The 109,830-nt window shown below is 71.9% G+C and carries 115 protein-coding genes, 2 tRNA genes, 4 pseudogenes, 1 CRISPR repeat array and 1 riboswitch (1 of these 123 cut by a window edge); of the genes and pseudogenes, 32 read left to right on the forward strand and 89 right to left on the reverse strand.

Translation table 11 applies throughout. From position 1 onward, the window contains the following. Positions 1-172: 172 nt before the first annotated feature. The 25 genes from ACH4RG_RS23300 to ACH4RG_RS23420 all read right to left on the reverse strand — a co-directional run bounded on the left by ACH4RG_RS23300 (position 173) and on the right by ACH4RG_RS23420 (position 10,874). A complete protein-coding gene (locus ACH4RG_RS23300; RefSeq protein WP_398540150.1) occupies positions 173-619 on the reverse strand; it encodes a hypothetical protein in 447 nt (148 codons plus the stop codon). 63 nt (positions 620-682) lie between these two features. Continuing rightward, positions 683-892, reverse strand: a complete 210-nt coding sequence (locus tag ACH4RG_RS23305; RefSeq protein WP_398540151.1) for a hypothetical protein — start codon at positions 890-892, stop codon at positions 683-685. A gap of 1 nt (position 893) precedes the next feature. Then, positions 894-1,370, reverse strand: a complete 477-nt coding sequence (locus ACH4RG_RS23310; RefSeq protein ID WP_398540152.1) for a hypothetical protein — start codon at positions 1,368-1,370, stop codon at positions 894-896. A 173-nt stretch (positions 1,371-1,543) separates the two neighbouring features. Continuing rightward, positions 1,544-2,134: a hypothetical protein gene (locus ACH4RG_RS23315; protein WP_398540153.1), complete on the reverse strand. Its 591-nt coding sequence runs from the start codon at positions 2,132-2,134 to the stop codon at positions 1,544-1,546. Between the two features lie 13 nt (positions 2,135-2,147). Beyond that, positions 2,148-2,504 (reverse strand): hypothetical protein, encoded by a 357-nt coding sequence (locus ACH4RG_RS23320; RefSeq protein ID WP_398540154.1) that lies wholly within the window; start codon positions 2,502-2,504, stop codon positions 2,148-2,150. Then, positions 2,494-2,790, reverse strand: a complete 297-nt coding sequence (locus ACH4RG_RS23325; protein WP_398540155.1) for a hypothetical protein — start codon at positions 2,788-2,790, stop codon at positions 2,494-2,496. Before ACH4RG_RS23325 ends, ACH4RG_RS23320 begins: the two co-directional genes overlap by 11 nt. Further along, positions 2,787-3,347 carry a hypothetical protein gene (locus tag ACH4RG_RS23330; RefSeq protein ID WP_398540156.1) on the reverse strand — a complete coding sequence of 187 codons (561 nt, stop codon included), beginning with the start codon at positions 3,345-3,347 and terminating at the stop codon, positions 2,787-2,789. Before ACH4RG_RS23330 ends, ACH4RG_RS23325 begins: the two co-directional genes overlap by 4 nt. Then, positions 3,344-4,009, reverse strand: coding sequence for a hypothetical protein (locus tag ACH4RG_RS23335; protein ID WP_398540157.1), 666 nt, complete (start codon positions 4,007-4,009; stop codon positions 3,344-3,346). The genes ACH4RG_RS23330 and ACH4RG_RS23335 overlap by 4 nt, the downstream gene beginning before the upstream one ends. A gap of 81 nt (positions 4,010-4,090) precedes the next feature. Beyond that, positions 4,091-4,759 carry a hypothetical protein gene (locus tag ACH4RG_RS23340; RefSeq protein WP_398540158.1) on the reverse strand — a complete coding sequence of 223 codons (669 nt, stop codon included), beginning with the start codon at positions 4,757-4,759 and terminating at the stop codon, positions 4,091-4,093. A gap of 11 nt (positions 4,760-4,770) precedes the next feature. After that, positions 4,771-4,956 (reverse strand): hypothetical protein, encoded by a 186-nt coding sequence (locus ACH4RG_RS23345; protein WP_398540159.1) that lies wholly within the window; start codon positions 4,954-4,956, stop codon positions 4,771-4,773. Continuing rightward, complete coding sequence (locus ACH4RG_RS23350) at positions 4,953-5,312, reverse strand: hypothetical protein (RefSeq protein ID WP_398540160.1); 360 nt, start codon at positions 5,310-5,312, stop codon at positions 4,953-4,955. Before ACH4RG_RS23350 ends, ACH4RG_RS23345 begins: the two co-directional genes overlap by 4 nt. Beyond that, complete coding sequence (locus ACH4RG_RS23355; RefSeq protein WP_398540161.1) at positions 5,309-5,761, reverse strand: hypothetical protein; 453 nt, start codon at positions 5,759-5,761, stop codon at positions 5,309-5,311. The genes ACH4RG_RS23350 and ACH4RG_RS23355 overlap by 4 nt, the downstream gene beginning before the upstream one ends. Before the next feature lie 88 nt (positions 5,762-5,849). Then, the gene (locus tag ACH4RG_RS23360) at positions 5,850-6,056 is read right to left on the reverse strand and encodes a hypothetical protein (RefSeq protein WP_398540162.1); all 207 of its coding nucleotides are present in this window, start codon (positions 6,054-6,056) and stop codon (positions 5,850-5,852) included. Further along, positions 6,053-6,292: a hypothetical protein gene (locus tag ACH4RG_RS23365; RefSeq protein WP_398540163.1), complete on the reverse strand. Its 240-nt coding sequence runs from the start codon at positions 6,290-6,292 to the stop codon at positions 6,053-6,055. The genes ACH4RG_RS23360 and ACH4RG_RS23365 overlap by 4 nt, the downstream gene beginning before the upstream one ends. After that, the gene (locus tag ACH4RG_RS23370; RefSeq protein WP_398540164.1) at positions 6,289-6,663 is read right to left on the reverse strand and encodes a hypothetical protein; all 375 of its coding nucleotides are present in this window, start codon (positions 6,661-6,663) and stop codon (positions 6,289-6,291) included. The genes ACH4RG_RS23365 and ACH4RG_RS23370 overlap by 4 nt, the downstream gene beginning before the upstream one ends. A gap of 35 nt (positions 6,664-6,698) precedes the next feature. After that, positions 6,699-6,995, reverse strand: coding sequence for a hypothetical protein (locus tag ACH4RG_RS23375; RefSeq protein WP_398540165.1), 297 nt, complete (start codon positions 6,993-6,995; stop codon positions 6,699-6,701). After that, positions 6,992-7,222, reverse strand: coding sequence for a hypothetical protein (locus tag ACH4RG_RS23380; RefSeq protein WP_398540166.1), 231 nt, complete (start codon positions 7,220-7,222; stop codon positions 6,992-6,994). The genes ACH4RG_RS23375 and ACH4RG_RS23380 overlap by 4 nt, the downstream gene beginning before the upstream one ends. Next, on the reverse strand, positions 7,219-7,710 hold the full coding sequence (locus ACH4RG_RS23385; RefSeq protein ID WP_398540167.1) for a DUF6011 domain-containing protein: 492 nt from the start codon (positions 7,708-7,710) through the stop codon (positions 7,219-7,221). Before ACH4RG_RS23385 ends, ACH4RG_RS23380 begins: the two co-directional genes overlap by 4 nt. Beyond that, entirely contained in the window at positions 7,707-8,201 is a 495-nt protein-coding gene (locus tag ACH4RG_RS23390; RefSeq protein ID WP_398540168.1) for a hypothetical protein, read from the reverse strand. The genes ACH4RG_RS23385 and ACH4RG_RS23390 overlap by 4 nt, the downstream gene beginning before the upstream one ends. Beyond that, positions 8,198-8,467 carry a hypothetical protein gene (locus tag ACH4RG_RS23395; protein WP_398540169.1) on the reverse strand — a complete coding sequence of 90 codons (270 nt, stop codon included), beginning with the start codon at positions 8,465-8,467 and terminating at the stop codon, positions 8,198-8,200. Before ACH4RG_RS23395 ends, ACH4RG_RS23390 begins: the two co-directional genes overlap by 4 nt. Positions 8,468-8,522: 55 nt before the next feature. After that, positions 8,523-8,879, reverse strand: a complete 357-nt coding sequence (locus ACH4RG_RS23400) for a hypothetical protein (RefSeq protein WP_398540170.1) — start codon at positions 8,877-8,879, stop codon at positions 8,523-8,525. Beyond that, entirely contained in the window at positions 8,876-9,094 is a 219-nt protein-coding gene (locus tag ACH4RG_RS23405; protein ID WP_398540171.1) for a hypothetical protein, read from the reverse strand. The genes ACH4RG_RS23400 and ACH4RG_RS23405 overlap by 4 nt, the downstream gene beginning before the upstream one ends. Beyond that, positions 9,095-9,619: a hypothetical protein gene (locus ACH4RG_RS23410; protein WP_398540172.1), complete on the reverse strand. Its 525-nt coding sequence runs from the start codon at positions 9,617-9,619 to the stop codon at positions 9,095-9,097. It abuts the gene before it with no gap. Beyond that, positions 9,616-10,056 carry a hypothetical protein gene (locus tag ACH4RG_RS23415; RefSeq protein ID WP_398540173.1) on the reverse strand — a complete coding sequence of 147 codons (441 nt, stop codon included), beginning with the start codon at positions 10,054-10,056 and terminating at the stop codon, positions 9,616-9,618. The genes ACH4RG_RS23410 and ACH4RG_RS23415 overlap by 4 nt, the downstream gene beginning before the upstream one ends. Continuing rightward, positions 10,053-10,874, reverse strand: a complete 822-nt coding sequence (locus tag ACH4RG_RS23420) for a hypothetical protein (protein ID WP_398540174.1) — start codon at positions 10,872-10,874, stop codon at positions 10,053-10,055. Before ACH4RG_RS23420 ends, ACH4RG_RS23415 begins: the two co-directional genes overlap by 4 nt. 942 nt (positions 10,875-11,816) lie before the next feature. On the opposite strand from ACH4RG_RS23420, the gene ACH4RG_RS23425 reads away from it, so the two are divergent. Then, a complete protein-coding gene (locus ACH4RG_RS23425; RefSeq protein WP_398540175.1) occupies positions 11,817-12,035 on the forward strand; it encodes a type II toxin-antitoxin system prevent-host-death family antitoxin in 219 nt (72 codons plus the stop codon). Positions 12,036-12,043: 8 nt separating this feature from the next. Here the strand turns inward: ACH4RG_RS23425 and ACH4RG_RS23430 are convergent, their stop codons facing one another. The 18 genes from ACH4RG_RS23430 to ACH4RG_RS23515 form a co-directional block, all read right to left on the reverse strand. Next, the gene (locus ACH4RG_RS23430) at positions 12,044-12,544 is read right to left on the reverse strand and encodes a hypothetical protein (RefSeq protein ID WP_398540176.1); all 501 of its coding nucleotides are present in this window, start codon (positions 12,542-12,544) and stop codon (positions 12,044-12,046) included. A 55-nt stretch (positions 12,545-12,599) separates the two neighbouring features. Then, positions 12,600-12,848: a helix-turn-helix domain-containing protein gene (locus ACH4RG_RS23435; RefSeq protein ID WP_398540177.1), complete on the reverse strand. Its 249-nt coding sequence runs from the start codon at positions 12,846-12,848 to the stop codon at positions 12,600-12,602. Beyond that, positions 12,845-13,009, reverse strand: coding sequence for a hypothetical protein (locus ACH4RG_RS23440; protein WP_398540178.1), 165 nt, complete (start codon positions 13,007-13,009; stop codon positions 12,845-12,847). The genes ACH4RG_RS23435 and ACH4RG_RS23440 overlap by 4 nt, the downstream gene beginning before the upstream one ends. Next, positions 13,000-13,335 carry a hypothetical protein gene (locus tag ACH4RG_RS23445; protein WP_398540179.1) on the reverse strand — a complete coding sequence of 112 codons (336 nt, stop codon included), beginning with the start codon at positions 13,333-13,335 and terminating at the stop codon, positions 13,000-13,002. Before ACH4RG_RS23445 ends, ACH4RG_RS23440 begins: the two co-directional genes overlap by 10 nt. Continuing rightward, positions 13,332-13,571: a helix-turn-helix domain-containing protein gene (locus tag ACH4RG_RS23450; protein ID WP_398540180.1), complete on the reverse strand. Its 240-nt coding sequence runs from the start codon at positions 13,569-13,571 to the stop codon at positions 13,332-13,334. The genes ACH4RG_RS23445 and ACH4RG_RS23450 overlap by 4 nt, the downstream gene beginning before the upstream one ends. A gap of 47 nt (positions 13,572-13,618) precedes the next feature. Then, on the reverse strand, positions 13,619-13,849 hold the full coding sequence (locus ACH4RG_RS23455; RefSeq protein WP_398540181.1) for a hypothetical protein: 231 nt from the start codon (positions 13,847-13,849) through the stop codon (positions 13,619-13,621). Further along, positions 13,836-14,201: a WhiB family transcriptional regulator gene (locus ACH4RG_RS23460; protein ID WP_398540182.1), complete on the reverse strand. Its 366-nt coding sequence runs from the start codon at positions 14,199-14,201 to the stop codon at positions 13,836-13,838. Before ACH4RG_RS23460 ends, ACH4RG_RS23455 begins: the two co-directional genes overlap by 14 nt. Before the next feature lie 89 nt (positions 14,202-14,290). Beyond that, a complete protein-coding gene (locus tag ACH4RG_RS23465) occupies positions 14,291-14,500 on the reverse strand; it encodes a hypothetical protein (RefSeq protein WP_398540183.1) in 210 nt (69 codons plus the stop codon). Continuing rightward, positions 14,497-14,850 carry a hypothetical protein gene (locus ACH4RG_RS23470; RefSeq protein ID WP_398540184.1) on the reverse strand — a complete coding sequence of 118 codons (354 nt, stop codon included), beginning with the start codon at positions 14,848-14,850 and terminating at the stop codon, positions 14,497-14,499. The genes ACH4RG_RS23465 and ACH4RG_RS23470 overlap by 4 nt, the downstream gene beginning before the upstream one ends. After that, complete coding sequence (locus tag ACH4RG_RS23475) at positions 14,847-15,359, reverse strand: RusA family crossover junction endodeoxyribonuclease (protein ID WP_398540185.1); 513 nt, start codon at positions 15,357-15,359, stop codon at positions 14,847-14,849. The genes ACH4RG_RS23470 and ACH4RG_RS23475 overlap by 4 nt, the downstream gene beginning before the upstream one ends. Further along, positions 15,356-16,084 (reverse strand): hypothetical protein, encoded by a 729-nt coding sequence (locus tag ACH4RG_RS23480; protein WP_398540186.1) that lies wholly within the window; start codon positions 16,082-16,084, stop codon positions 15,356-15,358. Before ACH4RG_RS23480 ends, ACH4RG_RS23475 begins: the two co-directional genes overlap by 4 nt. After that, positions 16,081-16,320 (reverse strand): hypothetical protein, encoded by a 240-nt coding sequence (locus ACH4RG_RS23485; protein ID WP_398540187.1) that lies wholly within the window; start codon positions 16,318-16,320, stop codon positions 16,081-16,083. Before ACH4RG_RS23485 ends, ACH4RG_RS23480 begins: the two co-directional genes overlap by 4 nt. A 100-nt stretch (positions 16,321-16,420) precedes the next feature. Further along, entirely contained in the window at positions 16,421-17,422 is a 1,002-nt protein-coding gene (locus ACH4RG_RS23490) for a recombinase RecT (protein ID WP_398540188.1), read from the reverse strand. 2 nt (positions 17,423-17,424) lie between these two features. Next, positions 17,425-18,507 carry a YqaJ viral recombinase family protein gene (locus ACH4RG_RS23495; RefSeq protein ID WP_398540189.1) on the reverse strand — a complete coding sequence of 361 codons (1,083 nt, stop codon included), beginning with the start codon at positions 18,505-18,507 and terminating at the stop codon, positions 17,425-17,427. After that, positions 18,500-18,760 carry a hypothetical protein gene (locus tag ACH4RG_RS23500; protein ID WP_398540190.1) on the reverse strand — a complete coding sequence of 87 codons (261 nt, stop codon included), beginning with the start codon at positions 18,758-18,760 and terminating at the stop codon, positions 18,500-18,502. The genes ACH4RG_RS23495 and ACH4RG_RS23500 overlap by 8 nt, the downstream gene beginning before the upstream one ends. Further along, positions 18,757-18,903, reverse strand: a complete 147-nt coding sequence (locus ACH4RG_RS23505) for a hypothetical protein (RefSeq protein WP_398540191.1) — start codon at positions 18,901-18,903, stop codon at positions 18,757-18,759. Before ACH4RG_RS23505 ends, ACH4RG_RS23500 begins: the two co-directional genes overlap by 4 nt. 95 nt (positions 18,904-18,998) lie before the next feature. Beyond that, a complete protein-coding gene (locus tag ACH4RG_RS23510) occupies positions 18,999-19,337 on the reverse strand; it encodes a hypothetical protein (RefSeq protein ID WP_398540192.1) in 339 nt (112 codons plus the stop codon). After that, on the reverse strand, positions 19,334-19,594 hold the full coding sequence (locus ACH4RG_RS23515) for a helix-turn-helix domain-containing protein (RefSeq protein WP_398540193.1): 261 nt from the start codon (positions 19,592-19,594) through the stop codon (positions 19,334-19,336). Before ACH4RG_RS23515 ends, ACH4RG_RS23510 begins: the two co-directional genes overlap by 4 nt. Before the next feature lie 238 nt (positions 19,595-19,832). Here ACH4RG_RS23515 and ACH4RG_RS23520 point away from each other — a divergent pair, with 238 nt between their 5' ends. Together ACH4RG_RS23520 and ACH4RG_RS23525 are read left to right on the forward strand one after the other, a co-directional pair. After that, the gene (locus tag ACH4RG_RS23520) at positions 19,833-20,327 is read left to right on the forward strand and encodes an XRE family transcriptional regulator (protein ID WP_398540194.1); all 495 of its coding nucleotides are present in this window, start codon (positions 19,833-19,835) and stop codon (positions 20,325-20,327) included. Positions 20,328-20,333: 6 nt separating this feature from the next. Then, entirely contained in the window at positions 20,334-20,939 is a 606-nt protein-coding gene (locus tag ACH4RG_RS23525) for a hypothetical protein (RefSeq protein WP_398540195.1), read from the forward strand. A 5-nt stretch (positions 20,940-20,944) separates the two neighbouring features. On the opposite strand, the gene ACH4RG_RS23530 is transcribed toward ACH4RG_RS23525, so the two are convergent. Together ACH4RG_RS23530 and ACH4RG_RS23535 are read right to left on the reverse strand one after the other, a co-directional pair. Further along, positions 20,945-22,732 carry a tyrosine-type recombinase/integrase gene (locus tag ACH4RG_RS23530; protein WP_398540196.1) on the reverse strand — a complete coding sequence of 596 codons (1,788 nt, stop codon included), beginning with the start codon at positions 22,730-22,732 and terminating at the stop codon, positions 20,945-20,947. 99 nt (positions 22,733-22,831) lie between these two features. Further along, positions 22,832-22,917, reverse strand: a tRNA-Leu gene (locus tag ACH4RG_RS23535). A gap of 577 nt (positions 22,918-23,494) precedes the next feature. On the opposite strand from ACH4RG_RS23535, the gene ACH4RG_RS23540 reads away from it, so the two are divergent. Together ACH4RG_RS23540 and ACH4RG_RS23545 are read left to right on the forward strand one after the other, a co-directional pair. Then, positions 23,495-24,265, forward strand: a complete 771-nt coding sequence (locus tag ACH4RG_RS23540) for an ABC transporter ATP-binding protein (protein ID WP_097867229.1) — start codon at positions 23,495-23,497, stop codon at positions 24,263-24,265. Positions 24,266-24,386: 121 nt separating this feature from the next. After that, positions 24,387-26,921, forward strand: coding sequence for an ABC transporter permease (locus ACH4RG_RS23545; protein WP_397921185.1), 2,535 nt, complete (start codon positions 24,387-24,389; stop codon positions 26,919-26,921). 84 nt (positions 26,922-27,005) lie between these two features. On the opposite strand, the gene ACH4RG_RS23550 is transcribed toward ACH4RG_RS23545, so the two are convergent. From ACH4RG_RS23550 to ACH4RG_RS23615, 14 genes are all read right to left on the reverse strand, one after another. Further along, complete coding sequence (locus ACH4RG_RS23550) at positions 27,006-28,361, reverse strand: class I SAM-dependent methyltransferase (RefSeq protein ID WP_397928251.1); 1,356 nt, start codon at positions 28,359-28,361, stop codon at positions 27,006-27,008. A 330-nt stretch (positions 28,362-28,691) separates the two neighbouring features. Continuing rightward, on the reverse strand, positions 28,692-30,077 hold the full coding sequence (locus ACH4RG_RS23555) for an NAD(P)/FAD-dependent oxidoreductase (RefSeq protein WP_397921181.1): 1,386 nt from the start codon (positions 30,075-30,077) through the stop codon (positions 28,692-28,694). A 487-nt stretch (positions 30,078-30,564) separates the two neighbouring features. Then, positions 30,565-31,506 carry an exopolyphosphatase gene (locus ACH4RG_RS23560; RefSeq protein ID WP_397921179.1) on the reverse strand — a complete coding sequence of 314 codons (942 nt, stop codon included), beginning with the start codon at positions 31,504-31,506 and terminating at the stop codon, positions 30,565-30,567. Continuing rightward, positions 31,503-32,045 (reverse strand): DUF501 domain-containing protein, encoded by a 543-nt coding sequence (locus ACH4RG_RS23565; protein WP_397921177.1) that lies wholly within the window; start codon positions 32,043-32,045, stop codon positions 31,503-31,505. The genes ACH4RG_RS23560 and ACH4RG_RS23565 overlap by 4 nt, the downstream gene beginning before the upstream one ends. A 65-nt stretch (positions 32,046-32,110) precedes the next feature. Then, positions 32,111-32,593, reverse strand: a complete 483-nt coding sequence (locus tag ACH4RG_RS23570) for a septum formation initiator family protein (RefSeq protein ID WP_397921175.1) — start codon at positions 32,591-32,593, stop codon at positions 32,111-32,113. A gap of 93 nt (positions 32,594-32,686) precedes the next feature. Beyond that, complete coding sequence (eno, locus tag ACH4RG_RS23575) at positions 32,687-33,967, reverse strand: phosphopyruvate hydratase (protein ID WP_007456034.1); 1,281 nt, start codon at positions 33,965-33,967, stop codon at positions 32,687-32,689. Between the two features lie 322 nt (positions 33,968-34,289). Beyond that, complete coding sequence (locus ACH4RG_RS23580) at positions 34,290-34,994, reverse strand: transglycosylase family protein (protein WP_397921173.1); 705 nt, start codon at positions 34,992-34,994, stop codon at positions 34,290-34,292. A 5-nt stretch (positions 34,995-34,999) separates the two neighbouring features. Continuing rightward, positions 35,000-35,182, reverse strand: a riboswitch (cyclic di-AMP (ydaO/yuaA leader). Between the two features lie 287 nt (positions 35,183-35,469). Next, positions 35,470-36,528, reverse strand: a complete 1,059-nt coding sequence (locus ACH4RG_RS23585) for a transglycosylase family protein (protein ID WP_398540197.1) — start codon at positions 36,526-36,528, stop codon at positions 35,470-35,472. Positions 36,529-36,715: 187 nt separating this feature from the next. Then, positions 36,716-38,059, reverse strand: coding sequence for a cytochrome P450 (locus tag ACH4RG_RS23590; protein WP_397921169.1), 1,344 nt, complete (start codon positions 38,057-38,059; stop codon positions 36,716-36,718). A 138-nt stretch (positions 38,060-38,197) separates the two neighbouring features. Then, positions 38,198-39,184 carry a nucleoside triphosphate pyrophosphohydrolase gene (locus ACH4RG_RS23595; protein ID WP_398540198.1) on the reverse strand — a complete coding sequence of 329 codons (987 nt, stop codon included), beginning with the start codon at positions 39,182-39,184 and terminating at the stop codon, positions 38,198-38,200. A gap of 91 nt (positions 39,185-39,275) precedes the next feature. After that, complete coding sequence (locus tag ACH4RG_RS23600) at positions 39,276-39,932, reverse strand: SurA N-terminal domain-containing protein (RefSeq protein WP_397921165.1); 657 nt, start codon at positions 39,930-39,932, stop codon at positions 39,276-39,278. Positions 39,933-40,129: 197 nt separating this feature from the next. Continuing rightward, positions 40,130-41,770 (reverse strand): protein kinase, encoded by a 1,641-nt coding sequence (locus ACH4RG_RS23605; RefSeq protein ID WP_398540199.1) that lies wholly within the window; start codon positions 41,768-41,770, stop codon positions 40,130-40,132. After that, positions 41,767-42,387 carry a hypothetical protein gene (locus tag ACH4RG_RS23610; RefSeq protein WP_398540200.1) on the reverse strand — a complete coding sequence of 207 codons (621 nt, stop codon included), beginning with the start codon at positions 42,385-42,387 and terminating at the stop codon, positions 41,767-41,769. The genes ACH4RG_RS23605 and ACH4RG_RS23610 overlap by 4 nt, the downstream gene beginning before the upstream one ends. A gap of 337 nt (positions 42,388-42,724) precedes the next feature. After that, a complete protein-coding gene (locus ACH4RG_RS23615; protein ID WP_397921159.1) occupies positions 42,725-43,471 on the reverse strand; it encodes an N-acetyltransferase in 747 nt (248 codons plus the stop codon). Between the two features lie 193 nt (positions 43,472-43,664). On the opposite strand from ACH4RG_RS23615, the gene ACH4RG_RS23620 reads away from it, so the two are divergent. Next, positions 43,665-44,324 carry a hypothetical protein gene (locus tag ACH4RG_RS23620; protein WP_397928261.1) on the forward strand — a complete coding sequence of 220 codons (660 nt, stop codon included), beginning with the start codon at positions 43,665-43,667 and terminating at the stop codon, positions 44,322-44,324. Between the two features lie 44 nt (positions 44,325-44,368). Here the strand turns inward: ACH4RG_RS23620 and ACH4RG_RS23625 are convergent, their stop codons facing one another. Then, complete coding sequence (locus ACH4RG_RS23625; RefSeq protein WP_397921155.1) at positions 44,369-45,178, reverse strand: HNH endonuclease family protein; 810 nt, start codon at positions 45,176-45,178, stop codon at positions 44,369-44,371. Continuing rightward, positions 45,175-45,597 (reverse strand): hypothetical protein, encoded by a 423-nt coding sequence (locus tag ACH4RG_RS23630; RefSeq protein WP_397921153.1) that lies wholly within the window; start codon positions 45,595-45,597, stop codon positions 45,175-45,177. Before ACH4RG_RS23630 ends, ACH4RG_RS23625 begins: the two co-directional genes overlap by 4 nt. Positions 45,598-45,667: 70 nt before the next feature. On the opposite strand from ACH4RG_RS23630, the gene ACH4RG_RS23635 reads away from it, so the two are divergent. From ACH4RG_RS23635 to ACH4RG_RS23645, 3 genes and pseudogenes are all read left to right on the forward strand, one after another. Then, complete coding sequence (locus ACH4RG_RS23635; RefSeq protein WP_398540201.1) at positions 45,668-46,747, forward strand: hypothetical protein; 1,080 nt, start codon at positions 45,668-45,670, stop codon at positions 46,745-46,747. Positions 46,748-46,766: 19 nt separating this feature from the next. Further along, positions 46,767-46,924, forward strand: a pseudogene (locus ACH4RG_RS23640) (ATP-binding protein); the annotation flags it as partial. Positions 46,925-47,022: 98 nt separating this feature from the next. Beyond that, positions 47,023-47,409 carry a VOC family protein gene (locus tag ACH4RG_RS23645; RefSeq protein ID WP_398540202.1) on the forward strand — a complete coding sequence of 129 codons (387 nt, stop codon included), beginning with the start codon at positions 47,023-47,025 and terminating at the stop codon, positions 47,407-47,409. A 155-nt stretch (positions 47,410-47,564) separates the two neighbouring features. Here the strand turns inward: ACH4RG_RS23645 and ACH4RG_RS23650 are convergent, their stop codons facing one another. Both ACH4RG_RS23650 and ACH4RG_RS23655 read right to left on the reverse strand, forming a co-directional pair. Then, positions 47,565-48,350 (reverse strand): GntR family transcriptional regulator, encoded by a 786-nt coding sequence (locus ACH4RG_RS23650; protein WP_397928267.1) that lies wholly within the window; start codon positions 48,348-48,350, stop codon positions 47,565-47,567. After that, complete coding sequence (locus tag ACH4RG_RS23655; protein ID WP_397921149.1) at positions 48,347-48,886, reverse strand: GntR family transcriptional regulator; 540 nt, start codon at positions 48,884-48,886, stop codon at positions 48,347-48,349. Before ACH4RG_RS23655 ends, ACH4RG_RS23650 begins: the two co-directional genes overlap by 4 nt. 143 nt (positions 48,887-49,029) lie before the next feature. Between ACH4RG_RS23655 and ACH4RG_RS23660 the strand changes: the two genes are divergently transcribed. Further along, positions 49,030-49,422 carry an ATP-binding protein gene (locus ACH4RG_RS23660; RefSeq protein WP_398540203.1) on the forward strand — a complete coding sequence of 131 codons (393 nt, stop codon included), beginning with the start codon at positions 49,030-49,032 and terminating at the stop codon, positions 49,420-49,422. Positions 49,423-49,495: 73 nt separating this feature from the next. Here ACH4RG_RS23660 and mfd read toward each other — a convergent pair whose 3' ends face one another. Continuing rightward, positions 49,496-53,029 (reverse strand): transcription-repair coupling factor, encoded by a 3,534-nt coding sequence (gene mfd / locus ACH4RG_RS23665; RefSeq protein WP_397921145.1) that lies wholly within the window; start codon positions 53,027-53,029, stop codon positions 49,496-49,498. A 620-nt stretch (positions 53,030-53,649) separates the two neighbouring features. Between mfd and ACH4RG_RS23670 the strand changes: the two genes are divergently transcribed. Beyond that, positions 53,650-54,657, forward strand: a complete 1,008-nt coding sequence (locus tag ACH4RG_RS23670; RefSeq protein WP_397921143.1) for a helix-turn-helix transcriptional regulator — start codon at positions 53,650-53,652, stop codon at positions 54,655-54,657. A gap of 159 nt (positions 54,658-54,816) precedes the next feature. Here the strand turns inward: ACH4RG_RS23670 and ACH4RG_RS23675 are convergent, their stop codons facing one another. Continuing rightward, positions 54,817-55,083: a hypothetical protein gene (locus ACH4RG_RS23675; protein WP_397921141.1), complete on the reverse strand. Its 267-nt coding sequence runs from the start codon at positions 55,081-55,083 to the stop codon at positions 54,817-54,819. Beyond that, positions 55,080-56,420 (reverse strand): amidohydrolase, encoded by a 1,341-nt coding sequence (locus ACH4RG_RS23680; protein WP_397928275.1) that lies wholly within the window; start codon positions 56,418-56,420, stop codon positions 55,080-55,082. The genes ACH4RG_RS23675 and ACH4RG_RS23680 overlap by 4 nt, the downstream gene beginning before the upstream one ends. A gap of 183 nt (positions 56,421-56,603) precedes the next feature. On the opposite strand from ACH4RG_RS23680, the gene ACH4RG_RS23685 reads away from it, so the two are divergent. Next, positions 56,604-56,780 carry a thiazolylpeptide-type bacteriocin gene (locus ACH4RG_RS23685; RefSeq protein WP_003968635.1) on the forward strand — a complete coding sequence of 59 codons (177 nt, stop codon included), beginning with the start codon at positions 56,604-56,606 and terminating at the stop codon, positions 56,778-56,780. A gap of 80 nt (positions 56,781-56,860) precedes the next feature. On the opposite strand, the gene ACH4RG_RS23690 is transcribed toward ACH4RG_RS23685, so the two are convergent. The 13 genes from ACH4RG_RS23690 to ACH4RG_RS23750 form a co-directional block, all read right to left on the reverse strand. Then, a complete protein-coding gene (locus tag ACH4RG_RS23690) occupies positions 56,861-59,086 on the reverse strand; it encodes a TOMM precursor leader peptide-binding protein (RefSeq protein WP_398540204.1) in 2,226 nt (741 codons plus the stop codon). Next, entirely contained in the window at positions 59,083-59,838 is a 756-nt protein-coding gene (locus ACH4RG_RS23695; RefSeq protein WP_397921134.1) for an ABC transporter permease, read from the reverse strand. The genes ACH4RG_RS23690 and ACH4RG_RS23695 overlap by 4 nt, the downstream gene beginning before the upstream one ends. Before the next feature lie 63 nt (positions 59,839-59,901). Beyond that, positions 59,902-60,864: an ABC transporter ATP-binding protein gene (locus ACH4RG_RS23700; RefSeq protein WP_397928280.1), complete on the reverse strand. Its 963-nt coding sequence runs from the start codon at positions 60,862-60,864 to the stop codon at positions 59,902-59,904. Between the two features lie 23 nt (positions 60,865-60,887). After that, positions 60,888-62,015 carry a peptidase M50 gene (locus tag ACH4RG_RS23705; protein ID WP_397928283.1) on the reverse strand — a complete coding sequence of 376 codons (1,128 nt, stop codon included), beginning with the start codon at positions 62,013-62,015 and terminating at the stop codon, positions 60,888-60,890. Continuing rightward, on the reverse strand, positions 62,012-63,058 hold the full coding sequence (locus tag ACH4RG_RS23710) for a lantibiotic dehydratase C-terminal domain-containing protein (RefSeq protein WP_398540205.1): 1,047 nt from the start codon (positions 63,056-63,058) through the stop codon (positions 62,012-62,014). Before ACH4RG_RS23710 ends, ACH4RG_RS23705 begins: the two co-directional genes overlap by 4 nt. Further along, a complete protein-coding gene (locus ACH4RG_RS23715; RefSeq protein ID WP_398540279.1) occupies positions 63,055-65,739 on the reverse strand; it encodes a lantibiotic dehydratase in 2,685 nt (894 codons plus the stop codon). Before ACH4RG_RS23715 ends, ACH4RG_RS23710 begins: the two co-directional genes overlap by 4 nt. Before the next feature lie 199 nt (positions 65,740-65,938). Further along, positions 65,939-67,525 (reverse strand): nitroreductase family protein, encoded by a 1,587-nt coding sequence (locus ACH4RG_RS23720; protein WP_397928632.1) that lies wholly within the window; start codon positions 67,523-67,525, stop codon positions 65,939-65,941. Positions 67,526-67,569: 44 nt separating this feature from the next. After that, on the reverse strand, positions 67,570-69,609 hold the full coding sequence (locus tag ACH4RG_RS23725; RefSeq protein WP_398540206.1) for a TOMM precursor leader peptide-binding protein: 2,040 nt from the start codon (positions 69,607-69,609) through the stop codon (positions 67,570-67,572). Continuing rightward, complete coding sequence (locus ACH4RG_RS23730; protein WP_398540207.1) at positions 69,599-71,896, reverse strand: TOMM precursor leader peptide-binding protein; 2,298 nt, start codon at positions 71,894-71,896, stop codon at positions 69,599-69,601. The genes ACH4RG_RS23725 and ACH4RG_RS23730 overlap by 11 nt, the downstream gene beginning before the upstream one ends. A 5-nt stretch (positions 71,897-71,901) precedes the next feature. Next, positions 71,902-73,809, reverse strand: coding sequence for a BTAD domain-containing putative transcriptional regulator (locus ACH4RG_RS23735; protein ID WP_398540208.1), 1,908 nt, complete (start codon positions 73,807-73,809; stop codon positions 71,902-71,904). 215 nt (positions 73,810-74,024) lie between these two features. Beyond that, the gene (locus ACH4RG_RS23740; RefSeq protein ID WP_397921124.1) at positions 74,025-74,273 is read right to left on the reverse strand and encodes a hypothetical protein; all 249 of its coding nucleotides are present in this window, start codon (positions 74,271-74,273) and stop codon (positions 74,025-74,027) included. A 325-nt stretch (positions 74,274-74,598) separates the two neighbouring features. Beyond that, a complete protein-coding gene (locus ACH4RG_RS23745; RefSeq protein ID WP_398540209.1) occupies positions 74,599-77,184 on the reverse strand; it encodes an ABC transporter permease in 2,586 nt (861 codons plus the stop codon). Then, the gene (locus tag ACH4RG_RS23750) at positions 77,181-77,969 is read right to left on the reverse strand and encodes an ABC transporter ATP-binding protein (protein ID WP_398540210.1); all 789 of its coding nucleotides are present in this window, start codon (positions 77,967-77,969) and stop codon (positions 77,181-77,183) included. Before ACH4RG_RS23750 ends, ACH4RG_RS23745 begins: the two co-directional genes overlap by 4 nt. A 627-nt stretch (positions 77,970-78,596) precedes the next feature. Here ACH4RG_RS23750 and ACH4RG_RS23755 point away from each other — a divergent pair. After that, positions 78,597-80,249 (forward strand): MFS transporter, encoded by a 1,653-nt coding sequence (locus ACH4RG_RS23755; protein WP_398540211.1) that lies wholly within the window; start codon positions 78,597-78,599, stop codon positions 80,247-80,249. A 113-nt stretch (positions 80,250-80,362) separates the two neighbouring features. Here the strand turns inward: ACH4RG_RS23755 and ACH4RG_RS23760 are convergent, their stop codons facing one another. Beyond that, positions 80,363-81,025, reverse strand: a complete 663-nt coding sequence (locus ACH4RG_RS23760; RefSeq protein WP_398540212.1) for an HAD family hydrolase — start codon at positions 81,023-81,025, stop codon at positions 80,363-80,365. 648 nt (positions 81,026-81,673) lie between these two features. Between ACH4RG_RS23760 and ACH4RG_RS23765 the strand changes: the two genes are divergently transcribed. The 3 genes from ACH4RG_RS23765 to ACH4RG_RS23775 all read left to right on the forward strand — a co-directional run bounded on the left by ACH4RG_RS23765 (position 81,674) and on the right by ACH4RG_RS23775 (position 85,081). After that, positions 81,674-82,774: a MarR family transcriptional regulator gene (locus ACH4RG_RS23765; protein ID WP_398540213.1), complete on the forward strand. Its 1,101-nt coding sequence runs from the start codon at positions 81,674-81,676 to the stop codon at positions 82,772-82,774. Between the two features lie 296 nt (positions 82,775-83,070). Then, a CRISPR array of direct repeats spans positions 83,071-84,198; the repeat unit is 29 nt; unit sequence GTGGTCCCCGCGCACGCGGGGGTGGTCCC. A gap of 203 nt (positions 84,199-84,401) precedes the next feature. After that, positions 84,402-84,695 (forward strand): helix-turn-helix transcriptional regulator, encoded by a 294-nt coding sequence (locus tag ACH4RG_RS23770; RefSeq protein WP_007447021.1) that lies wholly within the window; start codon positions 84,402-84,404, stop codon positions 84,693-84,695. Next, positions 84,692-85,081 carry a VOC family protein gene (locus ACH4RG_RS23775; RefSeq protein ID WP_397921113.1) on the forward strand — a complete coding sequence of 130 codons (390 nt, stop codon included), beginning with the start codon at positions 84,692-84,694 and terminating at the stop codon, positions 85,079-85,081. The genes ACH4RG_RS23770 and ACH4RG_RS23775 overlap by 4 nt, the downstream gene beginning before the upstream one ends. A gap of 30 nt (positions 85,082-85,111) precedes the next feature. On the opposite strand, the gene ACH4RG_RS23780 is transcribed toward ACH4RG_RS23775, so the two are convergent. Beyond that, positions 85,112-85,750: a hypothetical protein gene (locus ACH4RG_RS23780; protein WP_397928299.1), complete on the reverse strand. Its 639-nt coding sequence runs from the start codon at positions 85,748-85,750 to the stop codon at positions 85,112-85,114. Between the two features lie 308 nt (positions 85,751-86,058). Continuing rightward, positions 86,059-86,610 carry an ATP-binding protein gene (locus tag ACH4RG_RS23785; protein WP_398540214.1) on the reverse strand — a complete coding sequence of 184 codons (552 nt, stop codon included), beginning with the start codon at positions 86,608-86,610 and terminating at the stop codon, positions 86,059-86,061. A 153-nt stretch (positions 86,611-86,763) separates the two neighbouring features. Between ACH4RG_RS23785 and ACH4RG_RS23790 the strand changes: the two are divergent. Then, positions 86,764-86,889 (forward strand): annotated as a pseudogene (locus ACH4RG_RS23790) (DUF397 domain-containing protein); the annotation flags it as partial. A 149-nt stretch (positions 86,890-87,038) separates the two neighbouring features. Here ACH4RG_RS23790 and ACH4RG_RS23795 read toward each other — a convergent pair. Beyond that, positions 87,039-88,289 (reverse strand): MFS transporter, encoded by a 1,251-nt coding sequence (locus tag ACH4RG_RS23795; RefSeq protein ID WP_398162915.1) that lies wholly within the window; start codon positions 88,287-88,289, stop codon positions 87,039-87,041. Positions 88,290-88,343: 54 nt separating this feature from the next. Between ACH4RG_RS23795 and ACH4RG_RS23800 the strand changes: the two genes are divergently transcribed. The 5 genes and pseudogenes from ACH4RG_RS23800 to ACH4RG_RS23820 form a co-directional block, all read left to right on the forward strand. Beyond that, positions 88,344-88,715, forward strand: coding sequence for a MerR family transcriptional regulator (locus tag ACH4RG_RS23800; protein ID WP_397928306.1), 372 nt, complete (start codon positions 88,344-88,346; stop codon positions 88,713-88,715). Between the two features lie 613 nt (positions 88,716-89,328). Next, positions 89,329-90,156 carry an NAD(P)-dependent oxidoreductase gene (locus ACH4RG_RS23805; RefSeq protein ID WP_398540280.1) on the forward strand — a complete coding sequence of 276 codons (828 nt, stop codon included), beginning with the start codon at positions 89,329-89,331 and terminating at the stop codon, positions 90,154-90,156. Between the two features lie 93 nt (positions 90,157-90,249). Then, positions 90,250-90,566: pseudogene (locus ACH4RG_RS23810) on the forward strand (winged helix-turn-helix transcriptional regulator). A gap of 230 nt (positions 90,567-90,796) precedes the next feature. Beyond that, the gene (locus ACH4RG_RS23815) at positions 90,797-91,633 is read left to right on the forward strand and encodes an alpha/beta fold hydrolase (protein ID WP_398162917.1); all 837 of its coding nucleotides are present in this window, start codon (positions 90,797-90,799) and stop codon (positions 91,631-91,633) included. 46 nt (positions 91,634-91,679) lie between these two features. Continuing rightward, a pseudogene (locus ACH4RG_RS23820) lies at positions 91,680-91,877 on the forward strand (transposase); the annotation flags it as partial. A gap of 31 nt (positions 91,878-91,908) precedes the next feature. Here the strand turns inward: ACH4RG_RS23820 and ACH4RG_RS23825 are convergent. Continuing rightward, entirely contained in the window at positions 91,909-92,538 is a 630-nt protein-coding gene (locus ACH4RG_RS23825) for a hypothetical protein (protein WP_398540215.1), read from the reverse strand. A 908-nt stretch (positions 92,539-93,446) separates the two neighbouring features. Between ACH4RG_RS23825 and ACH4RG_RS23830 the strand changes: the two genes are divergently transcribed. The 5 genes from ACH4RG_RS23830 to ACH4RG_RS23850 all read left to right on the forward strand — a co-directional run bounded on the left by ACH4RG_RS23830 (position 93,447) and on the right by ACH4RG_RS23850 (position 98,303). After that, positions 93,447-95,543, forward strand: coding sequence for a sensor histidine kinase (locus ACH4RG_RS23830; protein WP_398540216.1), 2,097 nt, complete (start codon positions 93,447-93,449; stop codon positions 95,541-95,543). Between the two features lie 115 nt (positions 95,544-95,658). Further along, a complete protein-coding gene (locus ACH4RG_RS23835; protein WP_007447032.1) occupies positions 95,659-96,075 on the forward strand; it encodes a roadblock/LC7 domain-containing protein in 417 nt (138 codons plus the stop codon). Further along, a complete protein-coding gene (locus tag ACH4RG_RS23840; protein ID WP_265601174.1) occupies positions 96,072-96,428 on the forward strand; it encodes a DUF742 domain-containing protein in 357 nt (118 codons plus the stop codon). Before ACH4RG_RS23835 ends, ACH4RG_RS23840 begins: the two co-directional genes overlap by 4 nt. Further along, positions 96,409-97,023, forward strand: a complete 615-nt coding sequence (locus ACH4RG_RS23845; protein ID WP_397921093.1) for a GTP-binding protein — start codon at positions 96,409-96,411, stop codon at positions 97,021-97,023. The genes ACH4RG_RS23840 and ACH4RG_RS23845 overlap by 20 nt, the downstream gene beginning before the upstream one ends. After that, positions 97,020-98,303, forward strand: coding sequence for a cytochrome P450 (locus ACH4RG_RS23850; protein WP_397921091.1), 1,284 nt, complete (start codon positions 97,020-97,022; stop codon positions 98,301-98,303). The genes ACH4RG_RS23845 and ACH4RG_RS23850 overlap by 4 nt, the downstream gene beginning before the upstream one ends. A gap of 147 nt (positions 98,304-98,450) precedes the next feature. Here ACH4RG_RS23850 and ACH4RG_RS23855 read toward each other — a convergent pair whose 3' ends face one another. From ACH4RG_RS23855 to ACH4RG_RS23870, 4 genes are all read right to left on the reverse strand, one after another. Then, positions 98,451-99,602 (reverse strand): cytochrome P450, encoded by a 1,152-nt coding sequence (locus ACH4RG_RS23855; protein WP_397921089.1) that lies wholly within the window; start codon positions 99,600-99,602, stop codon positions 98,451-98,453. A gap of 245 nt (positions 99,603-99,847) precedes the next feature. Continuing rightward, a complete protein-coding gene (locus tag ACH4RG_RS23860) occupies positions 99,848-100,750 on the reverse strand; it encodes a cellulose-binding protein (RefSeq protein WP_398540217.1) in 903 nt (300 codons plus the stop codon). 258 nt (positions 100,751-101,008) lie between these two features. Continuing rightward, complete coding sequence (locus tag ACH4RG_RS23865; protein WP_398540218.1) at positions 101,009-103,612, reverse strand: SUKH-4 family immunity protein; 2,604 nt, start codon at positions 103,610-103,612, stop codon at positions 101,009-101,011. 5 nt (positions 103,613-103,617) lie between these two features. Beyond that, on the reverse strand, positions 103,618-104,595 hold the full coding sequence (locus tag ACH4RG_RS23870) for an SMI1/KNR4 family protein (RefSeq protein WP_397921083.1): 978 nt from the start codon (positions 104,593-104,595) through the stop codon (positions 103,618-103,620). A 235-nt stretch (positions 104,596-104,830) separates the two neighbouring features. Between ACH4RG_RS23870 and ACH4RG_RS23875 the strand changes: the two genes are divergently transcribed. Both ACH4RG_RS23875 and ACH4RG_RS23880 read left to right on the forward strand, forming a co-directional pair. Continuing rightward, positions 104,831-105,355 carry a YwqJ-related putative deaminase gene (locus ACH4RG_RS23875; protein WP_073805023.1) on the forward strand — a complete coding sequence of 175 codons (525 nt, stop codon included), beginning with the start codon at positions 104,831-104,833 and terminating at the stop codon, positions 105,353-105,355. Between the two features lie 10 nt (positions 105,356-105,365). Continuing rightward, the gene (locus tag ACH4RG_RS23880) at positions 105,366-105,863 is read left to right on the forward strand and encodes an SUKH-3 domain-containing protein (RefSeq protein ID WP_397921079.1); all 498 of its coding nucleotides are present in this window, start codon (positions 105,366-105,368) and stop codon (positions 105,861-105,863) included. Between the two features lie 271 nt (positions 105,864-106,134). Here the strand turns inward: ACH4RG_RS23880 and ACH4RG_RS23885 are convergent, their stop codons facing one another. Further along, entirely contained in the window at positions 106,135-107,460 is a 1,326-nt protein-coding gene (locus ACH4RG_RS23885) for a sensor histidine kinase (protein WP_397921077.1), read from the reverse strand. A 156-nt stretch (positions 107,461-107,616) separates the two neighbouring features. Here ACH4RG_RS23885 and ACH4RG_RS23890 point away from each other — a divergent pair, with 156 nt between their 5' ends. The 3 genes from ACH4RG_RS23890 to glmU form a co-directional block, all read left to right on the forward strand. Next, entirely contained in the window at positions 107,617-108,489 is an 873-nt protein-coding gene (locus ACH4RG_RS23890; RefSeq protein ID WP_398540219.1) for a hypothetical protein, read from the forward strand. Between the two features lie 12 nt (positions 108,490-108,501). Further along, a tRNA-Gln gene (locus ACH4RG_RS23895) sits at positions 108,502-108,572 on the forward strand. A gap of 107 nt (positions 108,573-108,679) precedes the next feature. After that, on the forward strand, positions 108,680-109,830 hold the 5' portion of the coding sequence (gene glmU, locus ACH4RG_RS23900) for a bifunctional UDP-N-acetylglucosamine diphosphorylase/glucosamine-1-phosphate N-acetyltransferase GlmU (RefSeq protein ID WP_397921073.1). Its footprint extends 298 nt past the window's final position; only the first 1,151 of its 1,449 coding nucleotides appear in the window; it begins with the start codon at positions 108,680-108,682; its stop codon lies beyond the right edge, outside the window.

Raw genomic sequence — 109,830 nt, forward strand, 5'->3', positions numbered from 1 at the left:
GGGGGTGTCCCGCAGTATCCGCAGGCGGAACCGACGTCCACGACGTGCTCCCCGCGCAGGCGGGGATGGGCCGAGAGTCTGTGCCCCTGATGCTGTTCTCCGCGTAAGCGGAGGTGAAGGCCCTCGCGGTTCGCCGCGGGGGCCTTCGTGTGTCCGGATGGCGTCCGGGTGGTCAGCGGTGTGCGCTGCTCGGGAGGACGGGGCGGTGGGCGTCGCGGTGGACGAGTTCCGTGCGGTATCCGCCTCCGGCGGACATGTCGGTGAGGAAGTCGAGGACGGCGCGGGCCATTGAGACGGCGCGGTGCCGGCCGCCTGCGCATCCTGCGGCCACGGTGACCACGGGCGGGTGCGCCTGGTGCATGAGGGTGTGGGCCGCCATGGCCGTGTTGAGGGCGAGGATTCGGGCGCCAGGAGTGGCCAGGACGTGGGCGTGGACCGTGTCGTCGAGGCCGGTGAGGTGTCGCATGGCCGGGTCCTGGTGCGGGTTGTACAGGACGCGGCGGAGGTCGAGGGTCACGTCGGCGGTCGGCGGTTCGAGGACGTTGTGGCCGTCGTCGTCGAGGAGGCCGGTGTGTCCGTAGCCGAAGCTGATCACGCGGATGAGCGGTGCGGCGGTCATGGTTCCCAGTCTGGTGGGCTGAGGGCGTTCCGCGGGGTGTCGCCCGTTGCGTCTCGGGATGGGCTACGGGGTGATGCCGTGGTGGGCGAAGGCGCGGACCGTCGGGGGGTCGGTGAGGAAGCGGTCGAGCGAGTCGAGTTCGGTGTCCCAGTCCTCCGCCTGGAGGGCGCTGATGATGCCGATGAGAACGGTCTCGCGGTCGGGGGCGTCGGCCTTGATGAGCGCGGTGGCGACGGGGTCGAAGATCTTGATGCCTGCTGAGCCCCAGCCCATGTCAGTGGTCCTTCGGTCGGTGGTGTCCGGCGGCGACGGCTGCGGCGAGAACGATCCATCCCTTGTGCCACGCCTGGTCAATGAGGGCTCCGGCTGCCGGGTCGCGGGTGAGCCACGTGCCCTTGCCCGCCGTGTGGGCGGCGCGGACGAGGAGGGGGGCGTCGTCGGTGGTGTCGGTCCAGTGCCCGGCGCAGCGGTCGGCAGCGTAGTGGGTGACGGCGGAGACGGCGAGGCCGGCAGCGGCGCGGCGCCAGGTCAGCCCGAGACCCAGCCATCGGTTCGTGGCCCAGAGGGCGGCGGCCTGGGTGGCCGTATAGGTGGTGACGTGGCGGAGGCAGGCGGCTGCTCCTGCGCGGCCGGGGTCACCCTTCTGTGCGGCGTCGGTGTCCTGCTGGATGATGTAGTCGCCGACCTCGTGGGCGGCGGTGAGAGCTGCGTAGGCGGCGGCGAACCGGGTCGCCGGGGTTGTGGTGTTCACGTGCTGCTCCTTCGTGGTGGGGTTTCAGCTTTGCCGGGCGGGACGGCTTCTTCCGTTCCGTCGGCACAGTGGAGTTGTGACCGTCGTCACAGTTGACAGCAGCAGAGCGGCGGCCCCTCTCTCCGTGAGCGGAGAGAGGGGCCGTGGCTGTGTCCGGATGCTGTCCGTGCTGGTCAGGGGTGTGCGGTGGCTCGTCCGTGGACGTGTCCGGGCGGCGTCCGGACGGTGTCCGGGGGCGGCGGGGTGTCGGAGGTGAGGAGCATCGACACCCCGGCCTGGACGGCGTACGCGGCCTGTGTCGGGTCGAGGCGCGGCCAGTCCAGCGGCTGCTCGGCGCGGAGCGCTTCGCCGACGGTGTGGGTGCGGTGGTGGGGGAGCTCGACGCGCGGGTCGTCGCTGGAGTCGATCCGCCGCCAGCGCGGGATCAGCAGGTAGTCCGTGCCGGCCGGTTCCGACCACAGCTCCACCGTGATGGTGATGGCGCCGTGCCACCAGATCTCGCGGTCGACGGCGCGAAGGGTGTCGGTCTCCGGGTGGTCGTCGAGAGCCAGGAGGGCGAGGAGCGGCGGGAGGGTGCGGTCGTACTGGAGGGGTTCGGTGATCGGCGGCGGGTCGGTGCGGTGGACGTACGCGAGGGCGGCGGGGGTCTCGAAGCGGCGCGTAGTGGCGCGGCGGTGGTCGGGGGTGCCGTCCGGGTAGGTGGGGGTGATGCGGACGGCGGTGACCGGGGTGATGGCCGGGGCGCTGTGCTCGATCGTGGTCATGGGGTCCTTGGGGTCAGCGTGTGCGGCGGGGTGGTGGGCCGTACGGGGTGGCCCACGCCGGGCGGTCGCTCCGGTTCTTGGCCGGCTGGTGTGCTGGCTGGCTTTGCATGGAGCGGAGCAGTTCGCGGACGGCGGTACAGGCTGCTTCGACTGCGGGGACCATGGCGGCGGCGAAGGCCCTGATCGGGGCCGCGACTTCTTCGACGATGGCGGCTGCCTCCTCGGTGACGAGGTGGGTGTGGGGGCCGGTCTCGCCGCGGCGGCGCTGGAGTACGGCGAGCATGGCCTCGTCGGGGGTGAGGTCGCGGGTGCGGACGAGACGCTGCGCGAGCAACAGGGCGGCGCGGTCGGATGCCTGCTCAGGTGTCATCGGTCTGCTCCTCCAGGGGGATGCGGGTCTCGCGGGCGATGAGGTCGAGGGCTTCGGCGAACGCTGCACCCATGAGGTGGCTGGGGACGGTCGCCCGGTGCTCGACGCGGACGCCTCCGGACGTATCCGGGACGTCGGTGTCCGGACGCGTCCGGGCGGTGTCCGTGCTGGTCGACAGGGGGCCGCAGTCGACGGTCTCGCCGACGATGAACGGCGTCCGGACGTGTCCGCCGTCGGCGTCCGGGCGCTGTCCGGACGCGTCCGGGGTGCGTCCGGGGATGGTCATGCGTCAGCTCCAGCAGGGGCCGGCACGGGCGGGGGTGCGAGGTCGTCGGCACCGAACTGCATCCGGTAGAAGAGGCGGGAGTCGGCTTCTTCGCCTGGGCGGACGATCGCGCGGAGGAACGTCACCCGGGCGTACGGCTCCGTGGCGTCGGTCATGTCGGAGTCGTCCGGCTGGACCAGGGCGACGTCGAGGGTCTCGGTGTCGACCTGGTCGACGTACCGAAGGGTCGTCTTCAACCAGCTGGGCACGGCCGTCGCTTCCTGGACGGGTTCCGGGACGGCTGTCCACGTTTCGATCTGGAACGGGCCGCCCTCGGCGATCTCGCGCAGCGGGCGCACCAGGGGTACGAGGGCCTCGCTCAGCGTGTCGTGGCCGACGTGCTCGGGTGCGACGCTGACGGACAGCGTCAGGTCGTACCGCTCCACCGTGAACCCGTCTTCGGAGAGGCGCCCTTGCAGCCCGAGACTGACGGGGAACGGGGTGAGGAGCAGCGGTTCACCGCCTCCGGTGGGGGTGATGCGGAGGGCGTCCAGCGTGACGGCGGTCGGCTGGATCATGCGTCGTCTCCGGTGTTGGGTGCGGCGAAGCCGGTGGGTCCGGCCGGGGCGGCTGCGAGGGTCTGTGGCTTGTCGTGGAGCGGGGCCGGGGTGACGGGGCCGATCGGGGCGGGGCGGGCCTCTGGGGCGGGATGGGGGCGGCGCTCGGGTGCGTCGACGAAGATCGGGACGGTAGCGGTGTGCGCCGGGTCGGTGAGGAGGTCGACGTCGGCCGGGATGGCGAGGAGCGGTCGGGCGGGGACGGTGGCCGTCCATGCGGGGTGGTCGGTGCGGACGTCGACGATCAGCAGCTCCAGGAGGATGCCGGCCATGTGCTCGGCGAGCTGGGGGTGCAGGTCGACGGCGTATCCCTGGCACGCGATGCCGAAGGCTTGGACGAGGTCGGCGACGTCGGCGGCCCGGACGGGTTCGGTCTCGGTGGGCGGGTTGAGTGCCTCGTCCCACTGGTAGTCGCAGCGTTCACACTGGCGCTCCAGGCGGGAGGTGAGCGTGGCGTGCCGGCCGATGATGCCGTTGAACTCCCTCATCACGCGGTGGCGTTCGGCGCGGAAGTAGGTGGAGGCGCTGGTGTGGGAGCACATGGCGCACAGGGCGTCGGTGCCGGAGTACGGGGGGAGCAGCTCGGCCGGGGCGGGGAGGTCGCTGGTGTCGGGGAGGGACATGCAGTGTTCCTTCGGGTCGGTGCGCTGGTCCTCCCGGGCCGGGGCGCTGCGGTGCCGCCCCGGGCCGGGAGGGAGGGGATGTTAGACGGTCCGGGCGAGGTCGGCGCGGGCCTTGCGCACGCGTTCGATAGCGGCAGTGAGCCGCTCCTCGGTGACGCCGCGCTCTCCTCCCGGCATGAAGAAGCGGGAGAGGAACGCCCCCGGGCTGAGCTGCTCGGTGGTGGCGACGAGGTCGCCCGGCTGCTCCTCGGTGGCGCGGCCTTCGCGGACCCGCCACTGGGCGACGGTCGCGCCTTCGCCTTCGTCGGCGAGGAGCTGCGCGGTGAGGTCGAGGAAGGGGAAGGCTTCGGCGATCGTCGACCAGTCGGCGAGCACGGATTCGTGCTCGGGCCATTTCCCGATGTTGTACGTCGAGGCGCCGATACAGCCGTCCCAGTCGCACCAGCCGTGGGGGCCGCCGATCCAGCTTGACGCGATGCGGGACGTGTAGAGCCAGGTGAGCGGGAGGACGTCGAGCTCCTCGGTGACGGCCTGGATGCTCTCGGTCGTGGCGTTGGCGTACCTGCCCGGGGCGAGGCCCAGGGCGCGGTAGACGAGGTGCGTCCATTCCTTGTCGTTGCCGTCGAGGAGGTACAGGTTCGCCGTGCGGACGAGGATCTCGTCGGCCTGTTCCGGGGTGACCGGGCTGCCTGCGACCAGCAGCCGCGGCCACTTGGTGAGTTCCGGCTGAGTTACGTCGTCTGTAGTCATGAGGGTGCCTTTCAGTGGGGTGTTCGGTCGGTGGGTGCGGGGCGGCGGATCGAGGTGACGGTCGCGGGCGGGGGCGGGCGGAAGATCCGGCCGTGATGCCGGCAGGCCGGGTTGGGGATGGGAATGAGGGGGCTGCCGTCGTTGTGGCGCACGGCGTAGCAGCGGCAGTCGTCGGGGAGCTGCCGGAGTGCGTTCACGTGGCGTCCCTCCGGGCAGTCGGGCAGGCGGGGCAGCGGGTGGCATGCCTGGCGCCCAGGGAGGTCCACCAGGTCTCGCAGGTGCAGTCGGGCGGTACGGCGGTCTGGTACTCGACGAGCGCGGCCTGGCCGGAGGTGGGCGGGAGCTGGTGGTGGCGGTAGGCGGCGGCGGTACGGATGAGGTCGGCGGCGTTCCGGTGTTCGCGGCGTATGGCGAGGAGCAGCCCGGCCGCGGTGGCAACGAGGGCGACCGCGTACAGGGGGTGGCCGTTCGTGTGGGCCTCGGTGGCTACGGCGACCGCCGCGGTGTACGCGAGGGCGTACGCCACGACGACGAGGATGCGGGCGCGGGTCATGCCGGCCCGTCCCCTGATGCGGCGGGGATGGTGGGCTGGGCGGCGGCGGTGATCGCCATGTCGAAGACTTTCCCGATGGCTTCGGCGAGGTCCCCGGTGCGGTTGCTGTTGGCGTAGTCGGCGACCGCCCAGAACAGGGCGACCGCGGTGGCGGTGTCGCCGTTCGCGTGGGCGGCGACGAACTGTGCGGCGAAGCGTCGGGCCGGGGGGAGGTCGTCGACGGAGAGCCCCTCACCGGGGTCCCCGACTTCGGGTCCCAGCGGGGCGGTGGGGCCGTGCTCTCGGCGTGCCGGCCGTGCGGCGATGTCGGCCAGGAGGCAGAGCATCGCGTACGTCGAGGCGGGGCCTGCGTCGACAACGGGCTGGAGCAGGCGGAGGCCCTCGGTGCGGTCGCCGCGGAGTGCTTGGGCGACGGCCTGGAGGACGGCGCCGATCGGGCTGGTGGTCACGGTGTGCCCTTCGGGTGGGTGAGTGGGATGGTGGCCGGGGCCGACCGCCCCCCCGGGTCCAGCGGGGGGGTGGTCGGCCGTCGGCGTGCTACCAGCAGAGGCCACAGGTGCAGTGCACGCGGAACAGGCGCTCGACGCCGTCGCCGTCGCGACGGAACGACGAGGTGCATCCGGACTGGGCGGGCCAGTGGGGCACCGGGTAGGGGCAGGTCGGGCAGTCGGCCGGGCTCGGCTCGGCGTCCCGGGCGGCGGCGACCTCCGCGCGGGTCAGGGCGGGGACTTCGTAGCTGCTCATGGGGTGGAGCTCCTTCGGGGCGAGATGAGGTGGGCGGGGCGGTGGGCGCCGCAGGTGCAGGTGTCGGCGGTGAGGTACAGGTCGGTGCGGCAGGGGTGGCAGCGCCACATCAGGCCGGCACGGAGCGCCAGGCGCTTGAGCGCGTTCCGCTCCTGGGAGGTGGTGACCTCGGCGAGGAGCAGCACGATGACCGCGGTGTGCGCCTCAACTTCGAGGTCCTGCGGGTGGGCGCTCACCCGGCGGCCTGGGCTGCGTTGCGGAGGTCGCGGGCGACGTCGGTACCGGGCCAGTTGTCCAGACCGGCGGCTTCCAGCCAGCTGAGCCAGTCGGCGCGCTCCTCCAGCTCCGCGACGTGGGCCGGGTTGGACTGGCCGGAAGCGGCGAGGGCGGTAGCGATGATCACGGCGTCCTCGGTGCCAGAGGGGAGGTCGATGACGGCCCCGTTGGGGCAGTCGACTCCGCAGTCACCGGAGTTGTTGAGGACGGCCCACACCGCGCCGGAGGGGTGGCGGAGGACACCGAGTTCGTTGCCCGGGTCGCCCTTCCATCCGGCGGCTTCGAGGGCTTCGGCGATCTCCTGCCGGCTGGTCCAGGTCTCTTCGGTCATGAGGGTCTCCAGGTCGGTCAACGGGTGGGCGAGGATCAGGAGTTGGCGGGATCGTCGGCCGGGTCGGCCGGGGGGTGGTGCGGGGTGTCGATGCCCTCCCCCAGGGCGGGCGCCTGGTACTGGGCTTCGAGGGCGGCGCGGCGCTTCCGCTCGTGCACGACGAAGGCCACGCAGCTGGCGAGCGTGACGGCCTGGGCGCCGATGTACGCGGCGCTCGGGGACGGGAGGCTGCCGGTGACGAGGAGGCTGGCACTGTTCACGAAGAATCCGGCCACAATTCCGAAACCGAAGAAATGCACGGCCGAGATGTGCAGGGGGAGCTTGGGCGTCACGGCGTGATCTCCAGGTCTTCGAGCGGCTGCTCGCTGTCGATGTGGGCGTGGAGCTCGCGGAGGCGGGCGAGGGCCTTCCCGTCGCGCTTGTCGAGTGCGCGGCGGGCTGCCTGCGGCAGGGCTCTCCAGCAGGGAGGGCACAGGTACAGGTAGGAGGGCTTGGGGTTCCGGCAGGAACGGCACGGGGTGGCGGTGTACTTGCCGGGCGGGAGGGTGCGGGGGCTCATCGGGGGCCGTCCTCGGCCGGGGTGACAGCGAGGCGGGCGACGTGGGCGCGTCCGACTGCCGGCGTGCAGAAGCGGCCCAGGGCTGCGGGGTCCATGCCGGCACGGCACTCCGGCCCGATGCCGTACGCCTTCGACGTCTCGTCGCGGAGCGTCCGGCCGCAGGACCAGCAGCGGATGGTGAAGGTCGAGAAGCGGCGGCGTGCGTCGTCGAGCTCGGCCAGGAGACCGTCGATGACCTTGGTCATGTAGACGCGGCGGCTCTCCGTCCAGGCCGCGGCGAACCGGTCGCGCTCCTGCCGGTCCGTGGGGACGTCGGCGCGGCGCGGGACGGGCGGCCCGTTCCACGCCTTCGCGGGCCACGGCTTGAGGTCGCTGACCTTGGGGGTGATCGCGCGCCGCCAGTACGTCATCGTCGTCGCGTCGTCCGGGTCCGGGATGGCGTAGTAGCCCTCCGGGATGGGGCTCATGTCGGGCCAGGTGTCGGTCATCCGGTGGCCTCCGTACCGGTGGTGAGGGCGTCGCGGCAGCCGCCGCAGAGCGGGAGGCGCGAAGCCCAGTCGTCGGTCATGGGCGGGTTGGTGCGGAAGCGGAGGCGGCACAGGGTGCGGCCCTGGTCATGGGCGTGCTTCGTCGTGTGGTTCACGGAGTCGGCGTTGAACGCGTACGTCCGGCCGGTGCAGAACACGCACTGGTCGCTGCCGGCCGGGTAGTGGTGCGGCAGGGGGACGGCCTTGTCGCCGTAGAGGTTCTGCGGGCACAGGGCCGCCGGGGCCGGGTTGGCCTGGTCGTCGTCGGCCGGGGCGGGCCAGGTTCCGGCAAGGAGCTGGTCGGTGCGGTGGTCCTGGAGGCGCTCCAGCCACGCCAGGCGGGCGTCGACCCTGAGGCGCTCCCTCCGCTCGGCGCGGACCATGATCCGGATGCTGGCGAGCGAGGCGTGCTCGCGGACGGTCGCCCGCTGGTCGTCGTCGAGGCGCTTCACCGGGTGGCCTCGCCGTCGGTCGCGGTCTCGGCGGTGATCCAGTCCTGGAGTGCGGTGACGTACGCCTCCTGGGCGTCCTGGGCGGTCTTGCGGAGGGCGGCGATGTGCGGGGCGTGGACATCGATGCTGTCGGCGAGGAAGGACGGCATCCGCTGGGCGAGGCCGTCGACGCTGCGCCCTTCGCGGCCGGGGCCGGGGTTGAGGCACAGGCGGAGGAAGGCGCGGAGCCCCTCGGTGTCGTCGAGCTCGGTGTTCAGGTCGGTCATCGTGTTCCGTTCGGGTTGGGGGCGGCCCGGCTGGTGCCGGGCCGCCTGGGGGTCGTCAGTCCTCGACGGGCCACGTCATGTCGCCCGAGTCGTGGTCCTCGTCGGCGGCGTGGCCTGCGTCGAGTTCGCAGAACCGTTCGTTGCCGACCGCGTTGTGGGTCATCGCCTCGCAGGCCGGGGCCTTCGGGAGGCCGCCGACGATGCGCGCGGTGCGGCTGGTGCTGAGGGCACCCATCCGGGCAGCGACCTGGGCGCGCGTCGGGAGCTCGTAGCGGTGTCCACTGGCGCCGTGCAGTGGCGAGTCGTTGCCGCAGCGGCGGCAGCCGAACGGCGGCGGCGGGGACCCGTCGGGCCACCGGATCGGGCCGTGGCGCAGTCCGGTACGCGGGTCGCGGGATACAAGCGTCGTCACCGCAGGGCCCCCGTCCACGTGGCCAGTTCCTCGGCGGCCTCCGTCATGTCGACCACGAGGCCGTCGCGGTCGCGGAGGACGTCGATCAGGGCGAGCTCGCAGCGGCGGACGAGGTCGGGTGCGGGGTCGGCTGCCGGCAGGGACCTGCGGGTGGCCAGCTCGGTGACGAGGGCGCGGATCTCGTTGAGCCGTTCCGGCTCCAGGGCGGCGGACACTCAGGCCCCGCTCGTGCCGGTGACCGGCTGGTCGGTGCCGGCAGGGCGGGCGGTGCAGGTCGCACGGTGTCCGTCGAGACCCTGCTGTGCAGCGGCCTCGGTGCGGGTGTGGAACGGCGACTCGTACCCGCAGCCGCCGGTCTCCGTCGAGCATCGGTATCCGAAATGGACGTGGTTGCCGGGCGCCTGGAACACCTCACCGGGCAGGGTCGGGCGGGCCCCGGCGGCGAGGAGCCGCGCGAGGAGCTCCGTGGTGATCGGCTCGCCACCGGCCCACCCCTCGAACGACAGCCAGCAGTCGGTGTCGCCGGTCATCGTGAACTGGCCGCCCTTGTAGCCCTCGAAGGTCTCGTCCATGGCGGCCCATCCGGCAGCGGCCATGTCGGCGACGGAGATGTTCTCCGCGGGCTCGAACGCCAACTCGTCGTAGTAGCCGCGGTAGCTGTGCGGGTTGTTGAAGCCGTTCGGCAGGACGTGCGTCTGGTCGGCGTGGCCGAGTGCGGTGAGGAGTTCGTCGAGGGTCATCGGTGCGTGTCGCTCTCTTCGGTGGGCGGCGGGGCCGGGGGGCCGGGCCGGGGGTTGGGTCGGCGGTTGCGGAGCGCCAGGGCCTTGGTGACGGCCTGGGGGCCGTACCTGCCGGCAGCGGCGTCGTGGCCGTGCTCGTCGTAGAAGGCGAGGACGTCGGCCGGGGTGGAGTCCCCCGGGATGGGGGTCGCCGACTGGGGGTGGGCCGGGCCGCAGAGGAGGCAGCCGTTCAGCGCCTGGGGGTCGACCGGTCCGCCGGGGTGCCGGAGGCAGCGGTTCGCGGTGCGTCGGCCTCGCGCTCCGGCGACGGCGGCGCGGGCGCGGTCCAGCTCGGCGGCGATGTCGTCGAGGGTCTGGTCGGTGACCTCTCGCCATGTCGCGTAGTCGGCGAGGATGCGCAGCGAGGCACCGATCGCGGGCAGGTAGTCGGGATTCATGCGGTCGCTCCCTGTCGGCAGGTGGAGCAAGCGGTGTCGGGGAGGTCGGTCCGGTGGCCCTGACCGCAGTCGCAGACGACGAGGCGTTTCCGGGCCCCGGGGAGCTGGGCGTCCTTCTCAGGGGCTTCCGGCTGTCCGGCGGGGAGGTCGGGCCAGGCGAGGAGGAACGCCCCTTGCACCGGCGGCTGAGCTCCCTGGGCGGGGATCGTGGGGCGGGGGTTCTTCTCGCGCCATCCGGCCATGTGCTGCTCGACGCGGTGGTCCAGCAGCACGCCGTACATGCCGGCAGCGGCGAGGGCGGAGCGGTAGCGGTGGTCTTCGGCCTTCTCGCGGGCGGTCCAGGCGTCGAGGACGGACCGGGCGGCGGCGGTGTCCTCGACCGCGGCGATGTCGGTCTTCCAGCGGGCGGCGGCCTTCTCGGCGGCGGCGGTGATCTCCGTGCGCTCGGCGGCCCTCTTCGCGCAGAGCGGGCAAGGTCCGCCATCGATGAGCTGACCGTCTTCACACGCCAGGTCCGCGCAGTCCTGGGCCAAAAGCGCAGCAGCGAGCCAGGAGTTGCGGTTGCGGATGCGGTCGCAGCCCTCCGGGTTCTCGGGGCCGCGGCGAGGAGCCTGGCAGCCGGAGGACGTGCACCGGTCGCATCCCCGGTAGCCGGAAGCCGACCGGGTGTCGGCCTGCTCCCCGAACCAGCGGCGGTTGAGGCGGGCGAGGACCTGCTCCGGGGTACGGCACGGGATGCCCGCTCCGGGGTTGCCGGTCAGCAGGTCCTCGATGGCGCGGTGAAGGCCGGGATACAGGCGGGTCCCGGGCCGGGCCACCTCAGCAGGGATAGCGGCCCGGACCAGGTCGAACCCCGGGGACGTCCCACGGGGCCGGGTCTTGACGGTTCGGGGACGGGGCGAGGAAGTGAACGGGGGCGGGGTGCTGTTGCCCGACGCGGCGGAGCCGCCCTCATCCTGCTGGCTCTGCTCCGCCGCACCGGCACCATCGCCCGCACTCGCGAAGCCACTTGCAGGATTGCCTACGGCGTCAGCCCCAACATCCCCCGTTTTCTTCTCTTCCCCGTCTTCTTCAACTACACGTCTTCTATAAGGCGTACCGGCGTGTGGTACGTCGGCCTCACCTGCGGAGATACCTGTCTTCCCAGGTCGGCCCGGCGTACCGGACCCTGGTACGTCGGCCTCACCTGCGGTGATACCTGTCTTCCCAGGTCGGCCCGACGTACCGGCGTGCGGTACACCGGTGAAGGCCGGAATGTCCCGAATCGTCAGGGCGGTACCGTGCTGCCCGCCGTCGAGCTGAACCGACTCGGAACCCATGTACCCGTACGCCTTCAACTCGGCGAACGCGGCCCGGAACTGCCGGCGCCCCGGCGACTTGCTCCCATGCCGCTTCACAGACTCGCGCCACAGGTCATCGGCCGTAGTCGTCCAGCCGTCCGGGCGGCTCAGCAGCTCGACGAGAATGCCGCGCGCCATGTAGCTCACCCGGCCGTCCCTCGCGGTCGCATTCGGCAACTGGAGGTAGTCGCGGGTGAGGCGTGAGCGGGTGATCCTCACTGCGCCTCAGCTCTCTACTGGAGATGGGTGGGGGGGGTAGGCGGGCGGCTCAGGCGGGAGCCGTTAGGCGAGCTCGCAGAACCGCACGCCCGCATCCCTCTCGGTTCCTTGATCGCCTCGAACTGTACAACACGACGCATTATGATTTGCGCGTTTCCGTCGGACGCACATATTCAGCGGGTCGTCAGGTACGCTCGCCGTATGAGTCAGTCCCAGGAAGTCCAGTTGGGCGTCTCCGATGCCCGCGCCAACCTCACCGAGGTCATCGCCCGCGTCCGCCTCCGCGCGGAGCACATCGTTCTCACCCGCCGCGAGAAGCCTCAGGCGGTGCTCGTCTCGCACGGCTTCTACACGCGCGCCCTGGCCGCCCTCGGCGAGACCCCGGAGCGGGTGCCGTACGAGGAGCAGCAGGCCGGCTGACCCTTCGCTCACCGCGGGCTGTCCTCGTCGAGGGCGGCCCGTTCGGCGTGCCCGGCCCGGATGCCCAACGTCGCGCGGCGGCGAGAATCCTCGAGTGCGCCCCAGCGTCGGACCAGGGTGCCGCGCTGCGCGGTGGTGAGCCGTACCGCCCGGCTGATCACCCCGGTCACGACCGCGTACGGGGCGCACCACGTCGGGAAGAAGTCTTCCGCGGACTCCTCGACGTCCGCGGTGAGCTGGACCGTGTACGCGTCGCCGAGGACGTACCGCGATGCGTAGAAGAGGGCGTACGGGCGGTCGCTGGTGACGTACACGCGGTCGGGCCGCCCGGTCGGAGGATCGATCACCCCGACCCCGGGCACCACGTAGTCGCGGCCGGCAGCGCGGGCGGCGCAGATGTCGCAGCCGTCGACGACGTGCGGCGGTCCGGGCACGATCAGGTCGCCGGGTTTGAGGCCGGGGGCGCCACCGTGGAACAGGCGCGGCAGGGTCGCGGGGTCGATGTGCACTACGGGCTCCAGAAGCGAGCGGGGGCCGGGCCGGGTCAGGCCCGGCCCCCGGGGATCAGAGTTGGTAGGGGCGCCGGGTGTCGCCCCGGGGGCGCATGACCGCGCCTCCCTCACGGAGAAGCCGCTGGACGGTGCCGAAGCAAATCCCGTGCAGCGCGACGAGGTCGCGGATGGACGCGCCGTCGTCGTACTCCGCGACCAGGGCGGCAGCGAGCTCCTCGCGGCTCCTGTAGGGCCAGTAGCTGGTGCCAGGCTCCTCCGGGGCGTACGGGAGCGTCGTCGCCAGCTGGTCCAGGGCGTTCACGGGATCACCAGGTCGAGGATCAGTTCGCCGAACCAGATGAAGACGGCGACGGTCAGGCCAACGGCCCACCACCACGGCGGTGTCGTGGTGATCAGGTAGGTGATGCCGGCAGCGGCAGCGCCGCCGCCCAGCCCGAGGAGGAACCGGCGGGTCACTGGCACGGGTCGGCCTCCACGTCCAGGTCGATGTCCACGTGGTGGCGTGGCGCCTTCGTCTTCTTCGCGGTCGCCACCGGGGCCGGAGCCGCGGCGGGGGCCTGGGCCTTCGGCTTGTCGAGCGACGGGGCCTTGCGCGTCGGGGCGTCGCCGTCGTCGCGCTTGGCGGGTGCGGGCCGGGGCCGCGGCTTCTCCGCAGCGGCGAGCGCGAACCACCCGCACTCGCCGTCGCCGTCGTCGTCCCGCACAGCGGAGCATCCGCCCGCGAGGGCCAGGAGCAGCAGCACGACCAGGGCGACGATCCCGACGGTCACGCCGGGCCGGGGCTTCACTTCTCCCCCGTCTCGGTCTTGCGTGCCCGGGTCCGGAGCTCCACCCCGGCCTCAAGGAGCAGCGTCCGCGTCAGCCCGTACGACAGCCGGTGCGCAGCGGCGAGACGCCGGATCGACGACCCGGCCCCCTCTCCTCCGCCGTACCCCTTCGCGAGGTCCGTACGGAGCTGCTCGCGCTCCTGGCCGCGGCGGCGCGGACGGCGCTCCTTCTTCTTCTCCTGCTTGGTGTCAGCCATCGGCCAACTCCCATCTGTAGATCGATAGTTGTGCGGGACAGGGGTGGTCACAGCCGCCCCTGTCCGCCGTACGTCGAGACGACGGCCAGGACCTCCGCGAGGGCGCTCTCCGCGCAGACCTTGTCGGCGGGCCGCCGGTTCTCGTCCCGGAGATGTGTCGGGGCACCGCAGTGCCGGCACGGCCGGGCCTCCAGCGCGAAGTGCCGGGACGCCGTCCAGTCGAGGAGCGCCCCACCCGTCACCGGAGGCGGGGGCGCCACGCCCCTACGCCTCGGCATGAGCGGCCTCCTGCTCCCTGGCCGCCCTGTCCCGCGCCGCCTTCTCCGCGCGGCGCTGACGCTCCGCCGCACGCCGCGCGTCGCGCAGCAGATCGGCGCGCTCCTCCTCGTCCAGCCCGCCCCACACCCCGTAGTCCTCCCGGTACGTCAGGGCGTGGGTCAGGCACTGCTCGCGGACCGGGCACCGCCGGCAGAGCTCCTTCATGTGCATCGCCTGGAACTTGGCGGGGGCCCCCTTGGCGCTGACGGGGAAGAAGAGTTCGGTCTCGGTCCCGATGCACTTCGCGTCGTCCCGCCAGTTCCGGGACCGGGTGGGCAGATTGTCCGGGGCGTACCGGCTCGGGCGCGGCATGGGCAACTCCTCGTTCTCGGCGTGTCCAGACGCGTCCGGACTCGTCCGGCGGACGCGTCTGGACACGTATCCGTGCAGGTAGCCCCCCCTCATGCGGACTCCTCCACGTCGACGTCCGCCCCGGTGTCCGCACCACGTCCGGACGCGTCCGGACGCCGTCCGATGTGCAGCACACCGGGCGGCGACACCCCCCACACCAGGCAGACCGAGCCACCGAGCAGCGGCACCCACACCCCTGCGGTAGAGGCGACCGCGTCGACCGCGCTCAGGTAGCCGAAGAGGGCGTCCAGCCACATCACGACCGCCCCTCACGGACGACCCGGTCGGCGAGGTGACCGCCGACCATGCACCCCCCGTAGCCGCACGTCGGCCGGACCCGCCCGACCGGCTCACGCCCGTGGTGCCACCGGAAAACCAGCCGGTAGCCGGTCTCGACCTGCCCCCCGAACGCGACGACCGGCGTCCCGTCCTGGGTGGTCGCACCGGTCCAGTGGAGGTGTCCGCCGTCGACGGCGATCGTGTGCCGGTCGAAGGCGTCCCGCCACGACGAGCCGACCGCCGGACGGCGACCGCCCCGACGGACGACCGGGCCCACCGTCTCCGTGTCCTCGCTCGCCGCGTCCAGCGCGGCCAGGTCCTCGTCCGTCACCGGGCCACCCCAGCAAGCTGCTTCGGCGAGCGGTCCAGGGAAGAGGCGTGCCGGCAGACGACGAGGACAGTGCGCGGGTGCTCGGCGTCCAGCTCCGCGAACCCCAGCAGGGCCGTGATCTGCGCGTCGTCCACCCACGCGATGCCGTTACCGGCGTCACAGATGTGCTTGAGCATGTTGTCGACGTCGACGCGCCGCCGGTCCGACCGGAAGAACACCGCCCCCAACGCGACGTTGCCGACCCACGGCTCACGGAACGCCCGCCGCAGCTGCCACCCGGTAGCCACCTCGGCCGCCGTGTCCTCGTCGGTCTTGTACGTCTTCCCACCGGCACCGAACCGCGGCCGCGCCTTCGTCGCGGGCTCCCCCGGCCACCAGATCAGCTTGCCGCTGGTGGCATCCGGGGCGAGGACGGACGCGAGGAGCCGCGCCCGCTCCCGGTCGAGGTCCCGCCCACCGGCAGGGAGCAGGCTGCTCCCCTTCTCCTCCGGCACCAGGTCGGTGCTCACAGGCCACCGTCCGGCCCGGCGTCGGCCCCGGCCCCGGCGGTCGGCTCAGGGTCGGTTTCGACGGCAGCAGCCGCCACGGAGACGCCCGCCCGGAAGTACGTCAGCACCAGCCGGTCAGCCGCCGCCACATCAACGTTCGCTTCCACCTCGAACCAGCGACCGGCCACCAGGTCCGGCGGGAACCCCGTGTCGCTGAGGACCTGGTCCAGGAGCACCGTCACGGTCTCCCCGACCCGCCACGCAGGGACCTCGACCCGGGCCGTCCTCGCCGTCATGTCGACGTCGACGACCAGGGCCCCGGTGAACGCCCTCTTCTCGTCCCGGGCCGCGAGGTACGTGTGGCCCAGCGGCGTGATCGCCGGTTTCCCGTGAACCAACTGCCCCAGCCCGCGCACCTTGAGCTGAGGGAACAGTCCGGCCGGGTCCTCGACCACGGCACCCGCCGCCATCGCGCGGAGCATCGCCTCGACGTCGTCGGTCAGCGGCAGCTCACGGGCGAGCCGCGTCGCCCGCACCTGCGCGATACGCCACGCAGCCGTGTTCCGCGTCGACTCCGCCGAGCACGGGCACCCGTCCACCGTGTGGCGGTGCTCCTCCGGCGTCAGCCCGGAACACTGCCGAATGCTGCTCCGGCCCCGGTCGCACAGCGCCGCCGTACAGCACACGCAGCGCGGACAGTCCTTCTGCACCGGCCGGACGTACTCCGGCCCGAACGTCTCTGTCATGACAGGTCTCCGTCATCGGTGGTGGGGGTGAGGGTTTTGCACGAGATGCAGCGGCGGCCCCCGGCGTCGACCCGGTGCGGCATCAGCGCGGCCTCAGCGGGGCACCAGGCCCACAGCGGACCCGCCCGGAACTCCGGGGCCGGACCGGGCCGTGACAGCACGTCCAGGACCCCGGCAACGCCGACCAGGACCAGAGCGGCCACAGCGGTGAGGACAAGCACGGTCGTCGTCGTCATCCGGCACGCTCCCCGGGCCCGGCCGCGATGGGCCGGACGGCGGACCGGCCGCTGTCGCACGAGACGACAGCGGCCGGCACGAGCGGCCACAGGGGCCAGGTCACCGACGCAGCCCCTTGCGCTCAGCGCGGGACATCCGCTTCGGCTGAACGCGCTTCCGGACGACCGGCCGGGGCCGGGCCTCCTCCGGGGCCTGGGAGTCCTCAGCCCGCGCGTGCTGCTCCTCCGCCTCGACCAGGAGCGCCCGCTCCTCCCCGGTCGGGGCGTGGATCACCTGGACCTGCCCGGCGTCCCCGGCGTCGTCGACCCGGGCCAGCGCCACCAGCTCCGCCGACATCGGGACCAACTTGTGGAGCCGACGCAGGGCGCTCTTGGACCACGCGGCGTTGAAGTCCCGGTGCCAGAACGAATCCTTCGCCCCCGAGTCCTCCGCCCGCTGGTACGCCTTGCTGTACTCGTCCCGGATCGCCTCAGCGTCCTCGCGGGACAGCATCACGACCGCGGACCGGGCGCCCGACGTCATCCACGTGAAGGCGTACGCCAGGATCGGCGCACCCCGGTCCGCCTTCGGCAGGTCCACGCGCGGCTTGTGGACGAAGTCCAGCGGCGCGGGCGCGGTCGGCTCGTAGCTCCACTCGTCGCCCTCGTGGATCAGGCCGACGTGCACCGACCCGACCCGGCCCGACCGGTACATCAGATCGACGTAGCCCTGGTACATCGGGATGAACACGGCGAACGGACCCTCGGCCACGATCACCGCGTGGCGACCGTCCGGGACCAGCCCGAAACGCGCGCAGGTCAACAACGACTGGAGCAGGGACGCCGGGGTGCAGCGCGACAGCGACGGCAGCAGCGCCCGCACCGCGGCCATGAACGACCCGGTGTCGACGTGCGACGGGAGCGCCTGGGTGAAGTCATCGGCGTACCGCTCCAGCCACGACATCACCGTGTCCGTCGCCGCACCGCTCTCCACCTGCTCGGCGGCGCGCAGCTCCTCCGGCGTGGACCCCTCGACGACAACGGCCGGCACGGCCGCCGCCTTCTCGGTGGGCTTGTCCGACGTCGCCATACGGACGCGGTCCCTCAGAGTGCTCAGAGCCATGATCAGATCCCCTTCGCGGGCACACGCAGGACGCGGGCGCGGTAGCGGTTGTAGGTGTCGGGCTTCTCTGCCTTGAGCCGGTCGAGGTCGATCGCCTCGACCATGTGCGTGTACTTCGCGGCCACTTCGGGCTCCGCCTCCGCGAACCGCTTCCCGCCGAAAGTCCCGTTGGCCTTCCACGACCACGCGGCCTTACCGCCCGCCATCGCGATCTCGTTCTCGCCCGTCGCGATCCGCATCTCGTTCTCGACGGTGCGGATCTCCGCAGCGAGCGCCTTCTCGCGCTCCTTGAGCTCCGCCCGGACGGCGCGCAGGTCCTTGGCCTTGGCGACGTCGACCTCGGCGATCGTCTCGGCCTTGACGGACCAGAGCTTCGCGAGGAGATCGGTCGTCGCCTCGTAGCCGTCAGGGTCCGGAGGGAAGCCCTCGACGACGTGCCGCTGAAACCACCGGCCGCAGTAGTCGACGAGCCACTCGATCATTTCCTCGTCGCGCTCCAGGCGGACCCACCGGAACTTGTTGCCGCCGACGAGGGCGGCCACGAAGCCGTGATCCCAGCCCCCGACCGCCATACCCCAGTGACACTGAACGGCGGGGGCGTCGGGAACGGCGCCGTCCTCCCAGTCAGCGGCCTGGTACTCGCTGCGGCTCTTGAGCTCCAGCACCCCGGACGCCGGGCCCGGACGCTCGAACGTCAGCCGGTCGACGTTCACCCGCATCCAGTCACGGTCAACGTGCACCAGGGTCCCCGGGGCCTCCGCCGTCGCGATGCCGGACCGCTTGGTGAACATGTGGGCGAGGAACGGCTCGATCTCCGTACCGATCTCCGCCGACTCGTTGCCCTCGAACGTCGACCGCCCGTGCTTCTCCTCGTAGACGTGCAGCGGGGACGTGTACTTGGTGTTCCCGAGCCCGAGGATTCCGGCGACGTTCGAGCCGCCGATACCGCCCCGGCGGGCCTCGTGCCACTGCTCCTCGGTGGCGTCGGCCGGCAGGAGCAGCCGGGCAGTCGGGGCGTCCGCCAGGCCCCGGGGGGCGGGCGTCTCACCCAGGTCGAACAGTGCGGGGGTCAGGAGGTCAGACACGGCGGGTCTCCCGGGCGATAGCGAGGCGGCGGAGACCCGCGAGGGCCTCGATCTCGGCGGCGGTCCTGACGGCGTCCACGGAGGTCCACACGGCCGTGGCCGGGTCCTCACCGCGGTCGACGTCGACGAGGGTCCGGTTCACGCAGGTCCGGAACCAGTCCGGGCTGCTGGACGCGAGGGCCCGGCGGAGGGGGACGACCCCGATCGGCATACAGGCGAAGCGCAGCACCGGCACGGTGACGGGGGCGTTCACTTGCCCGCCCCGTCCATCGGCGTGCGCTGCGACGGCAGAGCGCCAACGAGCTGCTCGCGCGCCTTTCCGGCGAGGGGGTGCTTGAAGATGCCGCACGGGCGGCACTTGTCCGGGTCGTGGGGAGCAGTAGGGTTCGGGTTCACGGTTCCTCGCTTGTTGAGTGGGTGAGGTTCCTGACGGCTCCGGGAGCGGCACGAAGGCCAGGCACGGCCTGCTGCTCCCGGCGTCGCCGTCGAGGTCAAGAGGCCCTGCGGGCACGCCCGGAGGCCGGCACGATCGAGGCCAGCGCAGGGCGCTCGCTCTCTCCGGTCGGGACCTGACGGCTGTCGTCCTGCGGGTCAGCGGTGCCGACCTCGGCCAGGAGCTCCTTCACGCAGTCCGGGACCACCGTGTGCATCTGCTGGATGAGCGTGATCTCGCACAGGCAGAAGACCGCCGGGGCCTGTCCGAACTTCTGGCGGGGCAGGCGGCTGACGTTGTCCTCCAGCCACGACGGCTTGCAGCCCAGCAGGGCGGCGGCCTCGTCGTAGGAGTAGTTCCGTACGACCTCGCACCGGCAGTAGGCCCGGGGGCTCATGCCGCAGCACCACGCTGGGCCGGCACGACGGCGGACGGCAGTGCCATCCCGTCGACCAGGTCATCGAGCGTCGTGCCGTACGCCATGGCGTACGCCGCGAGCGTCGCCAGGGTCGGGGTCGAGCGGCCGGAGAGAGACCTGGAGACCGTGCACTCCCGGACCCCGGTGCGCACCGCGATGTCGTACATCGTGAGGTCGCCGGCAGCTTCCGCTTTCTGTGTGAGGACGTCGGCCCTGAAGCGCAGAGGCTTCTTCATCGGCCCTCCTTCTGATCTGCCTTGCTCGCGCGCAAGTCTTGCGCGCAAGCAAGAAACTAGATCAGCTCTAGCTTGCGTGCAAGCCAGACACGGTCAACCGTCCGTAATACTTTTCTCGAAGGGGTCGCAGGTCACAGCGCTACGACCAGTTCAGATCACCAAATATGCGCCCCCACCTGCACCAATGCACGCGCGCAAGCCGATGCAGCCTTGCGTGCGCGCGCGCTAGCCTCCACGCATGAGCACCGTGGAACACACCCCGACTGGCCCAGGCAACGCCGCGGCGCAACGCTTTGGCGCCCTCATCACCCGCCTCGCCCACGAGGCCGGATACGACGTCTCCCCTGGATCCGGCGGTCGTTCCGCGCTCGCCCGCGACGCCTGCATGAGCGCCTCGTCCGTCGGGAGGATGCTCGACGGCAAGACCCTCCCCATGCCAGGCCAGCTAGAAGGGCTGGCGCGCACCGTCCACGCAGACGTTCGAACGCTCCTGGTCGCCGCAGGGGTGATCTCAGACGCTGCGTGGCCGAAAGGCGCAAATCCGGATGTACTCTCAGGCTCCGCACCGTCATCACCTCCCTCCCCAGAGGTAGTAGCCGACATGTGGGGCCTCACCGATTCGATTCGGGAGATGTTCGTCGGCAGCGCCCAGCACGCGATCCGCCTACAGAACCAGGCGAATGCCCGGCGCACAGAGCAGCAGGGCCGGGGGGAGGCTCTAGGAAGGGGGTAACCGGCAATGCCTCGCACGACCGCTTTCGCGTCGATCACCGGCTTCGCCGCGGGGGTCGCTCTCACCATCCCTCTCGCCGCACTCACGGAGGGCCCGATGGCCGACCAGATAGTCCCCACGATCGTCCGCACCACCGGAGCGCTCTGCATCCTCCTCGTCGCCGGCAGAGTCTTCCGGGTCTGGCTGAACGAGGCCCACGCCCGCACCTGCCAGGAGCTCCGGGCCGCCGCAGAGCAACGCGAGGAATTCCAGAAGCAGTTGGACGCCCGCACGGCCGACCTCGCACGCCGCGAGGCACGGCTCGCCTGGGTCCTCGCAGCCGCCGACGCCCAGCACAGCGAAGCGCAAACCGCGCTGCTGCAGGAGACCGCCGCGCGCATGAAGCTGGAAGCCGAATACGACGAGCTCGCGGAGGACTACAACACTGTCGTCGCGAGCAGCCTCCAGCAGTCCGCAGCCCTGTTCCGGCCGCGCGAGACCCGCCCGCCCCCGCCCGGCCGCGCGCCCCTGCTCCCCATGCCGCTCCCCGTGCGCCTCAAGGACGTCCCACGGCCGAAGATCGAGGACGCCAGGCGGCACGACCGGCACGACCGCGCGACGTCCCCGACCTAGCGCCCTTACTCGTTCGCAGCGGCCTCGACCCGGCCCCCAACAGGGTTGAGGCCACAGACCCGCAGCGCATCCGTCCGGGCCCGCTCATACGCAGCCCGCACCGCCTCGCGGTCCAGGCCCCACGCCTCAGCCTCCGTCACCGGCTCACCAGGCACCCACTCCGTACGGGTCACCGCCGTCTCGTCGGTCCACCCGGGCTCGAAGTCCCACACCCACCGGCCCACCGGCTCAGGCGCCCCGCTCCCGGCCGCGCACTCCGTGCCGTCCCCCGCATACCGGACCGGCCCCGCACGCCACACCCAGGCCCGCCCAGGGACCTCCGTGCGCAGCCTCTTCGCCCCGCCCGGGACGCTCCGCTGCCACCACTCCAGCGACCACGTCTCGACACGCACCGGACTGCCGGCGCTCTGCGCCCACCCGGCCGCCGCCTCCTCCGCGACCTCCCGCGATACGAAGCCCAGCAGCGCCGACCCCAGATGCGCCGCGTACACCGTCGCCGTCGGCTCCACGGTCGCCGCCTCGTCGTCGTCCAGGAGCTCCGCCCCGGTGTCCCCGCCCAGCGACCGCTCGATCGTCCTCATCGCGTCGTCGTCCGCCACCGGCAGCAGATGGCCGTACCGGTCCGACGTCGTCTTGATGGACTCGTGCCCCAGGCGCCGTTGCACGTAGGTCGGGCTGTGCCCGGCCGACAGCAGCGCCGCCGCGTGAGAGTGCCGGAGGTCGTGGGGGGTCGGGAACTTCCACTCCGGGAGCAGGCCGGCAGCCTTCGCCCCCTTCACCCCGTGCTGCCACTGGTCATAGAACGTCGAGTAGATCCACCGCCCGCCGTTGGGCCCCTGATACACCAACTCGCCCGGCCCCAGACCGAGAACGCCCCGGGCGACCATCCGCCCCCACGTCACCCCGTCGACCCGCAGCGACCTCCGGGACCGCTTGGACTTCGGCTTCCCCAGGTAGAACCCCTTCTCCGTCGACCGCTTCCACGCACGCGCGATCCGCATATGAGGCTTCCCGTCCGGCCGCTGCTCCGGGGGCGTGAGGTGCCTCCGGGCGACCGCGGTGATCTCCCCCCACCTCGTGCCCATCGCGTACTTGTCCCGCACCAGTTGCGCGGCGCCCTCCGACGGCATGTGCGACGCGATGCCCTCGACCTCCGCAGGGGTCATGAACTCCATCTCCTCCCCGCCGCCACCGTCGTCGTCCTCGTCGAGGCCGTCGTCGTCGGACCGGGGCAGGCGCGTCAGGTCGCAGGGGTTCCGCGCCCTCAGCGGAGGCTCCTCCTGTACCGCCTCCTTGAGGATGCTGCTCAACAGCCCGTGGAGGTTCTTCACCGTCTTCGGCGCCATCAGCTTGTACTTCGACCCGCGCCAGACGTGCGTGGCCGCCAGCGCGTTCACCCAGGCCCCCACCGTGGCTTTGCTGAAGTGGTCGGTCGACCGGACGTCGCAGTTCCCGAAGGTGGGCAGGAGGTAGGTCTCCAGCTCCTTCACGATCGATCCCCGGTAGCGGTCCTCGACCCCGGTCCGGTTGGCGATGGACGCGCGGGCGTACGCCTCGAAGACGAACCGCTTCTCGTCCTGCGACCCCGGGGCGATGTACCCCTTGCCCTTCACCCACCCCGTGGGCCACTGCTGGCCGGCAGCGTTCACCGCGTCCCGGAAGACCTCCGCGTCGGGCTTTTCGAGGAACCGCTCACCCTCCCAGCCGCCGTCACGGGCCCCGCCCGCGCGCCATTTCACCCGGTAGCTGGTCGGCTCACCGGCCTCGTTCTTCACCGCTTGCACGTATGCCATGCACGCACGGTAGTCAGTGTGCGCCAGGCGTGCGCCAGGAACCACCAAGCTACCGGGAAGTAGCTGAGCGTTCTTGCAGGTCACTCGCTGTATTGGAGTTGGTGCCCGGAGCCGGACTCGAACCGGCACGCCCCCGAGGGGCAGCGAGGTTTAAGCTCGCCGTGTCTACGTTCCACCATCCGGGCGTGCCGCGCGGCTCCGCGTTTGGCTACCGACCCTAGTCGGGGACATCCCTCGATCAGCGGAACAGTGGCGCGATGTTGTCTTATTTTATTGACCGCTTGAGGGTCCGTCAGGACATCAGGCCAAGCTGACCGCACGCCCGCGTACGATCTTGGGCGGTCCGCGCACCGCATGGGAATGACGGAAAGTCGCCGCACTCGTACGGCCCAACGCGCCAGGTCCGCGCCATGCCTCGCCAGGGCATCCGCCACCCTCCGGTCCGGCTCCGCCCCGGCTCCGGGCCCGGCATCGCTCCGGAGGGGCCGAACCGCCGCCGGGGCCGCTCCCCGCCCACGTCCCCGCATACTCACGATGGGTGACCACGAAGCGGTGGCCACGACTCCGGTCAGGGTCGATGTCATACCCGAGGAGGACGGATCCACGCCCCGATGCGACTCAAGACGGCCACGGGAACGGGCATCGGGAGTGACGACCCGGGCCGATCGGGACGTAACGATGGAGTAAGTCCCCGAGGCATGGCGTCCGTGCCTGCCTCAGCACGGCCCATGCATCCGCATCACCCGAACCAGGAGTGTCCCTGTGACCACCACCCCCACCGTTCACCGCGCCACCGCGGTGGCTGCCCGCGCCACGGAGCTGTCGAAGGTCTACGGCGAGGGTGAGACGCAGGTCGTCGCCCTGGACCGGGTGACCGTGGACTTCCCGCAGGGTGAGTTCACCGCGATCATGGGCCCCTCGGGCTCCGGCAAGTCGACGCTGATGCACTGCGTCGCCGGACTCGACAGCTTCAGCAGCGGTTCGGTGCGCATCGGCGAGACCGAGCTCTCCACGCTGAAGGACAAGCAGCTCACGCAGTTGCGCCGGGACAAGATCGGCTTCATCTTCCAGGCGTTCAACCTGCTGCCGACGCTCACCGCGCTGGAGAACATCACCCTGCCGATGGACATCGCCGGCCGTAAGCCGGACGCCGCATGGCTCCAGAAGGTGATCGACATGGTCGGCCTCTCGGACCGGCTGAAGCACCGCCCGACCGAGCTCTCCGGCGGTCAGCAGCAGCGTGTCGCCGTGGCCCGCGCCCTGGCCTCGCAGCCCGAGATCATCTTCGGTGACGAGCCGACCGGCAACCTGGACTCCCGCTCCGGCGCCGAGGTCCTCGGCTTCCTGCGCAACTCGGTGCGCGAGCTGGGCCAGACCGTGGTGATGGTGACGCACGACCCGGTCGCCGCCTCCTACGCGGACCGGGTCATCTTCCTCGCGGACGGCGCGGTCGTCGACCAGATGATGCACCCGACCGCCGACGGGGTCCTCGACCGGATGAAGGCGTTCGACGCGAAGGGCCGCACGAGCTGACGCCGTCGGCGGCCGGCCCACACGGCCGCCGCACCGGCCGACGCGGGCGCCCGCCGGACCCCGGCCGCCGCCCCCGCGCGTCCCCGTCCACCTTCCGGAACCCATCCCAGGACACACAGACATGTTCCGTACCGCCCTGCGCAATGTGCTCGCGCACAAGGCCAGGCTGCTGATGACCGTGCTCGCCGTCATGCTCGGCGTAGCGTTCGTCTCCGGCACCCTGGTCTTCACCGACACCCTCGGCAACGCCTTCAGCAAGCAGTCCGCCAAGAGCTACGACAACGTCGCCGTCGCCGTGGAGACGTACGCCGGCGGGCACGACGAGAAGACCCCCGGCATCGACGAGGCCACCCTGGAGAAGATCCGGGGCCTGGACGGCGTGGCCTCCGCCACCGGCCGGGTGAACGGCTTCGCCGGGGTCGCCGACCCCGACGGCAAGCTGATCGGCAACGGCTGGTCCAACACCGGCGCGAACTTCGCCCCCGGCGAGGACGGCAAGGACCCGAGCTACGACTTCACCGACGGCTCGGGCCCGGCGAAGAACGGCACGGTCGCGCTCGACAAGGACACCGCGAGCAAGGGTGAGTACCGTGTCGGCGACCCGGTGCGGGTCGCGACCAACGGCCCGGTGAAGGAGTACACCCTCTCGGGGATCTTCACCACCGAGGACGGCGCGGTCAACGCGGGCGGCAGCCTGGTGCTGTTCGACACCCCGACCGCCCAGAAGCTCTACCTGAAGCCCGGCGTCTTCCAGAACGCCACCGTCTCCGCCGCGGGCGGCGTCTCCGACCAGAAGCTGCTGGACGCGATCGAGCCCCTGCTGCCGAAGGACGCCACCGCCCAGACCGGCGAGGCGCTGGCGGACCAGCAGGCGAAGGACATCGAGAACGGGATGGCCGGCCTCAACGGCATGCTGCTCGCGTTCGCCGGCATCGCGCTGTTCGTCGGCGTCTTCCTCATCGCCAACACCTTCACCATGCTGATCGCCCAGCGGACCCGTGAACTGGCCCTGATGCGGGCCATCGGAGCCACCCGCCGCCAGATCAAGCGCTCGGTGCTGCTGGAAGCGGCCGTCGTCGGCACGCTCGCCTCCGTCATCGGCTTCACCCTCGGTCTCGGCCTCGCCACCGGTCTCCGCTCCGCGATGGGCCTCCTGGGCGGCAAGATCCCCGCCGGGCCGCTGGTCGTCTCGCCGACCGCCGTCCTCTCCGCCTTCGCGGTCGGCATCCTGATCACCGTGCTGGCCGCCTGGCTGCCCGCCCGCCGGGCCGCGAAGATCGCCCCGGTGGCCGCGATGAGCAGCGTGCACGCCACCGCCTCCACCAAGTCCCTGGTCGTACGGAACTCCATCGGCGGCGTGATCGCCCTCCTCGGCGCCGCGGGGATCGTCGGCGGCGCCGCGGCCGGCGGCACGTCCGGCAGGCAGCTCGTCGCGGGCGGCGCGTTCTTCGCCCTGATCGGCGTCATCATCCTGATCCCGCTGCTCTCCCGCCCGGTCATCGCGCTGGTCCGCCCGCTGCTGAAGAAGCTGTTCGGCGTCTCCGGGAAGCTGGCCTCGCAGAACGCGGTCCGTAACCCGCGGCGTACCGGAGCCACCGCCTCCGCGCTGGCCATCGGGCTGACCCTGGTCACCGGCATCTCGGTGCTCGGCGTCACGCTCGGCCAGGCCATCGACAAGATGACCACGGACAACATCAAGGCCGACTACATGGTCTCGATGGCCAGCGGCGACGCGCTCGACGAGTCCGCGCTCAAGGCCCTGGCGAAGGCCGACGGCGTCTCCGCGCTCTCGCCGCAGCAGGCGACCTGGTTCGAGGTCGACGGTGGGGGCTACTCGGCCTCCGGCGTCACCCCGGGCGACGTGGAGAAGGTCTTCTCGCTGACGACCGTCTCCGGTTCGCTCGGCTCGCTCGAGGACGGACAGGTCGCGGTCGGCTCCAAGACCGCCAAGACCCACGGCTGGAAGACCGGCGACACGCTCCCGGTGACGTTCGACGACGAGAAGAAGGGGAAGGTGACGGTCGGGGCGCTCTACGAGGAGAACGAGTTCCTCTCGCCGTTCCTCATCCCGAAGGAACTCGCGGACAAGCACAGCGCGTCTTCCCGCCCCGACATCCGCGAGATCTGGATCAAGGCGGACGGCGGCGCGAGCAAGGCCAACGAGCAGTCGATCGTGGACGCGCTCGGCGACAACCCGGCGATGAGCGTCATGGACCGTCAGGACATCCGTGACATGTTCGGCGGCTTCATCAACACCGCCCTGAACATCATGTACGGGCTGCTCGCCATGGCCCTGCTGATCGCGGTCCTCGGGGTCGTCAACACCCTCGCGATGTCGGTGTTCGAGCGACAGCAGGAGATCGGCATGCTCCGGGCGATCGGCCTCGACCGGGGCCGCGTCAAGCGGATGATCCGTCTGGAGGCCGTCGTCATCTCGCTCTTCGGCGCGGTGATCGGGGTCGGCCTCGGGGTCTTCCTCGGCTGGGCGATCGGCCAGACGCTGTCCGCCGACGTCCCCGGCTACGCCCTGGTCATCCCGTGGGACCGGCTCGGCCTCTTCCTGCTCCTCGCCGCCCTGGTGGGCGTCCTCGCCTCGCTGTGGCCCGCCCGTAGCGCCGCGAAGCTCAACATGCTGACGGCGATCAAGACCGAGTAGCCCGGGACGTGGGGACGACGAGGGGCCGGTGCACCGCTGCGGAGCGGTGCACCGGCCCCTCGCCCGTTGCGGTGAGCGTACGGGTCAGGCCTCCCCGCCCTCGGCGGACTCCGTCCAGGTGCGGGAGCGCAGCGGCATCCGCGAGCCGCCGTCGGCCGGCGGGCGCACCGCGAGGATCTGGTTGACGCCGATCTTGTTGTGCTCGAAGGAGAGGGCCGAGGCGGCCATGTACAGCCGCCAGACCCTGGCCCGGCCCGGGGAGGTGGCGCGTACCGCCCGCTCCCAGTTCCGCTCCAGGTTGGCCACCCATCGGCGCAGGGTCAGCGCGTAGTGCTCGCGCAGCGTCTCGACGTCCCGGGCCTCGAAGCCGGCCTCCTCCAGGATGGCCAGGGTGCGGCCGAGCGGGGCCAGTTCACCGTCGGGGAAGACGTAGGCGTCGATGAAAGCGTCGATGCGGTAGGCGTCCTCGTCCTTCTCGGGGCGGCGGGCGATCTGGTGGTTAAGGAGGCGTCCGCCGGGCTTCAGGAGGGCGTAGAGGTCGTCCGCGTACTCCCGGTAGCGGACCGATCCGACGTGCTCGGCCATGCCGATCGAGGAGATCGCGTCGTACGGGCCTGGTGGGGCAGCATCTCCTGTCCGAGCGGAGCCGAGGGCTTGGGGAAGGACGTCCCGGTAGTCCTGGACCCGGATCTCGATCCGGTCGGTCAGGCCCTCCTCGGCGATGCGCTTGCGGGCGTGGGCGGCCTGCTCGCGGGAGAGGGTGACGCCGGTGACCCGGGCCCCGTACGCACGGGCGGCGTGGATCGCCATGGAGCCCCAGCCGCAGCCGACGTCCAGGAGTCGGTCGCCCTCCCGCAGGCCGAGCTTGCGGCAGACCAGGTCGAGTTTGTCGCGCTGGGCCTCCTCCAGGGTCCCCCCGTCCTGCCAGTAGGCGCAGGAGTAGACCATGGAGGGGCCGAGCACCATGGCGTAGAAGTCGTTGCCGACGTCGTAGTGGTGGCTGATGGCCTCCTTGTCGCGGCGTCTGGTGTGCAGCGGGCCGGTGCGGCGGCGCACCTCCTCCGCGGGCGGGGCCGGGGGCGGCCAGGGGCCGGCGAGGTCGAGGAGGCCGCGGGCGAAGGCGCGGACCTTGGGGTCGCGGACCGGGTGGACGGAGTCCTTGGCGTCGGCGCCCCGGTCCCAGAGCAACCCGGCCAGATGGCCGAGCGCTTCGTACAGGTCACCCTCGATGTCGATCTCCCCCGCCACCCAGGCGCGGGCCAGGCCCAGTTCGCCCGGCTTCCACAGGAGTCGGCGCAGGGCGCGGCGGTGGCGGATCACGAGGACCGGGGCGCCGGGCGGCCCCGATTCGCTGCCGTCCCAGGCCCGGATACGGACCGGCAGGGGTTCCGAGAGCAACTCCTCGGCAAGAGCGGTCAGCCGCGACGCGGCGTCTGCCATGGCGCACACCTCCGTGGTGTTTCCCCGACAAGCACAACAAGCAAGGCCGGAACAGACATGCTCGTGGCCCCGCCGCGACACCCCGGTGGCGTGGCGAGGTACACCTGCGTCAACTGTCCTCGCACTCTCCGTCATCCCGCTACCGGGCAACGAAACGGCAAAATACATGTACACGCCATTCATATGGGCGGGAACAGGCCACGGCCCGCCTTCCGGCCCGGGGCGGGATCCCCGCCCGGATACGCCGAAGGGGCCGTCCGCACCACGGATGGCGGACGGCCCCTTCGGGCGTCGTACGGCGCGCTCCCCGCGGAGCGCTTCACCGGGGGGTCAGGAGGCCTTGGCCTTCTCGCCCTCGGACGTGGCGGCGGCCGGAGCCGGGGCCGGCTTGGCGGCCTCGTAGAACTCCTCGCGGGGCGTCTCCATGGCGCCGAGCGAGACGACCTCGCGCTTGAGGAACATCGCCAGCGTCCAGTCGGCGAAGACCCGGATCTTGCGGTTCCAGGTCGGCATGGCCATGCCGTGGTAGCCGCGGTGCATGTACCAGGCGAGACGGCCCTTGAGCTTGATCTTCACCTTGCCCATGACGATCATCGCGACGCCCTTGTGCAGGCCGAGACCGGCGACCGCACCCTTGTTGGCGTGGCTGTACTCCTTCTGCGGGAAGCCCCGCATACCGGAGATCACGTTGTCGCCGAGGACCTTCGCCTGGCGCAGCGCGTGCTGAGCGTTGGGCGGGCACCAGGCGTTCGGGTTGCCGGCGCGGCGGCCGACCATGTCCGGCACCTGGGCGTTGTCGCCCGCGGCCCAGATGTAGTCGGTGCCCTGCACCTGGAGCTTCTCCGAGGTGTCCACGTGGCCGCGGGGGCCGAGCGGCAGGCCGAAGCGCGCCAGCGCCGGGTTCGGCTTCACACCGGCGGTCCACACGATGGTGCTGGAGTCGACCTCCAGGCCGTTCTTCAGCACCACGCGGCCGTCGACACAGGAGTCCATCGAGGTGGAGAGGTAGATCTCCACACCGCGGCTCTCCAGGTGCTCCTTGCCGTAGGCGCCCAGCTTCGGGCCGACCTCGGGAAGGATCTTGTCGGCGGCGTCGACGAGGATGAAGCGCATGTCCTCGCGCTGCACGTTGGTGTAGTACTTCGCCGCGTCGCGGGCCATGTCCTCGACCTCGCCGATGGTCTCCGCGCCGGCGAAGCCGCCGCCCACGAAGACGAACGTCAGCGCCTTGCGGCGGACGTCCTCGTCGGTGGTGGAGTCAGCCTTGTCCAGCTGCTCCAGGACGTGGTTGCGCAGCCCGATGGCCTCCTCGACGCCCTTCATGCCGATGCCCTGCTCGGCGAGGCCGGGGATCGGGAAGGTACGGGAGACCGCGCCCATCGCGATGACCAGGTAGTCGAAGGGCAGCTCGTAGGCCTCGCCGACGAGCGGCGCGACCGTGGCGACCTTGCGGTCCTGATCGATGGTCGTGACACGACCGGTGAGAACCTCAGCCTTGGGCAGCACGCGTCGCAGCGGGACGACGACATGCCGAGGCGAGATGCTGCCTGCGGCAGCTTCGGGGAGGAAGGGCTGGTAGGTCATGTACGACCGCGGGTCGACGACCGTGACGGTCGCCTCTCCGTATCGCATCTTCTTCAGAATGCGACGAGCTGCGTACAGGCCTACGTACCCACCGCCTACAACGAGGATCCTGGGACGCTCCGTGGTGCTCATGCCATCGAGTATCCACCCCTCCCCAGGGGGGTGCTCGTGAGCCCCTTCACAAGAATTGACCAGCCCTCTGCTACACTTCGCCGCCCACGTGACCCAGGTCATGGGCACGAAAGGGAACCACAGCACCGCGGAAAACGTTGTTCACCGCTTGTGAGCTGGCCCTTGACCCTCTGGGACGGGTGGACCACCCCTCCCCTCCATACGGTCGCAACACTCTCGGAACGCGTGCGTGCCACCTCCGCACGCCCTCCCGGGCGACCAGTTCCGGCCTGATGGGCCCCCACCGCGAGCAAGAGGGCCCTATTCCTTGTGAAGAAGTTCACGAAGTTTCCCGCGGTGGGCCCTCGGAAGGGCCCCCGGCCCGGCCCCGAGGGGCCGGGCCGGGGCTCATCGGTGCAGGTGACCACGCGATGGAGCGGGCAGCCGGAGGGCTGCCCGCCCGGCCGGGGCCGCCCTCCGAACGACGACGGAAGTTCGACGACAGGGCTTAGGCGGCGCTCCAGGCGATGCCGTCGAGGATGTCGTGCTCGCTGACGACGACCTCGTGGGCTCCCGTCCGCTCCATCACGGCGAGCAGGACGAGCGCTCCCGCGCCGATCACGTCGACCCGGCCCGGGTGCATCACGGGGATCGCGGCGCGCTCGTCATGGGTGGAGCGGAGCAGGTGCTCGGTGATCGCGCGGACCTGGCCGCGGGTGACCCGTGAGTGGTGGATGGCCCCGGAGTCGTACTCCGGCAGTTCCAGCGCGATTCCGGCGATCGTCGTGACGGTGCCCGCCAGACCGACGAGAGTGCCGGCCCCCGTGAGCTCCACGGTCTGCTCGGCGAGGTCGAGTGCGGCGTCGACGTCCGCGCGGATCGCCGCGGCCCGCTCGTGGCTGGGCGGGTCCATGACGGCCCCGTCCACGACCAGATGACGCTCCGTCATCCGTACGCAGCCGATGTCCACGGACCGGGCCGCCGTCACCCGGTCCGAACCGAGGACGAACTCCGTGGAGCCGCCGCCGATGTCGACGACCAGATACGGCTTCTCCAGGTGGTCGCTGCCCACCAGTTCCTTGGTGGCCCCGTCGAAGGAGAGCTGCGCCTCCTGGTCGCCGGTGATCACCTCGGGCTCGACGCCGAGAATGTCCCGCACCCCGGCCACGAAGTCGGCGCTGTTCTCGGCGTCCCGGGAGGCGGAGGTGGCGACGAAGCGGATCCGTGTCGCGCCCAGTTCCTCGATGGCCGCCGCGTACTCACGGCAGGCGGCGAACGTCCGCTCCAGCGCCTCGGGGGCGAGCCTGCCGGTCCTGTCCACGCCCTGGCCGAGGCGGACGATGGTCATGCGCCGGTCCAGCTCGGTGAAGGAGCCGGTGGCGGGGTCCACGTCGGCGACGAGGAGCCGGATGGAGTTCGTACCGCAGTCGACGGCGGCGACCCGGGTCATGCGCCCTGCCCCTCGGCGGGTCCGTCGCAGGGCGTGACGCAGGGGCCCTTGGCCCACCACTCGGGCAGCATCGCGATGGCCTCGTCGCCCAGCGGGTTCACTCCGGGGCCGGCGGCCAGCGAGTGGCCGACCAGGACGTGCAGGCACTTCACCCGGTCCGGCATGCCGCCCGCGCTCGGGAAGCCCTCCAGGACCTCGATGGCGTCGCGGCGGGTGATGTAGTCCTCGTGCGCGGCCCGGTAGGCGTCGGCCAGCTCCGGATCGGTCCCCAGACGGGCCGTCATCTCCCTCATGACCCCGTTGGCCTCCAGCGTGCCGATCGCCGAGGCCGCCCGGGGGCAGGTCAGGTAGTACGTCGTCGGGAACGGCGTGCCGTCCTCCAGACGGGGCTGGGTCTCCACCACGTCCGGGTTGCCGCAGGGGCAGCGGTGCGCGATGGCGCGCAGACCGCGCGGCGGGCGGCCGAGCTGCTGCTCGAACGCGGCGATGTCCGCGTCGGTGGGCTGGGTGGACTCGGTCTGCGGAGGGGGCGTTTCCATGCCTGCCTTGGTTCTGCTCGGAAGCTCGTGGAGGTTTACGTACGGAAGAACGTACGGGGTCGGTTTCAATCGCGGTCGTCGGCCCGGTCGGCGCTGTCCACGCCGTCCCAGAGGTTCGAGTGCCACGGCCGGTCGCTCGCGCCCGACTCGCCGCGGCGGTCCCGGGCCGCGTCGGGGTCGGCCACGGTGTAGCCGGTCTCCCCGGGGAGGACGTAGTGGAGGTGCTGGCGGGCCAGCCGCATGATGTACGCGTCGTCCTGGAGCCGTGCCTTCTCGTCCCGCAGCTCCTCGGTGCGCCGCTCCGCCTGCTGCGAGAGCCGCTCCTGCTCGGCGATCTCGTCGCGCTGGGAGACGTACTGCCGCATCGGGTAGGCGAGCGCCACCACCAGGGAGCAGACCACCAGCGCCAGGAACGCGGCCCGGCCGGTGAGCCGGGAGCGGCGGGCCTGCCGGCGGTTCTGGGATCGGTACACGCGGGCCGCGGTCTGCTCGCCGAGCAGTCGCAGCCTGGTCGCGGTGGAGAACCGGTCGCGGTCCTTCCCGGCCATGTCTCCCGCCTCCCCGTTACGCACGTCCGTCCCCGCACACGGTACGGGACCGGGTGCGGGGACGGGCGGAGGCTACCGTCCTACGACTACGGGTCAGCCCTTGAAGCGCGGGAAGGCGGAACGGCCCGCGTACACCGCGGCGTCGTCGAGGATCTCCTCGATGCGCAGCAGCTGGTTGTACTTGGCGACGCGGTCCGAACGGGCCGGTGCGCCGGTCTTGATCTGGCCACAGTTCACGGCGACGGCGAGGTCGGCGATGGTGACGTCCTCGGTCTCGCCGGAACGGTGCGACATCATGCACTTGAAGCCGTTGCGCTGGGCCAGCTCGACGGCGTCCAGGGTCTCGGTCAGCGAACCGATCTGGTTGACCTTCACGAGCAGGGCGTTGGCGGAGCCCTCCTCGATGCCGCGGGCCAGTCGCTCGGGGTTGGTGACGAAGAGGTCGTCGCCGACGATCTGGACCTTGGCGCCGATGCGGTCGGTGATGACCTTCCAGCCGGCCCAGTCGTCCTCGTACAGCGGGTCCTCGATGGAGACCAGCGGGTACGCGGAGACGAGCTCCTCGTAGTACTCGGTCATCTCGGCGGCCGAGCGGGACTTGCCCTCGAACTCGTAGACGCCGTCCTTGTAGAACTCGGACGCGGCGACGTCGAGCGCGAGCGCGATGTCGCGGCCCGGAACGTAACCGGCCTCCTTGATGGCCTCGACGATGAGGTCCAGGGCGGCGCGGTTGGACTCCAGGTTCGGGGCGAAGCCGCCCTCGTCGCCGAGTCCGGTGGACAGGCCCTTGGTCTTGAGGACCTTCTTCAGCGTGTGGTAGACCTCCGCGCCCCAGCGCAGGGCCTCGGAGAAGGACTCCGCGCCGATCGGGGCGATCATGAACTCCTGGACGTCCACGTTGGAGTCGGCGTGCGAGCCGCCGTTCAGGATGTTCATCATCGGAACGGGCAGCAGGTGCGCGTTCGGGCCGCCGAGGTAGCGGAAGAGCGGCAGGTCGGACGCCTCGGAAGCGGCGTGCGCGACGGCCAGCGAGACGCCGAGGATGGCGTTCGCGCCGAGCGAGGCCTTGTTCTCGGTGGCGTCCAGGTCGAACATCGCCTGGTCGATGAGGCGCTGCTCGGTGGCGTCGTACCCGACGAGCTCCGGGCCGATCTGCTCGATGACGGCGAGGACGGCCTTCTCGACACCCTTGCCCATGTAGCGGTTGGGGTCACCGTCGCGAAGCTCGATGGCCTCGAACGCACCGGTGGAGGCTCCGGACGGAACAGCAGCACGGCCCGTGCTGCCGTCGTCGAGGCCAACCTCGACCTCGACCGTGGGGTTGCCCCGGGAGTCGAGGATTTCCCTGGCTACGACGACGTCGATGGACGGCACGAGGCATCTCCTTCTGGGATCTGACACTGGTTGTGCAGGGTCACTGTGGCCTTGCGGCACGAGCCTATCGGGCCCGGCCACGTCGGCCAGCCGACCGCCCGCCTCCTGGGACGAAAAAGGGCCCAAGAACCTGCATCACGGGACAAAACTCTAGAAACCTACTGAGCGGTAATGACAAGAGGTGAACACATGCGGGCCATCGGCGCCCCGCCGCCACGAAGAACCCGGCCCGGCGCGCTGGTGGGACGAGCGCGCCGGGCCGGGGAGCCGTGCGAGGAGAAGTGCCGCCGGACGCTTCTCCTCCGGGGAGGAGAGACGGCTGTTACTTCAGGTGGAGCTGCTGACCCGGGAAGATCAGGTCGGCGTCCTTGACGATGTCGTCGTTGAGCTTGAAGAGCTTGCTCCAGCCGCCCTTGACGCCCTCCGCCTCGGCGATGGTGCTCAGGGTGTCGCCGGCCTCGACCTTGTACTCGCCGTCGCCCTTCTGGACCTTCTCGCCGGTCGGGGTGGTGACGGTCTTCTTGCTCTCGGCCTTGGGGGCCTCGCGCTGCTCGGAGCGCGTGGTGGGCTGCTCGGCCTGGCGCTCGGGCTGCGCCTGCTCGGGCTTGCTCTCGCCGGAGCCGGAGCCGGTGTTCACGCCCGGGTCCACACCGTCGTTGGTGAGGCCGCCGGCGCCGGCGCAGGCCCAGGCGCCCGGGCCCTGCATGTCGAGGAGCTTCTCGGCGGTGGCGATCTGCTGGTCCTTGGAGGCCAGGTCGGCACGGGAGGCGTACTGCGTACCGCCGGCGGCGGCCCAGCTGGACTGCGAGAACTGCAGTCCGCCGTAGTAGCCGTTGCCGGTGTTGATGGACCAGTTGCCGCCGGACTCGCACTGGGCGACGGCGTCCCAGGTCTCGACGGAGGCGGCGGAAGCGTTGGTCGCGCCCATCAGCGGGACCGCGATGGCGGCACCGGTGACACCCGCGAGGGTGGCGATACGGGTGGCCTTGGACGGGCGGCGGTGCTTGCCCTTGCTGTTCAGCAGCATGGAACGAATCTCCTCACCGACGCCTACGAGGTGAGCTGTCGGGTTCGGGCTGATGAGTTGCCCGGTCGCGCGGTGCTGCTCGCGACTTCACCCCTAGCCGGTCCCGTACGTCCTCGTCGGTTCGACGAGGCGTCCGGACCCGGCGGCTTACCTGGGTCCCCCGCTCCTGCCTACGGCGCTTACGCGTCTGTTCCCTTCGACCGACGGCAGGATTCGGCGTGACGGTCGACGGGGCCCGCGGTGCGAGCGGTTCCGACCGTAAACACAGGCAACCCCGACATTCAAAGATGGACATAGGGGGCAATCAGCCCGAACTCGCCATGGCCTTGGGGGTGTTTCCGCAGGTGGGGGGCGATGCATCCGGACCAGCCGGACGGAGCGCGCCAGTTGAAGCAAAGAGACCCATGTCTCACTTACACAAAGTGGACATAGGCCTCTTAACTGCCTCGATTTTCGGGGGGTTTTCCCGATTCGCTCAGTTGGCGGCGGGCGTCTCGGCGCCCTCCGGCGCGGCCGGGTCCGCGCTCTTGCCCGCACCCCGGTCACCGTCCTCGACCGCACCCCGGTCCAGGCCCAGGTCCAGGTTCTGGCCGGGCAGGATCAGGTCCGGGTCGGAGCCCAGGAGGCCCCTGTTCGTCTCGTACAGGCCGGTCCAGCCGCCGGGGACCTCCTGGGCGTCGGCGATCGTCCAGAGGTTGTCCCCGGGCCGCACCGTGTACCCGTCGGCCGTCGCCGCGCCGCCGTCCCGCGCGTCGCCTTCGCCGCGCGAGGCGTGCCGGCCGGAGTCGCGGGGACCGTCCTGCCGGCCCGCGTCGGCCTCCTCGGGCGCGGGGGCGCCCCGGTGCTTGCCCCCCTTGCCGCCCTCGTCCGCCGAGGCGTCGGGGGCGGTGGAGGGGTCCGAGGCGTCGGGGGCGTCGGAGGCGGGCGGGGCGGAGGGCGTCACCGAGGAGTCGGGAGCCTCGCCCCCCTTCTCCGCGCCACCACTGCCGCTCCCGTCCGCCTCACCGCTCTTCCCGCCCTTGCCGGAGCCACCGGAGCCACCGGTTGAGTCCGCTTCGTCGGTCGGGGGAGAGGCCGGGTCGGCCGAGGGGTCCGTCGAGGGGTCCACCGACGGATCCGCGGACGGGGAGGTGCCCGGGTCGACGCCGGGCAGGCCGCCGTCCACCGCGAGGCCGGAGATCACCGCGCAGCTGGGCCACGCCTTCGGGCCCTGGTCGTCCAGGACCTTCTCGGCGACGGAGATCTGCTGCGATCGGCTCGCGAGGTCGGCGCGGGGCGCGAACGCGGTGCCGCCGTACGCCGACCAGGTCTCCTGCGAGAACTGGAGCCCGCCGTAGTAGCCGTTGCCGAGATCGGCGCTCCACATGCCGCCGCTCTCGCACTCGGCGACCCGGTCCCAGGTGGTGGCCTCGGCCGCGTGCGCGCCGCCGGCGCCGAGCAGCGGGATGGCGATGGCCGAACCCGTCACGCCCGCGGCGACGATGATGGCGGGTGCCTGACGAGGGCGGCGGTGTCTGCCGTTCGCGGAGCCCATGGGTATGCCTTCCGTGCGACTGACAAGCGAGTGGCCCGAGCGCCGCGCAGCGGACTCCGTGCCGGACTCCGTGTCTGCTTCGGCGCACAGGTGACGCGTGAGCAAGGTGTGACCGACGCGTCGAACCGTGAACCTAGCGGGACTCGAACGTGTGTCACAAGTCGATGCAGCGCAGATCACGTGAAAGTCACAGAGTTGACACTGTGTCAGTTTTTTCGGTTCGACGGCCCGGTTCGAACTCGACCGGAAGGGTGCGCAGTCCACGCATGATGAGCCCGCCGCGCCAGCGCAAATCGCCAGGTTCTCCCGCGAGTCGCAGGTCAGGAAGGCGTCTCAGCAGTGTGGTCAGCGCGGTCTGTCCCTCCAGCCGGGCCAGCGGCGCCCCCAGGCAGTAGTGGATGCCGTGCCCGTATCCGAGGTGCTGATTGTCACGCCGTGCAAGGTCCAGGGTGTCCGGATCCGTGAACCGCTCCGGATCGCGGTCGGCCGCCGCCAGCACCACGAGTACGGGGTCCCCGGCGGCGATCTCCTCGCCGCCCAGGGTCAGCGCCTCGGTGGCGTACCGCCAGGTCGCCATCTCGACCGGCCCGTCGAACCGGAGCAGCTCCTCGATGCCGGTGGCCAGCAGCGCGTCCTCCCCCGCCGCCAGGGAGGCCTCCAGCCGGGCGCGCTGCTCGGGGTGGCGCAGGAGCGCGTAGGTCCCGTTGCCGATGAGGTTGACCGTCGTCTCGAACCCGGCGAACAACAGGATGAACGCCATGGCGGCCGCCTCGTTCTCCGTGAGGTGCTCGCCGTGGTCGCTGGCCCGGATCAGCCCGGAGATCAGGTCGTCGCCCGGGTTCTCCCTCTTACGGTGGATGAGTTCGGCGAGGTAGCCGCGCATCTTCTTCACCGACCGGGCGACCCCGCCGCGCGGCCCGCCGCCGTGCCGGATCATCATGCCCGCCCAGTCGCGGAAGTCGTCCTGGTCCTCCTCGGGGACGCCGAGCAGGTCGCAGATGGCGTAGATGGGGAGCGGGAAGGCGAAGTCGTGGATGAGGTCGGCGTTCCCCTTCTCCACGAAGTCGTCGATGAGCCGGTCCGTCAGCTCCTGCACGCGGGGCGCGAACTCCGCGACCCGGCGCGGGGTGAACGCCTTGGACACGAGCCGGCGCAGCCGGGTGTGGTCCGGCGGGTCGATATTGAGCAGATGCGTCATCAGCTCCGCCTTGCGCTCCCCCGGGATCCCCGTCTTCCCCTTGGCGTGCGGCGACTCGGCGTGGTTGGCCGGGTTCTTGGAGAGCCGCGCGTCGGCGAGCGCCGCCTTGGCGTCCCCGTACCGGGTCACGAGCCAGGCCTCGACCCCGCTGGGCAGCGCGGTGCGGTGCACGGGACGGTGCTCGCGGAGCCAGGCGTAAGCGGGGTAGGGGTCGGTGGCGAACTCCCAGGTGAAGAGTTCGGGGGCGCCCGGGGCGTCCGCCGGGGTCGCGCCGGGGGCGTTGTGGGGGCAGGCCGAGGGCTCAGGGGCGCGGGGGGCGGGGCTGTCGTTCACTCCTCGACGTTATCGGGCGGCGTCCCGGTGATCGCCCGGGGCGTCTCCGCGGCCTTCTGAGCCCGCTCGTCGTCCACGCCCGTCCCCGACCGTCCCCGCCCCCTCGTGCGGACCCCCGCGGTCACCGTGCTCACCCGCCTAGCCCTCCGCCGCCACGATCGCGTCGCGGTAGGCGCGGGCCGCCGCGCGCAGGGCGGCCTCCGGGTCGGTGCCGCTCGCCTCGGCACGTACGGCGAGGGCCAGGAGTTCGTAGCCGACGGTGTCGCCCGTGGGGAGGGGGACGTCGAGGCCCGCCGTACGGGCGCGGCTCGCCAGCTTCGCGGCGAGGGCCAGGCCGGGCTGGCCGAGGGGGACGCCTTCGGTGACCGAGGTCCGCTGCTTCTCGATCGCCTTGGTGCGCAGCCAGTGCGCGCGGACGTCCTCGGGGGTCTCGGCGCTCTCGTCGCCGAAGACGTGCGGGTGGCGGTGGATCAGCTTCTCGACGAGGCCGCCCGCGACGTCGTCGATGGCGAAGGGCTCCTCGACATCCTCCTCGGCGATCCTGGCGTGGAAGACGACCTGGAGCAGGACGTCGCCGAGCTCCTCGCGGAGTTCGGCCCGGTCACCGTCCTCGATCGCCTCGACCAGTTCGTACGCCTCCTCGATGGCGTACTTGGCGAGGCCCCGGTGTGTCTTCCGCGAGGTCCAGACGCACTCGCGGCGGATGCGGTCCATGACCTGGACCAGGTCCAGCAGACGAGCGCCGGGCAGGTCGTAGGAGCCGGGGAGCAGTTCCAGGTCCGGCATGGCCACCCGGCCCGAGCCGCCGAGCCGGGCCAGGCCGTCCGTCAGACGGCTGTCGCCCTCGCCGCCGACCAGGACGACGACGGTCCGGCCGCCCGCGCAGTCGGCGACCAGTTCGTCGGCGGAGGGTGTGGCGTGCTCGACGGCTACGCCCGCCTCGCGGAGGTAGGGGAGCTGCGGGTGGTCCGGACCGGCGACGAGGACCCGGTCGGCCGCGTGCAGCGTCTGCCAGGCCGGCCAGGACAGCAGGCCGGGCGCGACCCGGTGGCTGGCGGTGAGCAGGACGATGCGGCCCGGGTCGGCGGGGGTCTCGACGGGGGCGTCGGAGGCTTCGGCGTTCACCCTGCGAACCTACCTCCGGCCCCGGGGCCCCCGGCCCGCAGGCTCGGGCGCCCGCATGTTCGGGCGCCCGCATGTTCGGGCGCCCGCTGCTTCAGGCGCCCGCCGGGGAGTCCTTCGGCGTGAACTCGGTGACCTGGGTGATCCACGGCGCGCTGTAGTCGCCGAGCTGCATCTTCTGGTCGTCCCAGGTGCCGAAACGCGGGTTGACGTCGATGTCGAGGGCCTTCGACGCCTTGGTGAGGGCCTCGCCGACGACCTGCTGGCCGGCCGGTGTGCCGAGGTCCACGCCGAGCGCCTCCGCCAGCTTCGGGAGCTGGACCTCCTGGCGCATGTCGGCGTCGATCTGGTCCGGGGCGACCCAGCGCTGCTGGAGCATCATCGCCTCGAACCGCTCCTCGCCGCCCTGCTGGGCGCCGCTGGCCTTCCGCATCTCCTGGATCTCCTTGCGGGAGACCGTGACCCCCGCGTCCGCGGCGGCGCGGTCGAGGATGCGGCCGAAGATCAGCCCGTGCAGTTTCGCGCGGTTGAGCTGGCCCGACTTGTTCACCAGCTGGGCGGCCTCCGGGGAGCCCTCCTGGGCGCTGCGGACGTCCGCGGCCCGGCCCTGGACCGTCGACACCTCGATCCGCTCGCCGCCCACGACGGCCGCGGCGCCGGGGTGGGACTGGTTGCCGCAGGCCGAAAGGAGTGGCGCGGCGACGAGTGTCGCGGCGAGGACGGCGAACGCGGTGCGACGACGGCGGTGCAAAGGAGCCTCCCGGGGAGAGTTTGTGCATCAGTGCACAAAGCCTTGCGGTGATCGATGTTAGGCAGTGGAGGTGGCCGGTGCCACTGATTCGACCAACGATTCGGGAGGAGTTGGGGATGTGGTCGGGAAGACGGCCTGGAAAGTGGTCGGCAGAGGGGTCGGGAAGGTACCGCGGTGGGGTGGTGCGGGGGGTGTTGTCAGCCTCCGCGGACGTCCCGTTGATGGCTGAGCAGACGGCGCAGGTCCATCGGCAGCGGGTGGTGCGGCCCGTAGGTGCGCTCGGCGTCGTACAGCAGGGCCTGGAGCTGTGCCCGGCCCGCGGTGTGGTCGCCGACCGCCAGGAGCAGTTGCCCGATGCGGTGCCGGATGTCGAGTGCGCGGCCGGGGTCGGAGGCGATCGGCCCGTAGGCGTTCTCGTAGTACGGGAGGATCGCGCGGTACTCGACCAGCGCGGCCCCGGCCTCGCCGAGCTGTTCGAGGCACTGGGCGGCGTCGTAGCGGAACTGGAGGGCGTGGGCGTCGGCCTGGCCCGCTTCGGCGGCACGGTCATCGGCGAGGCGGCGCAGCTCGGGCAGGGCGCGGCGGTACTGACCGTCGTCCATCAGGGTCGCGGCGTACTGCTTGCGCAGGATACGGACGACCGGTGAGTGCTCGCCGTGCTCGGCGGCGGCGGCCGGAAGGGTGGCACCGAGGACGTCCACGGCCTGGGTGATCCGGCCCTCGCCGAGCAGCTTCTTGACCTCGTCCACGGCCCGCGCGACGTCCGGCCGGGCGGGCGGCGGCGGGGTGCCCGGCGGCAGGGGGGCGGGGCGTGCGGGGGTCGGTGGGGCGGCCGGGGGCGGGGTGAAGGGCGGCGGGGCGCCGAGGGAGGGGGGCGTCGCGGCGAAGGTGGCGGGTGCGGGCACGGAGGCCGGGGTGGCCGCCCGGTCCGGCCAGGGGGCGTGCGGGCGCAGGAACGGGCGCGTCGGGTCGAGCGGCTCGGCGGGGGTTCCGTGCTTGGGCAGCAGCGGGGCGAGGTCCTCGTACACCTCCTGGGCGGAGGCGGGCCGGTCCTGGGGGTCCTTGGCGAGGAGCCGCAGCACGAGGGCCTCCAGCGCGACGGGGACCTCGGGGCGGGTCTTCCGGACCGGGAGCGGGGGCTCGTAGAGGTGGCGGTGCAGCACGCCGAGCGCGGTGGACCCGGCGAACGGCACGTCACCGCTGAGGAGTTCGTGCAGGAGCACCCCGAGGGCGTACAGGTCGGTGTACGGGCCGACCGCGCCGCCCATCGCCTGCTCGGGGGCCATGTAGGCCGGGGAGCCGATGGGTGAACCTGTGTGGGTGAGGCGGGTGGTGTCCGTGTCGAGGACGGAGGCGACGCCGAGGTCGAGAACGGTGACGGTGCCGTCGGGCCGGACCATCACGTTCCGGGGCTTGAGGTCGCGGTGGACGATCGGCACCGCGTGCACCGCGCAGAGGACGGCACAGAGCTGGGCGGCGACCGCGACGGCCCACGGCCAGGGATACGGGTCCCGCTCGGCCAGATGGTCGGCGAGGTCGGCGCCCTCGACGTACTGCATGACGAGGTAGAGGTCGTCGTCCTCGCTGCCCGCGTCGTGGACGGTGACCAGGCCGGGGTGGTCGACCTGCGCGGTGACCCGGCACTCGCGGACGAACCGGCGGCGCAGTTCGTCGGCGGCGTCGCCGCCGGTGGGTCCGGCGACCCGGTCGGGGCGGAGCAGCTTCACGGCGACGCGGCGGTCCAGTCGCCGGTCGTAGGCCGTCCACACCTGGCCCATGCCGCCCTGGCCGAGGATGGTCGCCAGTTCGTACCGGTCGGCGATGATCCGCCCGCTCACCGGCCCTCGCCCTCCCTGTTCTCCTTGCGGAGGTAGTCGCTCAGCTCGTCCAGCTCGGCGCGGACCTGGTCGAGGCGCCGGGGCGCGGGGGTGGGCGTGGGCGGCGGGGTCGGCTCGGTGTACGGGTTGGGCTGCGGACGCTGGGGCTGGTGCTGGGGCGGGCGCTGGGGCTGGTGGTGACTGCGGTGCTGCTGCTGTGCGGGGTGCTGCTGGTACGGCACCGGTGCGGGGTGCCCGGGAGCGGTGTACGGGGCCGGGGAACGGAGGGAGCTGTAGTGGCGGATGTCCACGTACAGGTAATAGGTGATCACCCCGGCCAGCAGGGCGACGATCCAGAGCAACATCAACAGCGCCGCCGCGTCCGACATCTCGTCGGGGTCGTCCGGTGTGGCCAGGATGAAGGCGAACAGCGCGACGTTGAGGACGATCACGACCGCGAGCAGGAACCAGTCCCGCGGCCTGCGGGTGACGATCGCCAGCCGCAGCATCGCCACCCAGCCCAACAGGCCGCAGCTCAGCACGGTCACCGCCACGAGGATCACGCGCACCGTCGCGAGCGTCGCCGGGGACGGCCGGGATGTCGTCTGCTGCTGCGGCGTCGGGCCGTAGCCGTGCATGTGCTGCTCCTGGGACGCGTATGTCGGACGTGTGGGGTGAGCGTATACACCTCCACCGACCGGCCGACCCCGGGTTGTACCCCACCGTTGTGCCGCGCCCCGCCCGCGGCCCCGCAGGCCCCGGTCACCCGGCCGGTGCCGGGCCCCGCCCGTGTGAAGTCGACCTCGGCCGCCGGTAGTACGCGCACCCGGCGGCCGGGTCCCGGCCGGACCGACGTGGTGTCGGCCGTCCGCGACGAGCACCACGTCGTACCCCCGGATCAGCGCCTGTCGGGCACGACCGTCTCACCGGGGGCGGGGCCCGGCACGGGGGACGTCGTACCCGGGCGTCCGGGCATCACAGCTGGTGCCGCACCCAGACGTTGGGCTCGACGTAGACCGCGTAACCGTGCGCGAGCGCGCAGTGCACCGGGAGGAGCGCCCCCGGGACCTCCACCGGACCGTCCGTGTCGAACGGCAGCCCGGTCCACTCCCGCCACTGCGCGAGCGAACCGCTCACCGTCATCGACACCGTGGCGACCGAGTCCACCGTGCCGCCCGCCCGGGCGTGGACCCGCAGCCAGGGATCCTCGGGCAGCCCGTCCTCGGGGCGGGTCAGCCGGGCGTACTCCTCCATCGGCAGGCCGGACCGCAGGTGCTTGCCGTTCGGCCGCACCGGGGCGACGACCTGTCCGAAGCCCAGCCGACGCGCGTTGTCGCGCAGCGCGGCGAGCATCCGGCCCGATATCCCCTTGCCCAGATGGCCGGTGGCGACCGTGATGTCGATCGCGCTGACCGTGTCGGGGGTGTTCCCGCGCCGCAGGTCCGAGAACGCCCACAGCATCACCTGGTCCCAGCCGCCGACGGGCAGGTCGCCGCGTCCGGGGGTGTCCAGCAGGAAGGGCACGCTGAACGCGCGCGCGACCACGACGCCCTCGGGGTCGGTGGCGACGAGCACGTACTGGGGGAACTCGACGGCGATCCGGGGGAAGTTCGCCCAGCCGACGAGGTCCTCCAGCATGAACTCCGGCCAGGTGTCCGGCATCCGGTCCAGGGCGTCGGCCAGTTCGGGGCGCTCGGCAAGGGTGGTGATGTGCAGGTCCATACGCGCGACCCTAAACAGCCTCGGCATCTCCGACCAGCGAATATCGCCTCGGAACCACCGCACGCCCACCGCGCCCGCCCACCGGCTGGTTCCGGCCGGTTCCGGCCGGAACCAGCCGGAACCATGAGGTGTCCATGTCGCGTCCCCACCCGTGACTTCGCACCCTGTGCGCCACTCGTCAAGGAGCAGAACCATGACCCAGCCCGGCAGTACACCGCCCCGCCCCCGGAGAGGCGCCGGGTGCCTCCAGAGCCTGGTGGTGCTCGCGGTGATCCTGGGTCTGGGCTACGGAGCGTCCAAGATCTTCGGCGACGACTCCTCGAAGTCCTCGTCGTCCTCGTCGTCCTCGTCCGCGTCGGACGGCAAGGGCGGCTCGTGGGAGATCGGTGACTGCGGAGGCCCCGACCCGGAGAACAAGCCGGACGGCTACCGCGCCTTCGACTGCGACGAGACGGGCGCGACCTTCAAGGCCCTGAAGATCGAGGACGCGAGCTTCCTGCCCAACGCGATCCAGTGCCCGGCCGGAACGGACCTGATCATCCAGGTCTCCCGGGTCTTCGGCTCCGGCGACGACAAGAAGGGCGGCGGCATCCCGACCAACACGGTCTGCGGCCGCAACCTGACGGGCGACCACCCCGGCGACGCGGGCGCCGGCGGCGGCCAGCTGGTCGACGGCGACTGCATCTCGGCGACGGCCAAGGAGATCGCCTGCGCCTCGGCCGGGGCGGACGACTTCAAGGTCCTCGGCCTCGTCAAGGAGAAGACCGAGTGCCCGGCGGCGACCACGGAGCCGATGCAGCTGATGATGGCGATCGGCCGGCCGTACGACGTCATCTGCGGCGGCAAGGTCTGAGACCCGCCCGCTCCCCGGTGCGGCGGCTGCGGCACGGCAGCCGCTCAGCCGCCGCACTGGGTGAGCATGGCCCGCTTGTCGGCGGCCGTGACCGGGAGTTCGTACTTCAGCGAGACCTGGGCGAACCGTACGGCGTAGGAACAGCGGATCGGCTTGTACGGCGGCAGCCATGAGGCGGGGCCGGAGTCCCGTTTGGCGTTGTTGGCCGGGCCGTCCACCGGGATGAGGTTGAGCGGGTCGTTGGCGATCCGCTCACGCTTCGCCTCGTTCCAGCGGGCTGCGCCCATCTGCCAGTTGTAGGACAGTGGCATCACGTGGTCGATCTGCACCTCGGTGGCCCGCCGCTTGCGCCAGTCGATGTTCTCGCCGGTATAGGGGTCCTGGAGGGTCATCGACATGACCACACAGTCGGATCCGGCCTTGTGCTCGATGTCCTTGCCGTCCCGGGCGAGCAGGTCATTGCGGGTGTCGCAGCCGTTGCGGGCGAGCGGGATGCCGTCGATCCCGTCCTTCCAGGCGTAGCCGAACTTCTTCCGCTCGTAGCCGGTCTTCGGGCCGCGTCCCTTGGTGGCCACCTTCTCGATGATCTCCCGGGCGGCGGCCCGGTCCGCGTCGGTGGTGAGGGGGGCCAGGCCCGGCTTCGTACCGTCGGGGTTGTCCAGCGGGCTGACGCCGAAGCCCTCGGCGGACTGCGCGCCGCCGTTGGTCCCGCCGCCCGTGCCGGCTCCGCCGCCGTCGCCCGCGAGGCCGTCGGGTCCGCAGCCGCCCGCCAGGGCGATCACGACGAGAGCCCCGATGGCGGGCAGGGCCGCCGCTCGGTGCGTACGGCGGCGGTGCGTACGGGGAGCTGTCACGTGAAGCCGTCCTGACGGGGAGAGAACCGAACGCCGTGAATCCTATGGGCGTCTTCCCCGCCGGAGGGGTTTCCATGACCGCGCTTCAGCACACGGGGGCGCCCCGGCCCGGTCACCCCTTCCCGATGTCCGGAGTGTTCTCGGCGGCCCATCCCCGACCCGATGACCTCCGGCCAGGGCTCTCCCAGCCGCTCCACCCGCCGCTCGCGCCCCTGCACCCCCAGCGCCCGCCACGGCGCGGTGGCCTCCTCGTCGGTACGCGGCTCCGCCTTCACGCGCAGCTCGCCTCGGGGCCCCGCGCCGACCGCCGCGAAGGAGACCAACGACTCGGCCGGGTCGGGACCGGCCTCGACGAGGGCGGCGATGCGCCCGTCGCCTCGCTCCTGCTGTGCGTACGGGTGGTCAATGGCCGACTGCATTCGAGGCATCGCGACCGACTGCGCGCGAAAAGCCCTCGCCGTGGAGACCTGGTCCCGGCATGATCCCCCTGTGCATGAGGACGAGGGCCATCGCGGGCGCGCGCGGTACACGCTCGCCAGCAAGGAGCACGGGCATGCCTGGGGCCTCTGCGCCGAGGTGGAAGGGCTGTTCGGAGAGGCCCCGCAGGGGACCTACGAGCTGTTCGGCTGGGTGCCCCAGGCAGACGTGCGCGGTTGGGTCGGCGACCGGGTGTGGCTGGTGCCGGACGATGAGACGCTCGATCCCTGGCTGCTGGAGGACGCGGAGAGCGTAGGCCGGCCCCTGGGGACGGACAGTCTCGTACTCACCGGCCTGGACGACTACGAAGGCCCGCCCGAGGGACACAGGGGCCGGGTGCGCGTGCACGATGGGCACCGCTGGCTGGGCTCCTGCCGAGAGTTCGGCCGCGTCCTGCCGTCCGTACGGTCGGCGCCCCCGCTCGTCCTGCGGGGGCTCGCCCCGGGTGATCAGCTGCGGGCGGCACTGGTGAAGGGCACCCGGCGGGCGCTGGACCTGGAACAGGCCGCCCTGGAGATACGGGACGACCGGGGCACGCCGCTCACCGAACGCCCGCTCCGGGCCCGCGTCAGCGCCTGGCGCCCATCGTCCTGCGGGACGGACCGGATCGACCTGGAGCTCGACGGAGACTTCACGCCCGTTCCCCCGTACGCCCGGCCCATCTGGGAGCGGTGGTTCGCCGGGCCGCCGGACACCCGGGGTTCCTGGGCCGGCCTCGACACCCGGCACCGCGGAGCCTGGCTCGACCTCGTCCGGGAGCGGACCTGCCAGCGCACCCACCGTGACCGGCCGGCCGGTCACGCCTACGAACTCGACGGCCGACACGTCACCGACCGACCGGGCCTCTACCTGGCGCTCGGCGAGGCGGTGAACGGCCCGGGCGGCTACTTCGGCGGCTGTGTGGCCGCCGTCGACGATTGCCTGCGCGGCGCCTTCGGCTACACCGCCCCCGCGACCCTGCTCTGGCGCGAAGCCGCGACAGCACGCGAGCACCTGTCCCAGGCCCTGACACCGGACGGCCGGCCCTACGACCTGTTCGGCGTGGTCCTCGATGTCCTGGCCCAGGGCGGCATGGACGTCACCCTGGCCTGAGCTGCTGTCCTCGGACCAGGCCGTCAGCGAGTGGGGGTAGGTCTTCGGCGACGAAGTCCTCGCCACCGCGATCCTCGACCGCCTCCTGCACCACTGCGAGCTCTCTCCATCAGCGGCAACAGCTACCGGCTCAAGAACCGTCCTCAGGCTATCGATCGGGACACCGACGTGGCCTGAGTGGACACCCAGGAGGCCAGTCACAGTAGGTGAGCGAACGTGCCGCCCCATCGCGAATAGGACCCAGCCTGTCCTAGATCTCTCATAGCTTCTCCCTCATGAGCCCTGAAGACACGTCAGCATCCACGTTCCGCTACTCGGCTGTCACCTTCGACTGCCCTGACCCCGCCGAGCTGGCCCACTTCTACGGAAAGGCCCTCGGCCTGCCTGTGGTCTTCTCCACCGACGATTTCGCCCTGCTCGGCCAAGAGGGAGCTGCCGGACTGGGATTCAACCGGCTCACCGACTACCGCCGCCCCACTTGGCCGGACCCCACTCAGGAGAAGCAGGCCCACATAGAACTAGGTGTCGACGACCTGGACTCCGCTCAGGCTCGCCTGCTCGCTCTGGGAGCCGTCAAGCCCGAATTCCAGCCGGAACCCGACCGGTGGCGGGTCCTGCTGGATCCCGCAGGCCACCCGTTCTGTATCTCCACCCTGGTCTGAGCACGACCGCCCCTCTGAAGCTGGTGCACATTTCTCTGGGCTGGGTGGAGCACTCAGAACAGTACGGTGCCGCTTCCGGTCCCTCACCGGCCTGATCTTCACCCCGGAGGGGCCGGGGCGTCGGCGGACGGGCAGCCGGTGACAGGCCGGCGGTATCAGTCGGCTTCGGGCGCGAACTCGTACTGAACCTCGTACAGGTGACCCGCCTTGACCATCACCGTGGCCTCGATGGGCCGGTCGTCGTCGCTGAACACCACCCGCAGCGTGCGCAGAACCGGAAGGTCCCCGGGAAGCCGGAGCAGCCGGTACTGCTCCTGCGTCGCGACGCGGGCCGAGACCCGGTCCACGCTGAGCCGGGGAGGGTGGCCGAGCGAGGCCAGGAGGGTGGGCGTGCCTCCCGGAATGCGGCGGCGTTCGGTGATGGCAGTGCCTTCGGCGATGTCCGGCGGGTAGTACGAGGAGACAAGTTCCGCAGGTTCGTCGTCGATCGACAGGAGTTGGTGGCGGAGGATCGCCGTGCCGCCCGGCTGGAGCGCCAGCGCGTCCGCGACGTCCGCCGGCGGTTCGGTCTGCGTAACGTCCAGGAGCGTGCTGCGGGCGCGCGTGCCGGAGTTCGCCGCCTCGGTCAGCCAGCGGTAGGGCTCTCCCGAAGGGGACGGCGCCATGTACGCGGCGGGCCGTATCGTGCGCTGCCGATGTTCGCGTACGGTCACCGACGCGCCTGCCCTGCCGACCACGAGATGCTCGCCCTTGAGGAGCTGCAAGGCCTTCTGAACCGTGGCGTTCGCCGCGCCGAACCGCTCCTTCAACTGCGTGGTGGACGGCAGGCTGTCGCCCGGAGCCAGGTCCCCGGACATGATGTCGTCCCGCAGATCGGCGGCGATCCGCTCGTGCAGCGGACGGCCGTCCGCTTCTCCCGCCTCAGGTCCGTGCACCGTCATCCGATCCTGATCTCGTACCGCAGCCTCTGACCCCGGGGAGGCATGACCATCACATCGGCCTGGATCGGCCGGTCGTGCGCGTCGAGTGTGAGCCGGGTCAGTTCGAGGACCGGCTCACCGATCCTCAGGGCCAGCTCCGCCCGTTCACTCTCGGACGGCATGCGAGCGGCCACGTCTTCCCTGGCACGGACTCCCACGTGCCCGAGTTCGGCGAGCAGCCGGACGGCTCCTCCCCGGATCTTCGCCGTGCCGGCCAGCCCTGTGCCCCGCGCGATCTCCAGGGGGTAGTAGGTGTCGGTCAACTCGCACGGTTCGCCGTCGAGATACATGATCCGCCGCCGCCCGACGACCTGTCCGCCCTGTTCCACCGCGAGCAGGCCGGCCACGCGCTCCGGGGCGACGACTTGACCGGCGCTCACGATCTTCTGCGTGCCCCGTCGTCCCGCCGACGCCGCCTCGGCACTCCAGACGTCGCTTCCGCCCTCCGCCGTCGTCAGGTAGTGAGCGGACGCGCTGATCACTTCACCCTCGCCCATGGCCTCCTCCTTCGCCGACGACGGACCTTGCCGGTGCACACGGTAGGCGACTCCGTCGAACACCCCAAAGAGTACATTGCCGCCTTTCGCGAATAGCAGTACGGTCATCTCGTTACGGCCCACGAGCAAGGCGGTGAACCACCGTGTCCTCTTCGCAGTTACGGCGCTTCCCCCGACGGCGCACATCCGTCGGTGCCTCACGCGATTTCGTCGTCCATGTCCTCAGGGAGTGGCAGCTCACGGACCTGATCGACGACATAGAGCTCTGCGCCTCGGAGCTGACGACCAACGCCCTGCTCCACGGCGTCCCACCGGGACGGGAATTCGCCGTCCGGCTCGACCTGACGGACGACCTCGTACGACTGGAGGTCCGGGACAGCGGCGGCGGGCGGCCAGAGATTCAGCGCGCGGACGAGAGCAGTTGCTCAGGACACGGGTTGTTCCTCGTCGGTGAACTCGCCGCGGACTTCGGCGTCGACCACCACGTCGTGGGCAAGACAGTGTGGGCCGCGTTCAAGCGGCCCGCGACGCCGTAGCGGCTCCGGGGCCAGACGCGTCGGGCCCCGCCGGTCAGCCCGGCGCGGCCCGTCGTTCACTCGGTACGCGGGGCTAGGAGCCCAGGATCGTCGTCAGGAACTCCCCCGTCCACGCCAGCAGTTCGCGGCCGATGACCGGCTTGCCGCCGATCCTTCCGGTCGTCGGCCGCGGGACCAGGATCTGATGGGCGGCCGGCTTGATGACCGTCTTGGGGTGCAGGCGCTTCAGGCGCAGTTCCTGGGACTCGCGCAGCTCCACCGGGGCGAACCGGATGTTGGAGCCCTGGAGGACGATCTCGCCGACGCCGCAGGCGCGGGCCAGCATGCGCAGGCCGGCGACCAGGAGGAGGTTCTCGACCGGTTCGGGCAGCGGGCCGTAGCGGTCGGTCAGCTCCTCGCGGACCGCGCGGATGTCGTCCTCCGAGGAGGCCGCGGCGATCGCGCGGTAGGCCTGGAGGCGCAGCCGCTCGCCAGGGGCGTAGTCGTGCGGGACGTGTGCGTCGACCGGGAGCTCGATCTTGACCTCCAGCGGGGGCTCCTCCTGCTCGCCGCCCTCCATCTGGGCCCGGTAGTCGGCGACCGCCTCGCCGACCATGCGGACGTACAGGTCGAAGCCGACGCCCGCGATGTGGCCGGACTGCTCGCCGCCGAGCAGGTTGCCCGCGCCGCGGATCTCCAGGTCCTTCATCGCCACGTACATGCCCGCGCCCATCTCCGTGTGCTGGGCGATGGTGGCCAGGCGTTCGTGGGCCGTCTCCGTCAGGGGCTTCTCGGGGGGGTAGAGGAAGTAGGCGTAGCCCCGGTCGCGGCCCCGGCCCACCCGGCCGCGCAGCTGGTGCAGTTGGGAGAGGCCGAAGTTGTCGCCGCGCTCCACGATCAGGGTGTTGGCGTTGGAGATGTCGATGCCGGACTCGACGATCGTCGTGGAGACCAGGACGTCGAACTTCTTCTCCCAGAAATCCACCACCACCTGTTCCAGGGCCGATTCCGACATCTGGCCGTGGGCCGTGGCGATCCTGGCCTCCGGGATGATCTCGCGGAGGCGGGCGGCGGCCCGGTCGATGGACTCGACCCGGTTGTGGATGTAGAAGACCTGGCCCTCGCGCAGCAGTTCACGCCGTACGGCGGCGCCGATCTGCTTCTCCTCGTACGGGCCGACGAACGTGAGGACCGGGTGGCGCTCCTCCGGCGGGGTGGTGATCGTGGACATCTCGCGGATGCCGGTGACCGCCATCTCGAGCGTACGGGGGATGGGGGTCGCGGACATCGTGAGCACGTCGACGTTGGCGCGGAGCTTCTTGAGCTGTTCCTTGTGCTCGACGCCGAACCGCTGTTCCTCGTCCACGATGACCAGGCCGAGGTCCTTGAACTTCGTCTCGGAGGAGAAGAGGCGGTGGGTGCCGATGACCAGGTCGACGGCCCCGTCCTTCAGCCCTTCGAGGGTGGCCTTGGACTCGGTGTCCGACTGGAAGCGGCTCAGGGCGCGGACGTTGACCGGGAACTGGGAGTAGCGCTCGGTGAACGTGCCGTAGTGCTGCTGGACGAGGAGGGTCGTGGGGACGAGGACCGCCACCTGCTTGCCGTCCTGGACCGCCTTGAACGCCGCCCGGACCGCGATCTCCGTCTTGCCGTAGCCGACGTCGCCGCAGATGAGCCGGTCCATCGGGACCGTCTTCTCCATGTCCTCCTTGACCTCGGCGATCGTGGACAGCTGGTCGGGCGTCTCCGCGTACGGGAAGGCGTCCTCCAGCTCGCGCTGCCAGGGGGTGTCCGCGCCGAAGGCGTGGCCGGGGGCCGCCATCCGGGCGGAGTAGAGCTTGATCAGGTCGGCGGCGATCTCCTTGACCGCCTTCTTCGCCCGCTGCTTGGTCTTCGTCCAGTCCGCGCCGCCGAGGCGGTGCAGCGTCGGGGCCTCGCCGCCGACGTACTTGGTGACCTGCTCCAGCTGGTCGGTGGGGATGTAGAGGCGGTCGCCCGGCTGGCCGCGCTTGGCGGGGGCGTACTCGACGAGCAGGTACTCGCGGGTGGCGCCCTGGACCGTGCGCTGCACCATCTCCACGTACCGGCCGACACCGTGCTGCTCGTGGACGATGTAGTCGCCGACCTCCAGCGTCAGCGGGTCGATCGTCTTGCGGCGGCGGGCCGGCATCCGGCCCAGGTCCTTGGTGGCGGTGCGCTGGCCGGTCAGGTCCGTCTCGGTGAGCACGGCGAGCTTCAGCGCCGGGTCGACGAACCCCTGTTCGATGGCCCCGCAGGAGACGTGCACCAGGGACGGGGTGAGCTCGGTCAGGTCCGCGTCGAGGCGGGCCGCGATGCCCTCGCCGCCCAGCACCTCGACCGTACGGGTGGCGAGGCCCTGGCCCTCCGTCACGTACACCGTGCGCCAGCCGTCGGCCAGCCAGCCCTTGGTGTCGGCGAGCGCGCGGGCGGTGTCGCCCCGGTACGCCTCGGGGGCGTGCATGGAGAGCTGGAGGGTGTCGTCGTCGTGGTCGGCGGCGTCGGCCGCGAACGGCGAGATCGACCACCACATCATGTCCAGCTCGCGGGCCCGGTCCCGGACGTCCGCGATGCCCCACAGCGAGGCCGCGCCCACGTCGATGGGGGCCTCGCCGCCACCCGCGCTCGCCGCCCACGACGCCTGGAGGAACTCCTGGCTCGTGGCGACCAGGTCGGCCGCCCTGGTGCGGACCCGCTCCGGGTCGCAGACGATCGCCATCGCGTCCTGCGGCAGGACGTCGAGCAGCAGCTCCATGTCGTCTACCAGGACCGGGGCCAGGGACTCCATGCCCTCGACCGCGATGCCCTCCGCGATCTTGCCGAGCAGCTCGCCCAGCTCGGGGTGCTGCTCGGCGAGGGCCGCCGCCCGCTCCCGCACCTGGTCGGTGAGCAGCAGCTCGCGGCAGGGCGGGGCCCACAGCCCGTGCGCGGCGACCTCCAGGGACCGCTGGTCGGCGATCTTGAAGTAGCGGATCTCCTCGACCTCGTCGCCCCAGAACTCCACCCGAAGGGGGTGCTCCTCGGTCGGCGGGAAGACGTCCAGGATTCCGCCGCGCACGGCGAACTCGCCGCGCTTCTCGACCAGTTCGACCCGGGAGTACGCGGCGGCAGCCAGCGCGTCCACGACCTCCCCCAGATCCGCGCTCTGTCCGCCGGCCAGCGCCACGGGCTCCAGCTCGCCGAGCCCCTTGACCTGCGGCTGGAGCACGGAGCGGATCGGCGCGACGACGACGGAGACCGGGCCCGTCTCCGGGTCGTCCTCGCGGGGATGCGCCAGGCGCCGCAGCACGGCGAGGCGGCGGCCCACGGTGTCCGAGCGGGGCGAGAGCCGCTCGTGGGGCAGGGTCTCCCAGGACGGGTACTCGGCGATGGTGTCCGGCGGCAGCAGGGTGCGGAGCGCGGCGGCCAGGTCCTCGGCCTCCCGGCCCGTCGCGGTGACGGCCAGCACGGTCCGGCCGGTCTGCCGGGCCAGCGCGGCCACGGCGAACGGCCGCGCACCGGGCGGGCCCACCAGGTCGACGTGGGACCGGTGCCCGTCCCCGGCCGCCTTCACCGCCTCGGCGAGCGCCGGGTCCGTAACGACGACATCCAGCAGACCGTGCAGGCTCATGAAGTTTCCGTCCGGGTGATCAGGGGGTACCGGCAGCAGGCTGCTGCCGGCGGGCGAGCAACGCGATAGGCCCGACGCGTGGGACGGACCGGGGGTCTCCAGGGTACGACCCGGGGGTGACAGCCGCGTCCGCAACGGGCGAGCGCGCCGGGGCCGACGGCCGGAACCGCACCATCCGGTGCCCCTGGCCGACGGCCGGAACCGCACCATCGGTGCCCTTGGCCGACGGCCGGAACCGCACCACCCGGGCGCCCCGGGCCGACGGCTCGAACCGCGTCATCCGGGCGCCCCGGCCGCCGCCCGTATCCCCGTCCCCGGCGCCCGCTTCGCGCCCGCCCCGCCGCCCGTCGTGCCGACAGCGCCGCTCGTCGACGGTCGCGCACCGTTCATCTCCGTCTCGCACACAGTTCTGCCGGGGATCCTCACAGGAGAGATCCCAGCGTCTAGTCTTTGCCCGACCATTGCACGGACACGCGGACGATCGCGCGGCCGGCGCGTCACATCTGCGGTACGGGGCACAGTCAACGGCACGGGCGGAGCGAGCGGCGGCCGGGGCGGGCGGCGTGGGGCGATCCCCCTCGGTGCACGCCCCCCACGGCATCAGGCATTCGGGGGCGTACGTGGGCGAGAACGAGATGTCTGTCTTCGGGGTCCCGGAGGCCGAGGAAGAGATCTACCGGCACTTCCTGCGCAACCCCGGCACCCGCGCCGACGACCTCCACCTCCTGCTGCACTCACGGCCCCGGGACGCGCACGCCCGGATCGCCCGGCTCCAGGAGCTCGGGCTGCTGCGCGCCGAGGACGCCGAGCGGCGCATCTTTCCGGCCGACCCCGAGGTGGCCCTCACCCGACTGGTGGACGTCCGGCTGCACGCGCTCCATCAGGAGTTGCAGCGCGTCACCCGGTCGCGGCACGTCATTGACGGTCTACGCGCGGAGCAGGGGACCGGCACGCCCCCTCCGCACGGCATCGAGCAGTTGGAGGGGCTCGCCCAGATCCGTAACCGGATCGACGACCTCGCGTTCTTCGCCCGGGACGAGATCCTCTCCGTGGAGCCGTACACCCGGCTGTCGGCGGAGAACATCGCCCGGTCCCGGCCGCTGGACCTGCGCTGCCTGCGGCGCGGGGTGCGGATCCGCAACGTCGTCTCCAGCGTCGCGCTCCAGGACCCGCCGACCGCCGCCTATCTGCGCGAGCTGGCCGAGCACGGGGCGGCGATCCGGGTGACGGCGGACACCACCGAGCGGCTCCTGATCTACGACCGCAGGGCGGCGCTCGTCCCGCTGGACCCGCGCGACACCTCCCGGGGCGCGCTCCTCGCCCACCGCAGCGGACTGGTCTCCAACATCATCTCCCTGTTCGAACGGATCTGGGACCAGGCCGAAGAGCTGTCCCGGGCGGGCGACGGCACGGAGAGCGGCCCGGACTCCGCCACCCTCCGGCCCTCCGGCATCGAGCGGCGGGTGCTGGTGTCGATGTGCACGGTGGGCAAGGACGAGGCGGGCGCGCGGGAGCTGGGGGTGTCGGTGCGGACCTACCGGCGGCACGTCGCCGATCTGATGCAGACACTCGGCGCGGCCAGCCGGGCGCAGGCCGCGCTGCTGGCCCGGGAGCGCGGCTGGATCTGAGGGCCCGGGGCCACTCGGCACGTGCACGGCGAGTGCTCGTCGGGTGCCGAACGGGTGCTTCGGTGCGTGGTCGTTGCGTGCTCGGTGCGTGCCCAGTGCGTGCTCGGTTCAGGTGCGTGCTCGGTACGTGCTCGGTTCGGGTGCGTGCTCGGTGCCTGCTCAGCGGATGGTGCGGGGCTCCTCCGCCCAGCCGCGCAGGGCCGTGTCCGCCAGTACGCGGGACACCGCCCGCCGCACCGCCGGCGTGTCCGTCGCCCCGGCCAGCTCGACCCGCAGGACCACTCGGTCCTGGTCCACCTCGGTGTGGCAGGCCCAGTGCGCGGGAAGCAGCCCCAGCAGCCGTACGACGGTGGTCCACCCGGCCGGGGCCGCCCGGTCGCGGCGTACGACGACGACGTCGGCGGTCCCGGCCCGGCCCGGCGTCATGACGTCGCCTCCCGGTCCCCGGCGGGCCCCGGGCCCAGCACCTGCCGGGCCGCAGCCGCCAGGGCCCTGATGCCGACGGGCAGGGCGGCCCTGACGTCGGGCGCGAAACCCGGGGCGTGGTTGGGCGGTACGGGTGCGCCTCCGGCGCGGGCGGCCCTCCAGGGTCCCGCCCCGGCGGTCCCCAGCATCCAGTACGCGGCCGGGACCCCGCCCGACGCGTAGTGCGGGAAGTCCTCGGTGGCCGCCGACCCGCCGACGTCCAGCACCCGGCCGGGCCCGAGGAGCACCTCGTGGGCCCGGCGCACCCGGGCGGTCAGCGCCGGGTCGGGGCGCAGGGCGGGTGAGCGGGCGGTGACGGTGAAGCCGGGTGCGCGCGGGGCCCCGGACGCGGCGGCCTCGGCGCGGACGACGCGTTCGGCGGCGGCGGCCAGCCGGTCGAGGGCCGGTTCGGTGAACGCCCGGATGGTGAGGGAGAGTTCGGCGTGGTCCGGGGTGATGTTGCCGCGCTCGCCGGCCCGGACCGAGCCCACGGTGAGCACGGCCTGTTCGGCGGGCGCGGTCGCCTCGGCCACCACGGTGCGCAGCCGCAGCACGGTGGCGGCGGCCATCAGGACCGGGTCGACGTTGAGGTGCGGGGTGGCCGCGTGACCGCCCCGGCCGTGCAGGACCGCCTCGACGGCGACGCTCCCCGCCATCAGGGGCGACCCGCCGGCCGGCGCGTGGGCGAGGGTCCCGGCGGGGAGCGGGGCGGCGTGCTGGGCGAGGACCGCGTCCGGGACGCCGAAGCGCTCGTACAGCCGGCCGCCCTCCAGCAGGGACCGGGCCCCGCTCAGCGTCTCCTCCTCCGGCTGGCCGACGACGAGGACCGTGCCCCGCCACGCGGTCCGGGAGGCGGCGAGGAGCGCCACCGCCCCGGCGACCGCCGCGATGTGCAGATCGTGGCCGCAGGCGTGCATGACGCCGGGCACGGTGCTGGCGTAAGGGAGTCCGGTGGCCTCGGTGACGGGCAGCGCGTCCAGTTCGGTGCGCAGCAGCACGGTGGGGCCCGGGCCGTTGCACAGCACCCCGACGAGTCCGTGGCCGCCGCCCACGGAACGGGTGACCGTACAGCCGTGCTCGGCGAGCCGGGCGGCGAGACGGTCGGCGGTGCGGTGTTCGCGGCCGGAGAGCTCGGGGTGGGCGTGCAGGTCGAGGTAGAGCTCGACGGCGGAGCGGAGCAGGGGGCGCGGCAGGGGCGTATCCACTGCCGTCGCCCTGCCTCCGCGTGCCTCCGGCCTTCCGTTGCCGTCGTCCGCGTTCTTCGTCGTTCCGGCCGCTGCGACCACCGCGCACCTCATCTCTGCTCGACGAGCCTGCTCCGTACGGCTGTCACCTGCCGTGCCGTCGCCCTGCCACCGGGTGCCAGCGATGTGACAGCGAAATCGCGGCCGATCTGACAGCGGCCACCCCTGCAATGGGTCCAGCACCCGGGCACCGGACGGAGCAGCCGGCCGGACCCCCACGACACCAGGGAGATCACCATGGCCCCCAAGACCGAACTCGCCACCCTCGCCGACGAGATCCTGGAGCTGGAGTCGGAGACCTTCGAGATCTCGGACTACTCCGACGCGTCGGAGGTCGTCCTCGCCGGTTCCACGTCGTGCTCCTCGACGTCGACCTGTTCCAGCACCACCAGCACCACCTCCTGCAGCGCCTGACACCGCTGACGGCCGGTTCGTGCGCCCGCGGCCCCCTCCGCCGGTCGGAGGGGGCCGTCGCGCGTGCGGCGCGGGCCCGGTCACGGGAAGGGGTGCGGGACGGCCTTGATCTCCGCCTCCGGCAGATCGTCGGCCCGCCGCCCCGCCGCCCGCAGCGCGGTCCGCAGCCTGGGCATGGTCAGTGCCCGCTGTCTGCTCCAGCCGAAGTCCAGCGGCAGCAGTCCCGGGACGATGGCGGACACCGTGTGCAGGCCCATCCGGTGCTGCTCCGGCGTCGTCTGGTCGACGGCGAGGACGTCGTACCCCGCGGCGGTCAGCCGGTCCCGCAGCAGCCGCAGATCGTCCAGCAGGTCGCCGGTGCGGGGGCGCAGCGGCTGCCAGTCGGCGAACGTCTCCTCCAGCGGGAGGACGTCGACCGGTTCCAGGTAGGTGGCGGCGTGTCGGGCCATGGACGGCAGCCCGTAGAGCTGGGCGTGGTCCTTGAGATGCAGAACCTTGCTGAAGTCCCGCTCCATCGCCTCCAGTTCGGCCAGTCTCCCGGTGACCTGGTAGGGCAGGTGGGGGATGTAGGTGAGGACTTCGGACAGGGCCGACTCCACCGTGTCCGCCGGGTCGAAGCCGGCCGCCGCGCTGAACGACAGCGTGCCGTGGCCGCCGTCCCGGCGCACCGCGAGGGCGGTGACGACGGGGACCGCCAGATCCATCCGCGTGTCGAAGGCGTGCACGTCGTAGCCGTGCAGGGCCGCCCGGTCGAGCATCGAGCGGACGGCGGGGGTGGTCGCGGTGGTGAGGTCGATCGCGGTGAGGGGCGCGCGGCCGTGCCAGGCGAGGAGGAAGGCGTCCCGTTCGACGAGTTCGAGGAGGGCGAAGAGGATCGCCTCCTCCGGACTGCCGCCGGTGGCACAGCCGTTGGAGCACTCGAAGACGAAGTTGTCGGCGTCGACGCCCGCGCTGTAGTGGGCCAGCCGGGCCGGGATCAGGATCGGGGCGTCGTCGCGCAGGGAGTGGCCCCAGACCCAGGGGATCGCCCGGTTCGGGTCGAAGGGGCTGACCAGGGGGTCGGTGGCGTACGTCGCGGCGGTGTAGAAGCCGCAGTCGGCAGGGTTCAGCGCCTGGCCGGAGAGGTTCGCGTAGGAGTCGACGACCGGGGTGGTGCCGCGTCGGCGCTGGGTGCCCGCGTACCTTTCCAGGCCTTCCAGGTGGGCGAGGGTGCGGCTGGTGGAGTACCGGTTGGCCTGGCCGCTCCAGGTGACGTCGTTCAGGCCCGCGTAACCCCGGACGAAGTGGGTCCCGGCGACCGGGGCCGTGGTGGTGGAGGCGGGGTTGATCCAGGTGTCGGAGCCGAGCGCGCCGCAGACCGGGTTGGCGAGGGCGGCCGTCGGCAGCGGGTAGGACTCCAGGGTGCGGAGCCGGTAGCCGTCGGGGTCCGGTTTGGGGGTGGGCGTCAACCGCATGCGGGCGGCCTCCGCCGTGTCCGGGACCTCGTGGACGCAGGCGGGGCAGAGCGGTTCGGGCAGCAGCGGGAAGGTGGCCGTGGCGAGGGTGACCAGGTCGACCCGGGTGACCTGGGGCAGCGCCCGGTCGGCGGGGGTGGCGTCGGTGGGCCCGGGCGCGGCGCCCCTCGGGGCAGGCCCGACGCCCCTGCGGGCAGGCCCGGCTTCGGTGGGTGCGGGCGCGGCGTCCAGGTGCGCGGGCGCGCCGGCGGTGTCCGCGGTGCCGGTGGTGGTGTCCGCGGTGCCGCCGGCGGTGTCCGCGGTGCCGGTGGCGGTGTCCGCGGTGCCGGTGGCGGTGTCCGCGGTGCCGACGGCGGTCGCGTCCAGGTCGGCGGTGGACGCGTCCGGACGGGTGCGCCGGCCGGTCAGGACCGCGCGGTACGCGGCCCAGACGGCGTCCACCGCGTACTCGGTGAGCACCGGCCAGTGCACGGCCCCGTGCGGCTCGTACCCCAGCTCCAGGGCCTCGCGCTCGGACCGGCTGCGCAGCCGCTGCCAGCGCATCGCGAGGCACTGGCCGCAGGCGGTGGCGTCGGGCCCGCCGCCCCAGGGACCGATGAGCACGGCGCGGGAAGTCAGCTGCACGTTGGCGGCGGGCCGGGTGTCGGCGTACGGGTCCGGGCGGCCGAAGCCGAGGACGTCGGCGGACCCGAGCGGCACGGCGTAGGGCGCGGGCAGGCCGGCGGGGGAACGGGTGTGGCGGGCGGTCAGCGCGGACTGGAGCCGGTCGCGCCCCGCTTGCAGGGGGGTCGGGGCGGCGGCCGTCACCGTCGGATCGGGGGCCGTCGTCGGATCGGGGGCCGTCGTCGTCATGACTTGTCGCTCCAGCGGAAGGTCTTCAGCGCGACCGCGCCGAGGACGAGGGCGAATCCGGCGAGGACCGCGCAGGCGACGCCGATGTCCTTCAGGGAGCCGTCGCCGGTCAGCGCGCCGGAGACCCCGTCGTTGAGGTAGCGCAGGGGCAGGACCCGGGAGAGGCTCTGCATCCAGCCGGGCATGGCGTCCAGCGGGAAGAACGAGCCGGACAGGAACGCCATGGGGATCATCAGACAGTTGGCGACGGCGGCGACCGCTTCCGGGGTCTTCGCGTAGCTGCCGACGATGACGCCGAGCGCGAGGAACGCGGTGATGCCGAGGACCAGCACCGGAAGGGCGAGCGGCCAGCGGCCGTCCAGCTGGAGCCCGAAGGACGGGAGCAGCGCCACGGCCACGAAGAGGGCCGCCTGGACGGCTCCGATGCCGAGGGCCAGGACGTAACGGGAGGCGAGGACGGTGGAGACGGGCGTGGGCGTCATCCGGATCAGCCGGAGGATGTCGTCGCGCCGCCACTGCATGAGGACGAACCCGACGCCGAAGACGGCGGCGTTGCCGACGCCCCAGGACAGCACGCCGGGCGCGATGTAGTTGATGTAGGGCTTGCCGCTCTCCTCGACCGTCTGGCCGTGGAAGATCAGCCCGAAGACCACCAGGAAGATCAGCGGGAACGCGAAGGTGAAGAAGAGGGTGGTGCGGTCGCGGGCGTAGGCCCGGTATCCGGCCTGGCTCAGCGCGGTGTAGGCGCTCATGGAATGTCTCCGTATCGCTGGTTGTGCTGCACGTGGGGGCGGGTCGGCTTGCCGGGGCAGCCCTCAGGGCCGGGGGGCGTCGGCCCCGGTGCCGGTCAGGTCGAGGTACACGTCCTCCAGGCTCGCCGTCCTGGTCTGTACGCCCTGGAGCCCCGCGATCGCGTCGACGGCGGCCAGGACCCGGCCCGCGGCGAGGGTCTCCAGCACGAGCGAGCCGCCTTCCTCGGTCACCCGGTCCACGTCCTCGATGGCGCGGGCCTGTTCGGGTGTGAGGCGGTCGGCCGGGACCAGCAGCCGGGTGGTCGGGCTGGAGGCGGCGATCAGCCGGCCGGGGCTGTCCAGAGCGGCGACCCGGCCCGCGACCATGATGGCGACCCGGTCGCAGAGCGCCTCGGCCTCGTCCAGGTGGTGGGTGGTGTAGACGATGGTGCGGCCCTGGCCCTTGAGGTCGCGCAGGACCTGCCACAGGGAGCGGCGGGCCTGCGGGTCGAGCGCGGCGGTCGGCTCGTCCAGGAAGATCAGTTCGGGGTCGTGGACCAGGGCGGAGGCGATGGCGAGCCGCTGCCGCTGGCCGCCGGAGAGGTCGTCGACCCGGGTGTCGCCCTGCTCGGTGAGGCCGACGGAGGCGAGCGTGCGTTCGGCGGCCGCGGCGTCGCACCGGTAGAGGGCGGCCATGGTGACCAGGTGTTCGCGGGCGGTCAGCCGGACGAAGAACGCGGAGGCCTGGGTCTGCACGCCGAGCCGGGGCAGCAGGGCCGTGTTGCGTGGCCAGGGGCTCGCCCCGAGGACGGCCACGGTCCCGGAGTCGGCCCGCCGCTGGCCCTCCATGATCTCGACGAGCGTCGTCTTGCCCGCCCCGTTGGGCCCGAGCAGCCCGAAGAACTCACCGCGTTCGACGGTCAGCGAGACCCCGTCGACGGCCCGGGTGGCGCCGTACGCCTTGTGGACGTCGGTCAGGGCGACGGCGGGCCCGGCGGACGGACCCGCCGGGGGGCTGTGGGGGGCGCGGGGGGCGGTGGACGTCATGGCACTCTCCTTGAGGTGGAACATCAGGCCGTCAGCAGATGGTGGGCGGCCGCGACGACCGCCGCCACGGTCCCGGCGAGAACGAGCACCGTGACCGCCGCGTAGGCGGGATAGGCGATCCGGGCCCGCCGTGGATAGGCGGCGGCCTCCGGGGAGCGGCGCAGTGCGAGCCGGAGGTAGGCGCCGGCCGAGGCGGCCAGGCCGGTGGCTCCGGCGAGCTGGCCCGCGATCCGGTAGCCGTCCAGGGGCGGCAGCGGCACGAGCATCGCGAACGCCTGGACGCTGCCGAGGAGCAGCAGGGCGGCGAACGCGTCGTGCGTCGCGTCGTCGAGCGGGGCGAACAGCCAGAGCGCGCAGAACGGGAGCAGGAAGACCAGGTTCATCACCGCACCGGCGAGGGCGGTGGCGACGCGGTGTCGACGGGCGCCGAGGTAGAGGTAGTCGTCGACCGTGCAGTACATGATCACGGCGGGCAGCCGCCACCGCAGCCCGATCTCGGCGACCCGCCCCCCGTAGTGCCGGGCCACCACGCCGTGCGCCAGCTCGTGGAGCGCGGTGCTCACCCAGAGCAGGATCGCCGTACCGGTCAGCAGGACGGGGTTGGCGAGCAGTCCGCGTGCGGCGAGCAGCAGTTCGCCGGACCGCGCGACCACGACCGCCTCCATCGCGAGGACCAGCGCCAGAAGGGGCACCATCGCCCCGGGGGCGAGGAGGAAGCCGAACGCCCGGTGGAGGCGGGCGGTGGTGGCGTCGGCGTCGGCGACCAGGGGGAGGGAGCCGCGCAGGAGGGTGCGCTTCTCCGGTACGGGGGCGGGCACGGCGGCCGGAGCGCCCGGGGCGGCCGACCCCGCGGGGGCCCCCGCCAGCAGCCCCTTCGCCCCCAGCAGCGCCAGGAGCCGCTGCCAGTGGGCGTCCCCCAGCCGCCGCCCGTACGCACCGGCGTACTCCTCGCCGATCTCCCCCAGGCTCCGCTCCCCGTCCATGCGCGCGATGAGGAAGTGCTCCTTGGGCCCGACCTTGAAGGAGTTGCCGGTCTCGGCGTCCTTGATCAGGTGGACGGTCGCGGCCCCGTCGAGCAGCGGGTCGCTGAGCAGGACGCGGGGCCGCAGCGCGGGCCGGTAGGAAGTGAGCGCCCCGGGGACCGCGCTCACGCGGACTCCTTGAGGACCCGGCCCAGGACGTGGCTGAGGTAGGCCTCGTCCCGGATGGTGACGTGCAGCCGGTTGTTGGTCATGTGCAGGTACGGGGAGAGCAGCAGCGGCAGCGCCACGGCGGGGTCGGTGACCCGTTCGTCCCGCTCGCCGTCCCAGGACCGGAAGACCAGGTCGCCGTCCACGGTCAGCTTCCGTGCCCGGTCGCGCAGTTCGGCGCAGTGCTCGGCCCATCCGGCCAGCGACCCGGGGAGCGAGCGGGCGCTCCCGGGCGGGGCGGTGGCGGCCCGGACACGGGCGAACCGGTCCCGCAGTCCGTCCGCCGTGCGGGCGTAGTTGGTGTCGTACTCGTCGGTGCCGATGAACCCGGTGCCGGGGAACGCCCGGTGCCAGAACGCGTAGTAGTCGTCGAGGTATCCGGCGAGCTCCGCCCGGTCCGGCAGGAAGCTGGCGGACATCACCATCATGAACTGGGCGGCCGTGCCCAGCAGTACGGTGCGCAGGTGGAGGTTCTTGGTGGCGAGGGCGTCGATCACCAGGTCGCTGGAGTGCCGGAAGTGCCACTCGGCCAGCTCGATCCCGGCGGGCCCGCCGTACTTCCCGAACTCCGGCTCGTAGGCCTCGCGGTGGCGGGAGTTGTTGGGGCGCAGGTTCATCCGCCCCTGCTCGTCCGTGTAGTGGCCGCGCTCGCCGCCGGGGAACTCGATCTCGAAGAGGGTGTTGTAGAAGTCGTTGAGGAATCCGGAGTCGACCTCGTACAGGGCGGGCCGCTCGGCCAGGAACGCGTCGACGGCCTCTTCGGTGCGGCGGGCCACCTCCGGCTCGGCGGCGGGCGAGGACGGCTTGAGGCGCAGCCGTACGTGGGGCCCCTCCAGCCAGTAGTTGATGAAGAAGTACCCGGCGATCAGCCCGTCGGCCTCCAGCCGCGCGACCAGCGGGCGGACGCAGTGCAGGAGGAAGGGGCGGGGGTTGGCGGCGTAGAAGACGTGGGTGGCCTGCCAGGCCCCGGTGGTGGTCGCGGCCGGTGCGGTGGGGGGTGTCATGAGGTGGTCCTCCTGCGGGCGGGTACGGCCGTCTCCACGGCCAGTTCGGCGACATGGCGGCCGTGACCGCTGACGGTGGGCAGCGTGTCCTCGTCGGGCAGCATCTCCCGGAACACCACCCGGGCGTCGGGGGATTTGACCAGTGCCTCGAAGGCGGACAGGGACAGCGGGCTGTCGAAGTCGAGGTACTGCGGTTTGGCCCCGGTCGCCCCCCGGGCCCCGGTGTCCGACACGGTGGCGAAGACCCGGTCGGGCAGACCGTGGGTGCGCCGCAAGGCGTGCCAGTCCAGGAACCAGCCGTCCTCCGGCGTGCCCGGCCGGTGCAGCGGCAGGACGGTCGCCGGGGCGCTCCAGCTGCGCCGGCTCAGGACGAGCGAGCCGTGCCGAACCCGGGGCCGCCCGGTGACCCCGCCGCGCGGCTCGCCCTCGGGGACGCCCGCCCACACGTTGAGGGGGGCCATCGAGGTCGGGGAGAGGAGGAGCAGGGTGCGGGGCAGCTCGGGCAGGGCGAGGGGGACGAGATAGCCGAGGTAGACGGGGATCACCTCGCGGTCCAGGCGGACCGAGCGCAGGGCCAGCCGGTCGGCCCCTGGGTCGTGCACGAGGTACAGGTCGTCCAGCTCGATCCTGAACTCCGCCTCCAGCGTGCCGCGTTCGCCGGGGCAGACGATCTCGTACGGGGTCAGTCTGGCGTGCAGGTTGAGGTTGCTGGTGACCGGGCCGCCGGTGACCTCGGCCAGGACGGCGCCGTCGGGCACGAGGGCGTCGGTGTCCGCGAGGAGCCGTTCGCCGAGGCCGTCGAAGAGCTGGGTGAACCGGGTGAACGAGAACGACACCCCTCCGTACGACCGGTTGAGGACGACGAGCGGGTCGCCGGGCCGGTCGGCGATCTGGACGTGGTGGCTCATCGGCGCGAAGTCCGCTTCCAGGCCGCCCAGTTCCCCGGCCACCGCTCCCAGGAACGCGTCGTCCAGGCGCACTTCGGCCGCCCCCGGCTCCGCCGCCTCCGCCGCCTCCCACAGCGCGGTCATCCGCGCGGTGAAAGTGCGCCGGGCGGTGTCGAGGGAGCGCAGCCTCTCCAGGCCCAGCCAGTTGACCTCGGGGACGTAGGTGCCCTCGGCGTCGTACGGGGTGCGGGAGGCGGTGAACGTCATGTACTGGTCGAAGAAGTCCTCGTGGAAGTCGTGGACCAGCTTCAGCAGGTCGTCGCAGCGCCCGCCGCGTCCGTACCGGGCGAGGAAGAAGCCCTGGAAGGTGATCCGCTGCGGGAGGGTGAGGTCGAAGGCGGGCAGGACCCGCTCCACCGCCGCCAGCGGACCGGCGGCCAGCTCCTCCCACGCGGCGGGGTCCAGCGCGACGCCGGTGCCGGTCGCCCGGCGGGGCCCCGCCGCCGCGTCCTCGTACAGCAGGGTCTGCGGGACCTTCGCTCGCGCGGCTCCCAGCTCCTCCTCCTGCACGGCCCGCAGCCCGGCCCGTACGGATTCCAGCAGGGCGCGCCGCTCGTCCGGAGCGGCTTCGGCGAAGCGCGCGGCGTGGGCGGCGGGTTCCTCCAGCCGGTCCGCGAGGCGGTCGGCCCAGGGGCGGTCCAGGCCGCGCAGGGCGTCCTGGAAGGCGCGGAGCGGGTCGGTGTCGTGGACCTCGGTCCGCAGGCAGGGCGCCTGGACCATGCCGACGTCCAGGAGCGCCCCGAGGTACTGCTCGCACTCCTCGCGCGCCGCTCCCCGGTCCTGCTCCAGCCAGGCCGCCAGCTCGCCGTGGCGGAGCGTGCCGCGCTCCTCGAACAGGCCGAGCAGCCGTTCCAGGGTGCCGCTGCGGCGCAGGAAGAACAGCCGGTCCTTCACCGCGTCGAAGGTGACGGCGGTGTCGTCGTCCCCCGCGGTGACCCACCGCCGGACGTAGCGGACCCGGTCGTCGTCGCGTCCCCAGCCGGAGGCGAGGGCGAGCGGCAGATCGGCCCGGCGGACCGGGTCGGCGATCACCGCGTCGGCGAGCCGGCCCAGCGCCACGACGTTGAGCCGGACCTGTGTCCGCCACTCCTCGCCGACCCGCACGCGCAGCCCGTCGGAGCCGCCGAATACGCCGGGGGCGACGGCGGTGAAGGTGGAGAAGGGGCTGGTCTTGCAGGCGGTGCGGTAGACGTAGGAGAGCAGCGAGCGTTCGATCTTGCGCTGTTTGCGGTCGGGTCGCGCCCCGGCCCGGGACGCCTTGTGCCGGTAGGCGTCGAGCTGGGCGTCCAGGGTCGGCGAGGCGAGCAGCAGCCCCTTGCGCAGGCGCTCGTGGCCGGCGATCCGGGCCAGTTCGGTGCGGCTGCGGCCGGTCTCGGCGGCCAGCAGGCCGGCCCCCTCGTCCCGCTTCCCGGCGAGGGCGCGGCGGCCGGTGAGCCAGTCGGCGAGGGCCCGGGCGGCGGCCGGGTCGAGGGCCGCCACCCGGGCGAGGCCGTCCTCGGCGGCCGACGGGTCCGGCAGCCGGTTGTTGAAGACGTCCCGGCGCAGCTTCAGCAGGGCGCGGCGCAGCGGTTCGTCGTCGCTGCCGCCGATCAGCCCGTGCAGTTGGTCCCCGGCCTTCGCGGCCAGCAGCGCCAACTGCTCGGTGGTGTCGAGGACGTCGTCGGCCCAGCGGCGGCTGTCGGGGCAGCGCAGGGCCCGGACGTCGTCGACGGGGAGCCCGGCGACGCGCAGCATGAACGCGGGGCGCGCGGAGAGCGGGCCGACGGCCTCGACCGGGCCGGCGGTGCCGGCGGTCTCGGCGGCGTTGGCGATCTCGGCGGTGAGGGCCGTGTCGGCGGTGCTGGCGCTGTCGGCGGTGTCGGCAGTGCTGGCCGTGTCGGCAGTGTCGGCGGTGCTGGCGGTGCTGGCGGTGTCGGTCATCGTCGGCCCCCGTTCAGGCGATCTCGTAGCGGAAGTCGGCCGGGGCGGGGCGTTCGTTGCCGATCATCATGATCAGCAGCGGTGCCTCGCCCGTCCCTTCGAGCCCCAGCTCCTCGATGTAGGAGATGTTGTCGAAGCCGAGGGCGACGCCGCAGCCGAGGCCGACGGCCGCGGCGGCCGTGTAGACGGACTGGGCGACGGCCCCGATGGTGGCGTTGACCAGCCGGTACCCCCGGTCCCCGACCGCGTCGAGGACGGCGGTGGTGCGGACGGTCGGCACAAGGACGGCTCCGGCCTGCTCCAGGTTGTAGTTGGAGAGGAAGTAGTTCCGCTGGAGGAACTCTCCCGGCCGGCCCTCCTTCACCCGCCGCAGGCTCCGCCGCTCGGGGTCGTAGGCGTACGAGCCGGGCTCGACGCCCTCGACGTGGTTCACGAACGCGTACAGCCGTGTCAGCCGGACGTCACCGGTGTCGCCGCCGATCCACGATCCGGCCGAGGCCGCGGCCAGGCAGGCGGCCAACTGGTCGGCGGTGACGGGCTGCTGGGCGTCGAAACGGCCGAAGCTGCTGCGGCGCGCGCGCAGGGCGGTGCGTACGTCGGCGTCCAGCGGCCGGGCGGCCGGCAGCGCGACCTCCACCAGCGCCGGGTCGACGGGGTGCGCGGCGGCCGGGGCCAGCGCGCCGGGGGCGGGCCGGGCGGCGGCGTCGGCCGAGGTGGCCGCCTGCATGCGGAGCAGCGCGTCGAAGGTGAGGACGGTACGGGAGCGCTCGACGTCCTTGCGGCGTACGGAGACGGGCGCCTCGGCGGCCCGCCCTGCGGTAGGAGCTTGCCCACCCGCCCACTTGAGCGGGACGACGGCGAAGACGCCCTCCGCCTCCGGGTCGGCCCCGAGGAGTTCCGCGAGGCGTTCCTCGTCGAACCAGAGGGCCGGCTCGACGGCCAGTCCGCGGGCGGCGGCCCACATCCGCCAGGTCTGGACGCAGGCCCCGAGGTCCATGGAGACGGCGTGGAAGGAGAAGCTGTTGTACTTGAAGGAGTTCTGCCAGTACTTGATGGTGAGCACCAGGTACTGATCGGTCTCCGGCCCCGGAGCGTCCTGCCCCAACGCCTCGCGGACCCGTCCCGAGACATCGCCCGTGAGCAGCCGCTGCATGGAGTGGTGCCGGGTGGAGTAGTAGTGCACCCCGGGCGGTACGGGGCCGCTCGGCCCGGACACCCAGTGGATGCCGACCGGGTACAGCCCGCCGCCGGAGGCGGAGCCCCGGGACCAGTTGGCCAGCGGGTAGAAGGGCAGGGCGTTCAGGTCCGTGTTGGCCTGGACGCCGAGGCGGCGGCCGGTCAGGCCGTACGAGTCGCGGAGCATGCCGGAGAGCGTGACCAGGTCGAACTCCCGCTCCCGCGAGCCGCCTTCGGGGCGCAGGCCCCGGTCGAGCGTCGCCCCGGCCGGGTAGGGGGCGTCCGGCAGCGGGAAGCCGTCCGCGCCCGGGTGGTACTTGGCCTTGCGGGGGCCGTCCTGCCAGTTCGGTACGTAGTCCGCGGGGTCCATCGGGACCCGGCCGCGGTGCAGGATCGCGGCGGCGTATTCATGGGCGTATCCCATGGCGAGCTCCTTGGTCACGGCAGGAGGGTGGAGGGGAGTGGCGGTCATGGGAACGGGTGCGGGGCCGGGTTGAGGTCGGCGTCCGTGAGATCCGCCGTCCGCAGGCCCGCCTCGCGCAGGGCGGTGCGCAGCCGGGGCATGCGCAGGGCGCGCTGGCGGGTCCAGCCGAAGTCGATCGGCAGCAGCCCGGGCACGATCACGCTCACCGTTCTCAGCCCCAGGTCGCGCTGTTCCCGCATGGTCTGGTCGACGACGACCACGTCGAACCCGGCGGCGGCGACGGTGTCCACGCACCGCAGCAGGTCCTCCCGCAGATCGTCGGAGACCGGGAGCACCGGCCGCGCGCCGGGCCCGTCCCCGTACAGGTCGTCGAAGGAGCGGAGCGGCGGGCGAGGGCTTCCCGGCGCGCCGAGCAGGAAGTCCGCGTGATCGCCCATCTCCGGGATCCCGTACGCCAGCGGGTGGTCGTGCAGCGCCTCGACCTTCGCGAAGTCGCCTGCCATGGCCCGCAGCCGGTCCTCGTCCCGCTCGGTGCGGCCCTGGAGGTTGACGGCGTCGGTGGCGATCTCGCAGAGCGCCCCGGCCAGGGCGGCCTCCGGGTCGAGTCCGGCGCCCGCGCCGAAGCACATCCGGCCGGGTCCGCCGTCGGGGCGGACGGCGACCCCGGTGACGACCGGGATCGGGAAGGTGATCCGGGTGTCGAAGAACCGCGCCTCGTACCCGTACATCTCCAGCCGGTCCACCATCTGCCGGGTGGCGGGGCGGCGGCTGGTGCGCGGGTCGACCTCGGGCAGCGGGGCCCGCCCGTACCAGGAGAGCAGGAACGCGTCCCGTTCGACGACCTCCATCAGCCCGAAGTAGGCGGCCTCCTCCAGCGCGCCCCCGGACGCGCAGCCGTTGGAGCTCTCCTGCACGAACCGGTTCTCCAGGCCCGGCGCGTGGTAGTAGGTGAGCACTTCGGGGACCAGGACGGTCCGGGAGTCGCGGAGCGACCAGCCGCGCACCCAGGGGATCTCCCGGTCCGGAGTGAAGGGCCGGACGCGGGGGTTGGCCCGGTGGAAGTCGTCGGAGTACAGGCCGCAGACGCGTGGGTCCAGGGCGGCCCGGCCCTCGGCGCGCAGCGCGTGCAGACTGGCGCGCACCTGGGCGCGTTTGGCGCGGGACCGCATGCCGGCGTACCGCTCCAGGCCCTCCAGCACCCCGATGCGCACGCTCTCGGCGAAGGTGTCGGCGTGCCCGCCCCAGAACGTCTCGCGCAGATACGGTCCCGAGCGCATCGAGAAGCAGCCGATGGTGGCGGAGGTGGACGTGGAGGAGACGTCCTGGACGACGGAGGGGCCCAGCGAGCCGCAGACGGGGTTGGCGTACGGCTCGACGGGCAGCTCGTAGTCCTCGATGTCCCGGACCCGGAAGCCGCCGGGCCGCACGGTGGGCGCGGGCCGCAGGGTGAGGGCCGCCGCCTCGTCGCTGTCCGGCTCGGGCCGCCCGCAGGCGGGGCACTCCGGGTCGGGGACGAGCGGGTAGTGGCGTACGGCCAGGGTGTCGAGGTCGACGAGGTGGACGGCCGGGAAGGCGCCGGTGTCCGGTCCCCCGCCGTGCAGCCGGGCGGCGACGACTCCGGCGAGCGCCTCGGCCGCGAACGGGGTGACGTACGGGGACGGGCCCGCCGCCCGGGTCCCGGAGCCGAGCTCCAGCGCCTCGCGCAGGGCGACGGACCGCACACCCTGCCACCGGCGCTCCAGGCAGCGGGCGCAGGGGCGTTGGGCGGTGCCGTCGGGTGCCGGGAGGGGGCCGATGACGGCGTGCCGCCCGTAGTAGCGCACGGGGACGGCCCGGGCCACCGGTCCGTTCGCCGCGAACGCGTCGCGTACGCCCAGGGGTTGGACGTCCAGTGGGGCGGTGGCCGCCGCCCCGCCGTGGCGGGCGAGCGCCTGACCCAGCAGCTTCGAGAGCAGCCGGGTGGACTCCCCCAGCACCTGTGTGGCCGGTGGGGTGTCGACGGGCACCGGTGCGTCCGGGGCGCCCGGCCCGGTGGCAGCGGCCACCGCCGCGTCCGGCGTGTGCGGCGCGGTCTCAACGGGCATCGGTGCCGACCTCGCCGTCCACCGTGAGCAGCACCCGGGCCGTGGCGATGGAACCGGAACGCAGGTCCACCGGCGTCGTCCGCACGTACAGGGCGTCGCGGCCGGCCAACCTCAAGGCCTCCAGCACCGCGTCGAACGTGGTCTCCGCCGCGTCCGCCGCGACGGACGCGCCGCCCGCCGCGATCGCCCCCGGGGCCAGGTCGACCACCAGCGGGTCCCCGGTGTCGACCGCCGCCCCCGGGTCCTCGGCGGCGAGCTGCACCTGACCGAGCAGGTCCCGCAGGGCGGACGCGGCCGCCGAACGCCGGGACAGCCCGGCCCCGACCGCCCAACGGGCGGACGCGGGCAGCCCGTTCGCCTCCCGGGCGAGCACCACGTGCGCGGAGCTGCGGTCCGCCTCGCCCAGGTCGAGGAGGTCCACGGCGATGTCCAGGTTGGCGGCGGACTTCAGCAGGAACACCAGCTCCGGATCGTCGCCGCCCACCGCCAGCGGGCCGACCCGGGTGGCGCCCCGCACCGCGCGCAGCAGGGCGTCATGGGCGAGCGCGGACAGCAGCCCCCGGCCCGCCGCCTCCGCCGCACTGCCGCCCGCTCCGGAGCCGGCGGTGGTGGCCAGGTGCGCCCGGTCGTCGTTGTGCGGCCCGAACGGTCGTAGGGCGGCGGCCGGAACGCGTACCGGGTCCTTGCCGATCAGCGAGGTGGCGACCGCCCAGGCGGCCGGCCGGGCCCCGGTGCCGCCGCCGGTCGTCAGGGCGTCGGGCCCGAGCGTCCGCGGCGCCCGCGCACCGCCGTCCCGCTCACCGCCGCTGACGCCCGCCAGGGGGACCACGTGCTCGACGTACGCCTCGGCCGCCGCGTACAGCGCCCGGGTCCGCGCACCGGCCAGGTGGTGCACGTCGAACGCGGCGATCCGGCGGCTCGTCCCGCCGCCGAGGGCCACCTCGACACGGCTGAGCTTCAACGGGGTCTGGGTCAGCTCCTCGTCGTCGTAGCGGCGGAAGATCCCGGTGTACGGGCGGACCAGCACGGTGCCGATCCGGTTCAGCTCCTCGACCAGCTCCTCCGCGTCGCGGGCGGTCTCCACCGTCGCGGTGACGGGCAGCGCGAGCGTGCCGGGCAGCGCGGCGGGTTCGCCGACGGAAACGCCGGCGAGATCGTCGGCGGCGAGCACGGTGCAGCGGGCGCACCGGGGGTGGGGCTGGACCGGTTCGGCCATCACGTCCAGCGATTCCAGGTCCTGGACGAGAACCTGGCCGGCCGTCTCTGCGGGCAGCGCGCCGGTGGCCAGGCGGAAGATCTCGTAGCCGACGAGGTTGCCGACCATCGCCGCGACCGGCCCGGACAGGGCCGCCCCGCCGGCCGGTACGGCCCCGGCCGCCTCGCTCCACAGCTCGGCCGCCGTGCCGGGGTCGACGTTGCCGCTCAGCCGCAGGAGGGCGCAGGACCAGCAGCCGGCCGAACGGGCCGTGGAGAGCGGGCCGACGACCAGGCGGCGGCCGAACAGCCACGCGGGGACCAGGGTCACCCCCTCGGGCACCCCGGCGGCCAGCAGCCGATGGGTGCGCGCCCCGGCGCCCGCGCCGGTGACCACGACGACGTCGTAACCGTCCAGGCCGGCCCAGTCCGCGTCCGTCCCGGCGGTGATCGTCGCGACACGCGCCCCGTTGGCGGCGGCCTCGGCCGCGACGTCGTCCGGGGCCGTGACGGTCCCGATGCTCGCGCAGCCGTTGCGCACCAGGCTCAGCGCGCACCAGCGGGCCGTCTCGTCGTCGCCGAGGACGGCGACGCGGGTGGCCCGGTAGCGGGCGAAGCGGGCGGGGGCGTCATCGGCGTAGTGGTCGACGTAGGCGATCTGCGCGGCGAACCGCTCGGCGGCCCCCTCGTCGAGGGTCTCCCCGGCGGTGGCCGGCTCGGGGATGTCGCGGGCGAAGCCACGCGCGTACAGCGTCCTGACCAGTTCGGCGGCCATCGCCCGCTGGGCGGGGCCGAACCCGGCGCAGAGTTCGGCCAGTCGGTGCTGCCCGGTGAGGTGCGGGACGACGAGGGAGGCGAAGCGGTAGGCGGTGCGGCCGGTGAGGTGGAAGCCGCCGTCGGCGTTGTGGAACAGCACCCCGCCGGGGGTCTCGGTGAACAGCACGTCGCGCCGGATGCGCGGCCGGGTTCCGGCCAGCGCCTCGAAGGCGGTCGTCGCCGGGGACGACGCCGGTGCGGTCGTCGAGGGGGGCGTGGCGGGTGCGGTCGTCGAGGGGGGCGTGGCGGGTGCGGTGGGTGCGGCGCTCTCGGCCATGGGGATCACACCTTCTCTGTGCGGCGGTCGCGGGTCCGGGCGGTTCTTCGTACGTGGGCGCGGAGCAGGTCGTGGATGCGGTACGGGCCCGGCGGGCCGTCCTCCAGCAGTCCGGCGTCGGCGAGCCGCTCCCGTACGGCTTCGGGAACGCCTTCCTCGTCCTCGGAGCCCCGGTCCCGGTCGGCGAGCAGCTCCGGCGGGCCCTGGGCCAGGCGCTCGAAAGCCTCCGACAGCCGGGGGTCGAGCCGGCCGAGCGCCCGGTCGAAGAGTCCGGTGACCGAGAGGTCCGGGGAGTCGGTCAGGGTGAGCCGGGCGAGCGGGTCCTCACCCAGCCAGTCGACGGCGTCGGCGAGCCGCAGCCCCGGCCGGGTGAGCAGCCGGGCGGTGAGGATGCGCAGCGCGGCGGGGAAGTGGCCGCACTGGGCGGCCAGCCGACGGGCGGCGCGCGGTTCGGCCTCGACCCGCTCGGCTCCCAGGGCGGCCAGCAGCAGGGCGTACGACTCGGCCTCGGTGAAGGCGGTCAGGCGCTGCACCCAGCCGCCGTGCGTCGCGATGAGCCCGCCAAGCCCCATGCGGCTGGTGACCACGACGGCGAGGTCCGGCCCGACGGCGGAGGCCCCCGCGCCCGCGCCCCCGGCCGGTGCCCCCGCGGCTCCCGCGCCCGGCGCGAGCAGGGGGCGCACCTGATCGGCGTCGACCACGTCGTCCAGGATCAGCAGGGCGCGCCCCTCACGCGACTCCCCCAGCGCGGCGGCCACTTCGGCGGCCACCTCATCGACCGTGCGGGGTTCGCCGTCCGCGCGGGTCATCCGGACGAGTAACCGCCCGGCGGGGAAGTCGTCCCGGACGATCCGGGCGACGTGCTGGGCGAGCGCGGACTTGCCGATCCCAGGGGCTCCGGAGACCAGGACCGTGAGGGGCCGGTGATCCTCGGGGCCCGGGGCCGGGGGCTCGGTGAGGCGTGCGGCCATGGCGGCGGCCTCGGCGGTCCGCCCGGTGAAGTGCGGCACGGCGGGGACGGGCCCGACGCCGGGGGCGGCGGCCGGGGCGAAGGCCGCGGCGTCGGCCGGGGTCGCGGGCGGGGCGACGGTGGCCGGGACTGCGGGTGAGGCGGCGGGGAGGGGGACGGTCTCACCCCGGATGACGCGAGGGGTCGCCGGTCCGGCGGAGCCCAGGTCCTCGCCGCGCAGGATGGACAGTTCGAGGCGGCGCAGGGAGGGCGAGGGGTCCACGCCCAGCTCTTCCAGCAGGAAGCCCTTGACCCTGCGGTACTCGGCGAGGGCCTGGGACTGGCGTCCGCTGCGGTAGAGGGCCTCGATGAGCTGTTCGTGGAAGCGTTCGTGCCCCGGATATACGCGCGTAGTGGTCCACAGGTCGACGAGTGCCTCACCGCAGCGCCCGAGCCCCAGCAGCAGGTCGCAGACCCGCTCGACCGCGCGCAGCCGTTCCTCCGCGAGCCGGGGCACCTCGTCGCGGTGCAGGACGACGGACCGTACGTTGGCGAGCAGCGAACCCTGCCAGAGCGAGAGGGCGTCCCTGAGCGCACAGAGCTCCGCCTCCGGGTCCCGGTCCAGGCCGGCCGCCCGGCGCACCTGCTCGCGGAAGCCGAGGAGGTCCAGGGTGTGCGGGGCGGCGGTGATCCGGTAGCCGCCGGGCACCGCCTCGATGGAGGCGCCGGTTACCTCGTGCTTGGCGAACAGCCGACGGAGCCGCAGGACACAGGTCTGGAGGGCGGCCCTGGCGGTGACGGGCTGCTCCTCGCCCCACACCGCGCGCTGCAAGTACTCGGCGGAGACCGTGGAGTTGGCGTGCAGGAGCAGAGCGGCGAGCAGGTTCGCGGGTTTGGAGGGCTGGAGGACGACGGTGTCGGGTCCGTCCGCGAGGGCCAGCGGGCCCAGGAGACGGAAACGCATCACGCCCGGCGTCCCCGGGGAGCGCTCCACCTCTCCCGCGGCGTCTGCCGGTCCTGCCGACCCCGCCGGTCCGGCCGGTCCTGCCGACCCCGCCGGTCCGGCCGGTCCTGCCGACCCCGCCGGTCCTGTCGGTCCTGTCGGCCCTGCCGACCCCGCCGGTCCTGTCGGCCTATCCGTTCCCGTCGGTCCTGCCGCCCGTGCGCGGGTCGACATTCCTAGTCCCAGCCGTTGACCAGTTTGCACACCTGGACGGGCGCGGATTCCGGGGGCAGTTGGCCGATGAGGCCCGCCAACTCCGTACAGATCAGCCGGGCGACGTGGTCGGCGGCGGGCGGGGGTCCCGTCGGAGTGGTGGCCGACGCGGCGCCGGTGGAGAGCGCGAGTGCGGCGAGGGCGATTCCGGTGACGAGGGCGGCGGTTCTGGCCGGGCGGCGCTGCTTCTGGGCAAGCGGTGACCTGGACACGTTCTCCCCTTCGACGGTGGCGTCGGAGCCGGGGTTCGTCCCGGCTCGAACGACCATGCCAGCGCGGAACGCGCCACAAGAGGGGCCGCGGTGTCAGCTTGCTGCACAACGGACCGCCGCCAGGTGCAGCAAGCTGACACCGTCCGCCGTGACCGGTGGGCCCGGACGGGGAACCAGGGCGGGAAGCGGCGCGCGGAGAACGGCGCGCGGGAAACGGCGTGCGGGAAACGCGCTCGGCCCCGGGACGTTTGGAGGAACGTCCCGGGGCCTGCGGGTCATCCTACGGTGACGCCCGGAGGGTCACCGCAGTCGGGAGGACGTCGGCTCACCCGTCCGTCGCGATGGCGTTCAGGACGTTCATCCGGCCCGCCCGGAAGGCCGGGACGAGAGCGGCGAACAGTCCGACGAGGGCGGAGCAGGCGAAGACCGTGAGGATCGTCGGCCACGGGATCTCCAGGACCTCCAGCCCCTCCAGCGCCAGCAGCTTCTGGGCCGCGGTGCCCCAGCCCATCCCGAGTCCGAGTCCGAGCAGCGCCCCGAAGAGGGCGATGACCACGGACTCCAGCCGGATCATGCGGCGCAGCTGGCGGCGGGAGAGCCCGATGGCGCGCATCAGGCCGATCTCGCGGGTCCGTTCGACCACGGACAGGGCGAGGGTGTTCACCACACCGAGCACCGCGACGATGATCGCCAGGGCGAGCAGACCGTAGACGATGTTCAGCAACTGGCCGACCTGGTCCTTCAGGTCTTCCTTGAAGTCGGCCTGGTTCTGCACCTTGTAGACGGGGTACTCGGCCATCGCGCTCTTCAGGGCCGCGTACGCCTCCTTCTCCTTGCCCTCCTCCGCCTTGCCGAACATGGCCACGTTCTGCGGCATCCGGTCGGCCGGGATGTACGACGCCGCCGTCGTGAGGTTGATGTACATCGCACCGCGGTCGATGTTGGTGTCGTCGGAGGTGATGGCGGCGACCTTCAGCTTCGCCGTCTCCCCCGCCTTGAACGCGACGGTGAGGGTGTCGCCGACCTTGACCCCGTGCTTCTCGGCGTAGTCCTCGCCGACGGACATGGCGTTCTTCCCGTACGCCTTCGAGAGGTCGCCGGAGAGTGTGGTGCGCCGGACGTCCTGCTGGTAGCTCGGGTCGGCGGCGGTGACCCCGTCGTCCTCCGTCTTTCCGTCGGGGGCGGTGATCTTCGCCTTGACGAAGGTGTAGTTCGTCATGTGCTCCAGGCCCGGCACGGCGTTCAGGGCCTCGGCGGCCTGGGGCACGATCGGCCGCCCGGCGCCGCTGTCCTGCACGATGAAGTCCGCTCCGACCGACTTGTCGAGCTCCTCGGTGGCCGAGGCCACCATGGAGGACCCGACGACGGACAGGCAGGCCACCAGGGCGAGCCCGATCATCAGGGCCGCTCCGGTCGCTCCCGTACGCCGGGGGTTGCGCAGGGCGTTGCGCTCGGCCAGCCGGCCGACCGGGCCGAAGAGCCGCAGGACGACGACGCTCAGGGCGCGCACCACCACACCGGCCAGGAGCGGGCCGATCACGATGAAGCCGATCAGGGTCAGCAGCACACCGAGGGCGAGGAACATGGAGCCTTCGGTGGCCTTGTCCGCCTGGCTCGTCGCCCACAGGGCCGCACCGCCGGCCGCCGTCAGGAACAGGCCGATACCGGCCCGGATCCAGCCGGACCTGCCGTCAGCGGGGGTCCCGGCGTCGCGCAGCGCGGCCATCGGCGACACCTTGCCGGCCCGGCGGGCGGGGATGTACGCGGCGAGGACGGTGACGACGACGCCGAGCACGAGGCCGACCACCGGAGTCGTCCAGGCGACGGTGAGGTCGCCGGTGGACAGCTCCATGCCCACCGCGCCCATCGCCTTCATCAGGCCGACGGCGAGGCCGACGCCGGCCGCGACGCCGAGCAGGGAGCCGACGATGCCGAGGAGGACCGCCTCCACCAGCACGGAACGGTTGACCTGCTTGCGGCTGGAGCCGATGGCCCGCATGAGACCGATCTCGCGGGTCCGCTGGGCGACCAGCATCGAGAAGGTGTTGACGATGAGGAAGATGCCGACGAGGAAGGCGATTCCGGCGAAGCCGAGCATCGCGTACTTCATGACGTCCAGGAAGGCGCCCATGGAGTCCTTGCTGGCCTCCGAGGCCTCCTGCTGGGTCTGGAGCTTGTACGCGGCCGAGCCGTCGAGGGCGGTGGCTATGTTCTTCTTCAGCTGGGTGTCGCTGACGCCGCTCTCCGCGCTCACCAGGATCTGGGTGAAGACGTCGGGGGCGCCGAGCAGCTGCTTCTGGGCGGTGGCGGTGTCGAGGTAGACGACGGCCGCGCCCGGGTTGGTGACGGTGAAGGACGCGATGCCGCTGATCTTCGCCGTGATGTCACCGGTGGCGGCGATGATGCGCAGCTCGTCACCGATCTTGAGCTGGTGCTTCTCCGCGGTGTCGGCGTCGACCATCACCTCGGTGGGGCCGCGGGGGGCGTGTCCGGAGGTGATCTCCATCGAACGCAGGTCGTTCTCGGTCCAGTTGCCCGCGATGGTGGGAGCTCCGGTATCGGAGCCCATGTTCTTGTTCTCGCTGTCGACGACGGTGACCGCCATGGAGAAGGCGGCACCCTCCGCCTTCTTCACCCCGTCGGCCTTCGCGACCTCCTGGACGACGGAGGCGGGCAGCGAGGCGGGCTTGCCGTTGTCGGGCTGCTCGTCGTTCTCCCCGGCCGCCTTCGGGCTGACGGTGACGTCGGGCGAGGTCACCGCGAAGAGCTTGTCGAAGGTGGTGTTCATCGTGTCGGTGAAGACGAGCGTGCCGCAGACGAACGCCACGGACAGCAGCACCGCCACGGCGGAGAGGGCCATCCGGCCCTTGTGCGCGAGGAAGTTGCGCACCGAGGTCTTCCAGACAGTCATGACGTCCGCCCGCGTGCGTCGAAGTGCTTCATGCGATCGAGGACCTGGTCCGCGGTCGGGTTGTACATCTCGTCGACGATGGAACCGTCGGCGAGATACAGCACCCGGTCCGCGTAGGAGGCGGCGACGGGGTCGTGGGTGACCATGACGATGGTCTGGCCCAGCTCGTCGACCGACTTGCGGAGGAAGGCCAGGACTTCGGCCCCGGCGCGGGAGTCCAGGTTTCCGGTGGGCTCGTCACCGAAGATGATCTCCGGTCGGGCGGCCAGCGCCCTGGCGACGGCGACACGCTGCTGCTGACCGCCCGAGAGCTGGGTGGGGCGGTGCTTGAGGCGCTCGGAGAGCCCGACCGTGTCCACGACCTGCTGGAGCCAGGCGGCGTCGGGCTTGCGGCCCGCGATGTCCATCGGCAGCGTGATGTTCTCTATCGCGTTGAGCGTCGGGAGCAGGTTGAACGCCTGGAAGATGAACCCGATCCGGTCGCGCCGGAGCTGGGTGAGCTTCTTGTCCTTGAGCTTGGTGATCTCGGTCTCGTCGAGGAAGATCTCGCCCGAGGTCACCGTGTCGAGCCCGGCCAGGCAGTGCATCAGGGTCGACTTGCCGGAGCCGGACGGGCCCATGATCGCCGTGAACTGTCCGCGGGCGATGTCCACATCGACGTGGTCGAGCGCGACGACCCGGGTCTCTCCGGTCCCGTACGCCTTCACGACCTGCCGCGCTCGCGCCGCGACGGCCGTTCGCCCTCCAGTGCCCCCGTGCCTGGGAATGGTCACAGCCGTTGTCACGGTATTTCTCCTATGTCGGTCGATGACTGGACGTCATTGGGTACGGTCCGAGTCTGGGTTCTGGACGGTGTCCGGCGCGATGGTGCCCAGCGCAGTCTTCAGGTGGGGTTTTCCCCACCTGCCCCCCTGCGGCGGGCCGTAGCAGCGACGTAGGAACAGGTTAAGGAGACGCCCCCCGCTGCCACGTCCTCCGCCGGGAGGAACGGGCCCTGGCCACTAGGAGGGGGCGCCCCCTAGGGGACTGGCCCCGCAGGTGGAGGCGAGGTCAGGGGCACCGTTCGCCCCGGCGGGGCCGCGGGCGGGGCGGCCACCCAACCGGAGCGGAGGCATCCGCCGACGCCCGCCTTACCCACCCTGCCTTGCCCACCCTGCCTTTCCCTGCCCTTCCCTTCGCCGGACCCTCGACCGTTCTCCTCGTCCCGCCCCGTACGGCGCTCCCGGATGAGACAGTGCCCCCGGGAGATACGTGCATAGGGAAGGAAACCGGTGAGCGGCACGGACGACAAGAGCGACGTGGACGCGGACAACCCAGCGGCGGGCTCCGCCTCCGGCGCGAACGGAACCGGCGTAGGCGGAACCGGCGTAGACGGAACCGGCGTAGACGGAACCGGCGTAGACGGAACCGGCATGGACGGAACCGGCGCGGGCGCGGGCGAGAATACCGATACGGGCACGGGTAGGGATACGGGCACGGGCTCCGACGCGGGCGGGGGCATCACGGGCGGGCCGCCCACCCTCACCACCCCCCGGGGCCGCCGCCCCGTCGTGGCGGCGCTCATGCTCGGCATGGCCCTGGCGGCCATCGACGGCACCATCGTGTCCACCGCCGTTCCCCAGATCGTCGGCGACCTCGGCGGGTTCACCGTCTTCTCCTGGCTCTTCTCCGGCTATCTGCTGGCCGTCACCGTCACGCTCCCCCTGTACGGGAAGCTCTCCGACACCTTCGGCCGCAAGCCGGTCCTGATAGCCGGGATCATCCTGTTCCTGATCGGCTCGATCCTCTGCGCGGCCGCCTGGAACATGGGCGCGCTCATCGCGTTCCGCATCGTCCAGGGCCTTGGCGGCGGCGCGCTCCAGGGCACGGTCCAGACCATCGCGGCCGACCTCTACCCACTGAAGGAACGCCCGCGCATCCAGGCGAAGCTGTCGACGGTGTGGGCCACCTCCGCGGTCGCCGGGCCCGTGGTCGGCGGGCTGCTCGCCGGGTACGCCGACTGGCGGTGGATCTTCCTGATCAACCTCCCGGTCGGAGCGATCGCCCTCTGGCTGGTGGTCCGCCACCTCCATGAACCCGCCCGCCCCCGCCCCGCCGTCCGGCCCCGCGTCGACTGGGCGGGCGCGCTCGCCGTCTTCGCGACCGGCGCCCTGCTGCTCACCGCGCTGGTACAGGGCGGTGTCGCCTGGCCCTGGCTCTCGGCGCCCTCGCTCGGCCTTCTCGGGGCGAGCGCGGTGCTGGCGCTGCTCACCGTCGTCATCGAACGGCGGGCGGCGGAGCCGATCATCCCGGGCTGGGTGTGGCGTCGGCGCACCATCGCCTCGGTCAACCTGGCGCTCGGCGCGTTGGGCCTGCTGATGGTCGCGCCGACCGTCTTCCTGCCCACGTACGCCCAGTCGGTGCTGGGTCTCGGCCCGATAGCGGCCGGGTTCGTGCTCTCCGTGATGACGCTGAGCTGGCCCGTAACGGCGGCCCTGTCCGACCGGGTCTACAACCGCATCGGTTTCCGCCTCACCGCGATCATCGGCATCGGCGCCGCCCTGCTGGTCCTGCTGGCCTTCCCCCTGCTCCCCTACCCCGGCGAGCCCTGGCACCCGGCGCTGCTCATGCTCCTGCTCGGCGCGGCCCTCGGCCTGTTCCAACTCCCGCTGATCGTGGGCGTCCAGTCGACGGTCGGCTGGGCGGAGCGCGGTACGACGACGGCGTCCGTCCTCTTCTGCCGCCAGGTCGGCCAGAGCATCGGCGCGGCGGTCTTCGGGGCCGTCGCCAACGGCGTCCTGGCCGCCCGCCTCCTCGACGCCCCGGTGGCCGGCCTTCCCGACGACCTGGACGCGGTCGCCCGCGCCCTGGAGAACCCCGATACCCTCTCCGCGGCGGCGACGGACTACCTGCGCCGGGCGGTCGACGCCGCGGTGGACCACGTCTACATCGGGGCCGCCGGAGCCGCCGCCCTGGCCCTGCTCGCCCTGATCACCCTGGCCCCGCGCCGCTTCCCGGTCATCACGGAGACCGCCGCCGCCCCGAGGGCCGCGGGGGCGGCGGACCGGCAGGACAGCCCCTCCTAGAGCCCCTCAGGCAGTCGAGTGCGGCAACTATCGCCTCAGAAGACACCGTGCCGTAGCCACGAGATACGACAAACCCGCGGTCCGCTACGAGGCGACCGTCCTCGTGGCGGACCTCACCGAGTGGCTGTGGCCAAGCGGCTCAGGACGGGGAGTACGCCGCGCAGATCGTCGCCATCCACCGTGACGGTCGCCGCCGCCCGTGCTCCTGCCGAGGCGTTGAACGCCACACTCAGTGGGACGGAGGCGAACAGGGGCAGGTCGGAGCGGCTGTCTCCGACGGCTCCGCACGAGCGGGGATCCAACCCGAGTTCTCGGGCCTGTTCGAGGGCGCAGCCCCGTTTGTCGTACTCGTCGAAGTGGCGGGCGACACGACCGGTGAACCGATCCCCGTCTGTCTCCAGCCGAGGTCCGCTGAACGCGTGGAAGCCGAAGCGGTCGGTCAGGTAACTGCCAACCGGTGACCAGGCCAGAGTGGCCAGCACGGGCACCAACCCGTTCCGCCGGCACCAACCGACGGTCTCCGGGATGCCCGAGACCAAGGGAAGCCCATCGAGCCAGCCAGATACCTGCTCTTCGGACACATCCGCCCAGCCCTTGGCATCCAGCTCCGAGACTTGTCGATTGTCCAGGTCACCGGAGGCGTAGGCATCCTCGGCCTTGGCCAACTCGTCCCGATGGCCAAGGAAGCCAGCCAGAAAGACCGACGAACTCGTACCTGGGACGAGGGTGCCGTCGACATCGAAGAACACGACGCCCGCATGATCGGATGAGAACACCGGTGAAGGATGTCACCGCCACGCAAAACGCCAGATCCGGGGGCACCCCACGCACTTCCGATACACGCCCTGGACGCGGCCTGCCAGTACGCTGCCGCGTGCAAGGCCGCGAGGCAGTCACGTACGTCGGGGTACAGGTCCAACTCGTTGAAGTGCTCAGGCTGCCCGACGGCGGCCGAGTGACCGTGCGGCGGAAAGCCCGTCCTTCCGGCAGGCCGGGCAGGCTTCCGCCCGGCCTGGTGTACGGCTCCGCCCCACGCCGGGCGGCGACGCGTCCCCGCAGTACGTAGCCCTCCCCCGAAGCTCGGGGCTGGGGTCCCGGACCCCGAGCTTCGGGGCGATGGGGTCACTCTTCCGGGGGTACGTGAGTGGGGCCGCGGCCCGAAGCTCGGGTGCCGGGACTCGGGTGTCGGGATGCGGGACCCGGGATTCGAGCGCCTTCTTCAACCGGTAGGTAGAAGAGGGGGTTGGGTAAAACCTCCCCTACCTCCCCGCCCTCGTAACGGTCAGCAAGTATGACTAATTGTGACGGCTTGCGGCACAGCGTCACGACTGCTTACGGTGCGAGAACCAAACGACCCCGACACGGTGTTGAACGCACCAGGCCGGGGTCTCACCACAAGATCGAACACCCAGAAAGCCGATCCCATGGCTACCCAGCACTCTAGCTCCGCCCTGCCCGCCCCCGCACACTCCGCCGCGTACCCGATGGCCAAGCCCGGCTACGGCAAACGCTCCGCACCCGACCAAGGCCCGCGTACGCGCGGTGATTTCGCCCTCCTGCCGACGCGGGAACGGTATGTCGCCGGGTTCGTCGACCACCTCCCCGAGGGCGCGGCGATGAGCGTGAAGACCCTGGCCAAGCAACTCCCGCTCTACGGCCAACAGGCCATCTCCACCGCGCTGAACGCCCTGTCCGTCGCCGGCCACCTGCGCCGCGTTCGGTGCCCCGTCGGCGCGGGCGACGAAACCCGCTGGGTCTTCCGCACCTTCTGGTCCCGCACCGCCCGAGACAACGAGTGGTGGAACGCCTACCTCGCCACCCAGAAGGCTCTCCTGGCCGCAGCCCCCGTACCGGAGGCGTCGGCCCTCGGCACGCCACCGCCACCTTGGGTCCCGGCCGAGGAGCCGCCGCCTCCGCCCGATCCGGAGCGCCCCGACACGGAACAGGCTCCCGAACCCACCGCCGTACCGCAGCAACGCACCCCGGACCAGGCCCCGGACACCGAGCCAACTCCGCCCCGACCGCCCGCTCCGCGCACTGCCCCGGCTCCGCCCCTCACCTCCGAGGCCGACCCTTCCCCCGCCTACCTCGCGCTCGCCCGTCTCGGCCGCGCCGACCACCGCCTCGCCCTCTCCGCCGACGACTGCGCAATCTTGGAACCACAGGCAACGGAATGGCTCGCCCGAGGCGTGAGCCTCGACTACCTGACCAGTGCACTGACCGCAGGGCTCCCCGCCCAGGTCGACAGCCCTCTCGGCTTCGTCCGCCGCCGCCTCACCGACAAGATCCCACCCCAACTCCCCACCGACAACACTCAGCCCGCCATCCCCGCCCCAACCCGCCGCCTCCTCATGGAATGCACCGACTGCGGCCGCCCCGGCCAGCCGGAAGCCCTCCCCGACGGCCTCTGCCGCCCCTGCCGCACCACCCACACTCCGACAGACCAGACCCCGCCCCACCCTGCCGAGATCGCCGACGTCAAGGCCCACATGAGCAACCTCCGCGACCTACTCAAACCCGTCTGAGCCCGAGCGCCACAATCAACTCGCACCCCCGACCGACACAAGCCACGGGCACAGCGCACGACAGATCACCGAACCTCCCGCAGACAGCCACGCATCTCCGAGGTCCCGAACACGACGACGAACGCCCCTCCTCTTGCCGAGACGAGATACCGCACACGACCGGCAAAGGGCAGAATCACCCCTGCACAGGCCCAACTCCGGGCCAGACCGGTTTGCCACACCGAGGAGATATGTCCGTTTCTTAAGAAGTGGGTAAAAACAGCCCCTCGGGCGCATAAACCCGCAGGTCAAGAACTGTGGTCCCCGCGCACGCGGGGGTGGTCCCGGGGTCAGGAGGTCCGGACGCCAGATGCCGACGTGGTCCCCGCGCACGCGGGGGTGGTCCCCGCCAGGTCCTCCGCGCCGAGCGTCCCGCTCAGTGGTCCCCGCGCACGCGGGGGTGGTCCCCTGGACAAGGTTCTGTCGATCGGGAGCGCGATGTGGTCCCCGCGCACGCGGGGGTGGTCCCGATCGATAGCCACCCGAGCAGCGCTCAAAATGGTGGTCCCCGCGCACGCGGGGGTGGTCCCTGGGGCTGCTGGCCGTACGCCAGCCGTGCCCTGTGGTCCCCGCGCACGCGGGGGTGGTCCCATCGCCGCCGCCGAGGCCCCCGCCATCGAGGAGTGGTCCCCGCGCACGCGGGGGTGGTCCCCCTGCGGACACATCGGCCAGCTTGGTGAGCGCGTGGTCCCCGCGCACGCGGGGGTGGTCCCCAGGCGTCCGAGAACGCCAACGTGTCCGAGACGTGGTCCCCGCGCACGCGGGGGTGGTCCCTGGTTGACGAGGTTGACCTGGGCTCTGATGAGGTGGTCCCCGCGCACGCGGGGGTGGTCCCCTCGACATCCACCTCGTCGAACGCCTCGGCCTGTGGTCCCCGCGCACGCGGGGGTGGTCCCAAGCCCGACACCACCGAATCCACTGACACCCCGTGGTCCCCGCGCACGCGGGGGTGGTCCCTGTTCGGAGCAGATCTCCTGCAACATGTCGGCGTGGTCCCCGCGCACGCGGGGGTGGTCCCGCGCTGTCGGCGCCGGTGGCCTTGTCGAGCTGGTGGTCCCCGCGCACGCGGGGGTGGTCCCTGGGGGTCGTTGAGGAGGCTGCGCATGCGGCCGTGGTCCCCGCGCACGCGGGGGTGGTCCCTCAGCCTGTCCGCCGGCAGCATCACCGACCGGGTGGTCCCCGCGCACGCGGGGGTGGTCCCACTGCGCATTCGCTACCTTGGTCCAGCTCACCGGTGGTCCCCGCGCACGCGGGGGTGGTCCCGTGAAGCTGGCGACGAACAGCGCGATCACGAAGTGGTCCCCGCGCACGCGGGGGTGGTCCCAAGATCCCGCTCTATCCCATGCGGGATCACCCGTGGTCCCCGCGCACGCGGGGGTGGCCCCGGACGTGGACCCGGGCACGGTCCCCGCGCGTGCGGGGTCCATGAGAGTCACGTCGTTCTGCCTCGGCGACGGGGACTCCCCGCTCGCCCTGGCGCCCCTTCTCCTCCGGCCCCCTCCATGGCCGACGCTCCGCGAGCCGACAACGGATCCCGGCGACCGGACCCACCTTGATAGGCAAGTCGCTACTTGCCTATTGTGGAGGCATGGCGGACGATGTCTTCAAGGCCCTGGCCGATCCCACCCGGAGGCGCATCCTCGACGAGCTGACGGAACGGAACGGCCAGACCCTGTTCGAGATATGCGCCCGGCTGGCCACCAGACACGGCCTGGGCCTGTCCCGCCAGGCGGTCAGCCAGCACCTGGCCGTCCTGGAGGCAGCGGGGCTGGTCGTCACGCGCCGCCAGGGCCGCTACAAGTTCCACGACCTCGACACCGAACCCCTTGAGCACATCGTCAGCCGATGGCTCGGGCCGAAAGCACCGGAGAGCACCCCATGAGGATCAACCTGACCAGCGTCTTCGTCGAAGACCAGGAGAAGGCCCTGCGCTTCTACACGGACGTACTGGGCTTCCGGAAGAAGCATGACGTCGCGGTCGGCGGCGAGGACCGCTGGCTGACCGTGGTCTCGCCGGAGGACCCCGACGGCGTCGAACTCCTCCTGGAGCCGAACAAGCACCCCGCCGTGCGGCCGTACACGACGGCCCTGGTCGAGGACGGCATCCCGGCCACCGCCTTCGCCGTGGACGACGTACAAGCCGAGTTCGACCGGCTGAGCAAGCTCGGCGTCCGCTTCACCCAGGAGCCCACGGAGATGGGCGCCGTCACCACAGCGGTCCTGGACGACACCGTCGGCAACCTGATCCAGATCATGCACACCTCCTGACACCTAGCCCAGAACCGGTGCGGACCGCCCTCAGGAGTTCGGGTAGGTGAAGCAGACCAGGATCGTGCGGTTGGCTACCACCAGGGACCAGTACGTGCGCCGGTCGGACGAACCCTCCCTGCAATACTTGGAGCCGGCGTCCGACGGGGCGCGGTAGACGCCGGAGACCACCAGGACATGGTCGTACGGCTTGGGCACGCGCTTGGCCCGGCAGTCGACGGCGGTGGTGGTGCCCAGCGACATGCCGTCACTGGTGTTGTTGCCGAGAATGCAGTAGCGCTTCACCCAGACCCGTTCCAGGCAGAGCTTCGCGGCTCCCCTGCGGGAGTGGTAGCTCCAGGACGTACGGCCCTTGCCCATCTCACAACTGACATCGCTGCCCCCGGTCCGCGTGACACGGAAAAGACCGGCCCGGCTAGAGCCGCAGGACACGGCCTCGGGCGGTACGTCGACGTTCCAGGCGCTGCCGGGCCCGGTGCGGTGGATGGGCAGGCAGCTCCCCACCCGTACGCGCCGGAACGCCTCAGTCGTCGGGTCACTCACGGGCGGCGGCTCCACCGCACCGCCCCCGCCGGAGCCACTGTCCTCTCCGGAGCCGCCGTCTCCGCCGTCATTGCCCGAGCCCTCGTCATCGGCGCCGCCGCTCCCGCCGCCGATGCTGACATCCACGCCGAGCTCGACACCGGGGCCACCACCCGAGTCTCCCGATTCGTCGCCATTTCTCGCCCCGGAGGAGGCGGGCGGCCGGCCGGAGTCCGCGTCCGGCCCCCCGCCCCCGCCCCTGCGCCCGGACGCCCCGCAGCCGGCCACCGCCAGCAACACAGGCACCAGAAGCCATACCAACCACACCCGGAACGGCGCTCGCCGCGCACTCTTCATGGAAGACCCCCGTCTCAGAGCAGTGCCATCCAATATTCCACGAGCGCGCGCCGAACTGGCCTGTATTCGCAGCATGTTGAGCCTGACGCGCCCGCCTCCTAACCCTCGCCGTTCGGCCGGACAGCTGCCACCTCCGCCCACACCGTCTTCCCGATCGGGTTCCGGGGCTCCCACCCCCACCGCGACGCCAGGCACTCCACCAGGAACAAGCCCCGCCCCGACTCCTGATCCTTCGGCGGCAGCTTCGGGTCCTCGGGCGTCCGGCCGAGCACGGCGCCCGAGACCTCGATGCGGAAGCGGCTCGCGGGACCTTCGTGGTCCACCCGCACATGGAAGTTCCGCCCCCGGAGCCGCCCGTGGCACACCGCGTTGGCGGCCAGCTCCGCCACCACCAGGGCCACCGCGCACGTCGCGTCCGTCATCGGCCCGAACCCCCAGTGACCCAACTGCCGCACGACGGAATGGCGGGCGAGCCGCGCGCCCCGGGGCGTGGAAGGGAACTGCCGGGACAGCGAGCCGTAGCCGTTGGCGGTCAGCCCGAAGCCGCGCGGAACGGGCGGGGCCGATTCTCGCGTATCGGCCCTCTCCGCCTGCTCCGCTCTCTCCGCCTGCTCCGCCGTGCTCGTCCTCTTGCCGGTCATGCCGACCATCCGTTCACTCGACTCTCCTCACATCACCCACACGTGCGAGTTCCGTGACGTTCTGTACTCAAGAGTCGGCAGTGCGACCTAGCCTCGGAAGGTGACAGCGCCTTACCTCGAAGGCCGTAAGAAACGGAAGTAGCGCCGTGGCCAAGCCCACGCGTACAGGTAGCGGACGGATTCCCCGGCGTCGTCCCCGTCCGTGACAGCAAGAACTCCCAGGGCCCCGCCCTCGTGCTGACCAGCGCCGCCTGGACCGCGTTCATCGGCACCGTAACCGCCGGATAGACCCGCGCGCCCACTTGGCAACGCTCGACCGATCCCGTACTGGAGGCCGATCACCGTGGAACCCGCATCCCGTCCCGATCTGACCGCCGCCGCCTGGCGCAGCAGCAGCAACTGACTACGCCTGCGCGCCGTTCTCGGGTGTCCGATAGTCACGCATCCGGTGCGGAGGTGGTCTCGTATGCGCATGTGCGGCTGGTGAATCCGTGTCGACGTGTGCCGATGACGATAGCGAGCGTGGGGAGCAGGAGCGCGAGTGGGATCCAGCCCAGGGAGGGAGGTCCCAGCACGTTGAGGGTGATACCGCCGATGATCCCGCCTGCGGCGATCCCGATGTTCCAGCATGTGGTGAGAAGTGCTTGTGCGACGTCGCCTGCTGCACCCGCGGCGTCAGCGATCGCGGTTTGCAGCAGGGTTGAGGCACCGCCGTACGCGAGTCCCCACAGGGCTGCGCTGGCGTACACGAGAGCAGGGGTACCGGAGAAGACACTCAGGATGAGAGCGGCTGTCGCCAGGAGCGTGCAGGCGAGAATCATGAGCGTGCGCAGGTGCCGGTCGATGAGTACGCCGGTGAGCCAGATGCTCACGAGTGAAACCAGACCGAAGGTGAGTAGCACCGAATCGACCTGACCTGCCATGCCGAGCGGGGCCAGGAAGGGGGCGATGTAGGTGAAGAGGATGTTGTGCGCGAACACGAACGTCAACGTCACGACGAGGATCGGGGCGACGCCGGGTAGGCGGAACGTGTGGAGCAGCGGCAGTCGTGCGCCCTTGGATTGGCCGGGGAAGTTCGGAACGCTGGCGATCACCCATACGAGCAGTGCGCAAGTCACCAGCGTGATGATCCCGAATGCGAATCGCCATTCGACGACCTTGGCGAGGAACGCTGCTGCGGGGACGCCGACGGACAGGGCAACGGTCCCGCCCGCCATGGCGATGGCCATGGCCTTGCCGCGCTGGTGCGCGGGAACCATTCGCCGAGCGTATCCGGCCAGGAGCGCCCAGAGCATGCCGCCGACGATGCCGCCGAGGAACCGTGCGGCCAGGGTGAGCGCGAAACTGTCGGAGAGGGCGGTGACAGTGTTGGCGATCGCGAACCCCGAGATCGCGAACAGCAGCAGGTGCTTCCGTCGCCAGCCGATCGTCGCTCTCGTCAGAGGGACCGCCGCGAGAATCGCCCCGATCGCGAAGACCGTGACGCTCTGCCCCGCAGCCGCCTCACTCACTCCCAGGTCGCGGCTCATCTGCGACAGCATCCCGGCGGGCATCGTCTCGGTCAGGAGCGTGATGAACCCTGTGGCAGCCAGCGCCAGCAGACCCGCGATGGGGAACCGCGTCTCAGCGGCCGGAAGGGGCGGTGATGTATCCGTTCGTGTCATATCGTTATCATCAATGTGTGACATTAATGTGAGGGTCAAGTGCGGTTGCATCGCAGCCCGGACGCGGGGGGGTGTGGGATGCGGATCGGGGAGCTTTCTCAGCGCACGGACACGCCGGTGCGGATGCTCCGTTACTACGAGGAACAAGAGTTGATCGAGTCCGAACGGCTCCCTAACGGGTACCGGCACTACGAGGACTACGTTGTCGATCGGGTGCGGCAGGTCCGGGGCTTGCTCGACGTCGGTCTGCCGACGCGGATCATCAAGCAGATCCTTCCTTGCTTGGACAGTCCGCAGGCGATACATCTGCCGTACGTCACTCCGGACATGATTGTGACACTCGAACGCGAACGCGACCGGATGGCGGAGAAGATCGAATGCCTCACGAAGAATCACCGAGCCATCGACGACTATCTCCACGCCGTGAGCCGCGAAATCCGAGCTTCCTGATGAGGCGCCCCAGTACGTACGTCTGCTGACGGGCGGCGCCTGGCAGCATCGGAGCAGACGGTGCGGGGTGACGGCCTGGATCGGGCCTGATCTGCTGTTACGCGAACTGGAGTGCTTTGCGGTGCTCACAGTCGAGTCGCCTTGCCCGCTCCGGCGACCGGGCCGGGCCGGGCCGGTGAGGACGAGCCGGACGGGGCGGGTGGCGCGGTAGTAGGCCAGCATGTCCGGCAGCGACCCCTCTCCCGGCGACGGGTGCTCCCCGGCATGGATCTGGCCGGCGGGCAGGGCCCTCGCGGCGCGAGCCGAAGCGGGCTGCAGGACGTAGCGCAGGTCGATGTGCTGGGAGCGAAGTCCGCCAGATGCGCAGTCCACGATCACGGGGCCCGGCCCCCTGAGCCTGGCCCGGCTTCGGGCTGCCGTCCGTCTGGCGAGTTCGAGCCCGTACAGACCTCATCAAATAGACGTCAAGTTCAGGGCCTGTTTCTCGACTTTTCCACTGGTTCCGAGCCCTGACCTGCGGTCCGGCGCAGGCCAGGTGACTGACCTTTGGGTAACCACGCACTTCCAAGTCAGTTCTTGTATCGCGTTCCATCCTGCGCGAACAGTGTTCTGCATGAAGACGCAGTATGAACGAATCAGCATTCTCGGCCTGGGAGCTATGGGACGAGCGCTGGCGAGCGCGCTCCTCGATTCCGGTCGCGAGGTGACGGTATGGAACCGTACTCCGGGGAAAGCGGGTGAACTGGTTGCGCGTGGTGCGCGGGTGGCGTCGAGTCCTGAAGAGGCGATCAATGTCGGCGATCTGACGGTTGTGTGCCTTCTGGACGACGCCAGTGTCCGCGCGACGCTCGCACCAGCCGTGCGGGAGTTGGGCGGTGGCACACTGGTCAACCTCACCAGTGGCTCCGTACGGCAGGCGCGAGAGCTTGCCCGATGGCTCACGGGGCACGGGGTGCACTTCCTGGCCGGCGGGATCATGGCCGTACCCGCGACGGTCGGAACGCAGGGGGCCTTCGTCCTCTACAGCGGTGCGCGAGACGTGTTCGACCGTGTCGCCCCTGTGCTCGGCTCCATCGGCCGTTCTCATTGGGTGGGCGAGGACCCGGGGTTCGCGGCGCTGTACGACATGGCCGCGCTGAGCGGCATGTACGGCCTGGGGGCCGGGGCCGATCACGCCGTGGCGTTGGTCCACGCGGAAGGTGGCGACGTCGAGACGTTCAGGCAGGAGGTGCTCCAGCCATGGATGGAGCAGATGCTGCCGATCACGGTCGCCGGGGCCGACGCGAGCGAGACCGTCCCGGACGAGTACAACCCGGCGATGCAGGCGACCGGCCTGGAGAACATCCTCTCCGCCTCCGGGGAGGCGGGCGTGCCCGCGCATCTGGCCGGGCACCTGCGCGCCTCGCTGTGGCGGATGCGCCGTGCCGTTGACGCCAGTTGACGCCGCACCAGGAGCATGCACGAACAAGGGGGCAGCCCGGCTCCCATGAGGCGGATGCGTAATCCGCCCTACATCCGTGCCCTCGACGCCGCGATGGACGTCGTCGAGGGCAAGTGGAAAGCGCTGATCCTCTGGGCGCTGGACGAACGGCTCCGCCGATTCGGCGAGTTGCGCCGTAGCCTCCCCGGCATCAGCGAGAAGGTCCTCGCCCAGCAACTACGCGGCCCGAGGCGGACGGGATCGTCCGGCGGACCATGTTCGAGGAGACACCGCCCCGAGTCGAATACGAACTGACCAAGGCGGGCGCCGAGCTCTACTCGGCACTCGAGGGTCTGGGAGAATGGGGCGACCGGCGCGTGCGCCAGCTCGACATCGTCCCCACCCACGGCAAAGAGCAAGCCGAGGCATAAGAAGCTGGTTCTGAAACTTCGTGCCGGATCAGGGCCGTGCTTGGGGCGTTGGTGATGGGTTCAGGCGGCTTGTGCGAGGTGGTCCTGGTGAATGACCGCAACGGGGGCCACGGCCGCTCGGCGCACGAGGTTCAGAATGCGAAGCCGCGAGACCGATGAGTTTTCCGCCGAGCCGCTGTCACAACTGCATCCGGAGTACAGCACCTCCACGTGAAGCGGAGAGAAGAAGCATGTCAGCAACGCGCGAATCGGCGGCCACGGTGAAGTCGACGGTTGTCTCGAGCGACGGAACCCCCATCGCGTTCGAGCGGTCCGGCAGCGGGCCTACGGTCATCCTGGTGTCCTCGGCGCTGGCCGACCGCTCCGACACCAGGAAGCTCGCCGGCCTCCTCGCCCCGCACTTCACCGTCGTCAACTACGACCGCCGCGGCCGGGGCGCCAGCGGCAACAGCGCCGACTACACGGTGCGGCGCGAGATCGACGACATCGCGGCGCTGATCGAGCATGCGGGCGGTTCTGCCTCGGTGTTCGGCAGTTCGTCCGGTGCGGTACTCGCCCTGCGCGCCGCCGCGGCCGGCCTGAACATCAAGCGGCTCGCGCTCTACGAGCCGCCCTTCGCCGTCGCCCCCGGCGACTTCGGACCGCCGAAGGACTTCGCACGGCACATCGACGGTCTCATCGCCGAGGACCGGCGCAGCGAGGCGGTCAAGACCTTCATGACCAAGGCCCAGGGTATGCCCGCGTTCATGGTCGGATCGATGCGGCTGCTGCCCGGAGTGTGGTCGAACCTCAAGGCAATGGCCCACACCCTGCCCTACGACATCGCGGTCATGGGCGACACCCAGCAGGGCAAACCCCTCACCGCCGAGGTGTGGTCGCCCGCGACTGCACCGACCCTCGTCATGACCGGCTCCAAGAGCCCGGACGGCTTCCAGAGCGCCGCGCGAGCGGTCGCGGAGGTGCTGCCCGACGCCGACCATCACACGCTCCAGGGCCTCAATCACGGAGCGGTGGTCATGGCTCCCAAGAAGCTCGCGCCGAAGCTCATCGAGTTCCTTCAAGACTGAGCTTGTTCTTGATCTTCTGGCTTTGAACGGCGTCCCGAACTTGTTCACCCAGGCTGGGGTCCGGCGGGGGTTCAGGAACACCCGCGATCTTCTGCTCTGCCCGGCCCGTGTTCCCCAACCCCGCGGCGCCGGACCCGGACGGCCGCCCGGCGCCAAGAACCGACGCCCGGCACCCCGCTACGACGTGGGCAAGACCGTCAAGCGTCCAGAGACCCTCAAGGCCATCGGCCGACCCGGAAGATCAGGACCAAGCTCAGTCCTCCCGCGCTCTGCGTTCATTGCGCCGCGGTGCCTCGTGCTTTCAGCAGCTCGAACACGCTGGAGAAGCTGTCCTGCCCGTGGCCGTCGGCCGCCCGTCTGTCGAGCAGGGCCTTCAACGGCTCATGGACGTCGCTGGCGATGCCCCTGGCTCTGCTGAACTGGATGAGGCTGTCGACCCCGGCCCGGTGGGGGCCGACCGTGGAGACCCCGCCTGCATACGCCGATTCCCCTGCCTCGCGCGCCAGTTCGGGCAGGAACTCGGCCATCCCGTACAGCCATCGGGCCGCCAGCGGGGCGAACACCTCAGGGGTGGTGCCGGCCTGTTCGAGCAGTGCTGCGGCGTGCAGAAACCCGGTGAGGGCCGCGTACCCCGTACCCAGCAGGGCCAAGTCGTGGATCTCCGCAGAACCGGGATCGATGCCGAAGTAGTGTGCCGGCGCCATCACCTCCAGCTCGCGCCGGTACGTGGTGTAGGCACGTCGGGAACCGCTGTAGAGGAAGAAACCCTCCGGAGTGGCCGTGCCGTCGTCGTCCGGGAAGTTCCCGTTCTCGATCTGGCGGGCGTGGTCGGACATCAGCGAGGTGACGAACGGCATGTGCCCCGTCGCCACCGCCGCGACGGCGGCCGGGTCGACGCCCGCCACGCCCGCCAGGCCAGACCGAAGAGCGCCGTGTCGTACACCGGGCCGGCGCCGGATCGGCCCCGAGGCAGCCGGAGTTCGGGCCGCCCGCCTCCTGGGCGCGGCTGCCCGGGCCCGGGAGCCCTCGGGTGCCGCGCTCCCGGAGGCCGAGCGCGGCGATGTCGAACGCATCACCACCAGAGACCTCGCAATGCTGGGCCCAGAGACGTTCGCCGCTGAGTTCTCTGTCGGCATCAATGACGATCGACATCTGGAACGGCCTGACGGGGCGACGGGTGGAGAGGTCTGAGGATCGCCCTGCGGGCTGACCCAGCTCGTGCTGTTGCCCCCCGTGACACTCCGCGACCGCTTCCCAAGATCTGTGCCAGAACCGACACTCGTGAACAAAGCCAGACCCGAGGCCACTCGGAACCGGAGATGAGAGCATCCGCTTACTGGTGTCACTGAGCACTTACCGGTGACATCCGGATCTACCGATGCCGCCTCGCCGTGTCGAACGGCACGGCGAGGTTTTCCAGATTGACCGAAAAGAATTCCTCCGCAGCTGCCATCTCCGCTTCTCAGCTTGATGCACGGCTTCGTCCGAGGTCCATCGGTGGGTGCACCGATGGGTGCATCGCACACACCTGGACCGCCGTCCGGCAGCCAGGTTCGCCCGGCGCACGCCCTCACGTGCCCGCCACCTCGCGAGTACCACAACTCCCAAAGCACACTGGCCACTTCTCGACAAAATCACTCTGCCTACGGACTATGCCGCAGACCGGATCATCCGCCGCACAAGCATGTCTACGATGTGGTCAACCCCTGACAGGAAAGACCGCTTCCGCTTTCCTCCGATGCGCCAAGGTGATCTGCACCTTCTCGGAGCGGCCGCATACCTTCTGCCCGGTAGAACTGAGGGAACCGCATCCATGCCGAAACCCGCACCAGCCAGTCAGCACCGGCCGAGGAAAGCGCCGAGGGCCGCGATAGCCCCGCTCGTGGCCGTGTTGTCGGCGTGTGCCGTCGCCGGAGCCGTGGCAGCGACTCTGGCGCCCTCGGAAGCGCGCGGCTGGGTCGTGGCGGTGGTGCTCACCGCCTGGGTGGCCCTGGCCGTCACCCTTGCCACCGCTCACGGCGTCACCCGGCGGGCCCGGCGTTCGGCCTCTGCCAAGGGCGCGGAGGCCGAACGGCTCAAGACCTCGCTGGCCGCTCTCGAAACGGACACGGCGCACACCGCCGACGTGGCGCTGCCCGCGTTGATCCAGCTGGTACGCGGCGGAGTGAAGGCCGCCGACGCCCTCGGCCGGGTCCCGCTGCCGCGCAGCCCGCGTCAGCGCAAGCTGCTGCACGTCCTCGCGACCACGGTCGAGGGGCAGGCGCAGCAGACCGCCGCGCTGCGCACGGAGAGCACCCGGGTCCACGACGAGCTGGGAGCGGAGAACGCGCGGCTCCGCGAGGAGCTGCACGCGCTGACCTCCGAGGTGGACCGGTTCACGCGTGAGACGCTGCCGGGCGTGGTCGCCAGGCTCCGTGACGGCGAGTCCGGCGCCACCGTGCAGTCCGAGGTGTACCTGCCGGAGCAGCCGCTGCTGCGCGCGTCGGTCGAGGCGGTGCTCCGGGAGCTAGCGCTCAGCGAGCGCCGCGCTCTCGCGGCGACGACCGCGTCGGCCAAGGCGCTCAGCCGGGTCCAGGCGAAGTCCGTCAGCATGCTCGCCGATCTGCGGACCATGCAGGAACGTCACGGTGAAGAGGTGTTCGGGGATCTGCTGAAGCTGGACCACAGCACCTCGCAGCTCGGCCTGATGACCGACCGGCTGGCGCTGCTGATGGGCGGCCGGCCGAGCCGCGCCTGGAACAGGCCGATCGTCATGGAGAGCATCCTGCGCGGCGCGGTCGGCCGCATCGCCGCCTATCAACGCGTACGGCTGCACTGCTCCTCCAACGTCTCCATCTCCGGCTTCGCCGCCGAAGGCGTCATGCACCTGCTCGCCGAACTGATGGACAACGCCGCCAACTTCTCACCGCCCATCGACGAGGTGCACGTCTACGTCGAGGAACGCGGCACCGGCATCGTCGTCACCATCGAGGACAGCGGTCTGAAGATGGCCGACGCGGCGATGCGACGGGCGGCGGACTCGGTCGCCGGCCGGACGACGGACCTCGCGACCCTCCAGGGCACCCGGCTCGGCCTCGCCGTCGTCGGACGGCTCGCGCTCAAGCACCGGATCAGCGTCAACTACCGCCCGTCCTCGCGCGGCGGCACCGGCGTCGTCGTCCTGCTGCCCCGGCATCTGATCGCGCAGGAGCCCCGGGAGAACCACCCGGCTCCGGTTCAGCGGGCGGTCGCCGCGCCCGCATCAGCCGAACAGGCTCCCGCCCCGACGCCGCCCGCGCCCGCGCAGCCCTCGCCCGCCTCCCCGGCACCGGAACCGGCACCGGCACCGGCACCGGCCGCACCGTCCTACCCGACGCCTCCCGCCGCTCCGGCCCACCCGGCGCCTCCGGCCGCACCCGAGCCCACGCCCGTACAGCCGTCACCGTCCTACACGCCCCCGCCCGCCACCCCCGCGCCCCTGACGCCCTCCGGGCCCGGAGCGGACGCGCCCGCCGCCGTAACGCCTCCGGTGCCCGCACCGGCGGAGAACCACCTCGTGGTCCGTCCGCGCGAGCACGGACGGGAGGCCCCCGGCCCTGCGGTGAGCTCCACCCCCGGTGGTCTGCCCGTACGGACCCCCGGCCGCACCATGGCGGAGGCGGACCGGGAGCGCGGCCGCCACCGCGGCTCGCCCGCGCCCGCCGCTCCGGGGGACCCGCGCGGCAACGCGCCGCGGACCTCACCGCCACGCAGCGCGGGACAGCAGTTCGGCGCCTTCCGGCGCGGCACCAAGCCCGCGAGCAAGCCCGGAGGCAGCCCCGAAGGCAGTCCCGGAGGCGCTCCCGGACATCCCGAAGGCAGGGTCGGAGACCCCGACGGCAGAGCCGAAGGACCCGACGGCGGGACCGTACCGCCGACCACCGCTCCGTAACCCGGAACGCCCCATCCGTTCGGTGTCCGGTCCACCGGACGCGCTCGCTCGAACACCCGAGATTGGAGGTACGGGCCCTCGCCGCTCCCCCGGCGCCGCGGTCCCGTCACTCGTCATGCAGACCACAGACAACAGCCTCACCTGGCTCCTGCAGAGGCTCCTCGAGCAGACCCCCGGCACCCGGCACGCCCTGGCCCTGTCACGCGACGGGCTCAAGCTCTGCTGGACCGAGCACCTCACCCTCGACCAGGCCGACCAACTGGCGGCCATCTGCTCGGGCATGCAGGCGCTCGCCCAGGGCGCTTCCATCGAGTTCGGCGACAGCACCGGAGGCGTCCGGCACTCGATGACCGAGTTCCACGGCGGCCTGCTCTTCATCGTCGAAGCCGGTGAAGGCGCGCATCTGGCGGTCGTCGCCACGGAGGAGGCCGACCCCAGCGTGGTGGGCCACCAGATGACGGAGATGGTCGAGCAGATCGGCGAGCACCTGCGCGCCGCACCACGCGGCGAGGTGCCGAGGAGCGCGTCATGACCCTTCGCCCCGTCGACACCGGAGCTCCCGACCGGCTCTACACGGTCACGGGTGGACGGAGCCGCTCCGCGGACTCCTTCGACCTGGTGACCCTGGTCGTCAGCGAGTGCCGGCCCACCGCCGGAATGCAGTCGGAGCACGCGCGGATCCTCGACCTGTGCCGCCACCCGACCGCCGTCGTCGAGATCGCCGCCGAACTCTCGCTCCCCGTCACCGTGGTGCGCATCCTGCTCGACGACCTCCACGACATGGGCCGTATCACCGCCCGCCACCCCCGTTCGGCGACCTCACCCAACGCGCTCCCCGACTCCGACCTGCTGAAGGAGGTGCTCCATGGACTCCGGAAGCTATGAGCTGCCGGACCGGCGCACGCCGCTGGCCGACGCCGCGGAAACCGGCCTGAAGATAGTCGTCGTCGGGGGATTCGGCGTCGGCAAGACCACGCTCGTCCACTCGGTGAGCGAGATCCGGCCGCTGAACACCGAAGAGGTCATGACGCAGGCGGGCGTCGGCGTCGACGAGACGGCCGGCGTCGACGCCAAGACGACCACCACGGTCGCCTTCGACTTCGGGCGCATCAGCCTCAACGAGCGCATCGTGCTCTACCTGTTCGGCGCCCCGGGCCAGGAGCGTTTCTGGTTCCTCTGGGACCGCCTGTTCTCCGGCACGCTCGGCGCCGTGGTCCTCGTGGACACCCGCCGCATGGACGACTCCTGGTACGCGATCGACCGGCTGGAACACCACGGCACCCCGTTCGTGGTGGCGGTCAACCGCTTCGACGACGACCTCGCCCACCCCCTCGACGAGATCCGTCAGGCCCTGGCGCTGCCCGAGCACATCCCGATGATCGACTGCGACGCCCGGGTCCGGCGGTCCAGCAAGAACGTACTGATCACGCTCGTCGACCATCTGCGCACGATGGCCATCGCCCGGGAGACGACACCATGAGCACCTCCAGTCCCTCCAGCCCCTCCTTCGGTCCTCAGGCTCCCTCCGGCTGCCCCGTGGGTGCGGGTGGCGACGTCGGCGCGGTGCGGCTGTCCGGAGCCTCCTACCAGCAGACGCCCACGGAGCTCTACCGCTCGCTGCGACGGGAGCACGGTGCGGTGGCGCCGGTCCTGCTGGACGGTGACGTTCCGGCCTGGCTGGTCCTCGGCTACGCTGAACTGTCCTACGTCACCACGCACGACGAGCTGTTCGCGAGGGACTCGCGCCGCTGGAACCAGTGGGAGACCATCCCCCCGGACTGGCCGCTGATGCCGTTCGTCGGCTACCAGCCGTCGGTGCTCTTCACCGAAGGCGACGAGCACCGGCGCAGGGCCGGCGTCATCACCGAAGCCCTCGAAGGCATCGACCAGTTCGAGCTGGCACGCGACTGCCGGCGCATCGCCGACCGGCTCATCGCGGAGTTCGCCGGAAGCGGCCGGACGGAACTGATGAGCAGTTACGTCCACGCCCTGCCGATGCGGGCCGTGGTCCAGATGTGCGGCATGCCGGTGTCGGGCTCCGACACCCAGCAGCTGGTGGACGACCTGCGCATCTCGCTCGACGCCGGCGAGGGCGACGACCCGGTGGCGGCCTACGGACGCGTCGGCGACCGGCTGCGCCAACTGGTCGAGGACAAGCGGGCGGCGCCCGGCACCGACGTCACCTCCCGCATGGTGACGCACGGGGCCGGCCTCACGGACGAGGAGATCGTCCAGGACCTGATCTCGGTGATCGCCGCGGCCCAGCAGCCCACCGCGAACTGGATCTGCAACACGCTGCGGCTGCTCCTGACGGACGAACGCTTCGCGCTGAACGTCTCCGGTGGGCGGCTCAGCGTCGGCGAGGCGCTCAACGAGGTGCTGTGGCTCGACACCCCGACGCAGAACTTCATCGGCCGCTGGGCCGTACGGGACACCCAGCTCGGCGGCCGGCACATCCGGGCGGGCGACTGCCTGGTCCTCGGGCTCGCCGCGGCCAACACGGACCCGGAGATCTGGCCGGAGTCGTACGTCGGCGCAGAGAACTCCGCGCACCTGTCGTTCAGCGGCGGTGAACACCGCTGCCCCTACCCCGCGCCGTTGTTGGCCGACGTGATGGCCCGTACGGCGGTGGAGACGCTGCTGGAACAGCTGCCGGACCTGATGCTGGCGGTCGAGCCGACGGAGCTCTCCTGGCGTCCTTCGATCTGGATGCGCGGGCTGTCGACGCTGCCGGTCCAGTTCAGTCCGATGGCGCATTAGGGCGGGTCCGCCGGCACCGTTTCGGTGCGAGCGGCCGGAGTCCGTGGCGGATCCGGCCGCTCGGGTCGACGTCGACGTTCCAGTCAGGCGGCGCTCCGGTCAGGCGGACAGCAGACGTTCTGGTCAGTCGGACGGCCGACGTTCCGGTCAGCCGGACACCGGCGTGAAGCGGACCGGCAGGCTCTGCGGTCCTCGGGTGAAGACACCCCGCTCGACCGGGTCGAAGCCGTCGGCCAGCCGCAGGTCCGGCATCGCGTCCAGCAACTGGCCCACCCCGATCTCCACCTCGGCCTTGGCCAGCAGAGCACCGACGCAGAAGTGCCGGCCGAGTGCGAAGGCGAGATGGTCGGCCGCCGCCGAGAAGGCGTTCGTGGCGGTCAGGTCCTCACGGAAGATGTCGAAGACATCGGGGTTCCGGTAGCGGTCCTCGTCACGGTTGGCGGCGCCTATCAGACAGGTGACGGTGGAACCCGCCGGTACGGTGCCGCCGCCGAGCGCCACCTCCGTCGCCGACTTGCGCATGATCATGTGCACCGGCGGCGTGTAGCGCAGCGTCTCGGCGAAGGCCCGGGGTATCAGGGTGCGATCGGCGCGGACCGCCTCCAACTGCTCGGGGTGGCGCAGCAGATTGGTGAAGATACCGGCGATGGCCTTGTCGGTGGTCTCGCCCCCGGCGGCCAGCAGGAGGCTGCAGAACGCCTTGATGTCCTCGTCGCCCATCCGGACGCCGTCGACCTCCGCGGTGCACAGGGTCGACAGCAGATCGTCGCCCGGCTCCTCCCGCCGCTTCCGGATGATCGGCAGCATGTACTCGGCGAACTCGACGCGCGTACGCTCACCGGCCCGGGTCACCTCCGGATCACCGGAGAGATTGCCGAGAAACGCGATGACGGCCGTGTACCAGCCGTGAAACCGCTCGTAGTCGGACTTGTCCAGTCCCAGCATGTCGGCAATGACGTTGACAGGAAAGCGGGTGGCGTAGTCGGCGACCAGATCGACGGAACCCGCATCGCGGAACGTGTCGATCAATTCGCGCGAATTGCGCTCGATGACCGGTAAAAACTTCTCGCGCAGGTCGCTGCCCCGGAAGGCCGGCGCGACCAGGGCCCGGCGCACGGCGTGCTCGCGCCCGCTGAGCTGGAGGATCGTCCGCCCGTGCACGGGCTCGATCTGCCAGTCGTAGTTCTCCGTGGTGAATTCGCCTTCTTTGTCCTTGAAGACGCGCTCGACGTCCTCGTAACGCGAGACGATGTAACTTCCGGTGGCCTCGTGCCACATCAGGGGCGTGTCCTGACGCATCAGGCGATACGCCCGATACGGATCTCTCTCGAACTCCGGTGACAAAATGTCCGGCGCTGGGACCGACATGAACACTCCCTGCTGAACGGGGAACGGATACGTGGGAACTGAACGCTTCCATCACCTCCTGAGAACACGCGTTCGTCAAGAGTTGCCACCCGTTGCGACCTGCCGGGACGTAGCGAACTGCCGGGACATTGCGACCTGCCGGGACGTTGCGAACTGCCGGGACCCAAGGCCCCGGCTCAGTCCTCCGGACCGTCTCCCGTCGCCACCCGCCCCGTCAGCGCCGCCAGCGAGCTCCGCACATGCGCCATGTGCGCCTGGGCCTCCTCGCGGCCCTCATCGTGCTCCCGCAGAATCCGTTCCGTCTCCCGCACCACCCGCTCCTCGCGGACCCGGGCCTCGGCCAGCAGCTCCGCCGCCCGCGCCTCCGCGTCCTCCTGGCCGTGCCGGGCCGCCTCCTGCGTGGCAGCCAGGTCCCGGCCCGCCTCCGCGAGCAGCTCCTCCGCCCGCTCGGTCAGCTCCGCGTACCGGGCCTCCAACGCCGCTTCTCCGGCGGCCAGTTCGGCCTCGGCCGCCTTGAGCCGCTCCGCGTGCTCCTGCTCCTGGTGGGCCAGCACACTCGCCGTACGGTCACGGGTCGCGGCCATCGCGGAAGCGGCCGCCGCCCGCACCTCCTCGGCCTCCTGCCGGGCCGCGGCGAGCAGGGCCTCCGCCTCCCTGACCGCCCCGGCCACCCGCTCGTCGGCCGCCCGGTCCGCCGCCGCACGCACCTCGCCGGCCGCCTCGCGCGCCGCGTCCCCGGCCGCCCGGCCCGCCGCCTCGGCCGCGTCCCGCAGCGCCTGGCCCGCCGCCACCGCTTCGGCGTCCAGCGCCTCCGCCTCGCTCTCGGCCAACGCCAGGATCCGCTGCGCCCGCTCCCCCAGCTCCGCGTAGTCCTGCACGGGCAGCGTCGCGACGGTCTCCGCCAGCCGGACGGACTCGGCGATCAGCTCCTCCACCCGGCCCGTCAGCCGCGCGATCTCGGCGAGCGCCGCATCCCGCTCGGCCGTCAGAGCGGCCGTCATCCGGTCCACCTGCTCCGGACGGTAACCACGCCCCCGCACCCCGACGACGTCGTACGCGGACACCGGTCCAGCACTCATCCCTGAAACCTCTCTCCGACCCGCCGACACGCTCTGCCACGCTCCGACACCCGTATTACGTCAAGGATGCGGCAATTGATGCCGGAAGTCGGAATCGATCAGCGGCATTCAGGCCGGAAGCGACCGGCATCACAGACCCGGGCGAACCGGTGATCATCGGCCAGGTGCGCCGTACACGCCCCGGTACACAAGGAGGCGCCCGGGCCCATCCGGGTCCGGGCGCCCCGTACGCGCTCGCCGCTCAGCTCCGCGTACGGCTCAGATCAGGCCGTCCCACATCTGCTCCAGCAGCACCGACCACCAGCTCTCCGGCGACGCCAGCGCCGCCGGGTCCAGCGCCACCAGCTGTGCCTGGAAATCGACGGTCCAGCGGCCCGCCTGCTCCGGGTTGAGGCCGAACCGCAGCCGCCACATCCGGCCCAGCAACGCCATCGACCGCACGAACTCCGGCAGCCCGGTGTTCACGAACTGCGGCGGCACCGACTGCCCGCCAGGCCCCGCCTCCACCGGTACGGCCACGATGTTCGCCGTCCCGTACTGCACACAGATCGCCCGGCCGAAGTCCGTGCCCATCACCAGATACGACCCGGCGTCCGGTGCGGGCTGCACCTGACGCTGCGCCGCCAGCTCGGCCAGCGTCGGCACGACCGGCTGACCCGGCTGCGCCCAGAAAAACGGCCCGAAATCGGCGGGCAGCCCCGCCCACACCAGGGTGTGCGCGACGACCTCCGGCACGCCCTGACGGGACACCGCCCGCTGGTCGAACCGCAGGATGCCCTGCGGACCGAACGCCTGCGCCAGCTCCTCGGCCACCGCCTCCGGCGGCAGCGCGGGCGCGGGCGGCATCTGCGGCAGCGGCGCCCGCACCGGCGCGGGCCGCGCCGGACCGTCCGCGACCTGGTGCAGCTCGCCCTGGTGCGTCAGCAGATGCTGCATGCCCTGCTGCCGACTGGCGTGATCCGTGCCGTACGGGGCGACGCTGGTGATCCGCACCTGCGGCCAGGTCTCCCGGATCATCCGGGCGCAGTACCCGCCCGGCAGCTCACAGGACTCCAGCTCGGTGTGCAGTTCGATGACCTGCTGCGGCGGCACGTTCATCGCCCGCAGCTCGTGCAGCATCTGCCACTCGGGGTGCGGGGTGCCCGGCGCCGAACGGCGGATCAGCTGCTGCTCGCTGCCGTCCGGAGCCCGGAACCGCAGCACGGCCTGGTAGCCGGGGCCGACGGCCGGCCGCCCGGCGGGCTGCTGCGGATAGCCGTACGCCGCAGGCGGAGTGTGCCCACCGGGCGGCGGACCGGGAGGACCAGGCGGCTGCGGTACGGGACCCGGGGCTCCGGCCGGCGAGACGCCAGGAGCCCCGGGAGGAGCAGGAGGGCCGGGAGGACCGGGAGGACCGGGCGGCCCTACCTGCCCCGGAGCCGCGAACATCGTCTCCGCGTGGTGCACCCCACCACCGGGAGGCGGCGTGGAACCGGGCGGCGGACCCGGCGGGCCGGGAGGCTGCGGCGCGCCCGGAACACCCGGCGGACCGGGAGGCTGCGGGGCTCCCGGAGCTCCGGGCGGGCCCGGCGGCCTGGGCGCCCCCGCGACGCCCGCACCGAGGCTGCTCCCGTCGGCGAACATCGTCGCGGCGTGGTGCATCCCCCCGCCCGGAGGCGGCGTGGAACCAGGCGGACCGGGAGGACCGGGAGGACCGGGAGGACCGGGAGGGCCGGGCGGCGGGGTGGAACCCGGCGGCGGCCCCGGCGGCGGGGTGGCACCGGGCGGGCCGGGGGGGCCGAGCTGGGACACGAGCTGCGTCGGGAGGTACCCGCCCGCCGGAGCACCGGGCGCGCCCGGACCCGAAGGCGGCGGCGTCGCACCGGGCGGCATCCCGGGAACCCCCGGGGCGCCGGGCGGCGGCGGGGTCGACGAACCGGCCCCACGAGCCCCACGCGGCGGCACGGCCGCCTTGCTGGTGGCCGCGTCCGCGATGTCACCGGCCCCACCCGGGGGGCCCTGGTCCGGGCGGAGCGCCTGCGCCACCTGCGTACGCGGCAGCTGACTGCCACCGGACATCAGGGCCGTGGGCGCCTCCGCCGGAACGACAGGCGGCGGGGCCTCCTCGTCGTCCGTGCCCGACAGCGGCGGCGCGAACACCGTCGCGGGCAACGGAACCGCCCCGTCGTCGGAGTCCGAGTTGGTGTCCGTACCCGCCCAGGGCGTCGCCCCCGCGGGCACACCGTCGGAGGCCGTGGGCTCATGGGCATCGCCGCCACCGGCATCGGGCCACGACGCGGCGGAACCCCCGACCGAAGCAGGAGAAGAAGGCGGCGACGACGCGTCGTCCGCGACAGCAAAGGACACGGGCCCGCGCTCGGAAACGGGAGCGGAAGCCGGAGCCGAAGCGGGGGCGGGGGCGGGAACAGACGCGGTAGGGGCGGCGGGCGCACCGGAGGCGGCCGCGGCCGCCTCCGCCGACTCCCGGCGCTCCGCACGATGATCCGGAATCCCCAGCTTGTCCGCCGCCTCCTGGAGCCACTCCGGCGGCGTCAACAGGAACGACGTCTGGTTGAGATCCACCCGCTGCGGCGGCTCGGGAGCCCCGACCGGCGCACCGGCCGGAGTCCCGTACTCCTCCTCGTACCGCCGGATCACCTCACCCACCGGCAACCCCGGCCACAACGTCGCCTCACCGCTGTCCCGCGCGATCACCAGCCGCTGACGACCCCCGTCCGACACGGGGCCCTCCGCCCGGTCCTCGGCCCACACCACGAAACCCAGCTCGAACTCACGGACCCGCACCTCACGGTGCTGATACGCGGGCACGTCACCGTTGACCCACTCGTCCGCCCGCTCCTGCGCCTGCGCGAAAGTCACCACCGCGCTCACCCCTCCACCGGGACGGCGCGCGCGAAGCCACCGTCCACCATCAGGTTCGCCACGGTCTCCAGCTCCGGCGGATTGCCCGCCAAGCGCTGGAGGAAGGCGTCGAAGTCCGCACCGCAGGGCAGCAACAGCCGCTCCACACGCTCCTGGACACTCCAGCCGTCCTGGTCCCGGGCATCGTCGTACGGGCAGAACCACACCGAACCCAGGTCCTGGCCGCGCACCTTCACGGCGAGAATCCCGCCCTGGACGAACGCGACGCCCAGGAAATCCTTGGTGAAGTGGTCCCGCAGACACTTGTTCACGTACACCAGATCGTTCACCGCGGCCTCGTCACGCACCGTGAAGAACGGCTGGTCCACCAGCAGCCCCAGCTCCGCGTCCAACGCCGCGCCCACCGGGGCCGAACCGCCGGCCGCCTTCAGGAACGAGCGGTACGCACCCGGCAGCCGGTAGCCGAGGTCCTCCTCGACTCCCTGGACCTGCTGCTCGCTCACCGCGGCCGCCCCCTTGGGCAACCGGAAGTGCGCCGGGCGGGTCTCCTGCAACGGGCGGGTACCACGCCGGTTCTGATCCACGTCCGTACCCGCCAGACCGCCGTGATGACGCAGCAGCGCCTTCACCTCGACCGGCACCAGCTCCATCCGTCGGCCGCCCGGCACGTGATGCCAGGTCCAGCCGTGCGGGGTCGCCACCGCGGGAATCGTGTCCCACAGGTCGTGACCGCTCGCCGCCAACGCCGCGTTCGCCGACACGTAGTCGGTGAGGCGCAGCTCATCGATACCGAAGCCCGGAGGCGGCTCGGCGATCTCGGCGGCAGCACGCGCGTACGGCGAAAGGACCGGGTGACCGCTCCCGTCCATCCGCACCCCTCTGGGGTGCCGGGACGCCCGGACCGGGTCCGGGAAGTTCACGACCTGCCCGGCGTAGGCGGCGTTCGGTGGCGCGGCTTGCTGCCCGAGCCGACCTGTCGTCATGGCTGATGCCCCCTGCTGCGTCCGGTGTTCCGCACAGCCTAAGCGGTGGGGCACCGGGGGATCCCGTCCCGCCGCAACCGTCACGAACGGTCACAATCGCGTGACGGTGAGGCGGCAGACCCGCGCCCTCGGGCGACACGCGGACACGTTTCCCCGCCCCAGCTTCCCCACCACCTGGCACATTTGGCAGGCTGTCCCCGCAACTCGGGGGATTGCAGGGAGGGACGTCAACACGATGCATTCCACACAAACCGTCACATCAGGGGATCCGCGCCTCAGCTGGAGCAGCACCGAGACCAGCCGTACTCCCCGACTGATCCACCGCCGCGACGGGATTCTCCCCGCCGTGGCCGCCGCGCTGTCCGTACGCGGCGAGACGCTGACCTGCACCGCCGGCAAGGGGGACCAGCCACCGGTGCTGCACCCGCTCGTCCAGGACTTCCTCGACACCCTCACCAGCGGCCAGCGCGAACGCTTCACCGGCCGCTGCCCCGAAGCCATACTGCTCTCACGCCAACTCACCGCCGCCGAGAGCGGGCGCTCCAAACGCGCCCAGCGCAAACCCCTGACCAACGGGGAAGCGCGCCGCGCGCTCAAACACTCCCGGCTCACCGCCCGCCGCATCCGCGAGGACGGCGACCCCCTCCACGGCAGCTACGCACCACCCTGCCGGTCCTGCTCCGCGCTCCTGTCCCACTTCGGCGTACGCCCCGTCGACCTGACCTCCACCGGCGCCGCGACCACCGCCGAGAAGGGCTGACCGCCCACCGATGCACGACCGCCAGCAGCACTCCTCCACCCGGTTCCCCGTCGCCGTCGACGCCGCCCTGCGCGAAGCGGGCTGGCAGCCCGGCCGCTGGGACATCCGCCAGGCCGAGGAATGGGCCGACGCCCTGCGCTCCCACGCCTCCCCGGCCGGCCACCAGCACGCGGTCTTCCCGGCCGCCGTCGAGGCCTGGGCGGAGTTCGGCGGCCTCCACATCACCGCGTCCGCCCCCGGCCGGCACATCGCGCCCGCCGCCGTGCGCATCGACCCGCTCAGCGGCCTCCACCTGGCCCGGACGCTCGCGGACCTCGGCCGCGCCCTGGAGACGGAGGTCAGCCCGCTCGGGGCGGAGGGCGAGGAGCAGGCGGTCCTGGCGATCGACACGGAGGGCCGGGTGTACAGCATCGACCACACGGGTGACTGGTTCCTGGGCCAGGACATCGACGAGGCCCTGGCCACGCTGGTGACGGGCACGCAACCATCGCGTTTGACGTCAGCCTGAGCCACGTCCAGCCCGGCCGGCGTTCGAGGACGGAACCGTCGCTCGGGCCGAACGGGCACCATCGCTTCCCGGACACGGAAGGGCCGCCGCTCCCCACAGCCAGGGTTCCGTCCTCAAACGCCGGACGGGCCGAAAGGAGCAGCCCTCGCACGCCGCGCCCAGGCCGAAGTCGCCGCCCCCACACGTCGGGCAGCAGGAAGGGCCGCCCCCCTACCCGCAGAACGGGCTGCATTGGCCGGCCCTCACGCGGGCAAGCCGGGGCCGGCCGGGTTCAGGCGTCGCCCGAGCCGTCCGGAAGCACCGCCGAGACCCGGAAGCCCCCCGCGTCCGTCGGGCCGGACACGAACACGCCCCCCAGCCCCTGCACCCGCTCCCGCATCCCCACAAGCCCGTTCCCCCCGCTCGGCAGCCCCGCGTCCGCCGCCGCCGCGTCCGAAGGGCCGTTCTCCACCTGCATCGCGACCTCGGCCTCCCGATGTGCGAGCCGCACCCACGTCTTCGCACCCGCCGCATGCTTGTGCACGTTCGTCAGCGCCTCCTGCACCACCCGGAACGCCGTCTGCTCGACCTCCGGCGGATACGGCCGCAGCTCACCGTCCACCGACAGCTCGACGGTCATCCCCGCCTGTCGCGACTGCGCCACCAACGCCTCCAGCTCGTGCAGCCGGGGCCCGTCCTCGGACGCGGCGATGGCGGCGGCCGCGACGGCCGCCTGTCTCACCGACGCCAGCGGAACCGCTCCCGCGGCGGCCGGCGCGGTCAGCGCGTCCCCGGTGCGCAGCACCCCGAGCATCTCGCGCAGCTCCGTCAGCGCCTGCCGGCCCATGTCCCCGACCAGCGCCGCGTTGCGCACGGCCTTCGCCGGATCCTTCGGCGCGACGGCCTGGAGGGCGGCGGCGTGGACCACCATCAGGCTCACCCGGTGGGCCACCACGTCGTGCATCTCCCGGGCGATCCGGGTCCGCTCCTCCGTACGCGCCCACTCGGCCCGCTCCTCGGCCCGGTCCGCGAGCAGCGACAGCTCCCGCTCCAGCGAATCGGCCCGCTCCCGCAGGCTCTCCATCAGCCGGCGTCTGGCCCCTATGTAGAGGCCGAACAGCACGGACGGGGCCGTGAGCCCCACCGCCATGAAGACGGACATCAGCGGGACGTACCAGTCCCCCGGCCCGAAGTCGGCCTGCTCGGCCACGCTCTGCCGCAGCCGTACGTAGGTGACGATGAACGTCCCCACCAGCGCCATCCCCGCCAGGACGACGGTGATCCGGCGCGGCACCTCGGACGCGGCCAGCGTGTAGAGGCCCACGAGGGCCATCAGGAAGCCCATCTCGGCGGGCGTCATCGCGATCGTCACGAGTACCACGACGATCGGCCACCGCCGGCGCACCAGCAGCACCGAACCAGCCAGCAGTCCGAACACCACGCCCACCGGCACCGGTATCCCGGTGTTCCGGGCGAACTCCACCCCCTCCAGGCCACACTCCAGCGCCGACACCAGCGCCAGTCCCACGTCCAGGGCGACACCGCGTCGCCGCTCCCACCACCAGTAGCCGCGGGTGGTCGATCCCGCCGCCTCCCGGTCTGCCCCCGTTGCGGTCATGGCATCCAGCCTACGGGCGGACGCATCCCAATTTCGGGTGACCGGCAACAGCACGTCCCGCGTTCGAACAAGCACGAAACACATGCCGATCGCCTGAAATGGCGAATCGACCGCACTTTCGACCCGGACGTTCGCATTCCGGACGACGATCCCCGTATGACGGAAACCGCAAGCAAGTACGCCGACTTCGAGGGTCTGCGCGAGCGGGCGGTGGCGCTGCGCCGGGAGGGGCTCAGCCGCCGCCAGATCCGCGACCGGCTCCACGTCGACAACAACGACATCCTCAACCGGCTCCTGGAGCGAGAGCCCGCCCCGGAGTGGACGAAGCGCCCGAACGCCAAGGACGACGCACGGGCGAAGGCCCGGGAACTGCGGCTCCAAGGGATGACATACGACCAGATCCAGGTGGAGCTGGGGTGCTCCAAGGGGTCCATCTCGTTGTGGGTACGGGATCTGCCGAAGCCGGAGCGCAGGCGCACCCGGGAGGAGTCCTCCGCCATCGGGCGACGCGGCTGGGAAGCCACACTCCAGCGGCGGGACACCGAGCGCCGGGCCATGAAGGGCAAGGCGGCGGGCGAGGTCGGCGAGATGACCGATCGCGAGCTCTTCCTGCTGGGCGTCGCCCTCTACTGGGCGGAGGGCTCCAAGTCCAAGCCGTACCGCACCCAGGAGCGGGTCACCTTCGTCAACAGTGACCCCGGCATGATCGAGGTCTTCCTCGCCTGGCTCCGCCTTCTGGGCGTACCCCAGGAACGCCTGCGCTTCCACATCCACATCCATGAGACCGCGGACATCACAGCAGCCGAGCGGTACTGGATCACCCTTACCGGCGCCGCACCTTCGGCATTCGGCAAGACATCCCTCAAGAGGCACTCCCCGAAGACGAACCGCAAGAACATCGGCGACAACTACCGGGGCTGTCTTTCTGTGCGTGTCCTAAAAGGTGCCGACCTGTACCGTCGCATCGAAGGCTCGTGGTGCGGCATAGTAGGGGCTGCAAAACGAGCCGACCAAGAGAATCGGACATAATCGGCGATACCATCCCGGGTCGTCTAATGGCAGGACAAATGGTTTTGGTCCATTGAATGAGGGTTCGATTCCTTCCCCGGGAGCACGCCTGCGGGCCCCGACCACACCGGTCGGGGCCCGCCCCCGTTTCCACCGGAAACACCCCCGGTATCCTGCGGATGACCACCACCCGAAGCCGAAGGGCACATCCGTGAGCGCAACCAGCCCGGCAGCCGTCGTCGTCCTCGCAGCGGGTGAGGGCACCCGCATGAAGTCGAAGACACCCAAGGTCCTGCACGAGATCTCCGGGCGCTCGCTCGTCGGACATGTCGTCGCCGCCGCCCGTGAGCTGGACCCCCAGCACCTCGTCGTGGTCGTCGGACATGCCAGCGAGCAGGTCACCGCGCACCTGAACGCCGGCGACGCCCCCGTGCGCACCGCCTTCCAGGCCGAGCAGAACGGGACCGGGCACGCCGTCCGCATGGGTCTCGAAGAGCTGGGCGGCACCGTCGAGGGCACCGTGATCGTCGTCTGCGGGGACACCCCCCTGCTGTCCGGCGAGACGCTCGGCGCGCTCGCCGCCACCCACGCCGCCGACGCCAACGCGGTCACCGTCCTGAGCGCCGAGGTTCCCGACTCCACCGGCTACGGGCGCATCGTGCGCGACCCCGCCACCGGTGCGGTCACCGAGATCGTCGAGCACAAGGACGCCACCGACGAGCAGCGGGCGATCCGGGAGATCAACTCCGGGGTGTTCGCGTTCGACGGGCGGCTGTTGGGCGACGCGCTGGCCAAGGTGCGCACCGACAACAGCCAGGGCGAGGAGTACCTCACCGACGTGCTGTCCATCCTGCGCGAGGCCGGGCACCGGGTCGGGGCCTCCGTGGCGGGCGACCACCGGGAGATCCTCGGCATCAACAACCGGCTCCAGTTGGCGCAGGCGCGCCGGCTGCTCAACGAGCGGCTGCTGGAGCGGGCGATGCTCGCGGGCGTGACCGTGGTGGACCCGTCGTCCACGCTGATCGACGCGACGGTGACGTACGGGCGGGACGCGGTCGTGCACCCGGGGACCCAGCTGCTGGGGACCACGCACCTCGCGGAGGACAGCGAGGTGGGGCCGAACTCGCGGATCGAGGACACCGTCGTCGGGGCCGGCGCCCGGGTGGACAACTCGGTGACGCACTCGGCGGAGATCGGGTCGGGGGCGCTCGTCGGCCCGTACGCGTATCTGCGGCCGGGCACCCGGCTGGGGACGAAGGCCAAGGCCGGTACGTACGTGGAGATGAAGAACGCGACGATCGGGGAAGGGACCAAGGTCCCGCACCTGAGTTACGTCGGTGACGCGACGATCGGTGATCACAC

The organism is Streptomyces sp. NPDC021019 (assembly GCF_044333295.1).
GTDB lineage: Bacteria > Actinomycetota > Actinomycetes > Streptomycetales > Streptomycetaceae > Streptomyces.

Coding starts and splice junctions, on each gene's coding strand:
- ACH4RG_RS23300 (WP_398540150.1), bottom strand. CDS start 619: ATGACCGCCGCACCGCTCATCCGCGTGATCAGCTTCGGCTACGGACAC.
- ACH4RG_RS23305 (WP_398540151.1), bottom strand. CDS start 892: ATGGGCTGGGGCTCAGCAGGCATCAAGATCTTCGACCCCGTCGCCACC.
- ACH4RG_RS23315 (WP_398540153.1), bottom strand. CDS start 2,134: ATGACCACGATCGAGCACAGCGCCCCGGCCATCACCCCGGTCACCGCC.
- ACH4RG_RS23320 (WP_398540154.1), bottom strand. CDS start 2,504: ATGACACCTGAGCAGGCATCCGACCGCGCCGCCCTGTTGCTCGCGCAG.
- ACH4RG_RS23325 (WP_398540155.1), bottom strand. CDS start 2,790: ATGACCATCCCCGGACGCACCCCGGACGCGTCCGGACAGCGCCCGGAC.
- ACH4RG_RS23330 (WP_398540156.1), bottom strand. CDS start 3,347: ATGATCCAGCCGACCGCCGTCACGCTGGACGCCCTCCGCATCACCCCC.
- ACH4RG_RS23335 (WP_398540157.1), bottom strand. CDS start 4,009: ATGTCCCTCCCCGACACCAGCGACCTCCCCGCCCCGGCCGAGCTGCTC.
- ACH4RG_RS23340 (WP_398540158.1), bottom strand. CDS start 4,759: ATGACTACAGACGACGTAACTCAGCCGGAACTCACCAAGTGGCCGCGG.
- ACH4RG_RS23350 (WP_398540160.1), bottom strand. CDS start 5,312: ATGACCCGCGCCCGCATCCTCGTCGTCGTGGCGTACGCCCTCGCGTAC.
- ACH4RG_RS23360 (WP_398540162.1), bottom strand. CDS start 6,056: ATGAGCAGCTACGAAGTCCCCGCCCTGACCCGCGCGGAGGTCGCCGCC.
- ACH4RG_RS23370 (WP_398540164.1), bottom strand. CDS start 6,663: ATGACCGAAGAGACCTGGACCAGCCGGCAGGAGATCGCCGAAGCCCTC.
- ACH4RG_RS23380 (WP_398540166.1), bottom strand. CDS start 7,222: ATGAGCCCCCGCACCCTCCCGCCCGGCAAGTACACCGCCACCCCGTGC.
- ACH4RG_RS23385 (WP_398540167.1), bottom strand. CDS start 7,710: ATGACCGACACCTGGCCCGACATGAGCCCCATCCCGGAGGGCTACTAC.
- ACH4RG_RS23395 (WP_398540169.1), bottom strand. CDS start 8,467: ATGACCGACCTGAACACCGAGCTCGACGACACCGAGGGGCTCCGCGCC.
- ACH4RG_RS23410 (WP_398540172.1), bottom strand. CDS start 9,619: ATGACCCTCGACGAACTCCTCACCGCACTCGGCCACGCCGACCAGACG.
- ACH4RG_RS23415 (WP_398540173.1), bottom strand. CDS start 10,056: ATGAATCCCGACTACCTGCCCGCGATCGGTGCCTCGCTGCGCATCCTC.
- ACH4RG_RS23425 (WP_398540175.1), top strand. CDS start 11,817: ATGAGTCAGTCCCAGGAAGTCCAGTTGGGCGTCTCCGATGCCCGCGCC.
- ACH4RG_RS23450 (WP_398540180.1), bottom strand. CDS start 13,571: ATGGCTGACACCAAGCAGGAGAAGAAGAAGGAGCGCCGTCCGCGCCGC.
- ACH4RG_RS23455 (WP_398540181.1), bottom strand. CDS start 13,849: ATGCCGAGGCGTAGGGGCGTGGCGCCCCCGCCTCCGGTGACGGGTGGG.
- ACH4RG_RS23460 (WP_398540182.1), bottom strand. CDS start 14,201: ATGCCGCGCCCGAGCCGGTACGCCCCGGACAATCTGCCCACCCGGTCC.
- ACH4RG_RS23480 (WP_398540186.1), bottom strand. CDS start 16,084: ATGACAGAGACGTTCGGGCCGGAGTACGTCCGGCCGGTGCAGAAGGAC.
- ACH4RG_RS23485 (WP_398540187.1), bottom strand. CDS start 16,320: ATGACGACGACGACCGTGCTTGTCCTCACCGCTGTGGCCGCTCTGGTC.
- ACH4RG_RS23490 (WP_398540188.1), bottom strand. CDS start 17,422: ATGGCTCTGAGCACTCTGAGGGACCGCGTCCGTATGGCGACGTCGGAC.
- ACH4RG_RS23510 (WP_398540192.1), bottom strand. CDS start 19,337: ATGAGCCCCCGGGCCTACTGCCGGTGCGAGGTCGTACGGAACTACTCC.
- ACH4RG_RS23515 (WP_398540193.1), bottom strand. CDS start 19,594: ATGAAGAAGCCTCTGCGCTTCAGGGCCGACGTCCTCACACAGAAAGCG.
- ACH4RG_RS23520 (WP_398540194.1), top strand. CDS start 19,833: ATGAGCACCGTGGAACACACCCCGACTGGCCCAGGCAACGCCGCGGCG.
- ACH4RG_RS23525 (WP_398540195.1), top strand. CDS start 20,334: ATGCCTCGCACGACCGCTTTCGCGTCGATCACCGGCTTCGCCGCGGGG.
- ACH4RG_RS23530 (WP_398540196.1), bottom strand. CDS start 22,732: ATGGCATACGTGCAAGCGGTGAAGAACGAGGCCGGTGAGCCGACCAGC.
- ACH4RG_RS23545 (WP_397921185.1), top strand. CDS start 24,387: ATGTTCCGTACCGCCCTGCGCAATGTGCTCGCGCACAAGGCCAGGCTG.
- ACH4RG_RS23550 (WP_397928251.1), bottom strand. CDS start 28,361: ATGGCAGACGCCGCGTCGCGGCTGACCGCTCTTGCCGAGGAGTTGCTC.
- ACH4RG_RS23555 (WP_397921181.1), bottom strand. CDS start 30,077: ATGAGCACCACGGAGCGTCCCAGGATCCTCGTTGTAGGCGGTGGGTAC.
- ACH4RG_RS23560 (WP_397921179.1), bottom strand. CDS start 31,506: ATGACCCGGGTCGCCGCCGTCGACTGCGGTACGAACTCCATCCGGCTC.
- ACH4RG_RS23565 (WP_397921177.1), bottom strand. CDS start 32,045: ATGGAAACGCCCCCTCCGCAGACCGAGTCCACCCAGCCCACCGACGCG.
- ACH4RG_RS23570 (WP_397921175.1), bottom strand. CDS start 32,593: ATGGCCGGGAAGGACCGCGACCGGTTCTCCACCGCGACCAGGCTGCGA.
- ACH4RG_RS23580 (WP_397921173.1), bottom strand. CDS start 34,994: ATGCTGCTGAACAGCAAGGGCAAGCACCGCCGCCCGTCCAAGGCCACC.
- ACH4RG_RS23585 (WP_398540197.1), bottom strand. CDS start 36,528: ATGGGCTCCGCGAACGGCAGACACCGCCGCCCTCGTCAGGCACCCGCC.
- ACH4RG_RS23610 (WP_398540200.1), bottom strand. CDS start 42,387: ATGCACGGCTACGGCCCGACGCCGCAGCAGCAGACGACATCCCGGCCG.
- ACH4RG_RS23615 (WP_397921159.1), bottom strand. CDS start 43,471: ATGGACCTGCACATCACCACCCTTGCCGAGCGCCCCGAACTGGCCGAC.
- ACH4RG_RS23620 (WP_397928261.1), top strand. CDS start 43,665: ATGACCCAGCCCGGCAGTACACCGCCCCGCCCCCGGAGAGGCGCCGGG.
- ACH4RG_RS23630 (WP_397921153.1), bottom strand. CDS start 45,597: ATGCAGTCGGCCATTGACCACCCGTACGCACAGCAGGAGCGAGGCGAC.
- ACH4RG_RS23645 (WP_398540202.1), top strand. CDS start 47,023: ATGAGCCCTGAAGACACGTCAGCATCCACGTTCCGCTACTCGGCTGTC.
- ACH4RG_RS23650 (WP_397928267.1), bottom strand. CDS start 48,350: ATGACGGTGCACGGACCTGAGGCGGGAGAAGCGGACGGCCGTCCGCTG.
- ACH4RG_RS23655 (WP_397921149.1), bottom strand. CDS start 48,886: ATGGGCGAGGGTGAAGTGATCAGCGCGTCCGCTCACTACCTGACGACG.
- mfd (WP_397921145.1), bottom strand. CDS start 53,029: ATGAGCCTGCACGGTCTGCTGGATGTCGTCGTTACGGACCCGGCGCTC.
- ACH4RG_RS23675 (WP_397921141.1), bottom strand. CDS start 55,083: ATGACGCCGGGCCGGGCCGGGACCGCCGACGTCGTCGTCGTACGCCGC.
- ACH4RG_RS23680 (WP_397928275.1), bottom strand. CDS start 56,420: ATGAGGTGCGCGGTGGTCGCAGCGGCCGGAACGACGAAGAACGCGGAC.
- ACH4RG_RS23685 (WP_003968635.1), top strand. CDS start 56,604: ATGGCCCCCAAGACCGAACTCGCCACCCTCGCCGACGAGATCCTGGAG.
- ACH4RG_RS23690 (WP_398540204.1), bottom strand. CDS start 59,086: ATGACGACGACGGCCCCCGATCCGACGACGGCCCCCGATCCGACGGTG.
- ACH4RG_RS23695 (WP_397921134.1), bottom strand. CDS start 59,838: ATGAGCGCCTACACCGCGCTGAGCCAGGCCGGATACCGGGCCTACGCC.
- ACH4RG_RS23700 (WP_397928280.1), bottom strand. CDS start 60,864: ATGACGTCCACCGCCCCCCGCGCCCCCCACAGCCCCCCGGCGGGTCCG.
- ACH4RG_RS23710 (WP_398540205.1), bottom strand. CDS start 63,058: ATGACACCCCCCACCGCACCGGCCGCGACCACCACCGGGGCCTGGCAG.
- ACH4RG_RS23715 (WP_398540279.1), bottom strand. CDS start 65,739: ATGCTGCGCGTCGCCGGGCTCCCCGTCGACGACGTCCGGGCCCTGCGC.
- ACH4RG_RS23720 (WP_397928632.1), bottom strand. CDS start 67,525: ATGGGATACGCCCATGAATACGCCGCCGCGATCCTGCACCGCGGCCGG.
- ACH4RG_RS23725 (WP_398540206.1), bottom strand. CDS start 69,609: ATGCCCGTTGAGACCGCGCCGCACACGCCGGACGCGGCGGTGGCCGCT.
- ACH4RG_RS23730 (WP_398540207.1), bottom strand. CDS start 71,896: ATGGCCGAGAGCGCCGCACCCACCGCACCCGCCACGCCCCCCTCGACG.
- ACH4RG_RS23735 (WP_398540208.1), bottom strand. CDS start 73,809: ATGCGTTTCCGTCTCCTGGGCCCGCTGGCCCTCGCGGACGGACCCGAC.
- ACH4RG_RS23745 (WP_398540209.1), bottom strand. CDS start 77,184: ATGACTGTCTGGAAGACCTCGGTGCGCAACTTCCTCGCGCACAAGGGC.
- ACH4RG_RS23755 (WP_398540211.1), top strand. CDS start 78,597: ATGGACGGAACCGGCGCGGGCGCGGGCGAGAATACCGATACGGGCACG.
- ACH4RG_RS23765 (WP_398540213.1), top strand. CDS start 81,674: ATGGCTACCCAGCACTCTAGCTCCGCCCTGCCCGCCCCCGCACACTCC.
- ACH4RG_RS23770 (WP_007447021.1), top strand. CDS start 84,402: ATGGCGGACGATGTCTTCAAGGCCCTGGCCGATCCCACCCGGAGGCGC.
- ACH4RG_RS23775 (WP_397921113.1), top strand. CDS start 84,692: ATGAGGATCAACCTGACCAGCGTCTTCGTCGAAGACCAGGAGAAGGCC.
- ACH4RG_RS23785 (WP_398540214.1), bottom strand. CDS start 86,610: ATGGTCGGCATGACCGGCAAGAGGACGAGCACGGCGGAGCAGGCGGAG.
- ACH4RG_RS23795 (WP_398162915.1), bottom strand. CDS start 88,289: ATGTCACACATTGATGATAACGATATGACACGAACGGATACATCACCG.
- ACH4RG_RS23800 (WP_397928306.1), top strand. CDS start 88,344: ATGCGGATCGGGGAGCTTTCTCAGCGCACGGACACGCCGGTGCGGATG.
- ACH4RG_RS23805 (WP_398540280.1), top strand. CDS start 89,329: ATGAAGACGCAGTATGAACGAATCAGCATTCTCGGCCTGGGAGCTATG.
- ACH4RG_RS23815 (WP_398162917.1), top strand. CDS start 90,797: ATGTCAGCAACGCGCGAATCGGCGGCCACGGTGAAGTCGACGGTTGTC.
- ACH4RG_RS23830 (WP_398540216.1), top strand. CDS start 93,447: ATGCCGAAACCCGCACCAGCCAGTCAGCACCGGCCGAGGAAAGCGCCG.
- ACH4RG_RS23835 (WP_007447032.1), top strand. CDS start 95,659: ATGCAGACCACAGACAACAGCCTCACCTGGCTCCTGCAGAGGCTCCTC.
- ACH4RG_RS23840 (WP_265601174.1), top strand. CDS start 96,072: ATGACCCTTCGCCCCGTCGACACCGGAGCTCCCGACCGGCTCTACACG.
- ACH4RG_RS23845 (WP_397921093.1), top strand. CDS start 96,409: ATGGACTCCGGAAGCTATGAGCTGCCGGACCGGCGCACGCCGCTGGCC.
- ACH4RG_RS23850 (WP_397921091.1), top strand. CDS start 97,020: ATGAGCACCTCCAGTCCCTCCAGCCCCTCCTTCGGTCCTCAGGCTCCC.
- ACH4RG_RS23855 (WP_397921089.1), bottom strand. CDS start 99,602: ATGCGTCAGGACACGCCCCTGATGTGGCACGAGGCCACCGGAAGTTAC.
- ACH4RG_RS23860 (WP_398540217.1), bottom strand. CDS start 100,750: ATGAGTGCTGGACCGGTGTCCGCGTACGACGTCGTCGGGGTGCGGGGG.
- ACH4RG_RS23870 (WP_397921083.1), bottom strand. CDS start 104,595: ATGACGACAGGTCGGCTCGGGCAGCAAGCCGCGCCACCGAACGCCGCC.
- ACH4RG_RS23875 (WP_073805023.1), top strand. CDS start 104,831: ATGCATTCCACACAAACCGTCACATCAGGGGATCCGCGCCTCAGCTGG.
- ACH4RG_RS23880 (WP_397921079.1), top strand. CDS start 105,366: ATGCACGACCGCCAGCAGCACTCCTCCACCCGGTTCCCCGTCGCCGTC.
- ACH4RG_RS23885 (WP_397921077.1), bottom strand. CDS start 107,460: ATGACCGCAACGGGGGCAGACCGGGAGGCGGCGGGATCGACCACCCGC.
- ACH4RG_RS23890 (WP_398540219.1), top strand. CDS start 107,617: ATGACGGAAACCGCAAGCAAGTACGCCGACTTCGAGGGTCTGCGCGAG.